Origin of the sequence: Orbus hercynius (assembly GCF_003634275.1) — a bacterium.
GTDB lineage: Bacteria > Pseudomonadota > Gammaproteobacteria > Enterobacterales > Orbaceae > Orbus > Orbus hercynius.
Window position 1 is genome coordinate 57,672 of sequence record NZ_RBWY01000004.1, and the last position, 115,343, is coordinate 173,014.

106 protein-coding genes, 3 tRNA genes and 1 pseudogene (2 of these 110 cut by a window edge) are annotated in these 115,343 nt (G+C 37.2%); 33 read left to right on the forward strand and 77 right to left on the reverse strand.

The window, feature by feature from the left end:
• Both pflB and pflA read left to right on the forward strand, forming a co-directional pair.
• Positions 1-1,353 carry the 3' portion of a formate C-acetyltransferase gene (pflB, locus tag DES39_RS09220; protein ID WP_121145498.1) on the forward strand. 930 nt of this gene lie to the left of the window's left edge, so only the last 1,353 of its 2,283 coding nucleotides appear in the window; its start codon lies beyond the left edge, outside the window; its stop codon occupies positions 1,351-1,353.
• A 106-nt stretch (positions 1,354-1,459) separates the two neighbouring features.
• Entirely contained in the window at positions 1,460-2,239 is a 780-nt protein-coding gene (pflA, locus tag DES39_RS09225; RefSeq protein WP_121145499.1) for a pyruvate formate lyase 1-activating protein, read from the forward strand.
• Positions 2,240-2,303: 64 nt separating this feature from the next.
• Here the strand turns inward: pflA and purL are convergent, their stop codons facing one another.
• Both purL and mutM read right to left on the reverse strand, forming a co-directional pair.
• The gene (purL, locus tag DES39_RS09230; RefSeq protein ID WP_121145500.1) at positions 2,304-6,188 is read right to left on the reverse strand and encodes a phosphoribosylformylglycinamidine synthase; all 3,885 of its coding nucleotides are present in this window, start codon (positions 6,186-6,188) and stop codon (positions 2,304-2,306) included.
• Between the two features lie 128 nt (positions 6,189-6,316).
• The gene (mutM, locus tag DES39_RS09235) at positions 6,317-7,126 is read right to left on the reverse strand and encodes a bifunctional DNA-formamidopyrimidine glycosylase/DNA-(apurinic or apyrimidinic site) lyase (RefSeq protein ID WP_121145501.1); all 810 of its coding nucleotides are present in this window, start codon (positions 7,124-7,126) and stop codon (positions 6,317-6,319) included.
• Positions 7,127-7,363: 237 nt separating this feature from the next.
• On the opposite strand from mutM, the gene pheA reads away from it, so the two are divergent.
• The 12 genes from pheA to DES39_RS10955 all read left to right on the forward strand — a co-directional run bounded on the left by pheA (position 7,364) and on the right by DES39_RS10955 (position 18,833).
• Complete coding sequence (pheA, locus tag DES39_RS09240) at positions 7,364-8,506, forward strand: bifunctional chorismate mutase/prephenate dehydratase (RefSeq protein ID WP_121145502.1); 1,143 nt, start codon at positions 7,364-7,366, stop codon at positions 8,504-8,506.
• A gap of 20 nt (positions 8,507-8,526) precedes the next feature.
• The gene (gene mutY, locus DES39_RS09245) at positions 8,527-9,582 is read left to right on the forward strand and encodes an A/G-specific adenine glycosylase (protein WP_121145503.1); all 1,056 of its coding nucleotides are present in this window, start codon (positions 8,527-8,529) and stop codon (positions 9,580-9,582) included.
• 47 nt (positions 9,583-9,629) lie between these two features.
• Positions 9,630-9,899 carry an oxidative damage protection protein gene (locus tag DES39_RS09250; RefSeq protein WP_121145504.1) on the forward strand — a complete coding sequence of 90 codons (270 nt, stop codon included), beginning with the start codon at positions 9,630-9,632 and terminating at the stop codon, positions 9,897-9,899.
• A 24-nt stretch (positions 9,900-9,923) separates the two neighbouring features.
• Positions 9,924-10,997 (forward strand): membrane-bound lytic murein transglycosylase MltC, encoded by a 1,074-nt coding sequence (gene mltC, locus DES39_RS09255; protein WP_121145505.1) that lies wholly within the window; start codon positions 9,924-9,926, stop codon positions 10,995-10,997.
• Between the two features lie 84 nt (positions 10,998-11,081).
• Positions 11,082-12,182, forward strand: coding sequence for a tRNA (uridine(54)-C5)-methyltransferase TrmA (gene trmA / locus DES39_RS09260; RefSeq protein ID WP_121145506.1), 1,101 nt, complete (start codon positions 11,082-11,084; stop codon positions 12,180-12,182).
• A 302-nt stretch (positions 12,183-12,484) separates the two neighbouring features.
• Positions 12,485-13,174 carry a heavy metal response regulator transcription factor gene (locus DES39_RS09265; RefSeq protein ID WP_121145507.1) on the forward strand — a complete coding sequence of 230 codons (690 nt, stop codon included), beginning with the start codon at positions 12,485-12,487 and terminating at the stop codon, positions 13,172-13,174.
• Complete coding sequence (locus tag DES39_RS09270; protein WP_121145508.1) at positions 13,149-14,588, forward strand: heavy metal sensor histidine kinase; 1,440 nt, start codon at positions 13,149-13,151, stop codon at positions 14,586-14,588. The genes DES39_RS09265 and DES39_RS09270 overlap by 26 nt, the downstream gene beginning before the upstream one ends.
• Positions 14,589-14,798: 210 nt before the next feature.
• Positions 14,799-17,366 carry a transglycosylase domain-containing protein gene (locus tag DES39_RS09275; RefSeq protein WP_121145752.1) on the forward strand — a complete coding sequence of 856 codons (2,568 nt, stop codon included), beginning with the start codon at positions 14,799-14,801 and terminating at the stop codon, positions 17,364-17,366.
• 22 nt (positions 17,367-17,388) lie between these two features.
• Positions 17,389-17,952, forward strand: coding sequence for a 16S rRNA (guanine(966)-N(2))-methyltransferase RsmD (gene rsmD, locus DES39_RS09280; protein WP_121145509.1), 564 nt, complete (start codon positions 17,389-17,391; stop codon positions 17,950-17,952).
• Complete coding sequence (locus DES39_RS09285; protein ID WP_121145510.1) at positions 17,952-18,218, forward strand: DUF1145 domain-containing protein; 267 nt, start codon at positions 17,952-17,954, stop codon at positions 18,216-18,218. The genes rsmD and DES39_RS09285 overlap by 1 nt, the downstream gene beginning before the upstream one ends.
• A gap of 64 nt (positions 18,219-18,282) precedes the next feature.
• Positions 18,283-18,358: transfer RNA gene (locus DES39_RS09290), tRNA-Gly, on the forward strand.
• Between the two features lie 331 nt (positions 18,359-18,689).
• Positions 18,690-18,833 carry a hypothetical protein gene (locus DES39_RS10955; protein ID WP_170143382.1) on the forward strand — a complete coding sequence of 48 codons (144 nt, stop codon included), beginning with the start codon at positions 18,690-18,692 and terminating at the stop codon, positions 18,831-18,833.
• 13 nt (positions 18,834-18,846) lie between these two features.
• On the opposite strand, the gene DES39_RS09295 is transcribed toward DES39_RS10955, so the two are convergent.
• Positions 18,847-22,653, reverse strand: a complete 3,807-nt coding sequence (locus DES39_RS09295) for an autotransporter outer membrane beta-barrel domain-containing protein (RefSeq protein WP_121145511.1) — start codon at positions 22,651-22,653, stop codon at positions 18,847-18,849.
• Positions 22,654-23,159: 506 nt separating this feature from the next.
• On the opposite strand from DES39_RS09295, the gene DES39_RS09300 reads away from it, so the two are divergent.
• Entirely contained in the window at positions 23,160-24,464 is a 1,305-nt protein-coding gene (locus tag DES39_RS09300) for an MFS transporter (RefSeq protein WP_121145512.1), read from the forward strand.
• 8 nt (positions 24,465-24,472) lie between these two features.
• On the opposite strand, the gene DES39_RS09305 is transcribed toward DES39_RS09300, so the two are convergent.
• Complete coding sequence (locus DES39_RS09305; protein ID WP_121145513.1) at positions 24,473-24,922, reverse strand: PNPOx family protein; 450 nt, start codon at positions 24,920-24,922, stop codon at positions 24,473-24,475.
• Positions 24,923-25,291: 369 nt separating this feature from the next.
• Between DES39_RS09305 and DES39_RS09310 the strand changes: the two genes are divergently transcribed.
• On the forward strand, positions 25,292-25,561 hold the full coding sequence (locus DES39_RS09310; protein WP_211324682.1) for a lipocalin-like domain-containing protein: 270 nt from the start codon (positions 25,292-25,294) through the stop codon (positions 25,559-25,561).
• Positions 25,562-25,961: 400 nt separating this feature from the next.
• Here the strand turns inward: DES39_RS09310 and gltS are convergent, their stop codons facing one another.
• The 13 genes from gltS to DES39_RS09370 form a co-directional block, all read right to left on the reverse strand.
• Complete coding sequence (gene gltS, locus DES39_RS09315) at positions 25,962-27,179, reverse strand: sodium/glutamate symporter (protein WP_121145514.1); 1,218 nt, start codon at positions 27,177-27,179, stop codon at positions 25,962-25,964.
• Positions 27,180-27,619: 440 nt separating this feature from the next.
• A complete protein-coding gene (locus tag DES39_RS09320; protein WP_121145515.1) occupies positions 27,620-28,663 on the reverse strand; it encodes a type II asparaginase in 1,044 nt (347 codons plus the stop codon).
• 202 nt (positions 28,664-28,865) lie between these two features.
• Positions 28,866-29,345, reverse strand: a complete 480-nt coding sequence (locus DES39_RS09325; protein WP_121145516.1) for a hypothetical protein — start codon at positions 29,343-29,345, stop codon at positions 28,866-28,868.
• A gap of 683 nt (positions 29,346-30,028) precedes the next feature.
• Positions 30,029-30,166 (reverse strand): hypothetical protein, encoded by a 138-nt coding sequence (locus tag DES39_RS10960; RefSeq protein ID WP_170143383.1) that lies wholly within the window; start codon positions 30,164-30,166, stop codon positions 30,029-30,031.
• A 76-nt stretch (positions 30,167-30,242) separates the two neighbouring features.
• Positions 30,243-31,097 carry a baseplate hub protein gene (locus DES39_RS09330; RefSeq protein WP_121145517.1) on the reverse strand — a complete coding sequence of 285 codons (855 nt, stop codon included), beginning with the start codon at positions 31,095-31,097 and terminating at the stop codon, positions 30,243-30,245.
• Between the two features lie 11 nt (positions 31,098-31,108).
• Positions 31,109-32,674, reverse strand: coding sequence for a hypothetical protein (locus DES39_RS09335; protein WP_121145518.1), 1,566 nt, complete (start codon positions 32,672-32,674; stop codon positions 31,109-31,111).
• Positions 32,675-32,699: 25 nt separating this feature from the next.
• A complete protein-coding gene (locus tag DES39_RS09340; RefSeq protein ID WP_121145519.1) occupies positions 32,700-32,888 on the reverse strand; it encodes a hypothetical protein in 189 nt (62 codons plus the stop codon).
• A gap of 50 nt (positions 32,889-32,938) precedes the next feature.
• Positions 32,939-33,292, reverse strand: coding sequence for a hypothetical protein (locus DES39_RS09345; RefSeq protein ID WP_121145520.1), 354 nt, complete (start codon positions 33,290-33,292; stop codon positions 32,939-32,941).
• Positions 33,293-33,312: 20 nt separating this feature from the next.
• A complete protein-coding gene (locus DES39_RS09350; protein WP_121145521.1) occupies positions 33,313-35,775 on the reverse strand; it encodes a primase-helicase zinc-binding domain-containing protein in 2,463 nt (820 codons plus the stop codon).
• On the reverse strand, positions 35,765-36,133 hold the full coding sequence (locus DES39_RS09355) for a hypothetical protein (protein ID WP_121145522.1): 369 nt from the start codon (positions 36,131-36,133) through the stop codon (positions 35,765-35,767). The genes DES39_RS09350 and DES39_RS09355 overlap by 11 nt, the downstream gene beginning before the upstream one ends.
• Positions 36,133-36,339: a hypothetical protein gene (locus DES39_RS09360; protein ID WP_121145523.1), complete on the reverse strand. Its 207-nt coding sequence runs from the start codon at positions 36,337-36,339 to the stop codon at positions 36,133-36,135. Before DES39_RS09360 ends, DES39_RS09355 begins: the two co-directional genes overlap by 1 nt.
• A complete protein-coding gene (locus DES39_RS09365; RefSeq protein ID WP_121145524.1) occupies positions 36,339-36,566 on the reverse strand; it encodes a hypothetical protein in 228 nt (75 codons plus the stop codon). Before DES39_RS09365 ends, DES39_RS09360 begins: the two co-directional genes overlap by 1 nt.
• Entirely contained in the window at positions 36,559-36,777 is a 219-nt protein-coding gene (locus DES39_RS09370) for a host cell division inhibitor Icd-like protein (RefSeq protein ID WP_121145525.1), read from the reverse strand. Before DES39_RS09370 ends, DES39_RS09365 begins: the two co-directional genes overlap by 8 nt.
• A 196-nt stretch (positions 36,778-36,973) precedes the next feature.
• On the opposite strand from DES39_RS09370, the gene DES39_RS09375 reads away from it, so the two are divergent.
• On the forward strand, positions 36,974-37,129 hold the full coding sequence (locus tag DES39_RS09375) for a YlcI/YnfO family protein (protein ID WP_121145526.1): 156 nt from the start codon (positions 36,974-36,976) through the stop codon (positions 37,127-37,129).
• Positions 37,130-37,658: 529 nt separating this feature from the next.
• Here DES39_RS09375 and DES39_RS09380 read toward each other — a convergent pair.
• The 10 genes and pseudogenes from DES39_RS09380 to secG all read right to left on the reverse strand — a co-directional run bounded on the left by DES39_RS09380 (position 37,659) and on the right by secG (position 45,062).
• Positions 37,659-38,411: an antA/AntB antirepressor family protein gene (locus DES39_RS09380; protein ID WP_121145527.1), complete on the reverse strand. Its 753-nt coding sequence runs from the start codon at positions 38,409-38,411 to the stop codon at positions 37,659-37,661.
• Positions 38,412-38,509: 98 nt separating this feature from the next.
• Positions 38,510-38,917: a hypothetical protein gene (locus DES39_RS09385; protein ID WP_121145528.1), complete on the reverse strand. Its 408-nt coding sequence runs from the start codon at positions 38,915-38,917 to the stop codon at positions 38,510-38,512.
• Between the two features lie 2 nt (positions 38,918-38,919).
• Positions 38,920-39,129, reverse strand: coding sequence for a helix-turn-helix transcriptional regulator (locus DES39_RS09390; RefSeq protein ID WP_147405434.1), 210 nt, complete (start codon positions 39,127-39,129; stop codon positions 38,920-38,922).
• 819 nt (positions 39,130-39,948) lie between these two features.
• A complete protein-coding gene (locus tag DES39_RS09395) occupies positions 39,949-40,518 on the reverse strand; it encodes a hypothetical protein (RefSeq protein ID WP_121145530.1) in 570 nt (189 codons plus the stop codon).
• 160 nt (positions 40,519-40,678) lie between these two features.
• Positions 40,679-41,257: a hypothetical protein gene (locus tag DES39_RS09400; protein WP_147405435.1), complete on the reverse strand. Its 579-nt coding sequence runs from the start codon at positions 41,255-41,257 to the stop codon at positions 40,679-40,681.
• A 31-nt stretch (positions 41,258-41,288) separates the two neighbouring features.
• On the reverse strand, positions 41,289-41,735 hold the full coding sequence (locus DES39_RS09405) for a hypothetical protein (RefSeq protein WP_121145532.1): 447 nt from the start codon (positions 41,733-41,735) through the stop codon (positions 41,289-41,291).
• 134 nt (positions 41,736-41,869) lie between these two features.
• Positions 41,870-42,139 (reverse strand): annotated as a pseudogene (locus tag DES39_RS09410) (terminase small subunit); the annotation flags it as partial.
• A 1,019-nt stretch (positions 42,140-43,158) separates the two neighbouring features.
• Positions 43,159-44,424, reverse strand: coding sequence for an integrase domain-containing protein (locus DES39_RS09415; protein WP_121145534.1), 1,266 nt, complete (start codon positions 44,422-44,424; stop codon positions 43,159-43,161).
• A 174-nt stretch (positions 44,425-44,598) separates the two neighbouring features.
• Positions 44,599-44,683: transfer RNA gene (locus DES39_RS09420), tRNA-Leu, on the reverse strand.
• Positions 44,684-44,693: 10 nt separating this feature from the next.
• Positions 44,694-45,062: a preprotein translocase subunit SecG gene (secG, locus tag DES39_RS11235; RefSeq protein WP_121145535.1), complete on the reverse strand. Its 369-nt coding sequence runs from the start codon at positions 45,060-45,062 to the stop codon at positions 44,694-44,696.
• A 212-nt stretch (positions 45,063-45,274) separates the two neighbouring features.
• On the opposite strand from secG, the gene thiI reads away from it, so the two are divergent.
• Complete coding sequence (gene thiI, locus DES39_RS09430; RefSeq protein ID WP_121145536.1) at positions 45,275-46,726, forward strand: tRNA uracil 4-sulfurtransferase ThiI; 1,452 nt, start codon at positions 45,275-45,277, stop codon at positions 46,724-46,726.
• A 55-nt stretch (positions 46,727-46,781) separates the two neighbouring features.
• Here the strand turns inward: thiI and DES39_RS09435 are convergent, their stop codons facing one another.
• The 12 genes from DES39_RS09435 to murA form a co-directional block, all read right to left on the reverse strand.
• Positions 46,782-47,360 (reverse strand): DJ-1 family glyoxalase III, encoded by a 579-nt coding sequence (locus DES39_RS09435; protein ID WP_121145754.1) that lies wholly within the window; start codon positions 47,358-47,360, stop codon positions 46,782-46,784.
• A gap of 29 nt (positions 47,361-47,389) precedes the next feature.
• Positions 47,390-48,769 carry an undecaprenyl-phosphate glucose phosphotransferase gene (locus DES39_RS09440; RefSeq protein ID WP_121145537.1) on the reverse strand — a complete coding sequence of 460 codons (1,380 nt, stop codon included), beginning with the start codon at positions 48,767-48,769 and terminating at the stop codon, positions 47,390-47,392.
• A gap of 99 nt (positions 48,770-48,868) precedes the next feature.
• On the reverse strand, positions 48,869-50,251 hold the full coding sequence (locus DES39_RS09445) for a phosphohexomutase domain-containing protein (RefSeq protein ID WP_121145538.1): 1,383 nt from the start codon (positions 50,249-50,251) through the stop codon (positions 48,869-48,871).
• A gap of 3 nt (positions 50,252-50,254) precedes the next feature.
• Positions 50,255-51,679 (reverse strand): mannose-1-phosphate guanylyltransferase/mannose-6-phosphate isomerase, encoded by a 1,425-nt coding sequence (locus tag DES39_RS09450; RefSeq protein ID WP_121145539.1) that lies wholly within the window; start codon positions 51,677-51,679, stop codon positions 50,255-50,257.
• Positions 51,676-52,767, reverse strand: coding sequence for a glycosyltransferase (locus DES39_RS09455; protein WP_121145540.1), 1,092 nt, complete (start codon positions 52,765-52,767; stop codon positions 51,676-51,678). The genes DES39_RS09450 and DES39_RS09455 overlap by 4 nt, the downstream gene beginning before the upstream one ends.
• Positions 52,768-52,775: 8 nt before the next feature.
• The gene (locus tag DES39_RS09460) at positions 52,776-53,813 is read right to left on the reverse strand and encodes a glycosyltransferase family 4 protein (RefSeq protein ID WP_121145541.1); all 1,038 of its coding nucleotides are present in this window, start codon (positions 53,811-53,813) and stop codon (positions 52,776-52,778) included.
• A gap of 9 nt (positions 53,814-53,822) precedes the next feature.
• Positions 53,823-55,001, reverse strand: a complete 1,179-nt coding sequence (locus tag DES39_RS09465) for a hypothetical protein (protein ID WP_121145542.1) — start codon at positions 54,999-55,001, stop codon at positions 53,823-53,825.
• Between the two features lie 81 nt (positions 55,002-55,082).
• Entirely contained in the window at positions 55,083-56,270 is a 1,188-nt protein-coding gene (locus tag DES39_RS09470) for a glycosyltransferase family 4 protein (protein ID WP_121145543.1), read from the reverse strand.
• Between the two features lie 9 nt (positions 56,271-56,279).
• A complete protein-coding gene (locus DES39_RS09475; protein ID WP_121145544.1) occupies positions 56,280-57,350 on the reverse strand; it encodes a polysaccharide pyruvyl transferase family protein in 1,071 nt (356 codons plus the stop codon).
• A gap of 37 nt (positions 57,351-57,387) precedes the next feature.
• Positions 57,388-58,398: a nitroreductase family protein gene (locus DES39_RS09480; RefSeq protein ID WP_121145545.1), complete on the reverse strand. Its 1,011-nt coding sequence runs from the start codon at positions 58,396-58,398 to the stop codon at positions 57,388-57,390.
• The gene (locus DES39_RS09485; protein WP_121145546.1) at positions 58,395-59,915 is read right to left on the reverse strand and encodes a lipopolysaccharide biosynthesis protein; all 1,521 of its coding nucleotides are present in this window, start codon (positions 59,913-59,915) and stop codon (positions 58,395-58,397) included. The genes DES39_RS09480 and DES39_RS09485 overlap by 4 nt, the downstream gene beginning before the upstream one ends.
• A gap of 42 nt (positions 59,916-59,957) precedes the next feature.
• Positions 59,958-61,208, reverse strand: coding sequence for a UDP-N-acetylglucosamine 1-carboxyvinyltransferase (murA, locus tag DES39_RS09490; protein WP_121145547.1), 1,251 nt, complete (start codon positions 61,206-61,208; stop codon positions 59,958-59,960).
• 199 nt (positions 61,209-61,407) lie between these two features.
• Here murA and DES39_RS09495 point away from each other — a divergent pair, with 199 nt between their 5' ends.
• Both DES39_RS09495 and DES39_RS09500 read left to right on the forward strand, forming a co-directional pair.
• On the forward strand, positions 61,408-61,605 hold the full coding sequence (locus DES39_RS09495) for a YbdD/YjiX family protein (RefSeq protein ID WP_121145548.1): 198 nt from the start codon (positions 61,408-61,410) through the stop codon (positions 61,603-61,605).
• A gap of 26 nt (positions 61,606-61,631) precedes the next feature.
• Positions 61,632-62,663 (forward strand): CobW family GTP-binding protein, encoded by a 1,032-nt coding sequence (locus tag DES39_RS09500; RefSeq protein ID WP_121145549.1) that lies wholly within the window; start codon positions 61,632-61,634, stop codon positions 62,661-62,663.
• A gap of 70 nt (positions 62,664-62,733) precedes the next feature.
• Here the strand turns inward: DES39_RS09500 and DES39_RS09505 are convergent, their stop codons facing one another.
• The 8 genes from DES39_RS09505 to pepN all read right to left on the reverse strand — a co-directional run bounded on the left by DES39_RS09505 (position 62,734) and on the right by pepN (position 69,423).
• Positions 62,734-62,991 carry a BolA family protein gene (locus DES39_RS09505; RefSeq protein ID WP_121145550.1) on the reverse strand — a complete coding sequence of 86 codons (258 nt, stop codon included), beginning with the start codon at positions 62,989-62,991 and terminating at the stop codon, positions 62,734-62,736.
• 19 nt (positions 62,992-63,010) lie between these two features.
• Complete coding sequence (locus DES39_RS09510) at positions 63,011-63,286, reverse strand: anti-sigma B factor antagonist (RefSeq protein ID WP_121145551.1); 276 nt, start codon at positions 63,284-63,286, stop codon at positions 63,011-63,013.
• Between the two features lie 31 nt (positions 63,287-63,317).
• A complete protein-coding gene (mlaC, locus tag DES39_RS09515) occupies positions 63,318-63,977 on the reverse strand; it encodes a phospholipid-binding protein MlaC (RefSeq protein ID WP_121145552.1) in 660 nt (219 codons plus the stop codon).
• 19 nt (positions 63,978-63,996) lie between these two features.
• Positions 63,997-64,560 (reverse strand): outer membrane lipid asymmetry maintenance protein MlaD, encoded by a 564-nt coding sequence (gene mlaD / locus DES39_RS09520; RefSeq protein WP_121145553.1) that lies wholly within the window; start codon positions 64,558-64,560, stop codon positions 63,997-63,999.
• 12 nt (positions 64,561-64,572) lie between these two features.
• A complete protein-coding gene (gene mlaE, locus DES39_RS09525; protein WP_121145554.1) occupies positions 64,573-65,352 on the reverse strand; it encodes a lipid asymmetry maintenance ABC transporter permease subunit MlaE in 780 nt (259 codons plus the stop codon).
• Positions 65,352-66,164, reverse strand: a complete 813-nt coding sequence (mlaF, locus tag DES39_RS09530; protein WP_121145555.1) for a phospholipid ABC transporter ATP-binding protein MlaF — start codon at positions 66,162-66,164, stop codon at positions 65,352-65,354. The genes mlaE and mlaF overlap by 1 nt, the downstream gene beginning before the upstream one ends.
• 110 nt (positions 66,165-66,274) lie before the next feature.
• Positions 66,275-66,616: a rhodanese-like domain-containing protein gene (locus DES39_RS09535; RefSeq protein ID WP_211324684.1), complete on the reverse strand. Its 342-nt coding sequence runs from the start codon at positions 66,614-66,616 to the stop codon at positions 66,275-66,277.
• 185 nt (positions 66,617-66,801) lie between these two features.
• Positions 66,802-69,423, reverse strand: a complete 2,622-nt coding sequence (pepN, locus tag DES39_RS09545) for an aminopeptidase N (protein WP_121145557.1) — start codon at positions 69,421-69,423, stop codon at positions 66,802-66,804.
• 136 nt (positions 69,424-69,559) lie between these two features.
• Between pepN and pncB the strand changes: the two genes are divergently transcribed.
• From pncB to DES39_RS09565, 4 genes are all read left to right on the forward strand, one after another.
• On the forward strand, positions 69,560-70,759 hold the full coding sequence (gene pncB / locus DES39_RS09550; RefSeq protein WP_121145558.1) for a nicotinate phosphoribosyltransferase: 1,200 nt from the start codon (positions 69,560-69,562) through the stop codon (positions 70,757-70,759).
• A gap of 26 nt (positions 70,760-70,785) precedes the next feature.
• Complete coding sequence (gene asnS / locus DES39_RS09555; RefSeq protein ID WP_121145559.1) at positions 70,786-72,189, forward strand: asparagine--tRNA ligase; 1,404 nt, start codon at positions 70,786-70,788, stop codon at positions 72,187-72,189.
• A gap of 263 nt (positions 72,190-72,452) precedes the next feature.
• A complete protein-coding gene (locus tag DES39_RS09560; protein WP_121145560.1) occupies positions 72,453-73,559 on the forward strand; it encodes a porin in 1,107 nt (368 codons plus the stop codon).
• A 152-nt stretch (positions 73,560-73,711) separates the two neighbouring features.
• Complete coding sequence (locus DES39_RS09565) at positions 73,712-74,170, forward strand: methylglyoxal synthase (RefSeq protein ID WP_121145757.1); 459 nt, start codon at positions 73,712-73,714, stop codon at positions 74,168-74,170.
• A 116-nt stretch (positions 74,171-74,286) separates the two neighbouring features.
• Here the strand turns inward: DES39_RS09565 and DES39_RS09570 are convergent, their stop codons facing one another.
• Entirely contained in the window at positions 74,287-75,054 is a 768-nt protein-coding gene (locus DES39_RS09570) for a class II glutamine amidotransferase (RefSeq protein WP_121145561.1), read from the reverse strand.
• Between the two features lie 30 nt (positions 75,055-75,084).
• Positions 75,085-75,669, reverse strand: coding sequence for a D-sedoheptulose 7-phosphate isomerase (gene lpcA / locus DES39_RS09575; protein ID WP_121145562.1), 585 nt, complete (start codon positions 75,667-75,669; stop codon positions 75,085-75,087).
• 208 nt (positions 75,670-75,877) lie between these two features.
• Here lpcA and chaA point away from each other — a divergent pair, with 208 nt between their 5' ends.
• Positions 75,878-76,969: a sodium-potassium/proton antiporter ChaA gene (chaA, locus tag DES39_RS09580; RefSeq protein ID WP_121145563.1), complete on the forward strand. Its 1,092-nt coding sequence runs from the start codon at positions 75,878-75,880 to the stop codon at positions 76,967-76,969.
• 169 nt (positions 76,970-77,138) lie between these two features.
• Here chaA and DES39_RS09585 read toward each other — a convergent pair.
• The 5 genes from DES39_RS09585 to DES39_RS09605 form a co-directional block, all read right to left on the reverse strand.
• A tRNA-Ser gene (locus DES39_RS09585) sits at positions 77,139-77,226 on the reverse strand.
• Between the two features lie 82 nt (positions 77,227-77,308).
• On the reverse strand, positions 77,309-77,398 hold the full coding sequence (gene cydH, locus DES39_RS09590; RefSeq protein ID WP_170143384.1) for a cytochrome bd-I oxidase subunit CydH: 90 nt from the start codon (positions 77,396-77,398) through the stop codon (positions 77,309-77,311).
• A gap of 11 nt (positions 77,399-77,409) precedes the next feature.
• Entirely contained in the window at positions 77,410-79,515 is a 2,106-nt protein-coding gene (prc, locus tag DES39_RS09595; RefSeq protein WP_211324685.1) for a carboxy terminal-processing peptidase, read from the reverse strand.
• Positions 79,516-79,539: 24 nt separating this feature from the next.
• Positions 79,540-80,163, reverse strand: a complete 624-nt coding sequence (proQ, locus tag DES39_RS09600) for an RNA chaperone ProQ (RefSeq protein ID WP_170143385.1) — start codon at positions 80,161-80,163, stop codon at positions 79,540-79,542.
• Positions 80,164-80,283: 120 nt separating this feature from the next.
• Positions 80,284-80,652: a DNA-binding protein gene (locus DES39_RS09605; RefSeq protein ID WP_121145566.1), complete on the reverse strand. Its 369-nt coding sequence runs from the start codon at positions 80,650-80,652 to the stop codon at positions 80,284-80,286.
• A gap of 168 nt (positions 80,653-80,820) precedes the next feature.
• Between DES39_RS09605 and DES39_RS09610 the strand changes: the two genes are divergently transcribed.
• Positions 80,821-81,078, forward strand: a complete 258-nt coding sequence (locus DES39_RS09610; protein ID WP_121145567.1) for a helix-turn-helix domain-containing protein — start codon at positions 80,821-80,823, stop codon at positions 81,076-81,078.
• Positions 81,079-81,233: 155 nt separating this feature from the next.
• Entirely contained in the window at positions 81,234-81,797 is a 564-nt protein-coding gene (locus DES39_RS09615; protein WP_170143386.1) for an HdeD family acid-resistance protein, read from the forward strand.
• Between the two features lie 57 nt (positions 81,798-81,854).
• Here DES39_RS09615 and rsgA read toward each other — a convergent pair whose 3' ends face one another.
• Positions 81,855-82,886, reverse strand: a complete 1,032-nt coding sequence (rsgA, locus tag DES39_RS09620) for a small ribosomal subunit biogenesis GTPase RsgA (RefSeq protein WP_121145569.1) — start codon at positions 82,884-82,886, stop codon at positions 81,855-81,857.
• 219 nt (positions 82,887-83,105) lie between these two features.
• Between rsgA and DES39_RS09625 the strand changes: the two genes are divergently transcribed.
• From DES39_RS09625 to rpmE, 5 genes are all read left to right on the forward strand, one after another.
• The gene (locus DES39_RS09625) at positions 83,106-83,582 is read left to right on the forward strand and encodes a DUF721 domain-containing protein (protein WP_121145570.1); all 477 of its coding nucleotides are present in this window, start codon (positions 83,106-83,108) and stop codon (positions 83,580-83,582) included.
• Between the two features lie 50 nt (positions 83,583-83,632).
• Complete coding sequence (locus tag DES39_RS09630; protein ID WP_121145571.1) at positions 83,633-84,043, forward strand: Z-ring associated ZapG family protein; 411 nt, start codon at positions 83,633-83,635, stop codon at positions 84,041-84,043.
• A gap of 134 nt (positions 84,044-84,177) precedes the next feature.
• Entirely contained in the window at positions 84,178-85,551 is a 1,374-nt protein-coding gene (locus DES39_RS09635) for a Do family serine endopeptidase (protein WP_121145572.1), read from the forward strand.
• Between the two features lie 176 nt (positions 85,552-85,727).
• The gene (gene degS, locus DES39_RS09640) at positions 85,728-86,774 is read left to right on the forward strand and encodes an outer membrane-stress sensor serine endopeptidase DegS (protein ID WP_121145573.1); all 1,047 of its coding nucleotides are present in this window, start codon (positions 85,728-85,730) and stop codon (positions 86,772-86,774) included.
• Positions 86,775-86,909: 135 nt separating this feature from the next.
• Entirely contained in the window at positions 86,910-87,125 is a 216-nt protein-coding gene (gene rpmE, locus DES39_RS09645; RefSeq protein ID WP_121145574.1) for a 50S ribosomal protein L31, read from the forward strand.
• A gap of 56 nt (positions 87,126-87,181) precedes the next feature.
• Here rpmE and metJ read toward each other — a convergent pair whose 3' ends face one another.
• Positions 87,182-87,499: a met regulon transcriptional regulator MetJ gene (gene metJ, locus DES39_RS09650; RefSeq protein ID WP_121145575.1), complete on the reverse strand. Its 318-nt coding sequence runs from the start codon at positions 87,497-87,499 to the stop codon at positions 87,182-87,184.
• Positions 87,500-87,669: 170 nt separating this feature from the next.
• Between metJ and metB the strand changes: the two genes are divergently transcribed.
• Positions 87,670-88,842 (forward strand): cystathionine gamma-synthase, encoded by a 1,173-nt coding sequence (metB, locus tag DES39_RS09655; protein WP_121145576.1) that lies wholly within the window; start codon positions 87,670-87,672, stop codon positions 88,840-88,842.
• Between the two features lie 219 nt (positions 88,843-89,061).
• Here the strand turns inward: metB and rlmB are convergent, their stop codons facing one another.
• The 21 genes from rlmB to bamA form a co-directional block, all read right to left on the reverse strand.
• Positions 89,062-89,805: a 23S rRNA (guanosine(2251)-2'-O)-methyltransferase RlmB gene (rlmB, locus tag DES39_RS09660; RefSeq protein ID WP_121145577.1), complete on the reverse strand. Its 744-nt coding sequence runs from the start codon at positions 89,803-89,805 to the stop codon at positions 89,062-89,064.
• A complete protein-coding gene (gene rnr / locus DES39_RS09665; RefSeq protein ID WP_121145578.1) occupies positions 89,802-92,162 on the reverse strand; it encodes a ribonuclease R in 2,361 nt (786 codons plus the stop codon). Before rnr ends, rlmB begins: the two co-directional genes overlap by 4 nt.
• Before the next feature lie 145 nt (positions 92,163-92,307).
• Positions 92,308-93,411, reverse strand: coding sequence for a hypothetical protein (locus DES39_RS10965; RefSeq protein ID WP_170143387.1), 1,104 nt, complete (start codon positions 93,409-93,411; stop codon positions 92,308-92,310).
• A 123-nt stretch (positions 93,412-93,534) separates the two neighbouring features.
• Complete coding sequence (locus DES39_RS09675) at positions 93,535-96,351, reverse strand: inverse autotransporter beta domain-containing protein (RefSeq protein ID WP_170143388.1); 2,817 nt, start codon at positions 96,349-96,351, stop codon at positions 93,535-93,537.
• Between the two features lie 369 nt (positions 96,352-96,720).
• The gene (locus tag DES39_RS09680; RefSeq protein WP_121145580.1) at positions 96,721-97,329 is read right to left on the reverse strand and encodes a UbiX family flavin prenyltransferase; all 609 of its coding nucleotides are present in this window, start codon (positions 97,327-97,329) and stop codon (positions 96,721-96,723) included.
• Positions 97,316-98,836 (reverse strand): amidophosphoribosyltransferase, encoded by a 1,521-nt coding sequence (gene purF / locus DES39_RS09685; RefSeq protein WP_121145581.1) that lies wholly within the window; start codon positions 98,834-98,836, stop codon positions 97,316-97,318. The genes DES39_RS09680 and purF overlap by 14 nt, the downstream gene beginning before the upstream one ends.
• 35 nt (positions 98,837-98,871) lie before the next feature.
• Positions 98,872-99,357 carry a CvpA family protein gene (locus tag DES39_RS09690; protein WP_121145761.1) on the reverse strand — a complete coding sequence of 162 codons (486 nt, stop codon included), beginning with the start codon at positions 99,355-99,357 and terminating at the stop codon, positions 98,872-98,874.
• 67 nt (positions 99,358-99,424) lie between these two features.
• Positions 99,425-99,943, reverse strand: coding sequence for an SPOR domain-containing protein (locus DES39_RS09695; RefSeq protein WP_121145583.1), 519 nt, complete (start codon positions 99,941-99,943; stop codon positions 99,425-99,427).
• On the reverse strand, positions 99,936-101,225 hold the full coding sequence (folC, locus tag DES39_RS09700) for a bifunctional tetrahydrofolate synthase/dihydrofolate synthase (RefSeq protein ID WP_425463991.1): 1,290 nt from the start codon (positions 101,223-101,225) through the stop codon (positions 99,936-99,938). Before folC ends, DES39_RS09695 begins: the two co-directional genes overlap by 8 nt.
• A gap of 40 nt (positions 101,226-101,265) precedes the next feature.
• Positions 101,266-102,153 (reverse strand): acetyl-CoA carboxylase, carboxyltransferase subunit beta, encoded by an 888-nt coding sequence (accD, locus tag DES39_RS09705; RefSeq protein WP_121145587.1) that lies wholly within the window; start codon positions 102,151-102,153, stop codon positions 101,266-101,268.
• A gap of 203 nt (positions 102,154-102,356) precedes the next feature.
• Positions 102,357-103,139, reverse strand: a complete 783-nt coding sequence (gene truA, locus DES39_RS09710) for a tRNA pseudouridine(38-40) synthase TruA (RefSeq protein WP_121145589.1) — start codon at positions 103,137-103,139, stop codon at positions 102,357-102,359.
• A 13-nt stretch (positions 103,140-103,152) separates the two neighbouring features.
• Complete coding sequence (locus tag DES39_RS09715; RefSeq protein WP_170143389.1) at positions 103,153-104,148, reverse strand: aspartate-semialdehyde dehydrogenase; 996 nt, start codon at positions 104,146-104,148, stop codon at positions 103,153-103,155.
• Between the two features lie 153 nt (positions 104,149-104,301).
• Complete coding sequence (locus tag DES39_RS09720; RefSeq protein WP_121145592.1) at positions 104,302-104,622, reverse strand: ComEA family DNA-binding protein; 321 nt, start codon at positions 104,620-104,622, stop codon at positions 104,302-104,304.
• Positions 104,623-104,765: 143 nt separating this feature from the next.
• Positions 104,766-106,589, reverse strand: a complete 1,824-nt coding sequence (locus DES39_RS09725; protein WP_121145594.1) for a SurA N-terminal domain-containing protein — start codon at positions 106,587-106,589, stop codon at positions 104,766-104,768.
• A gap of 182 nt (positions 106,590-106,771) precedes the next feature.
• Positions 106,772-109,192, reverse strand: coding sequence for an endopeptidase La (gene lon / locus DES39_RS09730; RefSeq protein WP_121145596.1), 2,421 nt, complete (start codon positions 109,190-109,192; stop codon positions 106,772-106,774).
• 168 nt (positions 109,193-109,360) lie between these two features.
• Positions 109,361-110,608, reverse strand: coding sequence for an ATP-dependent protease ATP-binding subunit ClpX (clpX, locus tag DES39_RS09735; protein ID WP_211324686.1), 1,248 nt, complete (start codon positions 110,606-110,608; stop codon positions 109,361-109,363).
• A 73-nt stretch (positions 110,609-110,681) separates the two neighbouring features.
• Positions 110,682-111,287 carry an ATP-dependent Clp endopeptidase proteolytic subunit ClpP gene (gene clpP, locus DES39_RS09740; protein ID WP_121145600.1) on the reverse strand — a complete coding sequence of 202 codons (606 nt, stop codon included), beginning with the start codon at positions 111,285-111,287 and terminating at the stop codon, positions 110,682-110,684.
• An 82-nt stretch (positions 111,288-111,369) separates the two neighbouring features.
• Positions 111,370-112,671, reverse strand: coding sequence for a trigger factor (tig, locus tag DES39_RS09745; RefSeq protein ID WP_121145602.1), 1,302 nt, complete (start codon positions 112,669-112,671; stop codon positions 111,370-111,372).
• Positions 112,672-112,790: 119 nt separating this feature from the next.
• Positions 112,791-113,819 (reverse strand): UDP-3-O-(3-hydroxymyristoyl)glucosamine N-acyltransferase, encoded by a 1,029-nt coding sequence (gene lpxD / locus DES39_RS09750; RefSeq protein WP_121145604.1) that lies wholly within the window; start codon positions 113,817-113,819, stop codon positions 112,791-112,793.
• Positions 113,819-114,307: an OmpH family outer membrane protein gene (locus tag DES39_RS09755; RefSeq protein ID WP_170143390.1), complete on the reverse strand. Its 489-nt coding sequence runs from the start codon at positions 114,305-114,307 to the stop codon at positions 113,819-113,821. The genes lpxD and DES39_RS09755 overlap by 1 nt, the downstream gene beginning before the upstream one ends.
• 26 nt (positions 114,308-114,333) lie before the next feature.
• Positions 114,334-115,343, reverse strand: the 3' portion of a protein-coding gene (gene bamA, locus DES39_RS09760) for an outer membrane protein assembly factor BamA (protein WP_121145608.1). Its footprint extends 1,405 nt past the window's final position; the window shows 1,010 of its 2,415 coding nt (coding positions 1,406-2,415); the start codon falls outside the window, past its right edge; it ends in the stop codon at positions 114,334-114,336.

A 115,343-nucleotide genomic window follows, 5' to 3' on the forward strand; every position in this document is an offset into this window, starting at 1 on the left:
ATGAAATTACGTATGGTTCGTTTCTTACGTACGCCTGAATATGATGAATTATTCTCTGGCGACCCAATTTGGGCAACAGAATCTTTAGCAGGTATGGGTGTAGACGGACGTACTTTGGTTACTAAAACCTCTTTCCGTTTCTTAAATACGCTTTACACCATGGGACCATCACCAGAGCCGAATATGACTATCCTTTGGTCAGAACAATTACCACAAGGATTCAAAAACTACTCGGCGAAAGTATCAATTGATACCTCATCATTACAGTACGAAAATGATGACTTAATGCGTCCTGATTTTAACAACGATGACTATGCAATCGCATGTTGCGTAAGCCCGATGATCGTCGGTAAAATGATGCAATTCTTCGGTGCACGTGCCAACCTTGCTAAAACACTACTTTATGCAATTAACGGTGGTGTTGATGAAAAATCTAAAGCACAAGTCGGTCCAAAAATGGAACGTATTACTGATGAGTACTTAGATTTTGATAAAGTGTTCAATTCACTTGATCACTTCATGGATTGGTTAGCAAAACAATACGTCACGGCATTGAATGCAATCCATTACATGCATGACCGATACAGCTATGAAGCATCACTAATGGCATTACACGACCGAGATATCGTGCGTACAATGGCATGTGGTATCGCAGGTCTTTCTGTTGCAGCTGACTCACTTTCAGCAATTAAATATGCGAAAGTAAAAGCAATTCGTGATGAAGATGGTATTGCAACTGACTTTGCAATCGAAGGTGAATACCCACAATTTGGTAATAATGATCCACGTGTTGATGATATCGCTGTTGATTTAGTTGAACGTTTTATGAAGAAAATTCAAAAACTAAAAACTTATCGTAATGCAGTTCCAACACAATCAGTATTAACCATAACTTCAAACGTTGTATACGGTAAGAAAACAGGTAACACGCCTGACGGTCGTCGTGCTGGCGCGCCATTTGGACCCGGTGCGAACCCAATGCATGGCCGCGATCAAAAAGGTGCGGTTGCATCATTAACATCAGTTGCAAAACTACCATTTGCTTACGCTAAAGACGGTATTTCTTATACTTTCTCTATCGTACCAAACGCATTAGGTAAAGATGATGATGCACGTAAGCGTAACCTTGCTGGTTTAATGGATGGTTATTTCCACCATGAAGCAACCGTTGAAGGTGGTCAACATCTAAATGTTAACGTGTTAAACCGTGAAACATTACTTGATGCAATGGAACACCCAGAAAAATACCCGCAATTAACGATTCGTGTTTCTGGTTATGCGGTACGTTTTAACTCTTTAACTAAAGAGCAACAAAAAGACGTTATTACTCGTACATTTACACAATCAATGTAATATCAGTAATTAAACTCGATAAAGGCTCCGGTAGGGGCCTTTATTTTTAATCAGATTAAATCGATAATAATCATAAATATTGTGTCGCAATCGATAGAGAATGTTCATGAATCAAGAAATTATTATGACTACCCAAGAAGAAACAGTAAAAGGACGAATTCATTCGTTTGAATCTTTCGGGACTGTTGATGGACCTGGTATCCGCTTTATTGTGTTTTTTCAAGGCTGCTTAATGCGTTGTTTGTATTGTCACAATCGTGATACCTGGGATCTTAAAGCAGGCCGAGAAGTGACAGTTGAAGAACTCATGAAAGAAATTGTTACTTATAAACATTTTATCATCCCCAATGGTGGTGGCGTAACAGCATCGGGCGGTGAAGCAATTTTACAAGCTGAATTTGTCACTGAGTGGTTTAGGGCTTGCCGCGCCGAAGGTATCGGTACTTGCTTAGATACTAATGGTTATGCGCGTTCCATTGATCATACTATTGAAGCATTAATGGAACACACTGATTTAGTCATGCTTGACCTAAAACAGATTAATGATGATATTCATCAAAAACTAGTCGGTGTTTCCAATAAACGCGTTTTAGAATTTGCACAATACCTGCAAAAAATCAATAAACGCACCTGGATTCGTTATGTTGTTGTACCGGGCTGGTCTGACGATGATGCTTCAGCACATCAATTAGGTCAATTTATTCAAGGTATGAACAATATTGAAAAAGTTGAAATGCTACCTTATCATAAAATGGGCGCATATAAGTGGGCAACGTTAGGTGATAAATATATGCTAGAAGGCGTTGAACCACCGTCTCGTGAAACGATGGATCGTATCCAAGGCATTATCCAAAGCTACGGCCACGAAGTGACTTTTAGTAAATAGTTTCCCTCTATCGCACTCGCTATTACAAAATTGGGACAAATTTCGTCCCAATTTTCCCATGATGTTACCCTAACTGTTTACGAGCATTACGGAAAATCCGCATCCATGGACTATCTTCTCCCCAATTATGAGGATGCCATGAATGACTGACCGTTCTAAATACTCGCTCGGGATGAGGCATCATAATCGTTGCTCTGCCATCTTGTGTTGTCACCGCGGTAATACCATTAGGGGAACCATTAGGATTATTTGGATAGGTTTGGGTAACTCGGCCATAATTATCAACATAGCGCATGGCAATGAGTGTTGATGTTTCTAAGTTCGCTAAATGGCCTTCATCTTTTAACTCAACTCGCCCTTCACCATGAGAGACGGCAATTGGCATATGTGATCCCACCATACCATCAAATAATAATGACGGACTTTGCTCAATCTGAACTAAACTAAAGCGCGCCTCAAAGCGTTCGGACAAATTGCGTACAAAGCGTGGCCATAAATCTGCACCTGGAATCAAATCTTTCAGATTTGACATCATCTGGCAGCCGTTGCACACCCCAAGTGATAACGTATTATCGCGGTGGAAAAATGCCTCAAACTCATCGCGTACACGTTGGTTGAATAAAATAGACTTCGCCCAGCCCTCACCCGCACCCAGTACGTCACCATAAGAAAACCCGCCGCATGCCACTAACGCATTAAAGCTGCTCAGCTGAGTTTGCCCAGCTAACAAGTCAGTCATATGCACATCAAATGCATCGAAACCAGCCCGATAGAAAGCAGCCGCCATTTCAACATGTGAATTAACACCTTGTTCACGTAAAATCGCGATTTTTGGTTTACGTCCGCTCGCAATATAAGGTGCTGCAATATCTTGGCTGGGCTCAAAAGTTAAATGCACATTTAAACCCGGATCCTCGTCGATTTGTTTACCATGATGCTCTTGATCGGCACATAGCGGGTTATCACGTATCCTTTGCATTTGCCATGTGGTTTCAGCCCACCAAGTTCGTAATATACTGCGTGTTTGCTGATAAAGAATTTTATCATCATGTCGAATCACAATCTCATTACCCGCTACCGCACAGCCTAACTCATGCACATGCTCAATGAGATTAAACTGAGTCAAACAATCCAGTACCGCTTTCAGCTCCGTTTCTTTCACCTCAATCACCGCACCAAGCTCTTCGGTAAATAAACTGGCAATGAGATCATGTTCAAATAACGCGGAATTTAGCTCAAGGCCACAATGCCCAGCAAAAGCCATTTCGAGCAAGGTTACAATTAGCCCACCATCGGAGCGATCGTGATAAGCTAAGATTTGTTGTTTTTCAATTAGTTGCTGCATCGCATGATAAAAATTTGCTAGCACGTTTACATCACGTACATCAGCACAATCATTACCCAAATGACGATATACCTGAGCTAGTGCCGTTGCACCAAGTGACGTTTTGCCACAACCTAAATCAATCAATAATAAACGGTTTGGTTCTATCTGTAATTCTGGTGTGACCGTTTTACGTACATCTTCAACCCGGGCAAAAGCGGATATCACCACCGATAAAGGAGCGGTCATTGCTTGTGTTTTACCATCTTGTTGCCAAGTTGTTTTCATCGACATGGAATCTTTACCAACCGGGATAGCAAGCCCAAGCGCAGGACAGAGCTCTTCGCCAATCGCTTTCACTGCCGCATAAAGCCCAGCATCTTCACCTGGATGGCCCGCAGCAGCCATCCAATTAGCCGATAATTTAATCCGTTTAATATCACCGATAGCCGTCGCGCTGATATTGGTCAGAGCCTCGCCGACAGCAAGTCTTGCTGAGGCGGCGAAGTCAAGCAAAGCAACCGGCGCTCTTTCACCAATCGACATTGCCTCACCATAGTAACTATCTAAACTAGCGGTTGTAACAGCGCAATCAGCGACGGGGATTTGCCATGGCCCAACCATTTGATCTCGGCTCACCATGGCCGACACCGAGCGATCTCCGATCGTAATTAAAAACGTTTTTTCAGCAACCGCTGGCAAATGCAGGACAAGATTAATGGCTTCATTTAAATCAATCTTAGCCGCATTAAATGGTTCACCATTGGCTTGTTGCGATTTAACGTCGCGCAGCATTTTAGGGGTTTTACCTAATAACACATCAAGCGGTAACTCAATGGGATTATTGTCAAAGTGAGTGTCATGTAAAACTAACTCTTTTTTCTTGGTTGCCTCACCAATAACCGCGTACGGAGCACGTTCACGTCGGCATAACGCATCAAAAACTGGTAAACTTTCTGGCGCGACAGCAAGAACATAGCGTTCTTGTGATTCATTGCACCAAATTTCGAGCGGTGACATGCCCGGCTCATCATTTAAGATTTTGCGCAGCTCAAATTGCCCACCACAGCCGCCATCACTTACCAGTTCAGGCATGGCATTTGATAATCCGCCCGCACCTACATCGTGAATGAATAAAATAGGATTATCATCACCCAGTTGCCAGCAGCGGTCGATCACCTCTTGGCAACGCCTTTCCATTTCAGGGTTATCGCGTTGTACCGATGCAAAGTCTAAATCCGCATCAGATTGACCTGAGGTCATTGACGAAGCCGCCCCACCACCTAAGCCTATATTCATCGATGGCCCGCCAAGCACAATTAATTTTGAACCGGCAGGAAATTCACCTTTTTTAATATGTTGTCGGTTAATATTTCCAATACCACCGGCCAGCATGATCGGTTTATGATAACCGCGCAACTCTAAACCATTATGGCTATTCACTTGTTCTTCATAGGTACGGAAATACCCTAATAGCGCAGGTCGGCCAAATTCATTATTAAAAGCAGCGCCACCGAGTGGACCATCAAGCATAATATCGAGTGCAGACACAATGCGATCGGGTTTACCAAAATCGTGTTCCCATGGCTGTTCAAAGCCAGGAATGCGTAAATTCGAGACAGAAAACCCGACTAAACCCGCTTTCGGTTTTGCGCCGCGGCCTGTTGCGCCTTCATCACGAATCTCGCCGCCACTCCCGGTTGCAGCGCCTGGCCAAGGTGAAATCGCGGTGGGATGGTTATGTGTTTCGACCTTCATTAAAATATCGGCGTACGTTTGATGAAAGCCGTATTGCTTGCCATCATGACTCGGATAAAACCGGCCAACAATTGAACCATCCATGACAGCCGCGTTATCTTTATAAGCAGAGGAAACATAGTCAGGGGTTGTTGCGAAGGTATTTTTGATCATGTTAAACAGCGATTTAGGCTGTACTTGACCATCAACAATCCAATCTGCATTGAAAATTTTGTGCCGGCAATGCTCGGAGTTCGCTTGAGCAAACATGTACAATTCAACATCACTTGGATTACGCTTTAAACGATTAAAATTATCAAGTAAATAATCAATCTCATCAGCAGCTAGTGCTAGCCCAAGTTCAATATTAGCTTGCTCTAACGCCGCCCGCCCTTTCACTAAAACATCAATCATCTTTAATGGTTGGGGGGATTGATGCGTGAAAAGCGCTTGCGCTTGTGTGAAATCATGACAGACACTTTCCATCATTCGATCGTGTATTAAGTCCATAAAGCTATGTTGCTGTGCTGTGGATAATGCTTGGCAATCAACGTAATACGCAATGCCGCGTTCGATGCGCGAAATCTGCGTTAAGCCACAATTATGAGCAATATCCGTTGCTTTCGATGACCAAGGCGAAATTGTGCCCGCTCTGGGAATCACTAAAAATAATTGGCCACATACTTTTTGCTGATCAGCCTTAGGGCCATATTGCAATAGCGAATTCAATGTTGAATGTGCCTTGGTAGTAAGCGGGTTAGCTAAATCAACAAAATGAACGTACTCAGAATAAATGGATTTGATAGGAAGGTTTTTTTCATGACAAAGGGCAAGTAACTTATTAATACGAAATGCAGATAATGCAGGCGACCCACGCAAAATTTCCATAACAGTTCTCTTTTTAGGCAAGATTAAATTCAGGAACACTAAAATTAGGCGAATACTATAACATCAATTCACCCAATCTTTTAATCTATCTTGCCTTTCATTTTTTTCGCTTTAATCGATGAAATACGCTATTTCTGGCAATTCTGGCAATAAAATGTGTTTCGTTGCGCGATTTTTTGTGAGCAGATCGGCGTATGACAAGTGAAACATAAGTGCTGTGCTCGCCCATATACCTGTAATTGCTGCACAAAATAACCCGGCTTACCATCTGTCTGTAAGAAGTCTTTTAACGTTGTGCCGCCTTGTTTTATCGATTGTTCAAGCACACGTTTAATTGCTGCAACTAATAATGTTACTTCATCTTGTGTGAGCGTGCTGGCAATGCGCATCGGTAGAATTTTCGCCATAAATAACGATTCACTGGCATAAATATTACCGACACCAACGACAATATGGTTATCCATAATCAAGGTTTTTATCGGCACTTTTTTATTGGCTATTTGCTGATGCAAATACTCGGCATTAAACTCGTCTGTAAGCGGCTCGGGTCCAAGTTTTTTCAGCTGTGGTAACCACTCTAAAAACGGCGTCCATAACCATGCCCCAAAGCGCCGAGGATCGGTATAACGTAATATCACGCCATTGTCTAACACCAAATCAACGTGTTCATGCTTCTGTGCTGGCGTATCCTCAAGTAAAATACGTAGACTTCCTGACATACCCAAGTGAATCACAATCCAGCCGTGTTCCAATTGTAGCAACAAATATTTAGCCCGACGTTTAACATCAATAATACGTTGTCCCTTAGCTAACTCAATATCAGGATCAATCGGCCAACGGAGTTTTGGCTGGCGAATGACTAAAGCCGCAATAGTTTGATCTTTAAGGTATGGAAGAATACCTAATCGGCTGGTTTCAACCTCTGGAAGTTCTGGCATAGCAACAACTCAATTATCAATAATAATGAAGTTATCGTAACATAACTCAATACAGAGCAATAGCGAGAATCGTTGATTTGTTGTGCCATTATGGTGCGCAATAATCATGCTGATCACACAATTGAATCGGTAAAAATGGCATCAAATTTTTGATCATGCTGTTTTAGATAAACTTTTATAACGGCTTGTCAATTATTGGTATATAATGCAGCATGATTTTATTTTAGCAAAATTACTATGACAACAAATCCATTACTCCCTTTACGAGATAAAATTACTGCATTAGATAAGCAACTGCTTGAATTACTTGTTCAGCGCCGTGAACTCTCCACCGAAGTTGTTAATACTAAAATCAAAGCCAATATTCCTGTTCGCGATCTTGAACGCGAACGCATCTTAATTAAAACGTTAATTGAGAAAGGTAAAGACTATCATCTTGATGAAATCTTCATTAAGCGTCTGTATCAAATCATTATTGAAGATTCCGTGCGACTACAGCAACGTATTTTACAAGAAAACCTTAATCACAATACCATCAAGTCAGCTAACATTGCCTTTCTTGGGCCGATTGGTTCATATTCTCACTCAGCAACTCGTCGTTATGCTGCGCATCATTTTGATCAGATTATCGAATCAAGCTGCTCAAATTTCAAAGATATCTTTGACCAAGTCGAGAATGGTAGCGTGGATTATGGGGTTTTGCCAATTGAAAATACCAGTTCGGGTTCAATTAATGAAGTGTATGACTTATTACAAAAAACCAATTTACATATTATTGGTGAATTATCATTACCAATTGATCACTGTATTTTAGCTAATGAAGAAGCAACATTAGCAACCATTGATACTGTCTATAGCCATCCACAGCCATTCCAACAATGCACTAACTTTTTAGCCAATTACCCAAATTGGAAAATTGTCTACTGCGATAGTACATCTTCAGCGATGGATACCGTTGCAAAGCGCAATCAGCCGAATGTTGCCGCGATTGGTAATAAAGACGGCGGTGAACTTTATGGCTTACAGGTCTTAGAACATAATTTTGCCAACCAAAAAGAGAACATTACGCGTTTCATTATTTTGGCGCGTAAAGCCGTTGAAGTATCTGACCAAATACCAGCAAAAACCACGATTCTAATGAAAACAGGTCAACAAGCCGGTGCCTTAGTCGATGCACTGCTAATTTTACGTAATCATGATATCGTCATGACTAAGCTTGAGTCGCGGCCGATTCATGGTAATCCTTGGGAAGAAATGTTCTATATCGACATGCAAGGCAACCTTGAGACCGTCAAGATGCAACAAGCCTTAAAGGAGCTTTCCTCTATTACGCTATTTTTAAAAGTGCTAGGCTGTTATCCAAGTGATAGTGTCTTTTAACGCAATAATTAAGAGCGGCGATGACAACTTTTTCTGATCGTGTAATTGCGTGGTATGACCAATTTGGTCGTAAAACACTGCCTTGGCAGCTTGAAAAAACACCTTACCATGTTTGGCTATCTGAAGTGATGCTTCAGCAAACTCAAGTGGTCACAGTCATACCCTACTTCACGCGCTTTATTGAGCGATTCCCAACCGTCGTTGATTTAGCTAAAGCACCGGTTGATGATGTATTACATTTGTGGACAGGCCTAGGTTATTATGCCCGAGCGCGTAACTTGCACAAAACCGCGCAAACCGTTGCTGAAAAATTTGCTGGCGTATTTCCCACCAAATTCGATGATGTATTAAGTTTACCCGGTATTGGCCGCTCAACCGCTGGAGCGATTTTATCATTATCGCAAAAACAGCATTTTGCCATACTCGACGGCAATGTAAAACGCGTACTAACGCGTTATTTTGCTGTTGAAGGTTGGCCGGGCAATAAAACCATTGAAAATCAATTATGGCAACTATCAGAGCAAGTAACACCGGCAAATGGAGTGGAGAAATTTAATCAAGCCATGATGGATATTGGCGCAACCATCTGCACACGAAGTAAGCCAAAGTGTTCACTCTGTCCATTGAAACAAGACTGTATTGCTTATGCAACAGACAGTTGGCAAGCTTACCCAACTAAAAAACCTAAACAGACCATTCCAACCAAGACGGCGTATTTTTTGATCTTGGAACAACAACGCAAAATTTGGCTCGAAAAACGCCCACCAGCGGGAATCTGGGGCGGATTATATTGTTTTCCACAGTTTTCGTCTTATGACGATCTTGAAAAATGGCTAGCAACACACAACATCACCAGTAGCAAGTTGACCCAGCTTATTGCCTTTAAGCATACCTTTAGCCATTTTCATCTCGACATTGTGCCAATTTATGCGCAGGTAATAAAAAATAACGCTTGCTTAGATGAATCCGCTGGTTGTTGGTATCACTTAGCCGATCCACCTAAAATAGGGCTGGCAACACCAGTAAGTAATTTATTACAACAATTAACGCTAGCGCAATCATCGCTTTTGACCTAATTATTTTTACGCTATAATTTTATAAGTTATAGCAAAAGGAAAATCCTATGAGCAGAATAATCTATTGCCATTTTTTAAAGCAAGAAGCACCCGGTCTTGATTTTCAACTTTATCCAGGCGAACTGGGTAAACGTATTTTTACCGAAATATCGAAAGAAGCTTGGTCACAATGGATGAAAAAACAGACTATGCTCATTAATGAACATAAACTCAATATGATGAATCCCGAACATCGTAAACAGATTGAAACAGAAATGGTCAACTTTTTATTTCATGGTCAAGACGTCACGATTGCCGGTTATAAGCCACAAAATTAATTTTATTATTAGGTGTACGATTACATGAGTAAAAAGATAACGTGTTGCAAAATATTGTCAGTTATTACGCTAGCCGCTTTACTGAACGCTTGTGGTTCCAAAGACAGTTCGCAAGAAGCACCTATCTATGTTAAAGATACCAATGCCTTTAATATTCTCATCAGCCAGTACGCAAATAATATTGAACAAATTTGGGGACTTCATGAAGTCTTAATTGCCGGGCCAAAAGATTACGTACAATATAGTGATGATTTACAAACGCGTACGCATATTAATTTTGTTTCCGGTAAACTAACTATCGAGACCTTATCATCCGATCCGGCAACCGCATTAAAATCAGCGATTGTCACAACATTATTAATGTCCGAACCTGAAGATATCATCAAGCAATCACAATCAAGTATTGATGTCACCAAAGAGCCATTCTTATATAAACAAATTGTCGATGAAACCGGGCAGCCTATTCGTTGGGAATGGCGCGCGGTTCATTACGCTCAGTATCTCATCGATACCCAAGTAAAAGTTCGCACATCAGACAACCAAAAAATTAGTTATATTGTCATTAATTTAGTGCCGAATCATGTAAACGAACGTGCCCATAAATTCATGCCACTCGTACAAGAAGCAGCTGCGCAATACTATGTAGATGAAAAATTGATTCTCGCCATAATGGAGGTCGAATCAAACTTTAACCCATTTGCCGTCAGCAGCAGTGATGCGCTTGGTTTGATGCAAGTACAGCAACATACCGCAGGTCGAGATCTCTATAAGCGCTGGGGCAAAAAAGGAGAACCTACTCGGGCTTATCTATTAGAACCGCGTAATAATATATATATGGGCACCGCTTATTTAGCGTTAATTCGTGATTCGTATCTTGCTGGCATAAAAAACCCAATATCCATGCGTTATGCCATTATCACCTCTTATAATGGTGGAGCTGGCAGCGTATTAAGAACATTTTCGAGCGATCGAAATAAAGCGGTGGACGTGATTAACTCGTTATCGCCTGAGCAGGTCTACAATAAGCTAGTGACTTCACATGTATCACAAGAGTCGCGTAATTATTTAATCAAAGTTAATCGGCTACTAACTAAGTAACTCAGACTTTGGTATCGCATAATTAACCAAGTAACTGAAACAAACATTATCCGTTTAATGCATAACTAATTGAATAGAAATAATATGATAACAAAATTACCTGAACATAATTATCAGTTTTTACTGAATCAAAAAGTTGCGCAGACTCAAGAATTATTTAGCGAGTTTAACTTACCATCACTTGCGGTTTATCCTTCACCAACTCGCCACTATCGCATGCGAGTTGAGTTTCGTATCTGGCATAATAAAGACGAGTTATATCATATTATGTCAGAACCTAAAACGCATAAACGTATCGAGATAACAACATTTCCTATTGCTTCAAAACGAATTAATCAAGCGATGTCAGCTATCGTTCCGCTCTTAAAATGGAATGATATTTTGCGGCATAAACTGTTTCAAATTGACTATCTATCAACATTAAGTGAGCAATTAATTATTTCACTGCTTTATCATCGTAAACTTGATGACGAGTGGATAATGCAAGCCAAACAATTAAAATCATCGCTAGCCGAGCAGGGTATACATGCCCATATTATTGGCCGAGCCTCAAATCAAAAGATCTGCTTAGACCAAGACTACATTGACGAACAACTTTGCGTGGCGGGTAAGCAATATATTTATCGGCAGGTTGAAAATAGTTTTACCCAGCCCAATGCTGCGATTAATATCGACATGCTAAACTGGGCAGTCAATGTCACCAAAGGGTTATCCGGCGATTTATTAGAACTTTATTGCGGCAATGGTAATTTCTCTGTCGCCCTTGCGCAAAACTTTAAACACGTCGTGGCAACAGAAGTAGCTAAAGCATCGGTCAAAGCTGCACAATACAATATTATAGCGAATAATATTGATAATTTAAAAATCGCACGCCTCTCCGCAGAAGAGTTCACTCAAGCAATGAATGGTATTAAAGCTTTTAAGCGCTTAGAGGGAATTAATCTATCAACCTATCAATTTAAGACTATTTTAGTCGATCCACCCCGTAGTGGCCTTGATGAGCAAACACTGATGATGGCTGCAAACTATGACACCGTGATTTATATTTCATGTAATCCACTCACATTAAAAGAAAATTTATCCGTATTGGCTAAAACCCATATTATCAGCCACGTTGCTGTTTTTGACCAATTCCCTTATACCAATCATTTGGAAATCGGTATGGTATTATCTAAAAAACATTAAACCCAATTCGTACTAAGGCACGATTAAATCGAGACAATTCAACTTAAATTCAGATAAAAAAATACCCTAACCTAAGTTAGGGCTGCATTAAATTGCAAGGAATGGATGAAAGGAAATAAAACAATGAAACAACTACACTTTAGTTTCATTAGTTAACAATTTAACAGCTTGCCTATAACTAAAAGATGACATCCAAATGACAAGATTGTCATTATTATTTTATTAACAGTTTTTATTAATTTATTACTATAATAGGTCTAGTTCTTCATTGTTTTATATGAATCGCAAGGAAAGAGTATCAAATGAAATTATTAGTAGTTGAAGATGAACTCAAAACGGGAGAGTACCTCCGTCAAGGACTCATTGAGTCTGGTTTCATCGTAGACTTAGCCAATAATGGCTTAGATGGTTATCATCGTGCAATGACTGAAGAATATGATTTAATTATTTTAGATGTAATGCTTCCCGATATCAGTGGTTGGAAAATCATTCAATCTTTACGCGATATCGATAAGGAAACGCAAATCATTTTATTAACCGCGATGGGAAGCGTTGAAGACAAAGTAAAAGGATTTAACCTTGGTGCGGATGATTATTTAGTTAAACCTTTTTCATTTGCAGAATTACTGGCGCGAATTAAATCACTATTACGTCGTAATGTTCCGCAAGTCAATCTTAATAAGCTTACTGCCGCCGATCTTGTCATGGATTTACCTAAGCGAACGGTAACAAGAAGCGGCAAACGAATCGATTTAACCAACAAAGAGTTTTTATTATTAGAATATTTTTTGCGTTATCAAGGCGAAGTATTACCGCGTTCCCTTATTGCATCGCAAGTTTGGGATATGAATTTTGATAGCGATACTAATGTGATTGATGTTGCAGTGCGCCGGTTACGTAATAAGATTGATGCTAATTTTGAACCTAAATTGATTCACACAATCCGTGGTATGGGCTATAAACTTGATGTTAATATTGAAGAAAAACTCTAATCCTAAAGCTCGCTTTTTCAGCAGCCTTAGGATTCCGCTCATCATATGTCTATTGGCATGCTCACTGCTTTATACATTAAGTCATCTCATTGAACGCTCTTTTGAACAATATGCAATGTCACAAAATGTCGCAGAATTAAATTCAATTATCGATTCACTTGAACGAGAATTATCATACTATGATCCTGATAAAGAACGTAATGACCTTATTCAAAATATTTTGTTAATTCTAGCAAGTCACCATCAACTTTTTGTAAATATTTCAGGTGCGAATAACAAGGTTCTTTATAAAACTCGTGGCCCAAATTTGCGGCAAGCAAATAATAATATTGATATGAACAGTATCATCAAACATGGTCAAAATGCACTGTGGAATTATAATAACAATACCTATTTAATTGCAGCATCTCAAGTTATAGCGCCTAATCAAGAACAATTCACCATTATTGTAGCGGCTAACCAAAATATCCAATTAGATTTTATCGAGCGTTTACATAATGGTTTACTGATATTATTAACATTATCGTGTGTTCTGATTTTAAGTGGTACGGCATTAACCCTCTATTTAACGCAAAAACCGATCAATAAACTGATCAAAAAAATAGGTCAAGTCGACTCAAAAAGCTTAAATGCTCGCATTCCAAAAGATGCAGTCCCGGCTAAATATGCCAGTTTGGTTGATGCCTTTAATGAAATGATTTCAAGAATGGATACCGTCTTTCAAAGGCAAAGTAATTTTACAGCTGATATTGCCCATGAAATGCGAACACCTATCACCAACCTAACAACCCACACACAAATTGCCTTAAATAATGCCAGAACAGCTGATGAATACAAAGAAGTACTGTATTCAAATCTTGAGGAGTTTGAAAAGTTATCTCAAATTATTACTGATATGCTCTTTTTAGCTCAAGCTGATAACAAGCAATTAGTTCCAAAGCTTACTGAAGTTAATTTAATCGATATGTTTACTATTATGTTTGACTATTATGAATATCTTAGTGAAGATAAAAATGTGATGTTAAAACTGCAAGGGAGCTGCCCTTCCATTCTTGGTGATAAATTGATGATCGGCAGAGCCGTCGGTAACTTACTCTCGAATGCGATTCGTTATACCCCAAAGGGCGAAACAATCACTGTCACACTTAGCCAAGCAAGTAACAAATTGGTTAAAGTTATTGTTGCCAATCCGGGGAAACCGATTGAAGCTAAACATTTACCACTTTTATTTGACCGTTTTTACCGTACTGATGAATCTCGTCAACGCAATGGTGAAGGAGCCGGAATTGGACTGGCTATAGTCAAATCCATTGTCGAAACACATCAAGGACATATTTTAGTCGAATCTGATCAACAATCCACTCGTTTTATTATGACTTTTCCGATTCCCTCAAAAGGTAAAAAATCGCTCTAAATGGATAAAAATTACGTTATCCAATAGCCATCTTGCTGTATAATGTGACGCAATTTATGTTGTAAATTGCCTATGTCACAGGTCTAAAAAGGTTAACAACCCTATTTATTGTGTACTGGCGCTAAACAATTCTATTAGGAATACTGTGTGAAGTTTTTCAAATTCATTAAATTTTTACTAAAATTTGTTATTGGTTGTGTATTATCTGGTATGGTAATTGCGCTTGTTGGTTATTTCTACTACTCCCGTGACCTTCCTGATGTGATGCAATTGAAAGATATCAGATTACAAACGCCAATGCAGGTGTTAAGCAGTGATGGTGAGCTGATCGCGACCTTTGGTGAACGTCGGCGAATTCCACTAAAATATGACGATATGCCTCCGGTTCTTTTAAACGCAGTTATAGCAACCGAAGACTCGCGTTTTTACGACCATTACGGCGTTGATCCCATTGGCATTTTACGAGCCGTATATATTGCTTTAAAAAATCATAGCTTCTCTCAAGGTGGGAGTACCATTACTCAGCAAGTTGCAAAAAACTTCTTTCTTACGCCAGAAAAAAGCTTAGGCCGAAAAATTCGCGAAATGATTTTGGCTATTCGCATGGAAAAAGAGCTGTCTAAACAAGAAATTATCGCGCTATATCTGAATATGATTAACTTTGGTTCAAGAGCATACGGCGTTGGCTCAGCAGCTTATACTTTTTTTGGCAAACAAGCCGATGAACTGACATTAAGTGAAGCTGCACTATTAGCCGGATTACCTAATGCCCCCTCTGCTTATAACCCAATTTCACATCCTGAACGAGCCTTAATCCGTCGTAATTGGGTGTTACATAGAATGCTTGATCAAAACTTTATTACTCAAGCAGATTATGACTCAGCGATTGCAGAACCATTAGGCGTTGAATACCATGTGCCAAAAATCGCATTTGCAGCGCCTTATGTGGCAGAAATGGCAAGGCAGTTTATGTACGACAAATTTGGTGAAAAAGCCTACACTGATGGTTATAAAGTTTATACCACTATTACCAAAGCCGACCAAGTGGCAGCAACAAAAGCCATTGAAAACAATGTGACCAATTATGACATTCGCCATGGTTACCGTGGACCAGAAAGAACTTTATGGAAAGCCGATGAAGCCCCATGGGACAAAGATAAAATTCTATCAATGCTAAACAACTACATGTGCTATAACGGTATTTGTCCTGCTGTCGTCATTAATTCAGATAACAATCAAGCACAGGCAATCATGGCGAGTGGGGCAACAATTACTATTAGCTTTGATGGTGTGAAGTGGGCAAGACCTTATATCAATGATAATCAACAAGGCGCTTTACCGACATCGGTTGCGGCTGTCATTAAAGAAGGACAGCAAATTTGGGTCAAACAACGCGATGAAACATGGCAACTGACTCAAATTCCAAGTATTAATGCTTCGTTAGTCTCGATTAATGCCGATAATGGTGAAATCAAAGCGCTAATTGGCGGATTTAATTATAATATCAGTAAGTTTAACCGAGCAACGCAGGCAATTAGGCAAATTGGTTCGACAATTAAGCCGTTCATTTATACCGCAGCGTTAGATAAAGGGTTAACGATGTCCACCATGTTAAATGATGCCCCGATTTTACGCAGTAATGCAGGCAGTGATGCTTGGCGCCCTAAAAACTCACCACCTGTATACCAAGGACCATTACGTTTACGTGTTGGTTTAAGCATGTCAAAAAATGTCATGATGGTGAGAGCATTACGCGCAATCGGTGTTGAATATGCGGCAGACTATTTAGAGCGCTTTGGCTTTCCACGGGAAAATATCTCACGCCATGAGTCGCTTGCTTTAGGTTCGGCATCTTTTACCCCATTACAAGTCACTCGTGCGTATGCAACATTAGTCAATGGCGGTTATTTAATTACCCCTTATTTAATCGACCGAATTGAATACAGTGAAGGTGGCGTGATCTATCAACATACACCAGAAATAGCGTGTAAAGACTGTTTAACTGAACTCTCTTATGATAAAAAAGATGACAAAAAAGCGGATCTTAATAATGTTGAAAACGCCGATCTGTCATCAGGTTCTGATGAACCTGAGCAATCTAAGTTAAAAGCTGAAGACGCAATGTTATTACCGAGTCCAAATATTCCGTTTGACCGCCTGATTAATCCTGATGGCACGGTTTCGAATCTAGTTAAAGAAAACGAAAATGTCGGCCCGGTCTATGCACCGCACGTCATTAGTAGTGAAATCGCCTTCATTATGAAAGATGCTTTAAAATCAACGGTATGGGGTGATCCAAATGGTTTATGGACGGGTACCGCATGGCGTGTAAAAGCCTTAGGCCGCAAAGATGTTGGTGGTAAAACCGGTACAACTAATGCGTCAAAAGATGTTTGGTTTGCAGGTTTCGGTGCCAATATTGTGACAACGGTTTGGCTTGGATTTGATGATCATCGACGAGAATTAGGTAAAGCAAGGCGCGATCCACTCAGTGATAACTCTTATATTGCCGCTGAAGGGGGCGCAGTAACCGCTAACCCAGTTTGGAATGAGTATATGAAAGTGGCTTTAAACGGTGTACCTGAGCAACAAGATATTAAACCATCATCCGTTATTTCCGTGTTAATTGATAAAAAAACCGGTTTACTGGCAACGAGCCCTGACAACAATGCTATTATGGAATACTTCATAGAAGGCACTGAGCCAACAAAATATGCCACTCAAGAAGTCGGTACAAAAGTGATGGATGAGCAAGGTAATACATCAGAGCTATTTTAAGTAACCTAAAGATATTATATTTATGAATGGATTTATCAGAGTTATTGGTGGTAAATGGCGAGGACGCAAACTGCCAGTACTAGATAGTGAAGGGCTACGGCCAACCACGGATAGAGTCAAAGAGACGCTATTTAACTGGCTTATGCCAGCAATTCATGACTCAACATGTTTAGATTGCTTTGCCGGTAGTGGTTCTCTGGGCTTTGAAGCGCTATCGCGAGGAGCCCAGCACGTCACCATGCTCGAAAAGCAGCGAGCAACTGCGCTACAACTTGAAAAAAATAAGCATCTGCTACAAAGCACCAATTGCAGCGTCGTTAATACCGACGCGCTAAATTGGTTATCACAATCCGCCAAGCTGCAATTTGATATTGTTTTTATTGATCCACCATTTCATCAAATGCTTACAACACAAGCAATAGCGCATCTAGAAAACGGTAACTGGTTAAGTGATAATGCTTATATTTATGTTGAAACCGAAAAAAGTGGTTTGCTTATTCAGCACATTCCATCAAATTGGACATTGCATCGCGAAAAAACCGCCGGACAAGTGCATTCCTATTTATTTATAAGAGAGAAACGCTAATGTTTACCTTAATTGGCAAAATCGTTTACCTGATTATTTGGATATTTTTATTATTCAACCTTATTATGCCCTACCCTAAGCCAGCCAACTTAGTGGCTTATCTCGCCTTAGCCATGTTTGTTATTATCCATGGTTTACAAGCATGGCTACTGAGCTCGACATTAACTCGCCAAGAAAAGCAGCAAGATCGCTTTAAAATTATGCGTATGTTTATCTTTGGGGTTTTTGAAGTCTTAAGCTGGAAAAAAAATGACTCAAACAAATAAAAAACACTTGCATAAACAGCCTGTTTTAGTATAATACACCTCGCTTTTTAGCAATCACTTCAAAGCGGGAATAGCTCAGTTGGTAGAGCGCAACCTTGCCAAGGTTGAGGTCGCGAGTTCGAACCTCGTTTCCCGCTCCAATTATTAATTTCGGTATAAGTTTGTTGTACCTAAAAATCAAATTTACTCAACGCTTCATTATTCATCTTTCCAAGTAAAGCTTTTAAAACATACATAAAATTTATGTCACATAACTAGACATTTAAATACCTTAATAGCCATTTAACCGTTTATTAGAAGAGTTTTGTTCATTCATTTCATTGAGTGATGAGTATTGGTTTGAGTATTTTTACTTGTCCTCACGCCGTGACATGCTATGATTTAATCGAGAGTAAATATAAATATTAATTAAATAAGAAAGCAAACGGAATAGCGGAACATGCATGTCTATCAGTTACGGTCAGCCAAAGCATGGCAACAGCAAATAGCGGCCTATCAATTAGCCCCGAGACCGGTCAGGGATATTTGCCTAAGCCTAAACGCATTAAGCACTTTTATGACACCGGTTATCATGACATTGTTACACAGTTAGTTGCTGAGCATTCTATTTCCTAATCGAAGTCTGGCTTTAAAAATCGTAATTAACTCTCACTCCCACACTGCCTCTTTCACGCTTACCGATATAACCTTGAATATCAGCCTTAACTGATAGATTAGGCAAGTAAGCAGAGCGCCACATGGTGCCTAACGAGATAATACCCGTGCTTCCCTGCACAGAAGGTGCATCAATATTATAGGTCGAGAGGGCTTGTGCTTTCGCTTTGCCATCAAATTCATATTCATACCCCACCCCAACGTTGAATTGCAAGTTTTTACTATAAGTACGCTGCAATACCAGATTAAGTCGTAGGCGATCTGAATCGATACGATCAAAATGGATAGCATCGCCGGCAATAATCGCATTTTTACCCGCTAAACGTGACCAAAGATACTTGGCAGATAGATCTAACTGATCCATATCATTCACTGGCAGCACATACCCGACACCAACGTGATAACTGAAATAATCACTTTTGAGTACATAGCTGGCCTTTTCCCCTGTCGCTAGGTTAACAAGATCATTGGTATCAAATCGATTACTGATCCGCCCGATACGGACACTGGCTTCACTATACAGACCACTATCAAATTGATAACGCCCAAGCAACCCAAAGCCATAATAGTGATTATTACCATTGCCATGCACTGATGCGGCATTATCAAATTGATTATAACTATCGTAAGAACCCCAGCCCTCTTCACTAATCAAAGCGGCAGCAAGATGATCGGAGCGATAGCTGATACCTGCTGTCAGTAAGTATTCATCAGCAGTAATATGCGAGCCACTGTTATAACGTGAATTACCAGCATAAACGTCAATAAACGGCGAGAAACCATTTTTCCCATTCTGTGCTTTAATCGTATCAATCAAGCCATAGGCCACTCGATCTGCACCTCTCGTCACCAACATTGCCGCAGAAAGTCGACCTTCCAATAAGGCTTTAAGCTGAGGGTTAACACGAGCGACAGGCCTTTCCGGACAATCTTCACCAGAATCTTGCTTACAACCATTAATCGTCGCGATAACTTGATTATTGCTATAATCAACAGTGGTTGTTACATCATAAAGCAGTGATATACCTTGTTGCAGCTGAGAAACCGCATTATCAACCCCACCATTGGCTAATCCGGTCATGCTTTGCTGTGCATTGATGAGCACAAAGCGATCATTCGCCTGTAAAACCTGACCAGAATGAATACCAACCACATCAATCGTTGATCCAATAGGATTGTTGACGTCATTGGTACTTAAATTTTGCTCATTACTACCAAAAGTGACATTTTGCGCATCAATCAAAGCAACGCCAGTATTGACTAAGTCAGGCGATAAGCTGAAGTGATAATGTTCGATGTTACCTAGGTTATTAATTTTCATTGACTTAGAGGCATTCACATTAAGCGTATTGCCCGTAAATACATCGAACGTCTCTGGCATATTAACGCCATCATAAACCAGATAACCACCATAAATATCACCGCCATGAGCAATACTTGCATTGTCAGCCAACGTGATCGTATTGCCCGTTGCGGTAGCTGATGTGGCAGTTCCGCTAATATTTATCGTTCCCTGGCTATTATCACCATTTAAAACCGAGCCAGGCTTAACCGTAAACTCAGTGTACCCACCGTAAATCGAGCCCCCTTGCGCTAATGCGCCATTTAGCATGACTTGATTATCATTCGCTTGCACCGTGGTATTCGCGTAATTAAGCGATAACTGGCCGTTGCCATAAACGGTATCCCCATTAATCGTTGCGATACCGCCTTGAATATTGCCTGTTTCAACTAAAAATGAGGCAGATCCGCCGTAAATATTTTGCGCCGAACCGTTTACTGCAACAATATTGTGATTCGATGTTACAGTACTTGATCCCGCATCCAGAGAAACATCGCTATCAACGGGTCCGGCAAATAGGGCTCCAGGATTAGTCACCGTGAGGGTTGCGCCTTGTACCTCTCCCGTTTGAGATAAAGAGTAAGCGGCTTTCCCACCATAGATATCTTTGACTGAACCGTTGATCAATACCTGATTAAAACTCGCATCGATTGAATTTCCCCCAGCAGAAACCATCAAACGAGTCCATGTAAAAGTGTCAATATCTGTCGCCACATTTTCAGCTATCGTCACCCCGCTTTTTATATCACCAAATTGAGTGGAAAATAATGCAAAGCCACCGTACACATTATCGGCAGTACTGCTATTTAGTGTGACGCGATTATCATTTGACTCAATGGTATTGAGAGGGACATAAAGCTCCAGTCCTACCTCGCTTCTTGCAAAAAAATCGCTATAAGTTGCAGTACCACCTTGAATATTGCCACCATTAATGAGGATAGTAGCCGATCCACCATAAACATCTTGCACCGTGCTATTATTTACGCTGACGTCATTCGAATTTGCCGTAGCTTGATGAGACATCGTCTGAACACCACCTGACGCAGCACTTCCCCCCCATACCACACTGTTAGCTGATTGACCGCCAGACCAATCACCCCACTTAACAAAAACATCAGCGCTTCCACCATAAATATTACTTGCATTTCCTGCTATAGTGACATTATTTGAACTGGCATCGACGTGAGAACTCTGATAAAAAATAAAACCGCTGGCGCCTGCATCACCACCGTATGCAGTCCCAGCTTTAGAATCACCGACTTGCAAAGAGCTCAGCGCAGCGCCGCCATAAATATCAGCCGCTGCACCGGTGATGCTCACGTTATTGGCATTCGCGGTTGCATTTTGAGCTTGCATATCGATAAAAACAAGAGCGGTTGCCGTTGAATATGGATTATTCTCACCCGTTGCTGTCGTTATTCCAGCTTGTTGATGACCTATTTTCGTATCAATGGCAGCGAAACCACCATAAACATTGCCACTGTGACTTTGATTACCTGAGACTGTATTTGAATTAGCGATGGCATTAGCGCCAAAGACAGAAGCCTGCATACTTGAATTAGACGTACCCACCCCAACCGCCGATGAGTCACCCGCTTCTAAATTGCCGATTTGGGTGGACATTAACGCATAACCGCCATAAATATCGTGTACCTGACCACTCACCGTCACACTGTTTTCACTCGCCTCAATCTGATTAAATTCAGTCCAATTGATGCCCCCACTAACAGAAGAATCAGCAGTTATTTTGCTGTTTGATGACGCACTACTGCCGCCTTTTAAATCATCAACGCGAGCAGCAAGGCTTGCCTGAGCGCCATAAACATTCCCCGTGACCTGCACATTATCGCCAACAACCACACTGTTACCACTAACCGATATCGTTGCCGGAGAATCATTTTTTTGGTCAAAACCACCATGCACGCTATTGTTTTCACTGATCGCATTTGACGATAAATCAACACTCGGCCGCCATTGTGAAATATGCGACAATCCCCCCCAAACCGAGCCAGCTATCTGACCTTGTTCAAGGCTAACTTGATTACCCACACCGGTACCTGAAGCACGAATACCTGACCACGGGTCTGTTACGCTCCCCGTCCCAACCGCCTCTCCGGTACAACTATAGCCACCAATCACAAATTGTGGCGCAGTGCCCGTCAAATAATTGATAGTGACATCAGCCCCATCAACAACAGTCGCACCACCATTGGTATAGATATAACCTTTGTTATCATCTTGCACGAGCCCAGTTGGAAAATTGAAACGACTATCGGTTGATGAAACCAGATCATCGCGATTCCCCGTATAGCTTCGGGTATTAGCAAAAGCTGACTGGCCGAATAAACCAAGTATAATAGCCACGGTAATAACATTTGGCCGTCTAGCAGCCAATAGCTTAAGCACACCAACTTGGGGTGCCGTTTTGATTGTATTCATAAGAGGTATCATCTATTCCAGTTTTAAGGCGTAATAACCACAATCATTCGCCTTAATATTATTGTTATTTTTAAGTTTTATTAAAACATCGCATATTACAAACACAACTAAAAATATATCACTCGGTTGTGCTTTAATAGCTACTTTTTTGCAATACACCATGTGTAATGGCAGCATTCTGTTCTAATTTTATTTAAAAAATATCCCAAATAATGCCTTATATCAATAACAATATGCCTTAATATTCAACGTAAGCGCAGTAAATAATCTAAGTAGCCAAAATATTAATTTACTCCAAAGCACAATGCCTCAAATTTTATACCTACGCCGATAATTTTCGCTGTTAATAATATCGCCTTTTGGGTATCAACACTCACCATCAACTTTATCAATGCGCCATCACACACCTTGTAAAATCAAGACATTAACTAGACAAATTCCGCTTAACTTTCTATACTGTGCCACTTTTTCAGTCGCAAGTATACTCACCAAACGGATCAAACATCATGTCACAACGCTTTTTTCTGACTAAAAAAGACTATCAAACCTTAATGTTAGCCAGTCTTGGGGCAATGCTAGATATTTATGATTTCGTTATATTTATCTTTCTATTAAATGAACTCAGCCAACTGTTTTTTCCGACCGACTTACCAAATTGGCTTGTCCAGTTACAAAGCATTGGTATTTTTGCTGCTGGCTTTTTAGTCCGACCGATTAGTGGCATTATTATTGGTCATTTTAGTGACCGATTAGGCCGTAAAAAAATGTTTATGTTCACCATTTTCGTGATGGCGCTTCCCACCTTATGTATTGGACTACTTCCCACTTATCAAATGATTGGCATTGCCGCACCGCTGTTATTACTGACCATGCGCATCTTACAAGGTATTGCAATTGGCGGGGAAATACCAAGTGGCTGGGTCTTTGTTGCCGAACATACACCAAGGCAGCACAGAGGTTTAGCACTAGGCATATTAACCTGCGGGATCTCGGGGGGATCGCTATTAGGCGCACTCACATTACTGTATTTAAAATCCACATTAGATGAACAACAGATGCAAGATTTTGGTTGGCGTATTCCGTTTATTATTGGGGGAATATTTGGTTTAATCACGGTTTATCTGCGCCGTTACCTTGCCGAAACACCGGTATTTCAACAAATGGTTACAAAGCGTGAACTAAAAGATGAGTGGCCAATCAAAACCGTAATCAGGTACTACTGGCCCGCAAGTATCGCTTGTGCTATTATGACCTGGAGCACAGCCTCAGTCGTTATAGCCATTATTCTATTACTGCCAATGCAGCTCAATGTCTATATGGGTTTACCTGGCACTTTAATTTTTCAAGCCAATGCTTTAGCAACCGCCATGATGGTGCTTGGTAATGTGTCTTTCGGTTATTTAAATGATCGGTTTGGTTTGATGAGGACCTATCTGTTTAGTTGGCTTGGTATCATTATTACAAGTTATTATTTTTTTAGTGAACTCAATCCCAATATTAGCCATCAGCAATTAATCCTAAGCTATATGGTGATTGGCTATTTCGCTGGCGTCACCGTAACAATGCCAATTTTAGGTATTGCACTATTTCCCTCATCAATTCGAGTCAGCGGTATTTCGTTAGCTTACAATCTTAGTTTTGCCTTAACAAGCTTAATCACGCCAATGATTATCACTATCTGGAGTCGCTACAATATAATGGCTCCAGCCTATTATCTCATCATAGCCGCTATCGTATCGATCCTAACCGGCATCACTAGCAGAAAAATCAATCCACGAAAACCGCACAATATATATAACACACATATTTGACTAAGCGGCTACGTTTCACAATCCGCTCTATGCCATAAAAACTTCTTCCCAAATCCTAGTTTATTGTCAGTCATTTTGAGCATCGAAAGTGTGATTGCCCACATCGGGGCTTCTTTCAATTTTGCAATTGGATAAGCCTGGCAAAATAAGTTTCTTGCCTGTTGCTCATCCTCATTATTTAATAACGTAATTTGACCGGTATATTGCACACCTTGTATATATGCAACTGAACGAGCTTGATCATTAATCGTACCGGCAACTTGTTGGCTCTTTAACATGATATTGGCATGATGAGTATTAAATGATGAAGTGATATATAACATCATTTTCGCTTTATTGAGCACATAAAAACAGTTACAACAATATGGTACTTCTTTATCAACACAGCACAGCGTTAAAGTTGTTTTTTTTGTTAAATAAGTGATAATTTTATTCAAATCATCATGATCCTTACCCATTCATTACCTCAATCTAATTTAGTCATGTAAATAGACTTTAAAAACGTCTACGCTTACTATTTAATTAATATACCATCTCAGATAAAAAAGCGTCATGTAAGGTAGAAAATTCAGGTTACTTATCTAAAATTTATTTTGCCAATCCACTATTCTTCTATATTATTTTATATACCTTGTTAGCTCAAATATCGACCATTATATTTCGAGGAGCCGATGCGATAACGCTAAAAAAATCTGTTGACTTTATTAATCACCATGTTTACTTTTGCCGACCTGCGCTTGCTAATGAGAGTGAAAAACAGATTCAAGGGATTTGGCAGCTATCCTCTTATGTTATAGAAGTCAAAGACAGGGAAAAAAATCCTACCGATGGGTAATCACCCAACTAGATATACCATTTTCGCGGCTGAAGGACAAACGTGGTTTATGTTAACTGGCGCTTATCGCATTGAAGGCGATACATGGATTAGGTCAGTTGACGTTGCTTGGAATCCTGCTTGGATAGGCACTGAACAAACACGTCAATTCAAAATTAATGATGATACGTTACAAATATTAACACCTTGGCGAATTATGCCAAACTGGATAGATAAAGGGGAAACGCGTAGCATTATTACTTTTGTTCGTTTTACAAAGTGATTGCGCAAATCCATTAGAAGATTAAATAGACAATGCTATCACTTTAATCGTCTCAGTAATTCGCAAATTGCCTTAGAATTATTGAGATTAACGATCAATGTCAATTAATTGATCTATTTAAACGATTATCAAAAAGATCATTAATTTGATATAAATAATAACCCATTATAATAATAAAATAGATCCATAAAACACTCAGCCCATTTATGGGCTTTTTTATTGCCTAACCTGTTTATCGAACAAAATTATTTTAAGTCGTTTATCTCTGAAAGTTTTATTAATAACTACCGATAACCATTTTACCAGAGCAAAATAGCTAAATGGCTGCCAAGCTGCTTATTGGTGATAACTAAAGATATTCGTTATCGCCAATAAGCATACATGTGACACTACAATGCGATTAAGCAAAGAAAGGAAGTAATAGAAATAATTTAATGACAAATGAATTAACTAAATCAACAAAGAATGCCCCAACCATTGGTACAACAATAAAAGCAATATGAGATGGACCAAAACGCTCAGTGACAATTTGCATATTAACAATAGCGGTTGGTGTTGCACCTAGACCAAAACCACAATGACCCGCAGCTAAAACAGCCGCATCATAATTTTTCCCCATAATTCTAAATGTCACATTAATAGCATATAACGCCATCACAATAGTTTGCACCAGTAAAATAATGACCATTGGGATGGCCAAAGAAACTAACTCCCATAACTGTAAACTCATTAATGCCATAGCAAGAAATAAGGAAAGACTGACATTACCACAAATAGAGACTGATCGTTCTACAATTTGGTAATTACTCACCCGCGGCACAATATTACTAATAATCACACCAACAAATAACACACATACAAAACTGGGTAACGCAAAAATAGAGCCTTGCAGTGCCTGCTCAATATAACGACCGACAGTTAAACAGACCGCTAACATGGCGATCGTTTCGATCATTGCAGAGGAATTGATTGAACGTTTTACTTGCGGTTTTTCAAAGGCAGTTGCATCAATCGGATTATCATTTTCTAGTTCATTATCGATACCCTGCTCAAGTTTATGCTTTTTAATCAGATAACCCGCAACAGGCCCACCGATTATTCCGCCAAAAACCAAACCAAAAGTAGCACAAGCCATTGCAGCTTCAACCGCGCCAGTAAAACCGTATTGATTAGTAAAAATCTCCCCCCAAGCAGCGCCAGTACCATGTCCGCCGGAAAGCGTGATAGAGCCAGCAATTAATCCCATCAAAGGATCTAATCCCAACATACTAGAGAGCGCAATCCCAATAATATTTTGAATAAATAGTAAACCGACAACCGCTAACAAAAAGACAACAATCATTTTGCCACCCAATTTTAGCTGATTAATATTAGCATTTAAGCCAATACTGGCAAAAAACATTAACATTAATGGCTCTCGTAATGACATATCAAAGCTGACTTGCCAATTAAAGATGATTTTTACAAGCAGTAAAATAATTGCAGCAAATAGCCCTCCCGCTACCGGGCTTGGTATTGTATAACGATTTAAAAAACCAATTTTAGTGACTAAAAGTCGGCCAATGAGTAACACAAGACTAGCAATAACTAATGTGTTGTAAATATCGAGTTTTAACATTTGGTTGAACTCCGTAAAAAAGATTGAGTAAGATTGAAAAACCACAATGAAAATACGCGTTGAATTTAACTATAATTGATTATTAAATAATAATTTTCATAAATATACATTAATGATGACATCTAAAAGAAGCCAATCGCGGTGATTTTACCCAACAAGAATCATAAATAGTGCGCCATAATAGCATAAAATGATGGTATATGTGGCATTAATGCTAATAACCTAGTCTATTTTCGGCAAAAATCGGTAAATGCTTTAGTATAAAAATAGAATTTATATCGTTGATATTCAATCAATAATTATTAAGTGTCTTGGGATTTAAGCATTAATTTTCAGGCTAATAACGCATTATTAATAATACTAACAGCGACTAAAAGGTTACTCTATTTCAATTATAATATCATCGAGAAGGAATCAAATCCTTCACGAATAATAATTGATTAATAAGTATGGAAATATTGCTGAAGCAATGCCGGATCACGCGTCTGAATTAAAGCCGTCATGAGTAAAATTCTTGCTTTGACAGGATTAAGGGAATCAGATGCAATACCGGGATCAATTAAGCTATCAGAAACGATGCCATTACCTGTTCGTGAGGACCGTACAACAACAATCCCTGCATCAATGGCTTGATTAATTCCATATAAACTTCTATCAGATACCGAGCCATCACCGCTACCAGCGTAAACAATTCCATCTGCTTTATTGGCTATAACCGCTTGGTACAAATACACGGGATCATCTTGGTATCCATAAAGTATCACCACCTCTGGTAATCGGGTGATATCACGCACATCAAAAATTGCGTTCTTGGTATGGATTTTATCTATTTTGCTTGCAAATTTTGGGGTTCCCCCCACCACTACACCTAAATATCCTTGTTCTGTTGCTCTAAAAGCATCTAATGTGGTTGTATTCGTTTTACTAATAAAACGAGCAGACGCAATGCGATCATTGATGACAACCATGACACCGCGACCTTGAGACTGCGGATCCGCAGCAACCGTCACCGCCTCAAGCAAGTTCATTGGTCCATCGGCACTAATGGCAGTCGCTGGGCGCATAGCTGCTGTAAAAACAACCGGTTTATCACTTTTCACTGTTAAATTTAGGAAATAGGCCGTTTCCTCAAGTGTGTCAGTACCATGCGTAATCACCACACCATCAATATCATCTTGCGCAAGTAATTGATTCACTCGCTGTGATAACGCCAAAATAATATCGCTTGTCATATTTTTACTATCAATATTGGCAATTTGTTCCCCTTCTATTTGAGCAATAGAATTAAGTTCAGGAACAGCATTAATAAGTGCTTGTACGCTCAGTTCACCAGCTTTATAGTCTGTCGTTTGTGTATTGCTCGGCGCGGCTCCTGCAATAGTTCCCCCTGTTGCTAGAATAACAATATGAGGTAGCTTCGTTTCGCCAAAACATACCGTACTGACGATAAATAAAGTCGCCATGAATATTACTTTATATTTCATTCCCTATCTCCACTATTCAGCCAAAAATGGCACTGTTTCAGATATCTTATAGTGATATTAATATAATGCCTATATTCTGGAAATGAAAAAAATCACAAATATGATTAAATGATCGTCATCCTATTAAGTGTAGCGGCTTATAACACGTCTTGTTTCAAATATTTTAAAAAATGCAGCAACCGTGAAAGCGATATGTATAAGATTATTTATCTCTTAAGCACCTTTGCTTATATTTATAACCAAATGAAAGAGGTGTTAACTTTTTATTAGAATCATAACGACGCTCTTCATAATTATCCGTCGTTACCATTTCATCATGATTAATATATTCATACTGACTTAATGAGTGAATTTCGCCATCATCGATGACTTTATTCCAGACTAATTTTTGCTTAAACAATAACGGTATATCGCCAGAGTCGTAATCATCATCATTTTGTATTCTAATGTGAGTCTCATCTATTTTAGAATACATCATATGATTCTCACCAATTGAGTCAGCGCTATCAACATCAGCATAGATTAAAGCGGACTTATCATGATTAATTTCACCAAATTGCTCAACAAATGGTTCACAACGCCACGTTCCAACTAACATATCGATAGTCACCTCAGTTGCATTGCCATTAAACCCAATAAGCGTGGTGCCAAGCAGTAAACTGGATAATACTTTTATAATCATTATGATCACCTATTTAATGTCAGGTTCGGTTATTGTATCTCAAATATTAAAGTATATACCGATAACACTCAATAGTACGCTGTTGGATGGAGTTTCAAAGAAAAGATAATAATTTTATTCAAGTGGCTTATGGATAAATAAGAATGATACGTTCAATAATTGCTAAAAAGTTGGAATAATCATCAAGACAAAGAAAAGTCAATTAATATTCAATTGGTGCGTGGGCGGGATCTGATTTATATAACAAAAAGCATTGAAAAATATAAATCCATATTTTTATATTTATAAATTGTATAACTAAACGTATAACTATAGCAAAAAGTGACTCCTTTAATTGTTCATAATTTATACTGTTCTAATTTTCACTGTTTAGTGGTATTTAATAATCGACGATTGCCTAAAATTTTACTTAACGCGAAATTGGAAATTATTATCACCTCACCAAAGAGGAATTATTTTATTTTGGTAAGCAGTAATTATTTTTACTGATCATTAAAAATTGGTATGAATCTTGCTTGGGAGAATTTTTTATACCCCCCCTAAAAAGTTTTTGAAAAAGTATCCCCTTACTCCCCTTAATTTGCGCAACACTTTTATTATCAACACATACGAGAGTTTTAAGTGTCCCCTTGTGTCCCCCTTGTATCCCCTTAATTTCTGAAAGTATCCCCTTGATTTGATTATTAATTAAACAATTTAATGATTTTAGCTAGTGATTGATTATCTTGATGATGCGCTTTATCGGTTTTACCGTTGCCAAACCCTGATGCTTTGGCGGCGATATCACGCGTATTACCTTTAACCTCTGGAAAATTTTCCACAATTGAATCCGTTTTAAATGTATTGATTGCTGATTTTAGGTTTATTGATGACCTTAAAGATAATAAAAAAGCCCCGTTAAGGGCTTTTGTTAAATACTTTATACAGGAGTAAATTACTTTCATATAACCCACCGATTAGATTACATGATAAATTATGCTCAATACCTCCTATTATATAATCACCGGTTGCTAGTGGTAAATCAGTAATTAATTTTACAGGCTTACCGACTTTATAAGACGAGTTAAAGTAAGTCTTAGCCGTTAAATGGGTGCGTAAATACATAGGATAACCAATTAACCCCGTTTCTGGTGCGATCGTTATCACTGGCTCACTGGGAATATAATCGCTACTGTGTAGGGTTATCGTGTCATAGTCAAAAATAACAAGACAACCTACATTATTAACAATTTCCATTATTTGATTGTATGGGCTACCAACTATATAAGGGTTACTTAATGAGGATGTCACGCCATTATTGACGAGTGTCATACCAAAGGGCTTTATAATAGCCTCTATTGCTTCACTTGCTTTTACCTCGCCATTGAATGAAAAGGGCTTAGCGACCTCTATCATTAAAAACGCACTAGCATAGCAATCAATACTTACAGATATATCGGGGGCTTGGTTGAAGTCTGCCACGCAATTAGCAATAACGCCCTGATAAACTGTTATGCCGTTAGCTTTAACCTCTAATAAGTTTAACTTGTCACCAGTTCGCCATATCCCCATATTAGTTATTATTGCGATTGTATCGCGACTTAGCCCCCATATTCTAAATGACCCTTTACCGCTATTCGTGCCATTGACAGAGGTTATTTGTGCGGTACTTCTAGGTGATAAATAGGTCACTTTTCTGCTGCCGTCACTAAATGATTGGCTATCATTCGCTAAGGTGATCGTAAAGTCTAATTGTTGGTTCTGATAATCCATTATTAATACCTCTATGAAATATTGCTAAGGTGAGGAAATACGCCCGATGCGTTTATTTTGTTAAATGATGATCTTTGCATATCGACGCTTGATTTTAAGCTCTCAATATCAGCCATTAACGCGCTAAAGGTTGATGCGTCACTATTGACTACAATCTCGTAATTATTTACTACCGCATTACTATTATTGGCCACGCTATTGATCGAACTCTGTAAAGGGTTAGGCGCTGATAATTCGTTATAATTTGAAAATTTATTGTTATCTACGCCTATCAATCCACTTGTTTTATTCTTTAATCCTGTATCGCTATCAGTTTTTAATAGTGAATTTAGATGATCAAAGATGTAAGGGGAATATTTTAACCAATCAATAATCCCACCATTAAAACTACCCTCATTATTTTTGAACTTGATAACGCCGTTTTCTCGGTCGATAGATTCGATATTATCGTCTAGTCGTTTTAATATTTCGCCTTTCTGTCCCTCCGCTTTGCCTTGTTTTTTCTCTATATTATTTAAATACTCTAACGCCTCTTTCTTTTGGGTAGTATAAAGCCCATCCTTACCAAAGAGAGTATCAACGCCTTTACTAACACCCGTCACTAATACGTTAACGAGGTCTAACGCATCTTCAACCATCGGGGCAAGGGTTGCGCTATTGGTTGCCAAATTAGTATAGATTTTATTAAGTTTAACGCTGGCGCCTGTCCATTTCTCCCCTACGATATTGATTGCGTTATCTAACTCCTTTTCGCTCTTTTCAAGTTCAACCTTACTTTTTCGGCTACGCTCGACTTGCGCCAGTGTGCTAATAGCCTGTTTTTCGCCTGTGTTTAAATTAGAATTAAAGTTTTTATCTGATAGGGCGGAGTATTGAGCACCATCTAACCCCATTCTATCAGCGACCTGTAACCGTCTATTATCATCTTTAATACTAGTTAAAACCGCTGATATCTCCCTAAGCGTTTTTATTGGGCTTGTATCTAAATAATCGACTTGTTTATTACTGCCTGAAAAAGCATTTAGATTGGTGATCATGCTTAAAATATCGGGGTCAATGTTGCCGTTAGCTTTATAGCCTGATTGATTAAGGCTTAATTTATTGATTAATCCGTCAAGTGTTCCCGCGTTTTGGTTGCCTAATTTCAACGCTTGATGAACTGCTTCGATATCTTTCGCGCTTGCCGTGCCAGTTCTCGCCTGGTTAGCCAGTGATGTAATATCATTAGCTGATTTGTTGGCGCCATCTTTAATCCCCTTCATGCCAAAGGATAAGCCACTAATTGCCCCCATGATTTTAAATATCTTAGTGAGTTCATTAAAATTAGCTTTATTTTCCTTTAATGCGTCTTTTTTTTGCTTAATATCTTTGTCGTTTATCTTCTTGGTTTTATCGGCGCGTATCTTTTCCGTTTTACCTATTTTTTTATCTAATACACCAGCGTCTTTTAATACTTTGTTAATATTTTCAGATACGCCTTTTAATGCTAATTGCGATTCCTCAAGCGACTGTATAAACTTGTCCACTCCCTGCGCTTTTAGCTCTAGCTTCATTTCTTCGATTGTTCCACTGCTCATACTTTATCCTTGTAAAAAGAGACGATTAAATCGTCCCTATGTTTATCGAGTGTTTACCGTCTTTTTTTCTGTTAATAACGCCTTGATTGTAGTTATCAACTTGTAACACTTCCGCCATAATGAATAAATCCGTTAATGAGTAATACTCTTGTAACTCTTTTAATGTTGCCTTACCTGTTGAGATTAGCGCGCCACAGTATGCGCCAATATTCACATATCCCTTTAGCCTGTACTCGCTAGGGCGATAAGGCAAGTTTAACGGCTTTATTCTTCGGTAAAATTTACTATCATGCTTAACGCCTCGCCACGTAAACGGATGACGGTACTAATATCCTCTATATCATCGCCCCTCTGGTCTATTTCTCTAGCGGTGCTTATGTCGTTAGGGTTTGGCACGTATTTAACTAAGTATAATAATGATTCCCATAGTTCGCGCCCCTCTGCGGTTGCCGTTTTCATCATTAATGATTGCGGTGTTACGTCCTCGCCACAAAGTGAAAATGCTTGATTAAACATTCTTTCACCAATAAACGCGTTTGGCTCTGTAACCAAAAACACCTTACCTTTATCGCGTCCTGTTTCTGTATTAATTGTAATTAGCTTTGTTGCTCTGGCCATTTTATAACTCCTTTGTTTTGTTAGTGGTTTTGCTTGCTGATCTCTACGTTAACGCGGTATAGCTCTTTTTCGTTTAGCCATTCCGTCGTCTCTGCCTCGCTGCTGTAGATAATATTCGTTTTTGCCGATCCGTTTAGCGTTCTTTCGCTGTACTCTTGACCCATTGATTTAATTATCTCTTTGAGTTGGTTTTTAAAATTAGGCACACTAATACGAGGCTGTCCCCCTATCATGGCGCGATAATAAGCATCATAGCCATGAAATAAAAACTTTTTAGGATCAAAGCGCATTATGTTATCGGTCTTTTGCCCTATCCCTAAACCGTCGGGCGTGTCTATAATCTCAAGGTAACAATAAAAGTCATAAATAGGGCTATTACTTCGCTTGATTCCCTCTGCCTCGTCTGATTTTTTTAATAACTCTAATTGCTTGACGGTCTCCTCGTCATCGCTGAATGTTTCAAGGAGATAGTTAATAATAAAAGGCAGTTCTTTTTTTATCTTATCGAGTAGATGAGGATCGCGCTCACTTGCCGGTATAACAGTATCAAAGACTAACCGAATATGTCGCCTATCTATTCCGCTATCGCTACCCCTGAAAATCATCGGGGAATTATTAACGGCTAATATAACCGCCATCGGTTTAAATGAATGAGCTTGCTTATATTTCGGGTCAACGTCTATTTTGTCGCCTGATGATAGCTTTTTGAGTAAATCACCTTCGCCCTGATATTGGGATTGATCGGATAAGATTAATAACGTCTTATCAATTAACGCGGTTCTTGTTGATGCTTTTCGCTCCAGTTCTTTAATATCGCAATCAGCCGTATTGACCTCACCAACAAGCAATCGCGCGATTTCTGAAAACGTACTTTTCCCTGTTCCCCCTGCGCCTGTCACCTCAATAAAATAATGCCATTCATGCCGATTAGCTAAAATAATATAGAGTATTGCCAGTGCGCCCATTAATTTATTGTTATCTTGGTTAGTCGCTTTTGATAGATAGTTATAAAATAGGGGCGCGCCACTTACTAAATTTTTAGTAACCGCACTTTTATGATAAGTAATGCCGTTGGTACTGGTGTTATAGTTTGCCTTACTGTGAGGCGTGAACGTCATATCATTAACGCAGTACGCGCCATTATCAAAGTAGATATAGCCCTGTTTCTGCTCTTTGATTAAGGGCGATTTTAATAATGCTAACCGCGTTACGCGTTCGACGTTATCAATACTATAATCAATGTTGTTATCTTCATAGATTGATATTAGTTTATCGAGTAATTCAAATTCGGCTAAACGTCGCCAATACTTGCCCGTAAGATAATAGGCTTCTTTAATACTACGATTATAGGCAAGGTTCCCATTATATGAGCTGACCAGGATATCAGCGCGCTTATTTGCAGGAGTATTACTTTGTAATCGCTCATTACCTTTATTTACCCTTTTATTGCTCTCTGGCTCTGATTTTAAGCCGATTTCTCGCATAGCTTGAGTAAATGCCTTGCTAGTTTCATCAATGCCATATTTAGCGCTATAGTCGTTCCAATCGCAATTATAGTGAGTATCGGGAATGGCTAAGTAACCGCCCACACATTCAAGGGCTTCAATGGCTTTATTTAACCCCGTGTTTACGTTGTTACCCGCGTCGTTATCCGCGCCTATGACGATTTTAACGGTTGAGTTAGTCTCGCGTATAGCCTTAGCTACATGAATAAGATTGCCAGCATCTAACGCGATAATAATCAATTTATCTTGGTTAAATTCTCGCAAGGTTAAACCTGTCGCCAATCCCTCGCAAATAATTACCTCTCTTGCGCTTTTCAGTTGTAAACCTATGTCCTCACGCGCGCGCGTTGTGATAGTAGAAAAATCTTCGTTAATGGGTTGGCCAAGCTTTGGACGGACCCCGTTAAGTGTGAGCAATTTTCCACACACCGCAATAAATGAGCCTTTTTTATTGGTACCTTTCATTAATTGCTTATTACCGTTAGGCTCGATGAACTGCGCGCCTGTGTATTCATTATGAATATTCAGAAGCGGGGCGATAATTTTCCCACCGTCTAGCAAGGGTAAGTTAAAAGTAATTCCTTTTCTGGTTAGGTATTCTGATTGCCCCATAACCGCTATTGATAGCAAATACTCAACCTTTTTACATACGGGATTATCTTGTATGTTATTAACTGCCGTCTTCTCGGTAGTTTTATTGTGATTTGAGCTCACATTTAAACACTCAGCGACCTTATTAATAGCCTCTTTAGCGTTACAGTGATAAATGCGTTCAATGAGGTTAATACCGTCACCGCTTCCGCATTGATTGCAAATAAAATCACCTTTGCTATTTCGGTCGTCATATCTGAAACGGTCGCGCCCACCACAAACAGGGCAAGGCTTATGCTTATTTTTGGGGAATACGTCAATATTCAGCGATTGATAAATACTATCCCATTTACCTACCGCCTGATTAATTACGCTATCAATAATCATACGGAACGCCCTCACTAATTAAATTATCAATAACCTTATTGAAATACTCCTCAATATATTTAATACCTAATTCTGATAAAGTTACCGCGTAAAGATTAACGTTCTCGCCCGTGAAGTTGTCGCCTAGCAAAGCGCAATAGCAATCAATAATTAATATCTCGGCTTGTTCTGGTTCTTCGTTGCTTCTTGCTTCTGGTTCTAGTTCATTAATTAAAAAACTGTATAATTCGGCATAGTTTAAAAATAATGATTTGTCTTTATTAATATAGGCTGTTGAGCCGTTTTTATGCACACAATAATTTAATATCGCGCGTGCGGTTCTTTCTCGTAATATTTCAATAATTTCTTGCTTAGTCATTAGTTCCCTCCTGTCTTATTTATCGCTATCTGATTCGCGCCATGTATAAGGTCGTCTAATTCCCAAACAATATTCTGTACTGTTTTATCGGTAATTTTGACAATGGCGCTAGGGTCTAAGGCAATAGATAGACATTCTAAAATTGCTTCCGCTTTTGATAGCTTTTCTATAATTTCGTCTTGTTGCTCTATAGTTATTCTGGACATTATTTTTTACCCCCACCCAAATCCATATTTCCTAATTCATCCAACGCTAGACTGATTAAATCAGATGACGCCCATAACAAATTTCCAGCTTGGTGGTGCTCGATAAAAGGTTCATCATAACCGGCGCATTTATAATTATGATTATTAAGAGCCACTTCTATCATAGATTGCGCTTGCATAAGTCTTGCTTCAATTTGATTTAGCAATTCATTGTTTTTACTACGCATGATGATACCCTCCCCAGTTGATAGAGTGCTCAAAGGTTGGAGTAAGTGGCTTTCTGGCGATAAATATCAGTGATTGCTTGCCTAGATTCTGTCTGGCTTGTCGTTCTGTCGTCGCGATAGTTTGGACTACTTGGGCGGTTAAAGAGTTGTAGAATTTGTATAGTTTAGATTGTCTAGCGCGTAGGTGTGCGCTATCATAGCGATTAGCCATAATCATTACCTCTATTAATGGTTGGGTTAGATAGCCCCTTGTATGCCAGTACATAGGGTTATCGTTTAAATAAGGCTTTTTAATTAACCTGTCCGCACAATATATAATATAACGTCCGCACAAGTCAACGCTTTTTTTATTCTCTCTTATCGTGTACACTGTCCGCACTATTAACGGTAATGAGAATAATATAAAAATGGCTAACGAAACGAAAACAACAAGACGTAAAGATATACGCTTCCCCCATGAACTCATTGAACAAATAGACGAACAAGCAAAGAAAGAAAATACTAATTTCTCAGCTTGGGTTATTGCTACCTGTCGCGAAAAACTGAACAAACCACTTAAATAATTCGCCTTTTCTAACGTGTCGGAAAATTCATCCCTAACGTGTCGAAAAATTAAATTGGTTCGCATTAAAAAGTTAATTTTAGGTGCGTACTTACTGCGTACTTCACGATTAAGCATTAATAATCTATTAATAGGTTTCCATTTATAAAGTGCTTTTTCGGTGGATACCTGATTGGATACCAACAATAAAAAACTCTTTTTTATGGACGTGCAAAACCCAATATTAGACTTTACTACTTTGGTAAATGCTTTACTAATTTGGTAAAGGTTAAAGGCATCTTCATTATGAATACGGCTTAAAAGGCCTATTGCTTGCCAAAGATAAGATTTTCCTTTCTGGTAATCGTGGGTTACTTGTTCCCTGTCCCTAATCTTACCGTTATTAAGTGCGGTAACTGGTGCGGAGATAGCCAATGATAATACATTGGCGTTATTGGTCATCACTACGGTAAACAGTGTGGTAGCAGTATCATTACAAAAAGCGATCCTCATATTTGAGGAGCAGCACAACGAACTATTATCAATCATCATTACGCCGCCTGTGCCAGTTGTTGGGTCAAGTAACGATTTGATAACTCAATTAACTTAGCCTTTCTCTGCTCATAATTAAAACCAATCTCAATTAATGTAATATTGGTTTTTTCTAAGTAGGCAAGATGATTTAATGTTGCTTCGTTGAACTGATCGCGAATATTACCGCTTATGTTATTGGCTTTCTTGTAGTTACCTGATGACACACCCAATACAATACCGTTGATCATGTTAAACTCATTAGTATAGTGGTGTGGCTTGGTTTCTTTGCCTTGTGATAAGCGTTGTAATGTCAGTGCGTCACACATAGGACGACTATAATTAGCAACTTCAATACGAGCTTTTAATCGTTTAAGTTCTTTCTTCTGGATAGATGGAGCAATTTGTTTTAACTGTGCCTCACATCTAATAAAGTATTTTCTTATAGCTCTTCCTTGTTCGTTATTCTCAATCATAGCTAATTCTTTAGCTGTGTTAATTGTGAGCACGTAATCAATACTCCTACGATCACCTCCTCGCTTAGTTTTACATTGTTCAATATTTGTACTTTGATTCACCAAAACGGGGGAATCAAAAATTAAGTAATCTTCATTCTGATTCAAGGCGTATTCATCAATACGAGATTTAATCCATGTGGAAAAATCGCGTCCTACACTTAAAAATGAGTGTAATTGTTTCGCGCTAACTGTTTGTTGTAACTTGCCGTTAATTGCTGTCTCTGTCACTGGTACTACATTATTAAAATTGTTCATATTTCACCTATAATCTGTATGTTTTCCCCTCATTTTATTAAATTTAGGCAAGGGGATACTGTGAGCGCAATTTTGCACTTTGCTTTTAAATCAATGAATTAAGCTGCCTTTTTGGGGTAAAGCTCTAAGATATTGGCGATCTGATAATCTAGTAATAGCTTAGGATTATTTTTATTAATGAGATTTAATACCTTTTCGGCATCTTCTTTACTGGTAAGTGCGTATCTAAAATGCGCTCCTATGCCATCACAGTTACTGTCCTTGTACCTGTGAAGTGTGATTTTTAGCTCGCGCTCTAATTGACTTGCGTAATTTCTCCCACTGGAAAGGGAGCAGTTAAATAGGACATGATTTTCAGTTGTACCATAAGCGCCGCTACACGCAATTAATAAATAAGCGCGGTACTTTTTCGCTACACTTTTTTGAGGGATTGGGCTATCATATGAAACGTAGTTATTCCAGTTATAGCCCTCGACTATTTGGCGATATAGAGGGTTGCTTTTCATGCTTACCCCCTTGACGCTTTTTTTGATTCTAACCAGCTTTCAACTTCCGATCGGATAAAAAACACTTTACGGCCTGACGGTTTAAAGGGTCTAGGTGCTGTTTCGTCGCGCTTTAATAGGGTTCTTAATGATTCGGGGCTTTTATAGCCTAGTAAGTCTAATAGTTCTTTTTGTGGGATAATATCTAAATTTGAGTTCATTCCTGTATTCATTAATTTAAGTCCTTTAAAATTAAATAATTAAAGAAATTAAATAACAATGATAAAAACAGCAATGGTTAAAAATTAAGCTAATAAAAATTAATTTGTATAGTAATTCTTGACTTAATACATTACAGACCGTAATAATATAACCAAAGTTATTATTTATCTCTTAAAGCCGAACGGCTTTTTTTGCTATCTAATATCTTTTGCCTAGGTGGTTGATTTTCTTTCGTTGGGGAACGTACGAAATCAACCGCCATAACCTACCAATTAAAAACCTCATTGATAGTAATCACCCTACCTGTGTAAATAGACATTGCTGTATAAAAACACTGTATAAGCAAGGTAATAAGCATTCTATCAAATTATTATATGAAGATACAATACGAAATAATCACTATTTATCAAATTTAAGGCGTAAAACAAGCGATTTAAGCCATTTTGTATTATTCCTGTATACCAAAGGGTAAGCACGAGGTTTAAATTGATTCTCGCGCTTCGGATCGATAATTTAAAAAGTTAAATTTTATCTTATTGATTATTAATATTTTATTTTTAAGATTTTTGAATTTATGATCGGTTTATCGTGGATGCGGTAAAAATTTGCTGTTTTTAGGAATGTAAAAATTAAAAATCAAGAATTAAAAATTATTTTTACTTAAATAATCCGATTGCTTATTTTTTAGACTGTTTAGGTTTTAGTTACTACTGTATGTAGTATTAATATGAGTAAAATCAAACAACATGTTGTATTGTTTATCTTAATTTAGGCATAAAAAAGCCACATAGTGGCGATTAATATTTTTAATAACTCTATATAGCTAAAATTTAATTATCACAATCTTTCATTAATTTATAACCCTCTTTGAAGCCGTCAAAATTAAAGGTTATCTTTTTATTCTTAACCGTCATTGATACATTGCCACCGTTAGCAATTAATTTTCTTATTTTATCTGTGTCTTTAAAGCTAAACCCTAGATTTTTATTACCCTCTAGGTATGTGCCAATAAAAGATGCTTTATTAATATTATTATCAATAGTAACGCTATATTGCTCGCCTGATATTAGTTTCAACTCTTTATTATTGATAATTTTTAATGATATGTTACGCCTATTTAAATCTTGCTTACCGTTTGTAGTTTTAACGTCTATACACATATATGTAAATTGATAACTATTATCATCAGTATATGGTGATTCTAGATTAGTATTAATTACACGAGAATAAACATCATTCCCCGATATATCAGATAGTACAATATTTTTATTAACTTCCGCTGTCCAGTTAGTTGTGCTATTTATCGTATAAAAAAGCTCTGTCTTTTCCATGTTTTTTACAATGGAAGAATAAGCACCACATGACCATAATATGGTTAATATTAATAATAGTTTTTTCATAACGCACCCGTTTAATTTATTTGTGTTTGTCTAGTATTATAATAGAAATAAATAATAATAATTAAAAGGATAAATTCAGTTGTGGTCATATCACCACGACTGCCAACAATAAGAGGACTTTTTGATAAATTTATTAAAAACCCTCTAATGAGCATCATAATCACCGTTCTACCTTACCGCATATTTTATCAACATAAACGCGCGCATGATCCCAGTATATACTTTCCATATTAATGAGCTTATTTTGCTCCATAGCAAAGCGCTTACGGCTCATCCCTTTAGGTTTAGGGAAATAGTAGGCATGATTAAAAAGGTTGTGATATTCCCTGTTTTTGCCTTTAAACAATGTATATCTTGCTTTAACTATTTTACGCCTTAGCCTATCAAGTTGATTTTCACTTTGGCTAGCATAATGTAGATTGAAACAATCACGGCAAGCAATATTCTTATTAGTGAAAAATAGGGTTGAACGTCTACTATGACAATGAGGGCATATAAACCAGTATCGCCACCCATAAGATAAGGCTGTTTTATCTATGCGTCCTATTACTATTTTATCATTAGGTAGTTGATACGCGATATTGTCGCCTTTAACACCTACGGTTATCTTTTTGTTACCACTTGTAATATCATATTGTACATGGTTGATAATCAGTGTTTTAAGCTGTTTTACATTGATCCTAGGTAATTCACTCGTATAGTTTCGCGTGTTGGCTCTAACCATAATTATTTTTTCCAATACGAAATCATTTGATTATTTAATAAAGTAATTATTTATTATTTAAACATTCTGTTGGATATCTATCACAAAAAAGTTTATTAAGTTTATATTCTTGTTTTTTAACTTGATTATAATCATCTATTGTTACTTTAGTAATGGGATTTATTGATACAGTAATAATAGTGCTCATCAAAATAATAGAGCTAAAACTTAATAATTTATTTTTAACGTCCACCATATCGACTATTTTAATAAAAATACGCATACCACTACCAATAATAAAAACGTAAATAATAAAATTAAAAACAAAACCTTCAGCATCCTGACCATAAAATAAAAATATTTTTATTAGATAAGGAACTATGACAGTTGAGGCACCAAAAACTAAAATCCAATATAAGAAAAAATGAGCAACCAAAATCACCCAATTTTGATATTTTTTGTCCTTTTTTAATGCTCTCTTTTTTATTCTTAGTCTTAGGCTTTTTTTATCCATTATTATTACCATTTAATAATTTTATTATTTAACTATTTATAACCAGGATAATATCCTTTATGGTTTCCGTTCGTCAACGGTGACAGGGGGGTAAATATCCCAACGTAAAATAACCATTATTTTTTTGTATGCGTCTATTGCTTGCTCAGCTGTGATGTCTCTTCAAATAGCGCGGATAGAGGTTTATTAAAATCTAACTTGACATTATTAGTCTGCTCTACTTGCTGTTTATCACTATAACAGTGATTAGATAACATCAATTTAGCTATGGTTGAGTTAAATTCACCTGTTAAGCCTTTATTTAGTAGCTCATTTTCTTGGATAGTTTTAATCGCTTCTAACGTGTCCGAAAATTCTACGGATTCATCAGCGTATTTATACAAAGTAGATCGTGCGCATTCAACATATAGGGATAATCAGCTAATCGAGGGTATTACTCCACCGTCATTTTTATAACCGCCTTTAAAGTATTCCTGCGCCTTTTTAAGTGTAGTACCTAACTTACTTTTACGTCCTTTCATAGCTCTAGCTCTTTATTATCAACCGATGCACGTTTTAGTGCTTCGCTTATATTTTGTTCAATTATAATTTATGCTATCAATTTACCTCGTTCATTTTACTACAATACTTTTGTAGTATAAATATTAAGCGTTGGCGGTTTTCCGCCTTCGGTGTAATAGTTTTCAACTGTGCTTATTTGCATAGTTTGGATATCAAGCTCATATTTAACTATAGTCGAACAGGCTTAAAAATAGATTATTAATTTTGACGGTGTGAAAATTGGGTTAGGCGAACGGTGTCCAAGTGATTTAATCTAGACTTTTAACCCCCCCCTCTATAGCTAAAACAACATATTTGTGGTTATAGGGCCGGATTTGAAATCCGCACCTTTGATTTTATTTAATTGCGACTGATAGTCGTGTTTAGTTAAACGCTGGATAAATATTTAACCGGTCTATTTTAATATTAACCATATGATTTTATTTAAATCTGTTACCAAACAAGGATTGATTTCAACCCTGTTAATTTAGGCTTACCAGTGAAAAGGTATTCATCTAATAAAACTTTACTGATTAATTATTTCTTAGCTAATATCAATTAAGTGGGTACAAGTGGATACAAGGGGATAGTAATTATAAGTATCCCCTTAGGTCTAATCCTTATATATCAATACTTTTAAAGATTTAAGGGGATACAAGGGGATACTTTTATAAAACTTTTAGGGGGTAGGCATAATACTAGCGTCCTCATTATTGAGTTGGCAAATAGATGCTTTCTTACTGGTAAGCCTGTTTGAGTTGAGGGGATATGTCCGCGACTGATATAACGAGCGCAAAATTGCGCCCATTGAGTTTATTGACTTGGTTAACCGTATGGCTATCAATATAGTTGGTATGGTGATATGTTTACACCATTGTTTTAATTAGCTATTAACCACCTTGAATGATTTATTGCCCGATATTGATACATTGCCGTTACCTGCTTGTTCTACAAAGTCACCCCACCAATCTAGCATGATTCTTTTTTGTTGTTCGTACTCTGCGCGGTTGTAGGCTCGCCTTACTGCGTTCTTATCAACATGTGATAATGCGCTCTCTATTACGTCATAATTAAAGCCCTGTTCATTTAAAGCGGTGCTTGCTAACGATCTCAATCCATGTGCAACTAATTTATCTTTGTAGCCCATTCGTTTTATTGCCATATTAGCGGTTTGACTGCTCATCGATTTGTTATATGGAGGTCTAGCTGTAGGAAAAATAAAACCGCTTTTATCTTTCGTAAAGCTCATTATTGATAATATGTTCATTGCTTGAGGTGATAACGGTATATTGTGAGGTCTATCCATTTTCATACGTTCGGCTGGTATCGTCCAAAGTTTATTATTAAGGTCTATTTCTTCCCATTTCGCGACTGCTGCTTCATTGGGTCGGGTTAATGTTAATAATTGCCACTCTATAACGCATCTTGTTTGTAGTTCTATTCTTGCCAATGATAAGGCTTTCATGAATTCGGGAAGCTCATTAGGTGAGATTGTAGGCTGATTCTTAACTTTAGGACTATTAAAAGCATCTGCGATCTTAGCTAATGGATTATTATCAATGATGCCAAGATTAATAGCATAAAACATAATTTCATTTACTCGCCTACATACTCGCTTTACTGTCTCATGATTATTATTATCAGCTAACGGCTGTAATGCTTTTATTGCTTTGACTGCGGTAACTTCGGTTATAGGAATATCTTTTATATATGGGAAAAAATGATTTTCTAATGATCTCCATGCCTTTTTTAATGTAATAGGCTCCAGCCCTTTATTTGTTTTGAAAACATGCCACTGCTCGGCGATAGCATAGAAAGAGTTATTTAGCTCAATTTGCTTTTTGATTTCTTGCTCTGCTTTGTATTCTTGGGGATCTATACCTTGCTTTATTAATTCCCTTGCTTCATCTCGCAATTTTCGCGCTTGCTGTAATGTTATTTCGGGATAACTTCCAAAACTAATTAATGATCGTACCTTAGTTACTGGACGATAATAATTAAACCGCCATATCTTCGAGCCGTTAGCCTTAACTAATAAATAAAGCCCGTTACCGTCGGACAGGGTAGCATCTATCGGCTTTCCGTCTTTAGTGCTTGGCTTTGCCGTTTTGATTTGGGTATCAGTTAAAGGGGTGGTTATACGCGCCATAGTTATACGACTCTTAGTTATATGGTAAATGTATAACTAAATATATAACTAAAAATATTGGCTGTAAATGGGCATTAATGTAACTTAATGGGTGTTAATTGATTAACAAAGCGCTGTAGTTACTGGGTTTTATGGGTATAAATGGGGGTTAATGAGTGTTAATAAATATTGAATTGGTGCCGTGGGCGGGACTTGAACCCGCATGCCCTAGAGCACTACCCCCTCAAGATAGCGTGTCTACCAATTTCACCACCACGGCAAAAACTATATTATTCAGGTATATCCGATGTCGGACTTACAGGACTTGAATCGATTGTATTAGTTTGGTTGTTATGCTGATCAGCACCAGACTCAACTGAAGTTACCGGAGCATCTTCTTCTAAATTCCAAAAACCAGTATCAACCGTTTTTTTACTACCAATATTTGCCAGTACAATACTAATAACAAAAAAGAGAATACCTAGAATTGTTGTTGCTCGAGTTAAAAAATTGCCGGTTCCAGCAGAACCAAATAACGTTGCCGATGCACCAGCACCAAACGAAGCACCCATATCCGCACCTTTGCCTTTTTGGATCAAAACTAGACCAATAATAGCAATCGCGACAATTAAAAAAACAATAATTAGGATCTCGTACATTTCAACCTGCAGTTAATTTGATTGTTCTTTCACTTTTTCAACATATTCTTGTTATGAAAGAAAAATAAAAATATTGATGGCGAATATTATCGAAACCTGAGCAAACAAGCAAGTAGATTTTTGTTTTTTTATTGATATTAGAGAAAACAATAGTACGCATTAATATCATAAATCAGTATAATAGCCCATTTTTGTTAAGTGATAGCCATGTTATGAAATTTATTATTAAGTTATTTCCTGAAATTACCATCAAAAGCGAGTCTGTCCGTTTACGTTTTATTAAGATTCTTGCTAGCAATATCCGCAATATTTTAACTCATCATACAAATGTAGCCGTTATACGCCACTGGGACTTTATCGAGGTCAGGCCTAAAATCGCCAATACTGAAACACAAATTCTTGAGCTGCTAACACGTATTCCCGGTATTCACCATGTTCTAACGGTAGATGAATTACCTTTTGTCGATATACATGATGTCTACGAAAAATCTCGCGAATACTTTGCGCCTCTGATTGAAAATAAAACCTTTTGTGTGCGAGTCAAACGACGGGGAACGCACCATTTTACATCGATTGAAATTGAACGATACGTTGGAGGCGGATTAAATCAGTATGTTGAAAGTGCTAAAGTAAAACTAACTAAGCCTGATATCACCGTTCATTTAGAAATAGATCAAGACAAACTCTTACTAATTAAAGGCCGCCATGAGGGCATCGGGGGCTTTCCATTAGGCACTCAAGAAGAAGTATTATCACTTATTTCAGGTGGATTTGATTCAGGTGTTTCAAGCTATATGCTAATGCGCCGCGGTTCACGAGTACATTATTGTTTCTTTAACTTAGGTGGTGCTGCCCACGAAATTGGCGTTAAACAAATGGCCCATTATTTATGGAACCGTTTTGGTAGTTCCCATAAAGTTCGATTTATCGCTATCGACTTTGCTAACGTGGTTGGCGAAATCCTTGATAAAGTGGATAATGGTCAAATGGGCGTAATTTTGAAAAGAATGATGGTGCGTGCAGCCTCACAAATTGCAGAAAAATATGGCGTACAAGCGCTGGTAACCGGTGAGGCATTAGGGCAAGTTTCTAGCCAAACATTAACCAATTTACGTCTAATTGATAATGCCAGTGACACATTAATTTTACGACCTTTAATTACGCATGATAAAGAGCAGATTATTAAGCTCGCTAGAGAGATTGGCACCGAAGATATTGCTAAAACCATGCCTGAATTTTGTGGGGTTATATCCAAAAATCCAACAGTAAAAGCAATCAAAGAAAAAATTCTTGAAGAAGAAAGCCATTTTGATTTCACTATCCTTGATCAAGCAATTCGTGAAGCACAAAATATTGATATTCGAGAAATTGCTAAACAAACGGATAACAAGATTCATGAAGTACAAACCGTATCAACATTTACAAGCAATGATATTATCATTGATATTCGTTCGACCGACGAGCAAGAAGAAGCACCACTAAAACTTCATGATGTCACAATAAAACATATTCCATTTTACAAACTTGCAACTCAATTTGGCGATTTGGAGCCAAATAAACAGTATATACTTTATTGTGAACGGGGCGTAATGAGTAAACTACAAGCGCTCTATTTAATTGAGCAAGGTTTTCATAATGTCAGTGTTTTTACCACGGTAAAATAGTGCGGTTCACCATGACATTTAAGGCCGCGATAGGCGGCCTTAAATTATCACTTTTTTAATCGGTATAATTCAAAATACCATTTGGTAACACTAAACCACTTGCAACCTCTGCCGCTGTTGATTTACCAAGCAATACTTCAATAATTTTTAATGCAAAATCAATCGATGTTGCAGGCCCTTGACTGGTAATAATCTGATTGGGTTTATCATAATACACGCGCTCATCTCGCCACAATCTAAAAGCCGATTTTGTAGTAGGATAACCAGTCATATAAGCATCTGGGAATAAATTATGATGCTGTAAAACCATCGCAGGGGTTGCACAAATCGCCGCAACAAGCTTATTTGCCTGCTGAGTCTGTTTTAATTTTTCAATCACTGACGGTGAATCACGAAAGTTTTCAGCCCCCTTCACACCGCCTGGTAAAATAACCACATCAAATAGCTGCTCCTTCACTTGCGACATCGTTTTTTGTGCTAGAATCACAACGCCTCGAGAACAAAGTACGGCAGGATTCTCAGTAATACTGGCATAAGTTACTGCAATTCCAGCACGAGTAAGCAAATCAATTGTGGTAACCGCTTCGGTCTCTTCACATCCTTCAGATAAAAAAATTAATGCTGTAGACATAATACCTCTCAAATAAACTTGTCAATGATATATTAATAAGCCGTCTTACTGATAAAACCTTTTAAAATCGTTAGGAAAATAATTCGGATATCAAAAGAGACGCTCCAATTACGAATATACTCGAGATCATATTCGACGCGTTTCTCCATTTTATCTAGAGTATCCGTTTCGCCTCGATAACCATTAATCTGAGCCCATCCCGTTATGCCTGGTTTCACTTTATGCCTTAGCATATAGCCTAATATAATCGCGCGATATTGCTCATTATGTACAATTGCATGTGGTCTTGGTCCAACAATCGACATATCGCCAAGGAGCACATTAAAAAATTGAGGCAATTCATCTAGTGATGTACGACGTAAAAATTTACCAATCGGTGTAAAACGTGGATCATTTTTAGTTGCTTGCTGCACTTGAGCATCATTCTCCATCACTTTCATCGAACGAAATTTCCATATTTTGATGATTTTGCCATGAATACCATATCGATCTTGTTTAAAAATAATCGGCCCTTTAGACGTCAATTTAATGGCAAGTGCAATACCTAACAACACCGGCGAAATCAAAATAAGGATAATGGATGCAACAACAATATCTTCTAAGCGCTTTACTAAAGCATTTATCCCCTTAAAAGGCGTATCGTAAATCGATACAACCGGTAAGTTATTAATTGTGTAAATCCGAGAACGAAGTAAATTAAACGTGAATATATCAGGCAATAACATCACTGAACATGTAGTGTCAGCAAGATCTTTCACCAAAGACACAATATCGTGATGCCGCTCAGCGGAGTCGGCGATATAAATTTGATCCAATAGCCCTGCTTTAGCATCTTTAATGAGCTGCTGAAAATCACCTTTTAACTCAATACCACTATTTGATTGATAATTTTCATCATAAAATCCGACAATATTATACTTTATCCACGGCATTTTTTTTAAATTTCGTGCCAATAACCGCCCTTCAGACTGACGAGCAATAAAAGCTACATTGAGTACATTTTTATGAAAAAAACGTTTACCTAAATATTGGAAACACTGTAAGTATAGATAAAAAACAGCACAGACACTGATAAACCAATAGCATAAAAATAATAATGGCTCAGAAAATAGTGAAATAATTTCATACAATACAACCGCACTCCAAAACCCAAGACACCAGACTTTTAATAACGATATGAATTGCTTATTTGCATTAGTCGGAAACTGAGAATAATAAAAATTCCGAATAATTGCAGATAATAAAAAACAGATAATAACAAAGAACGTGATTGGTGAATATAACATCAATTCGCCATCATTCAATACATAATGGATAATATACGATGAGGTAAAAATAATTACCAAATCGAATATCATTTGAAATAGTGCACTTGAGGGCATTGAAGCCCGCGAAACGCTGTTTCTAATCATATAGAGTATTCTCCAATATAACGTGACTTAATTAACAAACTCTATAATTTATATATTTTCAAAACAAATTAATGAACATAATGCGATTAACTGTAAAATTTACTGATTATTGAGTAATAAATCCAATATTAGATGAGTCTTCTCTTCCATCAATTGATTATCACCTTTGCTTTCAACATTTAAACGAACAACCGGTTCGGTATTCGATGTTCTTAAATTAAAACGCCAATTATTGAAATTCATTCCTAGCCCATCGGTTAAATCAATATCTTGCATATGGGGCATAAAATACTGATGAATCTTTTCTATCGCAGCTTGTGGATCTTCAAGCACTCGATTAATCTCACCAGAAACAGGAAAAGCCTTAATACGCTCCTTGACCAACTGGCTTAATAACTGGTTTTTAACACTGAGTAACTCAGTCACTAATAGCCATGGAATCATGCCACTATCACAATAAGCAAAATCGCGGAAATAGTGATGAGCACTCATTTCACCCCCATAAATAGCATCTTCAAAACGCATTCTTTCTTTAATAAATGCATGCCCAGTCTTAGATTGGATAGGAATTCCGCCATTTTTTTTGACAATCTCTATTGTATTCCAGGTTAAACGCGGATCATGGATAATTTTAGCACCTGGCTCTTTTAATAAAAAACATTCTGCTAACAGACCAACAATATAATAACCTTCAATAAAGCGGCCTTGTTCATCAAATAAAAAACAGCGGTCAAAGTCACCATCGAACGCAATACCCATATCAGCTTGATGCTTAATCACAGCATCAACGGTGTCTTGCCGAGATTCGGGCAGTAGCGGATTAGGAATACCATTAGGAAAAAGACCATTAGGCTGATTATGTATTTTGATGATAGAAATTGGAATATTTTCGGCTTTCAGTCGAGACTCAATTTCATCAATAACATGACCTGCAGCACCATTACCTGAATTTATCACCAATTTCAGCGGACGAGTTAAATTAGCTAAATTAATGTAACTAAGCACATGGCTAACATAGGGCTCAATAATATTTCGTGATTGGTAACTCCCTTTGACTGCCACATCTTTAAACTGCTGGTGTTCAGCCATAGCTTGAATATCAGCAAGCCCTGTATCCCCACTGATCGGTTTAGAGCCTTCACGTACCAATTTCATCCCATTATAATCAATAGGATTATGGCTCGCCGTAACTTCTATACCACCATCAACATCAAGATAAAATGTTGCAAAATAAACTTCTTCGGTTCCAGCAAGTCCAATATCAATAACATCTACACCGGCATCTTGTAATCCCTGGGCTAAAGCAAGTTTAAGTGACTCGCTACTTAACCGAACATCGCAACCAACAATAACGGTTTTAGCTTGTAAATATTCACCGTAAGCTCTGCCAATTCGATAAGCAATGTTTTCATTTAATTCGGTACCTAACTTGCCTCGGACATCATAGGCTTTAAAGCAGGTAAGTTTATTAACTATCTGCATTTTCTATCCTTTTATTCCTTGAGTATAATAGTCTTCTATACGAATAATATCATCCTCTTCTAAATAACTACCGGATTGAATTTCGATTAATTCCAATTCGATCTTACCGCTATTTTCAATTGAATGAGGTTCACCTAATGGGACATAAACTGATTGATTTTCTGTTAACAACTGTATCTTATCGCCAATAATCACTTTTGCGGTTCCCGATACAATCACCCAGTGCTCAGAACGATGATGATGCATCTGTAAAGCAATTTTTCCGCCAGGTTTGATTCTGGTACTTTTGACTTTATAACGACTTCCATCATCAATTAAATCACTACTGCCCCATGGCCTAAATAACTCTCGATGATCTTTAGATTCACGTCGGTCGGATTGTTTTAATTGCTCAATGATTTTTTTTACATGTTGACAATCATTCTTATTCATTACCAATACAGCATCTTTAGTCTCAATAATCACTAAATCAGATACACCAACGGTGGCCACCAATTTATGCTCAGCACGTATATAGCTATTATGTGTATCAGTAGTTAGCACATCCCCGTAAAGTACATTATTATCTTGGTTCTTAGTACTGATATCCCATAATGATGACCAACTGCCAACATCGCTCCATTGTGCATCCATAGGAACAACCACCGCATCTTGAGTACGTTCCATTACCGCATAATCAATAGAATCTGATGGACACTGACTAAACGCCATTTTATCTAAACGAATAAAATCAAGATCAGTTGTTGTCTGGCTTAAAGCCGATTGGCAACATGCCAAAATTCTAGGGCTATATTTATGTAATTCATTAAGATAGCATTTTGCCTTAAACATAAATAAGCCACTATTCCATAAAAACTCACCCGATGAGACATAGCGTGTCGCTGTTTCAAGATTTGGTTTTTCAACAAACTTTTCGACTAAAAAAGCGTCATTACCTTGAGGCTTACCTTTTTGAATATAACCGTATCCCGTTTCAGCATATGACGGCACAATGCCAAAAGTGACTAATTTATCAGAATTTGTGTGTACAATTGCGCGATTAATCGCTGTGTAAAATGCATATTCATCATTAATAACATGATCAGCAGCTAGGACTAACAAAATACCATCAGGATCTTTTTTAGCAACTTCAATCGCCGCCAATGCTACAGCTGGGGCTGTATTACGTCCAAAAGGTTCTAAAATAATATTGTGAGCTAACTGATCAATCTCTCGTAATTGCTCTGCCGCAATAAATCGATGCTCTTCATTACAAATTATTAATGGATCAATAATATTATCAAGGCCATTTAATCGTTTGATAGTTGCTTGTAACATGGAATCTTCGCCATACAAGCGGATAAATTGTTTTGGAAAGGCTTCTCGTGATAGTGGCCACAAACGACTGCCTGTGCCACCAGCCATAATGATTGGGTAGATTTTATTCATGATTTCATTTTTTTATATAGCAGTTCTACATTATTTAGCATGTTAGCATCTGTAAAGTTTTTTTTATATTTATAAAAACCATTTTCTCCAAGCGCTTTTAAATTCTCCTTGTCTAGCTGCAACAATAATTTCACTAAACTATCACGTTGATTTATTGAAAATAAATAACCCGTTATGCCATTTTCCACCACTTCAGGTAACGATGTAGTATTTGCCGCAATGATAGCTTTAGAATAACTCATCGCTTCTAAAGGTACAATTGCAAAACCTTCCCAACGACTAGGAACGATTACCGCATCGCAATAAAATAAATACGGAATAATTTGTTGATGAGTCATCCATCCTTTAAAACTGATGTTATCGTATTTATGCATATTAGTATCGTTAATGATAGCTTCATCATTTACAAAGTCACCTATTGCAGTTAAATGGCAATTAGCAAGGTTGGGCATTGAATCTAATAAAATATCAAAGCCTTTTTGATAATCAAATCTACCAATAAATAATAGATTTATCTTAGAATTAATTGGATAAGGATTTTTAACAGTGTCAAGGTCTTTATTCCACTGAGGTACGCCATTATATATCATGACTAATTTATTTTTAGATAACCCATAATTAACGGATTGATCATACTCATATTGACTGACGCAAATTATTTTGTTTGTTACAATTTGCATTAAACGTTCGATAAAAACATATAATCTTCGCTTATTTATCGAAGTTGTCATTAAAAATGAAAAAGCATGCGGACAATACACAACTTTTGTGCGCTGAAATGGATATAAAAAAATTAACATAATTCGACAGATAACACCTGCAAAGCTACTATGAAGATGAACGATATCTGGTTTTTCTTTACAGAAAACTCGAATAAAGCTAACAAGAAGCGAAAAAAAAGAAGCAATATTTCTACCAGTCCGTTTAAACAAAAAACAGTCATATTTATCAATATTTTTGATATGCTCACACTGACTATCTGGAATCAATAAAACGACAGTATCTTGTTTAGTTTGATATGCAATTAGTTGATTTAAAACTGTTGCGATACCACCTTTAATCGTTTCAGCTACATGAAGGATTTTCATTTATGTACCTATCTTATTGAATTATAAATATCAACTAATTTTTTAGCAGATGAGTTCCAAGAAAACCGTTTCACATTATTAAATCCTTTTTGAATTAATTCGTTACGCAATTGATCATTTGTCTCGATATGCGCTATTTTTTGAGTAATATCATTAATATCTAACGGATTGAAATAATAAACAGATTCAGCTAGAACCTCTGGCATTGCCGTCACATCAGAAGATAATACTGGACATCCACACGCTTGAGCTTCCAGAGGGGGAATCCCAAATCCCTCATAAATAGATGGAAATATGAATGCAATCGCATTTTGATACAGTTTAATTAATTCATCATCACAGACGCGCCCTACAAACTCAATATTAGCATTGTTACTATACTTATTCGTCATAACACCAGCACGACCAACGACTTTAAGTTTTACACGAGACGAGTTAGTCAATTGATTAAAAGCTAATATTAACCTTTCAAAATTTTTATTATAAACATCGGATGATACTGCCAAAAAATACCCTCCGTGCTCTTTATTCGCGGGGAAAAACTGATCTGATACCGCATTATAGATAATGTCGATATTTTCATAATTAACTTTATAGTAATCAGCAATTTCACGTCTAGAGAAGTCACTAACAGTAAGCACTTTTTTAGCTTTCTTGATTAATTTTGGCACCAAAAATTTATATAAAACTAAAAATGCTCGAGAAAAACTTTCAGGATAACGAATAAAGGTAATATCGTGCAGTACTAATATATTGTTTTGATAAAATAATGGCGCTCTATTACATAAACTGATTAATAATGGTGCCCCATGCTTATTTAAAAAACGAGGTAACTCAACTTGTTCCCAGTATAATCCATCTTTTTTACCAACTATTTCTATATTAAAGCCTTGAGGGGCAAAACGCTCATTAAATGATGATGGAACAAGAAAAACAACATCATCTCGCAATTTAATAAGTTCTTTACAAATTTCCAATGCAAAACGTTGGACACCTGTAATATTTTGCGTTAAAAAACGACCATTAATATAGACTTTTGAATTCATCTTAATTCCTTATTTTATTTGTCTTAAGTCTGAACTGATTAAATAGTAATATAGTAATATAGTAAAATTATCCATTGTCAAAATATAGACAGTAGATGTGAATAACACCAAAAGCAATAGTTTAAAACTATCGAATTTAAGTATTATCATAGATGATAATATCAAAACAATACCCAAAATACCAAATTCAATTATTAATCCAGGCAGACCAATTGACGGGAGGAGATGCCGTCCATTAACTAAATAATCGACTAAAGCCATCCCATCAGATGTAAAACATTGATAATCAGAAGGACATCCAGTCAAAATATAGTTATCTCTCATATTAAAAATTAAGTATGCAGAAGATAAACGATGTGCAATAGATTCATTATCATAGAAAAAACTTGTCGAACCAATATTTAAATAAATAGCCACAACACAATAAACTGAAAATACGATTAATAACGTTAATAAAGTTGGTATTTTTTTTATGAGCGACCTAAATAAAAATAAAATTGGTAAAATAACGCCTAAAATAGATACTTTGGATAAACTGAACAAAAAACCTAATAAAAAAATAACTTTCTCTATAAATGTTAATTTTCCATATCTGATTCTGATAAGAAATACGATGCATAATAGTGAAACAAAAAACCCTGCCTCTCGGGATAAACCAGACATCCTCGGAAACAAAAAAACTACATATTGGTTAGTATAAGTCAACGTTGCAAACTTACCCCACAATAATACAGCAATATTTCCAGGGCCTAGTTGATAGGCTAATTCTGGAGAATAAAGAAAAGAGAAAAATTGAATAATGCAAAAAATGGCGGAAAATAAAAAGCAGACATATATTTTTTTTATAATAAAATTATTTAAGAAAAAAAGATATGTAACCCCAATAAAAATTGCGATGAATTTAATCGCTAAGCCTATTTTTAACGAAAATAAACAGTACCCTATCCATAAAATAAACAGTATTAAGTAATTTAAATTGATTCTTTTAATCAACTGTCCGATAAAATATCGGTCACAAAACATTAAAGGAAACCAAATATACAATGTCAAATCATTAATTGATGGATTAAATGGTGATGCAATAAAGAAAAACGCTATACACCATCTTAGGCATGATAGTGCTAAATTCTCTTTATTACACTCATTATCAATAAGGTCACTACTATATTTGAAAACTTTATCTTTCATCTTCATTCCTGTTATTTTTAAATAACATGCCAAATAAACTATTTAAGAAATAAATATATACGATACAAAAAAAGAAGATAATCAAAGTTTTTCAACGATATCTGAATACGCCTGAATCATCACATTTTGATCGAGAAAATTAAGAACAGATTCCCGACTTTTTTTCTTTTGAAGATTTAATTTATCATCATTATTGGCATAAAATGATATAGCTGAAAGCAAACTATTTTCAGAAATATCAATGATTGTACCATTTACATTGTTTCTGATTATCTCGGTTAATCCACCACAATTTGAGGCAATAACAGGAATGCCATGAGCGCAGCTTTCTACCGCCACCAGACCAAACGGTTCTTGCCATAGAGAAGGAACAATAAGCAGATCAATATCAGAATAAAACGCTCTCGATTCAACATAACCCAAAAAATAAATGCGGCTATCATCTTTCGCTATTTTTTTCAGGTAAGATTCATAATGTGATGAACCTTTTCCTGCAATTAGCAATCTCGCATTAATAGGTAATTTTTTAAAAGTTTGAATGAGTAATTCAACGCCTTTAATTTCACTTAATGTACCGATAAAACCGATGGTTAATCGAACATTACCTTTTTTACGACATTCAATATTTTCATCGGCACAAATATTTAAACAGTTGTAAACAACACTATTTGGTACATCTTTAAAATATCCATGGTTAGTGAACGTATCGAGTATAAATTGACTAACTCCGATCACATAATCAATCTGAGTTGATTTTTTACTAAAACCATATCTGAATATTTTTTCGCTCAATTTACGACTATCTTTTGACTTGTTGCTATTATACATGACCACAGTCGGCGTTAATAAATAATAATCATGTAATACTTGTACTATTGGTATATTAAATTTTTTGATCGCTTTCCAAGCTGATATCGACCACCCGGATAAATTATGGACCATCACCACATCAGGTTTTTCTTTAACTATGACGTGCGCTATAAACTTTGCCATACTTTTATTATGACGATCTTTTAAATGCCAAAGCATTTTCTTTAAAATACTTGCTGAATTTCGACGATAGGGCCAAAATAAATTTCTTAATCTTGCCCGATATACTTTAATCCCATTAACATAATCCAACGAGAGCTCGCCATGTTCGGTAGATGCCAATACCACAACGTCATGCCCGAGTCTATGTAAGCCTTCAACTTGCTTTTGTAAAATGATTTCAGCACCACCTGCGATATCAGGTGTATATAATGAATTAACAAATAATATTTTTTTCATAACCGCAGTCTAGTTTGTATTAGATAATAAATATTTTCGTGAATGCTCCTTTAAAGTTTGTAGCTTTTCATTAGGTAAAACATAATCAATATCATCAATAAGAATCTGCTCTGTTTTCATAACAGCTCTATTTTCTAACCCTAGGGATGCCAATAAATTCATTGAACGACTATCTACTGAGTTACCTAATTTTATTGTATAAAAATTTTTCTGATTAATAATAGCAAAAGCGGTTCCATGAAAGGACGTGGTCACAATATATTGTGCATTTTTAAATAAAGAGATAAATTCATTTATTCCAGCTGTATCAAACAAATTAATATTTCGAGAAAGTAAGACTCTTGATGTTAATTGGATAATTCTACAATTTTTTTCTTCAGCTATTTTGCTAGCAACATGGAGAACCTTTTGATCAAAATGAACTTGATAAACTAAGACATACTTATCATCTATTGGCTTTGATAATATATCCCAATCTTGTTGATCAAGCAAAAAAACGGGATCAATGACATGAGTTATCGATTTATTAAAATTAGCAATAAAGAGTTCAACGGACTCTTTTTCTCTCATTGATACCTCATCAAATGATGATAAATATAGCTGCCAATTACTGATATTAGTTTTTGATATTTCTGCATTACCAAGACTTGCTGCATAACTTATTTTACGTTTTGCTATAATTTTATCAGTCAGTAAACCATAAAATTCATCTGGTCCATGAGTTAAATTTAGATTCCATACTTGATCGCTACCTACAATACATAAATCTAATTGACCTAAATCCTCTATAGAAGACAAATTCAATTCATGTTGAATAAAAGATTCAAACGCATTATATCGACTACGTTTTTTTCTATAAATAAATGGCGAACCAATAATATGTTTAATTTTCCCCATTAATGTACGCGATGAAAAATTTCTAAAATCATATAAGGTATTAGTACCTAATAAGAATTCTGGTCGATAGTTTATAATCTTGACATCCAAACCTTGCTTCAGTAGATAAGTTTGTAGAGCATAAGCCTGCAATACCGCGCCATAATTATGAGCGCAATGGAATGTTAAAATACCTATTTTCATCTAACCCTCAAATTTAAAACTTATCATTAATAAACAATTACTTAAAAGTAACAATATCTTCTAATCGGTATCTTTTAGAGATGGCAATAGCAAACACTTCGGGAGGAATACCGCATGAAATCATAGCAATAAAGTTTTCAGAATCTTTAATTTTACACAAATCTCTGAGAATCAAGTCTTTACCGGGAGTATGGCTACAATTTAATATGCAGCCAGCTATTTTCAAACTATGCAGAGCATACAATAGATTCATCGCGTAGATTCCGCCATCAATATACGCCTGGTATCGCTCTTGAGCTTCACTAAAAACACCTAATTCAGCAGTAATAACAATCAACTTATTTGATAAATAACCAAAACCTCCCGCTCCCATTTGAGCATCAAGTATTTTTTTGATTGTTGATTTATCAGAGTAAACATACGTTCTTACTGTTTGACGATTACAAGCGGAGGGAGTATTAAGTGCGATTGAAAATGCATCTTGTAATCGCTCTAATGGAATTTCCTCACTAGAATAGTTTCGAATACTTTTTCTTGAGCTTGAAAAAGTGGCAAACGGAGAATCTACATGGGTAAAATAGGCTTCTTTTGTTATTTTTTCCTGTTGAGAGGCTTCAATATTTGAAACAACTCTCGAAGATAATAGTGAGCTAATCCGTGTATTTAGCTCAGCACATAATTCGAAATTATTTTTTGATTGGAATATTTGATACTCTTTAATCACTGAAATTGCATGTGCTACTTGAGGGGTAACTGGAGTATATTTAGTAATATAATCATAACAATTATTGCATAACGATAACATTTTTTGTTCGCCAAAACCAATTCTAATCTCTGGCATAGTTAATCCCTTTTCTATAATATGGGATTCTCTTATTATCATCGCTTCCAATTTTAGCTGACTATTTAAATCGGTTGTTGATGAATATTCACAATAACGTTTGTAATCATAATAATATGCTTTTCTTATTTTATATTTATTATAATTAACACGAAGAAAATCAAATACAATTTTGGGTAATATTTTTTTTATAATTTGCTTATTCATTTATTCATCACTCTTTTAAATTTTCTTTTTATAAATAACTGTTCGTTTTGATCTAAACCATATAGGTATGAAGTCAATGCAAAAAAAGACATTGATATTAAAATAGTAAAAATAAAACGATATGAAAAATCCAAGAAAGATACACTGATATAACAAACTATAATTGAAAATAATATAGGCATTGTACATCTAAACAAAACATCATTTAAATATCTCAACATAGATAATTTAGCAATATTCTTCAAAAAAGTAAGCCTAAATATTAATGCAATAATTTCCATAATAATCATTGAAGCAAAAATATAATAGATGGGTAAATCAAAATATAATATACATACTGATATTGGAATATTTAATAATAAAATACCACCAACAATAGATTGATATAATTTTATTTTGCCAATTGCTTGGATAGCTGATTGTAATCCAATACTAACCTGACTAATCATAATGGTAATAACCAGTAAAGATGAAAACATTACTGTATTTTTAGGTATACTTCCTAACCAAAAGAGCAATAATGCTTTCATTTCAAATAAACATGGAATTGATAATGATGAAAACAACAAAAAACCAAATTTACAAGCAGAAAGAGAAAGCTTTAACATTTGCTCTCGATTTCCTGCACCCTCATGTTTCATTATTTGTGGATTAATTGCTCTTAACATTGATAGCGATAAAAATGTCATTTGTGATGAAATTTGATTAGCTATACCGTATGCCGCATTTATAACTGTACCGTAAAAGATATTTAATATTACAGCGATACCTTGAACCTTAGCAACACCACAAAGAGCACCAACTAGATTCCATCCAGCAAAAGAGGCTAAATTATGAAACATTTTTTTATCAAAATATTTTAAAACTAACAAATTACACTCAGAGTATTTTTCTAAACAATACGCAACATATAATAATAAACTCGCAAAACTAATAGAAGCCATTGCCAAGCCATACAGAATTAACCTATCACTCGAAATGAATAATAATAATATCGCAATAATTAACTTCAATAAAACTTCTAATAAATAAATAATAGAGATAGATAACATATTCTCTCTAGCATTTAATACAGCGATAAAGGGGACTGAAAGCACAGAAAAAAATACAGATACAGACATAAATAAGTAGATGTACTTCGCAGCGTTTATTCTAGATGTTGGTATATTAAGAACCTCATCAAAAAGAAATAAGCCCACAATATTTAAGCCAATAATAAAAAATACAGCTATTAATAAATGTAAAATTAAACTATTACCAAATACTTGTTTTTGTGCTTTTTCATTATCTTTACCTAAATGATAAGATAAATAGCGTTGCGTCGAAACAGTCATAGCGGTATTGAGGAAGGATAGCATCGTAATCAACCCTGCAATCAACTCAAAAATACCATAATCAGTAGCACCTAATGCATTAAGAACAATTCTTGTTGTATATAATATTATACCAACGGAGCAAACCATTCGCCCATATAAAATGAAAGTATTATTAACAATACGTGAACTATCAATACTCATTACCAATAGTCTCTTATTCTTAGAAATTAAAATATTTTTCTATCATAATCTGCTAATCTCGACCCCTAAACCACGCAACTTCTCTTCGATTTTTTCATAGCCACGGTCAATATGATAAATACGATCGACAATGGTTGTGCCTTTAGCTATTGCGCCGGCAAGTACTAAACTTGCTGATGCTCGGAGATCGGTTGCCATCACTTCAGCGCCCATTAATTGCACGACACCATGAGTGATAAGTGTATTGCCTTCAACTTCAGCTTTCGCACCCATTCGAATTAATTCAGGTACATGCATAAAGCGATTTTCAAAAATAGTTTCCTTAATAATGCCAGTTCCTTCTGCCACCATATTAAGCAGTGAAAATTGCGCTTGCATATCAGTTGGAAAACCAGGGTGTGGCGCTGTGTGAATATTAACGGCTTTTGGCCTTTTACCTTGCATATCAAGGCAAATCCAGTCATCACCCGTTTCAATCACAGCACCGGCCTCATGTAATTTCGCTAACACGGCATCAAGAAAGTGTGGGCAAGTATGACGACAAATGATTTTTCCTTTTGAAATAGCAGCGGCAATCAAATATGTACCAGTTTCGATACGATCAGGCAGAATTTTATGCACGCCACCACCGAGTTTTTCAACCCCTTCAATCGTAATACGATCAGTACCAGCGCCAGTAATTTTAGCGCCAAGTGTATTTAAAAATTTAGCAGTATCAACAATTTCAGGTTCACATGCGGCATTTTCAATAACGGTTTTGCCCTCTGCCAACGTCGCTGCGCTCATGATGGTAACGGTTGCCCCAACACTGACTTTATCCATAACAATATGCGCGCCAGTTAAGCGGCCATTGACCGAAGCCTTCACATAGCCATCTTCAAGAACAATTGATGCACCAAGCTTTTCAAGACCAGAAATATGTAAATCAACCGGCCTTGCCCCAATTGCGCAGCCACCGGGTAACGACACTTGACCTTGACCAAAACGTGCAACTAAAGGCCCTAATGCCCAAATGGATGCCCGCATGGTTTTGACTAACTCATAAGGTGCACAAAAATTATCCACCCCACTGGCATCAATATCAATAAAACCATTACGTTTGATTTTTACCCCAAGACGTTCTAATAATTCTAGCGTCGTATCAATGTCTTTTAATTTAGGGACATTTTGAATTTCGACTGGCTTTTGCGCTAATAGCGCAGCAAATAAAATCGGTAAAGCGGCATTTTTTGCGCCCGATATTGATACTTCACCATTTAGCTGCGTTGGTCCTACAATTTTAAACTTTTCCATAAACACGACGATCTCATATCTTAAATATTGCCCAGTATTATAGAGGGTATCAAAAAATAAGTAAGCAATTATTCATTAAAAGTTGTTAATTATTGCACTCATAGCTAATCACGCTATCATTAATGACGACAAGAGATACCGTGATTATTATTCAAAATAATGATACGATAAGAGGAATTTAATTCACCAAGGATATGTAATGTTCGATAATTTGGCCAAAGCAGGAAAATATCTTGGGCAGGCTGCTAAATTAATGATTGGTATTCCCGATTATGATACTTATGTACAACATATGAAGCTAACTCATCCAGAGCAGGCTCCAATGACGTATGAGGAATTTTTTAAAGAACGTCAGGAAGCCAAATATGGTGGTAAAGGCGGCTTTAAGTGCTGTTAGTAAAAATAATTCAGTAAGGGCTCACGATGACATCCCTCTCTCTTTTACCCGTAACAATCTTGACTGGTTTTTTAGGATCAGGCAAAACCACGCTAATTAACTATTTACTCAATCATAATCAAAATGAAAAAATTTTAATTATTGAAAATGAGTTTGGGGCGGTTAATCTCGATAGTGGTTTATTAAAAAAAGATGCCAATATTGAAATTGTTGAAATGACCAATGGCTGCATCTGCTGTAGCGTGCAGGGCGAACTCGCCGAAGCATTGTATCAATTACATCAAAAACGCTTAGATGGCTTAGTCCAATTCGATCGGTTGATTATTGAAACGACTGGCCTTGCCGATCCCGCGCCAATTTTGCAGACTTTTTTTATTGATGAGCTAATTAGAGCAACCATTCAACTTGATGCCGTCATCACCCTGGTTGATAGTGAACATATTTTACAGCAGCTTGATGAACACCGCGTAGCCTCTTCACAAATTGGCTTTGCCGATCGAATTATTCTGACCAAAACTGATCGTATCACTGCCGAGCAAAAACCAGATATTTTGGCTAGAATTAATCAAATTAACAATAAAGCGCTCATTTTTGAAGCGTTCAATGGTCAAATACCTAAAGCAGAATGGCTTGATATTCATGCCTTTGATTTAAATGATGAACTTGAGCTAAACAAGGGCTTTTTTGTGATTGATACCTCTAAGCAGCTTAAAGCTGATTTTAAACCATTTAGTACAGCAATCATCAAGCAGTCTTGGAATGATGATATCTGCTCATATGTGTTTGAAGCCGGAGAGTTAGATTTGAAGAAAATCGGTACTTTTACCGAACAGCTGATTGAACAACACGGTAACGATATGCTGCGTTATAAAGGAGTCCTGGCGATCAAAGATCAACCACAACGGCTGATTGTGCAAGGTGTGCATAAAGTTGTTGGGTTTGATTACGGTGCCCCATGGGAAAATCCTAACGAACGCATCTCAAGGTTCGTCATTATTAGTCGAAAATTACCATTTGATGAATTAAAGCAAGCATTTATGCAAACAGTGTCAACTTAGTCGCCAATTGAGTCAACATAAAAAAGGATGCGTAATAACGCATCCTCATCTATCGAAGCCGCAGATGTCATTATAAACCAAGTAGTTTTCTCTCACGCTGCCACTCTGTCGGTGTATAGGTCTTAATTGATAAAGCATGTATACTATTGTCAGCAATAAATTGCGCTAACGGTGCATACACCGCTTGTTGTTTTTTGACGCGGCTTAAATCCGCAAAAATATCACCAACGGCAATCACTTGAAAGTGGCTGTTATCTTCGGTCATAACATGGACTTCATGTAATGACAATGCTGCGTTTAACGTTTGCTCAATAACTTTTTTATCCATAGTATTACTCATATTCCTATTAATTAGATAGTACAACCGGCTCAAGATCGTACAATTCAGTCAGAGTCTTAAGTTGTAGCGTGACATCAACCAATGTCGCTTGATAGCCAATACACAAATACGTTAATAATGCTAAACCAGCAGAGTCAACGCGAGTCAGCTTGGCAACATTAATACTATCAATATTGGCAAACTGAGCGTATCGCGACCAAACAGAACCAAGGCTATGACAATCGAGTATCCCGGCAAAATGCAAGGTGCTACCTTGTTTTTCGATAGTAATCATAGTTGACATCATTCTTCCTTATATGAAGAGTTTTAACACATTATTTTGCTGGTGTTGATTGTGGTATATCGGCATCGAGATCAATTTTTTGCTTAGCTAAAGAATTTAGCTGTTTTGTTAGAGCATCAATACCATCTGTGCGTAGAATTGTCGCCCATTCGGTCTGCTTAGTCGTAATCATACTGACGCCTTCTGCAATAAGATCATACGCTTTCCACTCGCCTGATACGGTGTTTTTACGCCATTGGAAATCAAGACGAATAGGCGCTTGGTTCGCATCAGCATTAATTAATAATACACGAATTGAAACCATATTTTTACCCGTTAAGTCTTTTGCTTGTTCAATCTGATACTGTTGTCCTTTATACATTGATAAGGCTTGTGAGAAAGCTTGGATTAAATAATTTTCAAAAGCTGCAAAATAAGCATCGCGTTGCGCTGGCGTTGCTGATTTATAATAACTACCTAGCACAAGCGCACCCGCATATTTAGTTTGAATATGCGGTAATAAATCCTGTTTAACAATCTCTCTTAAAATTTCAGGATTACGCTTGATTTTTTCAGCCTGATTATTGATTGAGCTAAAAATTTGATCTGCCGCAACTTCCATCTGCTTATAAGGATTTTCATTATTATTTGGCGCAGCTATTACAACTGGAACAAAAAATAACAAAGTAACCATCATGATTTTCTTTAACATTATTAAACTCCTTTATTTTTTAATCTTTCGTATGATTAGCTTGATCTTTATTACTACTGCTGTAGAGGAACTGTCCAATTAAATCTTCAATCACAAGCGCTGGCTTAGTATTATGAATCACTAGCCCATCTTGGAAATAAAGCGGCGCTTGCTTAGCACTATCTTTAGCCGTTAAACCACTCTCTAAAGCATCAAGTTCATCTATTTCACTTATTGTACCATTATCAATCCCTAACCCGACATCGACAAACTGCTCACCGAGTAAGCCAGAGGTTTTAATCGATAATGCGCTACTACTTGGAATTGTATTATACTTTGCATCAATATCGATTGTCACATAAGGCTTATAGCTATGGTCTGAGGAATCTAATGAAATATTTGTAACTCGACCAATTACAACACCGCCAATTTTAACTGGCGAACGTGTTTTTAATCCACCAATATTATCAAAAACTGCATAAATTCGATATGTGGAATTATTGCTAAAAGTGCTTGCATCTGTCACTCTAAAACATAAAAAGAGTACCGAACAGATAACAATGACCATAAATAATCCGACCGTGATTTCAACTTTACGATTCATCTCTACATGACCTCAATTACTAAACATTAATGCAGTTAGAATAAAATCTAACGCTAAAATAGATAATGATGAATAAACTACTGTGCTAGTAGTTGCTTTACTGATACCTTCCGATGTGGGAATGCAATCATAGCCATTAAACAACGCGATCCAACTTGCCGCAATAGCAAAAATAAAGCTTTTAATAAAACAATTCATAATATCATGCCAAAAATCAACATTACTTTGAATAGAAGACCAAAAAAATCCAGAATCGATCCCTTTCCATTCAACGCCAACTAACGCACCGCCTAAAATACCAACTGCAACAAATATCGCAGCTAAAAATGGCATACAAAAAAATCCTGCCCAAAAACGAGGCGCAATAATACGTCTTAACGGATCAATCGCCATCATTTCCATGCTAGATAATTGCTCTGTTGCTTTCATCAAACCAATTTCAGCGGTTAAAGCAGAGCCTGCTCTACCTGCAAATAATAGCCCGGCAACGACGGGGCCAAGTTCACGAAGGAGTGCCAACGCAACAAGCATACCAAGGCTAGACTCAGCACCAAAAGTAGTCAGGATAAAATAACCTTGCAAGCCCAACACCATTCCAATAAATAAACCTGATACGATGATAATCGTCAGTGACTGTACACCGATAAAATAAAACTGTTTAACTAAAAGTGGAAACTGCTTTTTAAACTCCGGCCTACCAATTAATGCACCAAACAACATCATACCTGCTCGACCAAACATTGCGATAAAATGAATACCTAACTGCCCAATTTTGGCAAATAAAGTCAACATTAACGGCTACCTCCGATCAGATCTGCTTTATAGTCATTAGCTGGATAATGAAACGGTACAGGTCCATCGGCCAGTCCATCTAAAAACTGTTTAACGCGCGGGTCGGTATTTTGACGAAGTTCTTGCGATGTCCCGCCTGCGATAATATGTTGTTCAGCCACAATATAAGCATAATCAGCAATACTGAGCACCTCATCAACATCATGTGTAACAACAATGCATGTCAATCCTAATGATTGATTTATCTCAGAAATAAGTTTAACAATCACGCCCATTGAGATAGGATCTTGCCCGGCAAACGGCTCATCAAACATAATTAATTCTGGATCAAGCGCAATCGCTCTGGCAAGAGCTGCACGCCTTGCCATACCGCCTGAAAGCTCCGAAGGCATCATATTTGCAGCACCACGCAATCCAACCGATTGCAGCTTCATTAATACCAGATTATGCAAAATAGGCTCAGGCAAATTAAGGTGCTCTCGTAATGGGTAAGCGACATTATCAAATACCGATAAATCAGTGAAAAGCGCACCAGATTGGAATAACATACTCATTCTTTTGCGTACTTGATATAAACGCGAACGCGATAAGGTTGGAATATTCTCATTATCAAATAAGATCGTACCTGATTGAGGTTTGAGTTGACCACCAATTAATCTTAACAATGTGGTCTTTCCTATACCAGATGGCCCCATGATGGCCGTCACTTTACCTTTAGGTACAGACAAATTCATATTTTTATAAATTGGTCTTGCTCCTCGATAAAACGACATGTCGCGAATTTCAACTAAATTTGTTGTTGAGATTGTCATCAATTTTACTCAGTGATAAATCAGTTATGAATTAATTAAAGCCATATTTTACCTGATCTTTACTATTTAAGAAAACCAGAATTGGCTTTAAATATTTTAATCGTGCGTAATTAATATCGATTCATCGATTTGTCTATCGATAAGGCCCAATCATCAATACCGCCTTTTAAGCTATAAATATGGTCAGATTCAAAGCCATTATGGACTAAATAATGTGCAACATTTAAACTACGAACGCCATGATGACAATAAATAACAATTGATTTATCATCAGGAATGCGATCTAAATAAATTGGTATAAGATTCATCGGTATATGAACAGAACCAGCCAATTGACAGATCTCAACTTCGTGTTGTTCACGCACATCGAGTAAAAAAACATCCTTAGAGCGCATGTTCAACATCTCAAGCAATTGCTGACTTGTTATTTCATCTATCGTTATGTTTGTCATTTACGTTTATCTCATTAAATAATATTTCGCGTTGATATGCTAATAACGCTTTAAGCTGCCTAACATAACGTAACTCAATGCCCCTGTAAAACAATTTTATCAAAAGAAACAATTTCACAAGAGCATACTTTATTTCATCACCATCATGACATGATGATATTCGAAAGTAAGGCATCACTTTCATATTATGCATTTAATGCTTTAGTAATTTTCTCAAACAGATCACGAGATAAGTTATCCAATTTTAATAATTTTTCCAAAGCTTGATGCATTAAGTTTGCCCGCTTTTCATCATAACGTTGTAAGCGAATCAAGGGATCAATCAGCCGAGATGCAACTTGTGGATTCTTGTGGTTCAGCTCAGTGAGCACCTCAACAAGAAAATCATAACCACTGCCATCTAGTGCATGGAAAGCAACCGGGTTGTTGTTCACAAATGCCCCAATGAGTGAACGAATACGATTAGGGTTGTTAAGCGTAAATGAGCGATGATTGAGTAATGTTCTGACATTAGATAGTGCATCATGCTGTGGGCTAGTTGCCTGTAACATAAACCATTTATCCATGACTAAACCATCTTGATGCCAGCGCTGGTCAAAATCACTGAGTAGTTCATCTTTACAAACTAAGAGTGCTTTAACCGCGGCATTTAACGCCGCTAAGCTATCGGTCATATTATTTGCTTGTTGATATTGCTGTTTGACCAAAGCACTGACTGTAGTTTTATCATCAGCAAAGGCGAGCAAATATAAGCAACTATTTTTCAATGCACGCTTGGCCATATCGCCATACTCAACACGATAATCTGCGGTTTTATTGTTCATATACACCGCATATAATTCATCAAACATTTCATTGGCAAAAGTAGTCAGTAAGAACTGACGTATCGCATGGATAGCATCTGGATTAACGACTTTAAACTGATTGGCGATTTCGTTTTCAGAAGGTAATGTCAAGATTTGCGCAATCAAGGCTGCATCCAAAGAACTGGATAATAGTACTGCTCTAAAGGCATCAATAACTGACTCAGGTAAACTCAAGGTGATTTTGTGCTGGTAATTGCTAACATTTTTAACAATGTATTTTGTTAACAGCATCTGCGCAGCGTCATAGCGGTTAAACGCATTGGTGGCATGCTGCATCAAGAAAATAAGTTCACTATCTTGATAATCATAATGCAACTTAACTGGCGCCGAAAAATCACGTAGTAATGCAATCACGGGTTTTTCACTGACACAATCAAAAACAAACATCTCTTGTGCTTGATGTAGATTCAGTACATTATCAATCTTATGACCATTATATTGTAATGGGATGATTTGACCATTGGCGGCATAAAGTTCAATATCAAGTGGAATATGTAATGGTTTTTTCTCTTGCTGATCCGTTGTCGCTGACGTTTGTTGCTTAACGGTTAACGTATATTGTTGACGATTAGCGTCATACTGATCAGTAATGGTCAATTCTGGCGTACCAGATTGGCTATACCATAATTTAAAATGGGTTAAGTCAATTGCCGATGCATCTTGCATCGCTTGTACAAAATCATCACATGTTGCCGCACTGCCATCATGACGCTCAAAATAGAGCCTCATACCTGCCTGAAACTTATCTTCACCTAATAATGTGTGCATCATGCGAATGACTTCCGCACCTTTTTCATAAACGGTGACAGTATAGAAATTATTCATCTCGATAACTTGTTCTGGGCGGATAGGATGCGCCATCGGACTGGCATCTTCAGCAAATTGAACTGAACGAAGAATTTTGACATCATCAATACGTTTTACTGCACGTGATCCCCTATCAGCACTAAACTCTTGATCGCGAAAAACCGTCAATCCTTCTTTTAAGCTGAGTTGAAACCAGTCGCGACAGGTCACGCGATTACCGGTCCAGTTATGAAAATATTCGTGCCCGATGACCCCTTCTATTCCTAAATAATCATCATCTGTTGCGGTCTGGGGTTTCGCTAATACGTATTTTGAATTAAATACATTTAATCCTTTATTTTCCATCGCGCCCATATTGAAGAAATCAACGGCCACAATCATAAAAATATCCAGATCATATTCAAGACCAAAACGCGTTTCGTCCCAACGCATCGCATTTTTTAAACTGGTCATTGCCCATTCACTGCGCGCCAAATTACCTTTATCAACGTAGATTTCTAAAGCGACCTTACGCTGAGAGGCAGTAATAAATTGATCTCGCAGCACATCAAAATCGCCCGCGACTAGGGCAAAAAGATAACACGGTTTTGGAAACGGATCTTGCCATTGCACCCAATGCCGACCATCATCAAATTCACCTTGCGCAATACGATTACCGTTAGAAAGTAAATACGGAAACTGGATTTTATTGGCGGTAATACGCGTACTAAAGCGAGCAAGTACATCCGGTCGATCTAAGTAATAAGTAATGTGCCGAAATCCTTCTGCCTCACACTGCGTACATAACGCATCACCAGAAAGATATAACCCTTCTAACGCTGTATTGTTGATCGGTGCGATTTCATTAACGATAGTTAATGTAAATTCGCTAGGCACATGATAGATTTCAATTCCGCGACCAGTCAGCTGGTAATCTTGCCAAGGAATATCATTGATATTAATTGCAAGCAGTTTAAGATCTTCACCATCAAGTACTAGCGTCGTCGCAGTGGCATTATGTTGAATGACCTGGCTTCTTGCGGTCACCGTGGTGATTTCGGGCGACAATTCAAAGTCAAGATCAATATCGGTAATCATAAAATCGGGTTTTGTGTAATCTAAACGATATTTAGTAACGGGTTGATTTGAATTCATAACAGGCCTTTTATCTTGAAAAAATTAACACAATACTATACGAAATAACAATAATCATCATTAAATAATATACTCCTTAATTTTTATTCTGCTATAATCACCAGACTTTTCATGCAAATATAATTAATCAATTTACATGCAATCACCAATATTAACATCGCTGTTAGATACGGATGCGTATAAATTACATATGCAACAAGCCGTTTTCCATCATTATGCTGATGTCACTGTTGCAGCGGAATTCCGTTGTCGCAATCAAGAACAATTAGGCCAATATGTTGATGAAATTAAGCATCAAATCCATTTAATGGAAAAATTGCGTCTCACTGATGACGAATTTCATTATTTACAATCACTACCTTATTTCCATCTTGATTATCTAAACTGGTTGAAAAATTGGCATTATGACAGTCGATTAGTCAGCATCGAAAATAAGCAAGGTCAGCTATCGATTCGTATTGAAGGAAAATGGCTTGATGTTATTTTATGGGAAGTGCCACTGTTAGCTGTTATTAGTGAAGTTGTCCATCGCGATCGTACACCTGAGATTGGGGTAAAAGAAGCAATTGCACATTTACAGCACAAGCTAAGCAAATTTCATCAATACAGTGATGAATTCGATATGTCAGGGTTTCACCTGTTAGACTTTGGTACAAGGCGTCGTTACTCTTTTGCGGTACAAAAAGCCATTGTGGGTTATTTAAAAGATCACTGTTCGTATTTTAATAGCACCAGTAACTATTTATTAGCTTATCAAAATGCGCTTACACCAGTTGGTACGCAAGCCCATGAATGGTTTCAAGCACACCAACGCTTAGTGAAAAATTTAGCTGATTGCCAGTCCAAAGCGCTGCAAGTCTGGTTAGATGAGTACCCACATGATTTAGGTATTGCACTCACCGATTGTATTACGATGGATGCCTTTTTAAATGATTTTACTTACCACTTTGCAACGCGTTACCAAGGCCTCCGTCATGATTCTGGTGATCCAATCGAGTGGGGTGAAAAAGCAATTGCCCACTATAAAAATTTAAATATCGATCCTAAAACAAAATTACTGGTGTTTTCCGATAGTTTAAATTTTGATAAAGCAATTAAGATTTATCGCCATTTCTACAATCGTGTTAAACTGTCTTTTGGTTTAGGTGGGCACCTTGCTTGTGATATCCCTAAAACAGAAACGTCCAATACACAATCACTCAATATTGTCATTAAACTCGTTGAATGTAATGGTCAATCTGTTGCAAAATTATCAGATAGTCCGGGGAAAACAATCTCACAAGATATCGAATTTATTAAAGAGTTAAAAAAAACATTTAATGTCACACCGAGTTAAATAACGAATTTATGGAAACGAAAAAAATGAGCGTAATTGCACCCATTACAGATGTATTACAAGGCAAAATTGCCGTCGGCAGTATCGTAACTGTTCAAGGTTGGATTCGAACGCGTCGTGATTCAAAGGCGGGAATCTCATTTCTGGCTATTTATGACGGATCATGTTTTAATCCAATTCAAGCGGTAGTTGAAAATACTTTAGCAAATTATCAAGAAGAAGTATTAAAACTAACAACGGGGTGTTCTGTTGCCGTTACTGGTAAAGTAGTCGAAAGCCCAGGTCAAGGTCAGCAATTTGAGCTACAAGCAACGGCACTGAAAGTGTTTGGTTTTGTTGAAGACCCAGAGACGTACCCGATGGCGGCTAAACGTCATTCAATCGAATATTTGCGCGAAGTTGCTCATTTACGCGCACGTACCAATATTGTTGGCGCCATTACGCGTATTCGTCATACGTTAGCCCAGGCAATTCATCAGTTTTTCGATGAACGCGGATTCTTCTGGATTTCAACACCAATTATTACCGCTTCAGATACTGAAGGCGCCGGTGAAATGTTCCGCGTCTCAACACTTGATTTAGTCAACCTTCCTAAAACGGAAGCGGGTAATATTGATTTTGATAAAGATTTCTTTGGTAAAGAAGCCTTTTTGACCGTATCTGGTCAGCTCAATGCCGAAACCTATGCCTGCGCACTCTCTAAAGTGTACACGTTCGGTCCAACATTTAGAGCTGAAAATTCAAATACCACTCGCCATTTGGCCGAGTTTTGGATGATGGAACCTGAAGTGGCTTTTGCTGATCTTAATGATGTCGCTAAACTTTCTGAAGATTTACTAAAATATGTTTTTAAAACCGTGCTTGAAAAACGCTTTGATGATATGCAGTTTTTCGCTGAACATGTTGATAAGGAAGCCATCACTCGTCTTGAGAATTTTGTCAGCTCAGATTTTGCCCAGATCGATTATACCGATGCCATTACTATCTTACAAAATTGCGATGCCTCCTTCGAAAACCCAGTGAGCTGGGGCATTGATTTGGCATCTGAGCATGAACGCTACTTAGCTGAAAAACATTTCAAAGCGCCAGTTGTCGTTAAAAACTATCCTAAAGATATTAAAGCATTTTACATGCGTATGAATGAAGATGGAAAAACGGTTGCTGCGATGGACGTACTTGCACCAGGTATTGGTGAAATTATTGGTGGTTCGCAGCGTGAAGAACGTTTAGATATGCTTGATATACGTATGCAAGAGATGGGACTTAATAAAGAAGACTACTGGTGGTATCGCGATTTACGTCGTTATGGCACAGTGCCTCACGCTGGATTTGGCTTAGGTTTTGAACGTTTGATTGTGTATATTACTGGTGTACAAAATGTGCGGGATGTTATTCCATTCCCAAGAACACCACGAAATGCAAATTTCTAATATTAGAATAATATATAGACTATTAAACAGGTGCAAATACGCTCATTTTTTAAGCAAACAAGCGTTATTTTAGAGTTAGACAGCTTGTTTTGCTAAAAGTTCACTTGATTTAAAAAAAAAATCAAGTTAGTTTATATGAGTGAATTAAATCTATGATTACTTATGGTGAGTGGTCATTAATAACAAACGACACCAAATGCTTAATGGCAGCGGCCTAAAAGCAGTGGCAGGTGTCTTGATAACAACTCCAATGAGGGTATAAAATGAAACGTAATCTATTAGCTATCGCTATTCCAGCTCTTTTAGTTGCTGGCGCGGCAAACGCATCTATCGAAGTTTGGAACAAAGATGGTAACAAACTAAATGTAAATGGCCGTGTATATGCATTAAACTATGTTGGTAAACACGACAACACTGTTGACGGTAACGGCGACAAAACTACTGCACGTATCGGTTTCACTGGTGAAACTCAAGTGACTGACTGGTTATCTGGTTATGGTCGTTTTGAGTGGGAAACTGCAACAGGTTCTGATGCAAGCAACGAAACTCGTTATGCATTTGCAGGTTTAAACTTTGGTCAATACGGTTCTTTCGACTACGGTCGTAACGACGGTGTGTTAAAAGCATTAACTGCTTACACTGACGTATTACCTGAATTTGGTGGTGATGCATCTAACAACTCTTTATACCTATTATCTGCACGTACTAGTGCTGTAGCAACTTACCGTAACAACGGTTTCTACGGTTTAGTTGATGGCTTAGACTTCGCTGTTCAGTACGGTGATAACAAAGATATTAACTCAGTTGAAACGACTGGTAGCGATGAAAAAGGCTTAAATGGCGGTAAAGAAGCTTACGGTTTCAACGCACAATACGCTATCCTAGATACTGGTCTATCTGTTGGTGCTGGTTATACACAAACTTCAGGTAGCGATGATAATAAAGCTTGGTCAACAGGTCTTAAATATGATGCATATAACTTATACTTAGCAGGTCTTTATATTGAAGGACAACAAAAAACTGCTATGGGTTCTCAAGTTATTAGTCAAGCGTTAGCGACTAAAGATAAAGTTAAAGTTAAAGGTTTTGAACTAGTTGCACAGTACGGTATCGACTTTGAAGTAGGTCGTTTAACTCCATCTTTAGCTTATGTTCAACACCAAAGTAAAGATGCTGCTGATGCGATTAGCGGTTCAAGCAAATACCTTGCTAAATATGTTGAAGTTGGTATGCAATATGACTTTAACAAAAACTTAACTGCAATCGTTGACTACAAAATCAACTTACTTGACAGCGATGATATCGGTGCTCAAGGTAAAAACGGTAATACTAAAGACACCGTTGCTTTAGGTTTAATCTACCAATTCTAATTAAATCGTTACTGGTTTAATCAAAATTGTAAAAGGCACTTCGGTGCCTTTTTCTTTATCAAAAAAATGATGAATTGAGTTTTACAACATCGATAAATTTAAGATTAAACTGACTTAAAATAGTCGATATCGATAAAACGGAGATTATGGATATGAAATTGACAACACGCCTACTCAAAGCACGAAAAAATATTGCACTAGTTGCTCATGATCATTTAAAAGATTCGTTATTAAACTGGTGTAAAACCAATAAAACACACCTTGCAAATCATGATCTTTGTGGTACGGGAACAACTGGGACACTAATTAAAAATGAAACAGGCCTCAACGTTCAAGCCATGCTAAGCGGTCCAATGGGCGGCGATCAGCAAATTGGCGCATTAATTGCTGAAGGCAAAATTGATATATTGATCTTTTTTTGGGATCCTCTTAATGCCGTTCCTCATGACCCAGATGTCAAAGCCTTACTACGCCTTGCAACCGTGTGGAATATTCCTGTTGCAACCAATCCAGCCACAGCAAATGCCTTAGTTCAATCCTCTTTATTCACTAACGAAGTACTGATTGATATTCCCGATTACCAACAGTACCTAGCTGATAGAGTAAAATAGATGATCCTATTAAGATCATCAATAAAGATCAAAATAATCTTTATTAAAGAACGATGATTAATTTGGGATTTTATGTAATATCTCAGTAGAATATCGGTTCAATATGATTCTTATCTTTAAAATATTTGCTCACCAGATTTAAATAAAGATGCAGTACCTGATTGCATTTTTTGCCAATTTTCATTCGATGTTAAGGGATTAGTTGCAACGACAGTCACTATATCATTCGGCGTGGTGTGCTGCGCAAAATCAATCTCCATATCTTCATCAATTAATTTTGCTTTACCAAATGGTGATTGACGTGTTATCCAATGAAGATGTGTCGAACAATAAACAAACAGATAACGCCCATCAGAAAATAATAAGTTAACAATGCCGCGCATTCTTAATTCATCTGCGCAGGACTTAACGAAACGGAAAATAGTTGGCCAATTCTTAGGTTTATTAGGATATCGCTGTTGCAGTTTATTTAAAATATAGCAAAATGCATATTCACTATCCGTTTGCCCTATTGGCTCAAAATTACCCAGATCCAATTTTTTATAGTCACTGAGCTGACCATTATGTGCAAATGTCCAGTTTCTACCCCATAATTGTCGCGTAAACGGGTGAGTATTTTCTAATGCAATTTTACCACGATTCGCTTGCCGAATATGGGCAATGACCAGTTGTGACTTAATTGGATAGTCTTCCAACATGCTAGCGATCGGTGAAAAACTGCAAGGCTTAGGATCTTTAAACGTACGGCAACCTTTTCCTTCATAAAAAGCCATACCCCAACCATCCACATGTGGCCCAGTAGCACCGCCACGTTTCGCCAGTCCCCTAAAACTAAAGCAAATATCGGTTGGAATATTTGCACTCATGCCTAATAGTTCACACATATCGCCTACGCTCTGATTGCGAGAGTAAAATTAAATTGTTTTAGCCATTTCTTGTTCAATTAACAGGATCAAAATATGGATCACTTTAATATGAATTTCTTGTACACGATCAGCATAACCAAAGTGTGGCACGCGAATTTCAACATCAGGTGAACCGCCAATTTTACCACCATCTTTTCCTGTTAGCGCAATCACTTTCATCCCTTTCGCTTTCGCGGTATTTATAGCTTTAATCACATTAGCAGAATTACCCGATGTAGAGATACCTAGCAACACATCACCCTTTTGCCCCACTCCCTCGACATAGCGAGAAAAAATGGCATCATAACCAAAATCATTTCCGACACATGATATATGGCTAACATCAGAAATGGCAATCGCTGGATAAGATGGACGATTATCACGATAACGTCCGGTTAATTCCTCTGCAAAATGCATTGCATCACAATGAGACCCGCCATTACCACATGATAATACTTTACCACCGTGTTTAAATGAATTTGCAATTAATAATGCTGCAGCTTCAATTGCCTGTATATTTTTATCATCATTGATAAAATTGGCTAATACATCTGCTGATTGTTGCAACTCTTGACGAATACTATCTAAATACATAATAAAGCCTCATTAACTGATAAAGAAATAAAAAAACCATTGTGAATTATATATTAGTTCAAACGTAAAAAATTACAATATAATTACAGGTATTTAGTAGCTGTAAAGTATTTATGCTATTAGTATATACGGCGTCAATATTATATTGCCAAAAAATTGAGTGGTATAATAAAATTCAATATTTAACTTACAAAATGAGCACCTATATATGACACATAAATTTAAGTCAAGACATAAAGAGTATGCGCTGATATTAGCCCTCATCACTTTACCTATTTTATATCTTTTACAAAATAATGGTAACTTATCAGTCATCATTATTATTAATCTTTTATCATTAGCAGCTATTTTGTATAGTGCCTTTAGCGTTGTGCGTCACGCAGATGTGTTAGCTCATCGACTTGGTGAACCTTTTGGATCGCTTATCTTAAGCTTATCGGTGGTGATTTTAGAAGTCAGCCTTATTTCAGCATTAATGACAACTGGGGATGCAGAACCTACTTTAGTGCGCGATACATTATTCTCGGTTATTATGATTGTTATTGGCGGATTAGTCGGTATTGCTTTACTCATTGGTGGCAGGAAGTTTGAAACTCAACATGTTAATCTAGCCGGTATAAAGCAATATTTGATTTCCATTATTCCACTAGCTTTTATTGTTCTCGTACTACCAATAACACTACCAAATAATACATTCTCACCACTACAAATGGGGATTGTTGCAATATTATCAGCAGCAACCTACGCTGTATTTTTGATAATTCAAACTAAAACCCATCAATCGCTCTTCATCTATGAATATGAAGATGAAGAGAGCGATGATACAGGGCATCACGGCAAACCTTCATCTCATAGTAATTGGTGGCATGCTGTTTGGTTAATTATTCATCTTGTCTCAGTAATTGCAGTAACAAAAATGAATGCAGAGCCACTTGATAAGCTGCTCAATTCACTCAATGCCCCACCCGCATTTACAGGATTTTTAGTTGCTCTACTGATTTTATCACCCGAAGGATTAGGGGCATTAAAAGCCGTAATCAATAATCATGTACAACGCGCAATGAACATCTTTTTTGGATCTGTGATTGCAACTATCTCATTAACCGTGCCAACCGTTTGTTTAATTGCTTACCTAACAGATCAACATCTTGAATTTGGCCTTTCAATGCCAAACGTGGTTATTTTGGCAACAACTATGTTATTATCAGTGGTATCATTTTTAACGGGTAAAACTAATCAATTAAATGGCACCGCTCATCTTGTTGTTTTTATCGCTTATGTGATGGTTTTACTATCGTAAAATAATTGGAGATAAAAAAGCGCTTAATGCGCTTTTTTTTTATTTCAAACCCAATCAAGACGCTAAGACAAAATAAGGTTATTTGATGTGCGGGAATGATTAAGAAATTACTTCATTGTGATCATGAATTAAAGCTGTAGGCTTAACCCATCAAAAACAATTTGATCAATGGCGGTGAGGAAGGGATTCGAACCCTTGATACGTTGCCGTATACACACTTTCCAGGCGTGCTCCTTCAGCCACTCGGACACCTCACCTAATCTTTAAGGCGCATACTATAATGGTGATAAACAAATAGGTCAAGCCATTATTTAGGATGCTTAAAATATTACAATTAGCTTAGTGGCTAACAACAACACTACCAAAAATAGTTAGCATAACAAGCACAGCAACGACAACTGTTAAAGATAATTTTAAATTAGTAGACATGATCATAACTCCTATTTTATTTCAACATCTTGTAAAATGTATAACATATCAGTATCTGACGGAGATAGAGATGATTTAGCTGGTATATAATATTGAGAGAAATCTAATAATATTTCTACCGCTTCATCCAAATAAGCATCAGGCATTTTGAAATCTTTTGGCATCTCATCTAACGTTTTAATTTCAGCTAAATTAGCCCGTTTTAAACGTTCATTCATTCTTAGCAGTGTTTTACTATCATTTTGTTTTTGTTCGGCTTCTCGTACCGCTTTATTTAACGAAACGACATATAAATGATCTTTTTTCGCATTATAATCAACAATATTTTCTTCGATATAATTAAATTCAGGGGAAAGTTTAGCTCTAGCTAAATGTGATTTAATCAACTGAGGTAAGACTGAATTAACATCGAAAAATATTGGATATTTAGCCGCAACAACGCTATCCCAAGGTAAAGCATTATCTAAAAAGCGCTCACCGGTTTCATCAACATATTGTAGTGTGCTCATTTCCAAATCAGGTTTAACACCTTTAAGCTGAGTACTCCCACCATTAATACGGTAAAATTTTTGAATAGTATATTGCACGCCACCTAATTCTGGCCAATCAGGATGAATCATGGCATCAATTGGATAAGCAATATTTCTCGACGTTTGCACCGTACCTTTACCATATGAGTTTTCACCAACAATAATAGCGCGGCCATAGTCTTGTAATGCAGCTGAAAAAATCTCTGAAGCTGATGCACTGTGACGATTGATCATTACCAAAATTGGCCCCTGATATTCAATATTAGAATCTTTATCGTCATAAACTGCCAATTTTTGCATGTTATCTTTTACCTGAACAACGGGACCCTTTTCAATAAATAGCCCGGTCAATGAGATAACTTCAGCTAATGATCCGCCACCGTTATTACGTAAGTCGATAACAATACCTTTCAAGTTTTTTTGATTGGCCTCAGCAAGTAACTGAGCAACTTTTGCTGTTAATCCAATGTAAAAACTTGGAATATCAATCACACCAACATCACCACGTGATGTACTGATAATTGACAATTTTGCTTCTCGGTCTTCAAAATGAATTTTATCCCGAGCAAGTTCAATCACTTTTGGCTGACTATTATTACCTGCAGGTAATATTTCTAACTGAACTATGCTACCTTTAGGACCTCGAATTTTCTCAACAATATCATCCAATCGCCAACCGATCACATCTTCGACTGGTTTACCTTTCTGACCAACACCAATAATACGATCACCAACCGCTAATTGCTTACTTCGTTCAGCTGGGCCACCGGTTACAAAAGACACAATCCGAGTATAATCATCATCTTGAGTTAAAGTGGCACCAATACCTTCAAAAGATAAGCTCATCTCTGAATCAAAATCACGTTTAATGCGAGGGGCTAAATAGCTGGTATGGGGGTCAATTTCTCTGGCAAACGCATTCATAAATACTTGAAATGCATCCTCAGGTTTAGTTTGGATTAACGTTCGTAATATACGATTATATCGTTTTGATAAGATTGTTCGAATTTCATCCTCATTCTTACCACTTAAAGCTAAACTGAGTTCATCATATTTGACTTTCTTACGCCAGAACTCATTGAGTTCCTCTTCTGAAGTTGGCCAAGCCATGTCTTCTCGCTTAAAATCAATTGACTCATCAACGGTAAAATCCATCGGTTGAGCTAAAAGCGAAAGCGCATATTGATAACGTGCAAAGCGTTTCTTTAATGACAAATTATAGATATCAAAAGCAGTACTTAGATCGCCATTACGAAGATTTTGGCCAATTTGCGTCTGTTTTACACGAAATGAATCAATATCACTCTGAATAAAAGTCGCTTTACTGCTATCTAACAATTTGAAATAACGATCAAAAATTTTAGATGAAAAAACACCATCTAAATTAAAATCACGAAAATGAGATTGCGTAAAATAATTAGTCACACGACGTGCAACAACACTATGGGTTGACTCTGGCTCTAATGTCGGTAGCTCATTAATGTTGTAATCTTTAGCTTGCGCAAAGTTATTTATTAATAATATGGCGACAAAAATTATCCCGAATAATCGGGATTTATCAGATAAACAGCGCATGATATTCTTCATTCAAAATCTCATTTTATCGAATCACTAAAGTACAATGTGGTCTGATGTTACTGACAATTCCATACCAGATGACACTTTGACTTTAATGCGTTCTTTATCAATACTCGAAATAACCGCTAAGACCGCTTTGCTACCAAGCATAACTTTAACCGCACAACCGGTTTGCAAAGCCGTGATATCTACAGGCTGTGAAATTTTACTGGAATTCTTTTTTATTACAGCTTTGGGTGAAGTATTCACTCGCTCACGTTCATGTTTTAATTTAGGCATATTCACACGAGAGGGCTTATCTTTCTCAACAGTTTTACGATTCGCTTTTGCTTTTTCTTTACTTTCTTTTAACTGGGCTTGGGCATGCTCGGCTTGCTCTGGCGTAATGACTTCGCAAGGCTGACCATCTAAATCAACTCGATTTGCACCAGTTTTAAGGCAATACAGATACCGCCAACTAGCCGTATACGAACGTAATACTGAACGCAACTTTGTTTTACTTAATTGCTCATCATCCGCTAAGCGCTCAGCTAAATCTTGAAAAATGCCAACTTTGAGTGGCTTAGCCTCACCCTCAATACTAAAACACTGAGGAAAACGATTAGAAAGATATACGATAACTTCTTTACTACTTTTTAATTCTGGCTGCTTATCCATTGATAATTCCATTACAAATAACAACTAGTATTTAATATAACTCGAAACCATGGCTTAAAGTATATCCTAGCTTAAGCCTTTAGCAAATAAATATTAATCAAGAAAATGTTTTTCAATAAATTATTCATTCTCAGTGTCAGCTTGTTCTTTAACAAAACTGACTAATTCTTTGACGCCATTTCTCATTAACCAAACCATCACAGCCTCTTGTTCATCACTTTTTAATCTTAAAAATGCTGATGTCCAAAGTTGCAGTGGTTCAACTGGCGTGATGGTATAAGCCGCAGGAAACTCCTGAGCATGGATCAAGTGTGATTTAACAAAATCAGGTAAACTATCAAAATGATATTCAATTGCTTTACCTTGTACACCACTACGTTTTCGACTTTTCCAACCTTCTACCCGTGCTTTGCGATTAATGCCTTGAATTGTTGATGGCAATCCGTCTATCTCTGTTAATTCTTTTGATGAATACCATATTTTTGCCATTTTTCACCCACATTAAGAAAATAAAGAAAATATATTAAAAATTAAGAAAATATGTTACAATAAAAAGATAACGTATTTATTTTACTCACTTTACTTAATCTATGTACTTACTAAGTTTAGTAACTACACAAAGAGCATATCATAAGTTAGAAAATAAGGAAAAAAATAATGGGGAATTCATCTATAGACTGGCATGCAGCAGATATTATCGCCGCATTAAAGAAACAAGGTTTAACACTATCAGGATTATCTCGTCAATCAGGCCTTAGTTCTTCGACATTAAGTAATGCCTTAGTAAGGCCCTGGACAAAAGGGGAGCGGATCATTGCTCATGCACTCGGCCTAAAACCTGAGCAAATATGGCCTAGCCGTTACATCAACCGTATCAATAATAAACCCATAATAAGAAACTTACGAAAAAAATAAAGCGTTATTCACAAACAAGACTAACTGTGCGTTAAGCCACTTAAGATACATTTTACCAAGTGAAATAACGCACATACAAACCAAAAAGCCATACCATTATCGCTTCTTTTGGCGTAGTATATTGTTATATTCAATAACTTGAGCGAGGTATGACAATGAATACTTTAACACCTGACTTAAATAATCTTCCCCAACAACTAAAAAAGCATTGGGGGTGGTTTGTAACCATTGGCGCTATATTCATTATATTAGGCCTACTAGCCTTATCGTATGAATTTTTTGCTACAGTTTTTTCAATCTACTTTATTGGCGCTTTATTACTACTTGCCGGTATTGCTCAAGCTGTTCACTCCTTTAGAACCAAAGAATTTGGTCAAAGCGCATTATGGGCGGTGATGGGAGTGCTCTATATGATAGCGGGAATTGTGTCTTTTACCCAGCCGATTGCAGCATCGACAGCATTAACACTAATATTATCTTTCTTGCTAATTGTCAGTGGCGTTACTCAAATAATTAATACCTTAAATAATAAAGGATTCCCTAAATGGGGCTGGTGGTTATTTTCGGGTATTATTACGTTAATGTTAGGCGTTATGATTCTTGCTGGTTGGCCATCAAATAGTTTATGGGTATTGGGGATGTTTTTGGGCATTGATTTAATTTTTCAAGGCTGGGCTTATCTTGCCATTGGCTTAGCATTAAAAACAGTCAAAAACTAATCACCAATCTAGCTAATAAAAAAAAACCGTTATATCAACGGTTTTTTTTTATCTTTATTATTTAAAGGTTTTATTGGTTTTTGCTTTCACTTCTCGCATAGTTTGCAAAATGCGGTGATAACTATCAAGACGCCATTTTGCAATTTTATTTTGTTCTGCTGCTTTTTGTAAACCACAATTACGATCTGTTAAGTGATTACAATCGCGGAATTGGCAATCAGAGAGGAAATCATAAAATTCAGGAAATCCCTGCATAACTTGTCCAGGTTCTAAATGCCAAAGACCAAATTCACGAATACCCGGTGAATCAATAATGTCACCGCCGCTAGGTAGGTGATATAAACAGGTTGATGTTGTTGTGTGTTGACCGAGTCCGGAAACCTCAGAGATATCACCAACAATCACCTGATCCGATAGTTGCGGTAATAGTTGATGGATAATACTCGATTTACCAACCCCTGATTGGCCAACGAGTATCGACGTTTTGGCCTGTAGAGTATGTTTAAATTCATCTAATCCCTGTTCATTTTTACATGACAACAACAAAATCCGATACCCTAACTGCTCATAATAATCTAATATACCGACTGTTTCTTGATATTGAACAGTATCTAGCAAGTCGATTTTATTCAAGACGATAATAGGTTCAATCTCAGTCACTTCGCAAGCGACTAAATAACGATCAATAATATTAAGAGACAACTCAGGCAATACCGCTGAAATAATCATAATTTGATCAATATTAGCGGCGACAGCTTTAATACCATCATAAAAATCAGGCCTAACAAGCTCTGATGTCCGCGGATAAACAGCTTCTATCACACCATTGATCTGTGGGTCACTATTTGGACGCCAAATAACCCTATCACCGGTCACTATTGAAACCAGAGTCCGTCGAATATTACAGCGAAACACGTCACCTTGTTGGCTTTCAACTTTAGCAATTTTACCAAAGCGGCTTATGACAACACCATCTTGAGGCGAGAGAAAGTTGTCCAAATCGGACGATTCTTCAGCTTGGTTAAGCCGCTTACTATGTTTTTCTTCAACGCGTCGCTGTTGAACCTTCGATAATCGATTTTTAACCACATATCCTCGATAAACAATTTATGCTATATGTATGCTAATATTATACCTTAAATCAGCAACGGATTCTCTCGCTTTTTACTACTCACACGTTAAGTGTGATCCTTTCTTCTTTAAGATAAAGCCACAATAATATACAAATAAGATATTGAAAGTAAGACTTCGCCTGAAATTTATAGTACATTAATAATAGCAATTATTAATCAGATAGCCCTAATAACAATGCGTAAAAGTGTACCTCAAGCAGTCAATAACCTATTTAATGGCTCCACTTTTTTGACCATTCAAGAGAGAAGTGTTGCATTGTCACGCCTAAATCATCTACTTGCCCAGCATATACCCCATGCTCTTTATAAACAGTGTCGAATAGCAAATTATCGACAAGGTGTTTTAATTATTGAGGTTTCATCAGCAAGTTGGCTAACACGTTTACGCTATGAGCAAGAAAAACTACGCTCACTGTTACGCCAAAATGGTCTAAGCGGGCTCTCATCGATTCAATTTAAAATAAACCCCGAGCTTAATGCCAATAAATTACTATTAAATAGCGGTAGCAACTCTATACCAAGTAGAGTTATCTCACCTGAGAGTGCGAAACATTTACTCATTTTAGCTGACAGTTGCCCACCTAAATTAAAAAATAACCTGATTAAGCTTGCCAATCACGTCACAAAAATGGACAATAAAAAGTCAAAGTAAGGCGTATAAGGCAAAATAATCATTAAAATTGTTTATGCAAAGGAGGTTATATGGATTCAGAAATGGTAACGTATCTTATTATTGGCTTGATTTTAGGTACCATCGTTGGGATTATTCTATCCACAGTTCTTAGCCCTAAATCACGAAAATATAATCAAGCAAAACGCGAACTTGATGAAACAAAGCAAGAGCTTGCAGCACAAAAACAGATGATCGTAAAACACTTTTCGCATAGCGCTGAAATTTTAGACAATATGGCCAAGGAATTTCGCCGTCTTTATCAACATATGGCAGAAAACTCAAATAGTCTTATTTCGCCAAACGATCTTAACGCGTTAAATATTCCACTAGACATCAACACGGCAACTGAAGAAAACAGTTCAACAGAAAACCACACCCCACCAAAAGACTACTCTGGTAATCCATCTGGTTTACTAAAAACAGATGAAACCAAGCTCTAAATTCAATTATTATTTTAGCTAGTATTCGCACTAGCTAAAATAATTTGAAAAATACCAAACAGCCCCAATGTTACATAATAGCATTGCAATATATGTGTATTTTTTGAAGGAAATAAAAAGTGAGAACGCGCAAAATGAAGTCAAAATTTAACTCTCCTAAACAATGTTTAACGCTCTTAGCATTAACAATCGGACTAAGCATTGGTACAGTTGCACAAGCCGACCTAAAACTCCCATTTTTTAATCCCACACCGGAGGAGAAGGTACAACAGTTACCTAGTCTTGCTCCCATGTTAGAACAGGTCTTACCTTCGGTTGTGAGTATCAGTGTTGAAGGAACGGCTGAAGTCAAAAATAATATACCAGAAGAGTTTAGACGCTTTTTTGGCTATCCTGAAAATCAATCGCGAACATTTACAGGACAAGGATCTGGCGTTATTATCGATTCCAATAAAGGCTATGTTGTGACGAATAATCACGTTATTGATAATGCCAATAAAATTACAATACAGCTCAATGATGGGCGAGAATTAAACGCAAAGTTGATTGGTAAAGATCCACAAACTGATATTGCATTATTACAAATTGAAAATGCCAAAAACCTCACGGCCATTCCTCTTGCAGATTCAGATAAATTACGAGTGGGAGATTATGCGATCGCAATTGGCAATCCATTTGGTATTGGGCAAACAGTCACATCGGGAATCATTTCCGCTTTGGGGCGCAGTGGCTTAACTATGAATGGGTTTGAGAATTTTATTCAGACTGACGCTTCCATTAATCGCGGGAACTCTGGTGGTGCTTTAGTCAACTTGAATGGCGAATTAGTCGGTATCAATACCGCCATTATTGCCCCAGGTGGTGGAAACATCGGTATTGGCTTTGCCATTCCAAGTAATATGGTAAAAAGTTTAACCGATCAGCTCACCGAATTTGGTCAAGTCAAACGCGGCGTACTCGGTATTAAAGGTAACGAACTCACCTCAGATATTGCGAAAGCCTTTGATCTCAATATCCAAAAAGGGGCATTTGTTAGCGAAGTACTCGATGATTCAGCCGCAAAAGATGCCGGCATTAAAGCCGGTGATGTGATTATTTCGATGAATAATAAACCAATAGAAAGTTTTGCAGAGTTAAGAGCTAAAATTGCAACAGCCGGCGCAGGACGTGAAGTCAAACTGGGTTTAATTCGTGATGGAAAACAAACTACAGCCAATGTCAAATTGAAAGCTAGCGAAGAGTCTGTGACAGAAGCGAAAATATTACACCCAAGCCTAAATGGCGCAAATTTAGTCAACGCGGAATCTAAAGGTGTATTAGTTGACAAGATTGTCGCTAACTCAGCCGCAGCGCGCTTAGGTTTACAAGAAGGTGACTTAATCACGGGGATCAACAAACAAAATATCAATAATGTTGCTGAATTACGCAAAGTTATTGATAGCAAACCTTCCGTTATTGCATTAAATATCATCCGTGGTAATAGCCATATTTACTTAATACTACAATAATTACTGTTTTATAAATACAAGGAGCATTGTTTGCTCCTTTGTTGTTTTATATCGTAAATTAGTGATTAGCTGACAAGTAATTGTAAAAAATAAACGCCTAAGCATTGGACTAGATTTTTTATTTCTGTGCTATTATCGAACCATTCTCAACTCAACGTCATATCACGGGATTGCTTATGCTAAAAAAAATATTCTGGCCACTATTGATTGGCGCCGTTTTAGCCATCGTATTGCTCATTATTTTTCCATCACTTCGCAATAATAATCAATTTTTATTACCCCAAAACTTATTTGATAAAGAGCCGCTTAGCTATAATCAGGCGGTAAAAGCAGCCGCGCCTGCAGTGGTAAATATTTATAGCCGTCCAAGTAATCCCGATCGACAAAAAAATAACGGCATTACACCACTAGGTTCAGGCGTAATTATGAGTAAAGATGGTTATATTATTACTAACTTTCATGTGATTGAAAACGCGGATAAAATCCTTGTTGCTCTACAAGATGGTCGTATCTTTACCCCCATCACCGTTGGTTACGATAAACTAGTTGACATCGCTGTATTAAAAATCGATGCCTCGAATATCCCGACAATTCCAATGAATCCCTCTCATGCCCCGAAAATTGGCGATATCGTATTAGCCATTGGTAACCCCTATAATATTGGTCAAACCATTACTCAAGGTATTATCAGTGCAACTGGTCGAGACGGCTTAAGCCCATTTAGACGGCAAAATTTTCTGCAGACTGATGCATCGATTAATCATGGTAATTCAGGAGGTGCACTCGTTAATTCGCTAGGTGAACTTGTTGGTATCAATACGCTTTCATTTGCTAAAAGCAGCGCCGATGATATTCCTGAAGGTATTAGTTTCGCAATTCCATCAACATTAGCAACAAAAATTATGAATAAACTAATTAAAGATGGCAAAATTATTCGTGGTTATATTGGTATTGATGGATTAGAGTTTGCGCCAACGCAAAATCCAAGTGATCATCCACTTGTACTTGGTATTTTAGTTACTCATGCAGAAGGTCCGGCAAGTGAAGCGGGCATCGAAGAGAATGATATTTTAGTTGCAGTGAACAATCAGCCAGTGAAATCTATCATTGAAACGATGGATCAAATCGCTGAAATAAAACCGGGAGAAATCATCCCCATTGTGGTGCTAAGACAAGGTAAAAAACTCACATTGAAAGTCACCATCGAACAACTGGCAGTTTAAAATCTGCGCCTTGACGGCGTAAAAAGATAAGTATATAATCCGCCACCTTATTCGTGTTATTTAACATTTGTATGGTGTATAGATTTTGTTGCAATGCAACCATTTATATAGCGATACGAAACAAGAGAGGCTAAAATGAAAAAAGGTATTCATCCTGAATATAAAGAAATTACAGCAACATGTTCTTGCGGTAATGTAATTAAAACTCACTCAACCGTTGGTCACGATATCCATCTTGACGTCTGTGGTGAATGTCACCCATTCTATACTGGTAAACAACGTGATGTTGCAACTGGTGGACGAGTTGACAAATTTAACCAACGTTTTTCTATGGTTGGCGGTAAAAAATAATTACCGAATAAAAAACAAAAAAGCGCTATTAAGCGCTTTTTTTATATTCTAAATGATTAGTATTCTAATTCATCAGGATCGATTCCAAATTCTCTCATCAACGCTTTAGCTTGTTGTGGAATACCATCATTATAATCTTTACTCAAATCGTCATCACTCGGTAACGGCTGACCTGTAAACGCATGTAAAAATGCTTCACATAGCAGCTCGCTATTCGTTGCATGCCGAAGATTATTAACTTGCCTGCGAGTACGTTCATCGGTCAAAATTTTCAAAACTTTCAATGGAATTGAAACTGTAATTTTTTTAACTTGCTCACTTTTTTTGCCATGCTCGGCATAGGGACTAATATAGTCGCCATTCCATTCCATCATAGGACTGCACCGTTTTTCTACTCATAAAAATCATTATTATTACGCTAATTTTAGCTTTTTTTTTAATGACTCGCAATCTATACATCAAGATATTTAGACATCCAGACATATTGACGTCTTAATTGTTTATGCTATGCTTAATTAATTCCCTCAATCAAAGGTGAAATATTATGTCTAATAATCCGAAAATAATCCAACTCTCGCAGCGTACACTTGCCGTGAGAAGTGGATTAAATAGTGATGAACAACACGGTGCGGTAATTCCAAAAATCTCTCTCTCGACCTGCTATCGTTTCGCTGAATTTGCAAAACCAAGAGAATTTGACTATGGCCGAAAATCAACGCCAAATCGTCATTCAGTCGAAAAAACCATTGCAGATCTTGAAGGCGGAGCCGACGCTATCTTAACAAACAGCGGCATGTCAGCTATTCATTTACTCTCAGTTGCATTATTATCGCCTGGTGATCTCGTTGTTGCTCCGCATGATTGCTATGGTGGTAGCTATCGGTTATTTAATAGCTTAAGTGAAAAAGGCTATTTTAATGTACAATTTATTGATCAATCCAATGAACAAGCACTTACTCAGGTATTAGCGTTAAAACCTAAGTTAGTCCTGATTGAAACACCAAGTAACCCTTTACTACGCATTGTTGATATTGAGCATATTGCATCATTAGCCCATAATGCTGGTGCGCTCGTATTAGTAGATAATACATTCATGACACCGATTCTACAAAGCCCGTTTACCTTAGGTGCTGATGTGATCATTCACTCATGCACTAAATTCCTTAACGGTCACTCAGACTTACTCGCTGGTGTGTTAGTATTTAAAGAACAAACGCTAGCTGACGACGTACTTTGGTGGTCGAATAATATTGGAACGGCTAATTCTTCTTTTGATACTTATTTATTGCAACGCGGGCTACGCACGCTCGCTGTTAGAGTATTAGCACAGCAGCAAAGCGCACTTAAAATTGTGGATTTTCTTGCTAATCATCCAAAAATTGCTGCAGTTCATCACCCTTCTTTAGCCTCGACACCAGGACACGATATTGCCAAAAAGCAGCAAAAAGGATTTGGTTCGTTACTCAGTTTCGAACTAAAAGCAGCCGCAGATAAAACACCAGCCTTTATTGAACGTCTCAATATTTTCACCTTAGCACAATCGCTCGGCGGAACTGAAAGCCTGATTTCTCATCCGACCACCATGACGCATTCCGGCATTAGTGCGCAAGCACGTAAAGCAGCAGGCATATCGGATCAGTTATTAAGAATTTCCGTTGGACTTGAAGATGTTCAAGATCTAATCAACGATCTACAGCAAGCTTTAGACGTGATTTAATGGATATGGCAATGATATTATGCGATATCGTGAATAGGTAAAATGAAGTATTCACGATATCGCACTCAGAATAATAGTCGAATTAAGTTATCAGCATGATTAAATCGTTAAAAAAATTTTTTTACTAACGATATATCTGACCTCTTTCGTATTGTTGAGATTAGTTAAAGCCTTGTAAAAGACACATAACACTTTTTATTATAGACAAGCATATCGCTATTAAATCGTTTTAGATTTTTGTCTAACTACCTCAAATAAGCAGATTCCTGTTGCAACTGATACGTTTAATGAAGAGACAAAACCTGACATTGGAATACTCACTAATTCATCACAGTGCTCTTTAGTCAATCGTCTCATGCCCTCGCCTTCAGCGCCCATAATGATCGCTAATTTGCCGCTTAAACGACTTTGATATATTGAATGATCCGCTTCACCTGCCGTACCAACCAGCCAGATTTGATATTCCTCTTTTAGCATGCGTAGCGTTCGCGCCAAATTGGTGACGCGAATAACCGGTACGCTTTCAGCCGCGCCACATGCCACTTTTTTAGCAGTCGCATTAAGTGGTGCTGATTTATCTTTAGGCACTATGATAAAATTAACGCCAGCCGCATCAGCGGTGCGAATACAAGCACCTAGATTATGTGGATCTGTCACCCCATCTAAAATTAAAATTAATGGCTCTAGATGCTGGGATAGCAGATCAGGCAAATCATTTTCATGATAATTACGTCCTTCTTTTATCCGGGCGACAATACCTTGATGAACCCCATTTGATGTTTGCTCATCAAGCCATTTTTTATCAACCAATTTAACCGGTAATCCCAACGATTCAATATCGCTGACTAATGAATTAAGGCGTTTATCATCACGGTTTTTTAATAAATAGACATCTAAAATCCGCTCGGGCGAACGGGCTAACATACCTTGCATGGCATGCATACCATATATTATTTCACTCATTTAGCTGGCTTCTTCTTTTTCTTTATTGATGTGCGGGTTGTCGTGCGTTTGGCGTCCGTGCTTGGTACTTCAGAGCGCTTACGACTTTTTTTACGCTTGGTGCTTTTATCGTCAGCTAACACTGTCTCGGTTTTTTTCGCTCTCTCTTTACTAGTTTTACCCTGACGACGTGGCTTATTATTACTACCTTCGAGGCTAAAATCAATCTTTCGTTCCTCTGGGTTTACCGCTTGAACTTTAATTTTCACTTTATCACCTAGGCGATAAGAATAACCCGAATTTTCACCAATTAAACGACTTTTTCCTGCATCAAAAATATAATAATCATTCTCAAGCGTTGAAACGTGCACTAAACCATCTATAAACAGATCATCAAGGCGAACAAAAAAACCAAAATTAGTCACGCCAGAGATCACACCATCGAACAATTCGCCGACATGATCTTGCATAAAGTCACATTTTAGCCAATCAACTACATCGCGAACCGCTTCATCTGCTCGTCGTTCGGTTAATGAACAGTGTTCACCAAAATAGAGCATTTCATTGATATTATAGCAATAACCACCGGTTTTACTCTCAGTATGATTTTGATTGGCTAAAATCCATTTAATCGTACGGTGTAATAACAAGTCGGGATATCGACGAATTGGTGAGGTGAAATGCGCGTATGATTTTAGAGCGAGACCAAAGTGGCCACGATTTTCAGGATCATAAACCGCTTGTTTCATCGATCGCAAAATTAGCGTTTGAATCATATCATGATCGGGGCGATCAACAATACGCTCCATTAAACTGGCAACATCTTTCGGTTGTGGTTTATCTTTTCCTTCAAGTATTAAACCAAGTTCGGCAAGCACACTGCGTAAATTAGTCAGTCTATCATCATCGGGTTTATCATGAATACGATACAAAGAAGGAATATTAAGGCCTTCAACTAATTGTGCCGCAGCAACATTAGCTAGAATCATGCACTCTTCAATAATTTTATGCGCATCATTACGCTGTGCCATTTCAATGCGCTCGATGCGCTTATCAGCATTAAACACAAATTTCGGTTCAGCCGATTCAAAACTGATTGCACCGCGATCCAAGCGCGCTTTATCTAGTACCTTGTACAAACTGTATAAATTTTCCAAATCTTTTACCAAAGGCTGATAATGATCGCGAAGCTCTTCATCACCGGTAAGTATTTTTTGTACTTTGGTATAAGTCAATCTTGCATGAGAATTCATAACCGCTTCATAAAACTGATACGATGTCAGGCGACCTTTGGCTGAAATAGTCATTTCACAAACTAAACATAATCTATCAACTTGTGGATTAAGTGAACATAAACCATTCGATAAGACTTCTGGTAACATAGGAATCACTCGGGATGGAAAATACACCGAAGTGCCGCGGTGACTGGCCTCATTGTCAAGTGCAGTTTTTGGACGGACGTAATAACTGACATCCGCAATCGCGACCCATAACCGATATCCCCCTCCTCTGTTTTTTTGACAATATACCGCATCATCAAAATCACGGGCATCTTCACCGTCAATTGTCACTAAAGGTAATGCAGTTAAGTCTTTGCGGCCTTTTTTAGCTTGTGCCGATACAGTTTCGGATAATTTACTCACTGCATTTTCCACTTCTACAGGGAATTCATGCGGGATTTCATGATTACGTACTGCAATTTCAATAGCTAAATTGGTACCCATGTTATCACCTAAAATTTCGGTGATTTTACCTACTGCTTTTTGCCGGCGCTCAGGTCTTTTTAACAATTCAACAACGACAACGGCTCCCATGCGCACTGTTTGGTGATGATCTTTATCACTAATTAATATATCAAAATTAAGCCGACTATCATCAGGCACAACAAAACCAATACCTTCTTCAATAAAATAGCGACCAACAATCTGATTATTACGAGGCTCAAGTACGCGTACAATACGCGCTTCATTTTTACCTTTATATTGGCTAGCCATTGGTTGGGCGAGTACAATATCACCTTGTAAGGCTTTTTTCATCTGCTCTGGAGATAAAAAATAATCGTCTTTTTGTCCCTCAACCCGTAAAAAACCAAAACCATCTCGATGTGCTATCACATTACCTTTTACCATGAGCAATTTTTCAGGTAAAGCATAGCATTTACGACGAGTAAATATCAGCTGCCCATCGCGCTCCATTGCGCGTAAACGACGATGCAGGGCTTCTTTTTGTTCTTCACTTGTCAGCAACATCGCTTGAGCAATATTATCTAAATTTGCTGGTTTAGCAATCGTCTCTAAATAGCTGATAATTAGTTCACGACTTGCAATTGGAGAAGCGTATTTTTCAGCTTCACGTTGGTAAAATGGATCTTTAACCATAATCAGTTATCCTGTTTGATAAGATTCTGATAAGCATAACATAATTTCGCTTTAGCTATAGCAATTAACCCTGCTATTTTATAAAAATTTTTTTTATAAAAAAAAACCACTCCGAAGAGTGGTTTGTGTAAATAGCGTAGAGTAATTAGTGAACCCATACACCAAGTTTGAAGCCTTGGATACCCGCTTCTGGTTGAGTTGCGCTAAGCGCTGTTGCTGCACCAGCAGTTGTATTGCCCTGGATACCTTGGTTTTGAGCTGCAGAAGCCGCCGCCAATGTTGCTTTCGCTGCATCGTTTGTAGCTGGTAATGTGTATTGAACATTAGCACCAGTTTGTACAAAGTATACATTGTCAGTAGTAGCTGCAACTGTACCATTAGCAGCACTGTTTCCACCAGTTACATACCAGTCATAGTTTTTAAATCCAGCATCAGATGTTACATCAGCTGAATCATCCCAAACTTGTGCTTCGAATGCATTAGTTAATTTAATCTCAGTACCTTCACCAGCAGTTACAGGACCATTAGCATTTTGGAACTCGTTAGCTGCACCAGATGCACCTACGCGAACAATTTTAACACCTAAAGAGTCACCTGGTTGAACTGGTTGTTCTGGATCAGTTGGAGTCTCACCACCACCTGTACCACCATTGTCTGGCGGAGTTACTGGATTTGATGGATCAGTTGGGTTAGTTGGGTCAGTACCACCTTCACCACCATCACCTGGAACACCTCCAGAGGTAATATCAGCAACAGTTAACCAGTTGTTACGATCTGGCGCACCATAGATAGTAAATGGACGTGCAGTGAAACCAATTTTGGTTGCACCAACAGCAGCAGTAGGAATAACCCATTTAATTGTTTGAGTACCATTGTTTTCAGCAGCTGCAGTCACGCTTACATTAGTATTGGTATAAGTTGCCCATGCACCATCTTTGTAATAAGTGAAGTAGAATGTTTTACCTGTTAATTCTTTATCGTAATCGCCATCAGCATCATTAACTTTATAAGTTACTTGAACGGTATCACCAACAGACCATGCACCCGTTACAGCTGTAGTTGTACCTTTAGAAAGTACCGAGATATCCATTGAGTTAGTACTTGTTGATACACCTTTAGCAGAGTTAATTACAGGTGCATTACCAGTAATAGTCACTGACGTTGATGCGTTTAATGCAAAAGCACTGCTTGCTGCATAACCGGCTAATAATAGACCGAATGCAACCTGTTTAATAGCTAAATTTTTCATATTTATAATTTCCTGTTTCATATTTCAACATATTATGTTGTATTTATATAAATACACCATTTTGTGGTGTTTTTTTGTAACAATAAATCAGATATTTATCGTTACAAAACCGTCTAAGAACGATTAATTAACATCTATTCTTAGTTTAAATCCTTGATCGCCAGCACATGCACTTGATGTTTTTAATCCACCTAATGCAATTGCTGCAACTGTATTATTGTTTATGCTTGTCGCTGTGCCGCCAGTAGTTGCACCTGCAACAAGACCTGCATAACTAGCATTTGATACCGTTAATCCTTTGATTTGATACACTGACGTATTTGAGATATTAAATAATTTACTCACTGCCAATGCACCACTTTGATCATCGCCATTTGGGTTCGTATTGCCAGGTAAAATCACATTAGCGCCCGCACATGCACTAATATTATCACCCACTAAGGACCAAACAATATTTGATGAAGAAGTCACATCATTATCCAATGAATCTTCAACTTTAACCGTATAAGTATCGCCGACAACTAATTTACCCGTCATAGTGATTGTTCTGTCATCATTGACCACCCCAACAACCGTATTACCATTAGAAATGGTGATCTTAGATGGAACGCCGCCATTAAAATAGATCGTTGTTGGTGCCGAGCCACTTCCATAAACAGGTGAAGATGCCGAATAGGTCGAGAATTTCAAACTCACATCTACACTTGACAATGTCGCATTAGTTGATAACTCTAATAAATAGTCATCAGATATTGATGCACTACCTACCACTTTCTTAATACTTTTTACTAATAAACATTTTGGCGTTTCAGTTGGGCATTGATTTGCCGCATTAGTCGCAACAAATGTAACTTTGTTACCGCCGCTCGTTGCCGTGTACAAACTATTAATTTTTGCAATTTCTTCTGCTGTCGGTGGTTCTGCTTCATACACGCTGCCAACAGTTAGCGGTGCAGCCGGAACTGGCACTGGATATTCTGCAAAAGTGAAATAATCACTAAAGCCAGCAACTTGACCAGTCGGAATTGGTAGGCCTGTTGCAGGACTTACCGTAACTGGGCTTGAGACTAAATTAGCTTGTAAAAATACTGATGTTCGCCCATTGGCAGCTGCAGGAGCAGAGGCTGAACCTAACGCATCGCCTCCCGCTGGATTTGGCGTCACATTCGTTAGTAACACTTGACGAGTAGACGATGGTTTGATGGCTAACCAAGATTGGTTAGAAACAGCAGTTCGACCTTTACCATCAGTTAACGTTACATCCAATGTATAACGACCTGGAACAGCAACACCGCTACTTGCAGTTGGGTTACGTTCACCTGTTATTGAATTAATATAACTTGGAACTAAGATTGACCAATTATTGGTATCTGATGTTTGAGCAACATTCCAAACATTGTTAGCAGAACATGTTAAGCCAACTCGGTTATAACATAAATTACCGTCCGCACCCGCTGCCGATAAAGCCATCAAATCCGCAGTACCTGTCACATTATTCCATGACGAAGGAGAAATTGTGATGCCGTCTTTCGCATTATGAACGGCAATCCCTAAATCAATTACGGAGTGCTCTTCAACAAAACCTAATGATGCGAGATCAACACTGAATTTTTTCTCTTTATACTCAAGTACAATATAGTTATTACGATCCACTAAATCATATCGACTACCTTTCAACGAACGTGCAACATCAACCATATTAGGGTCTAACTGATCTTTCAGTGGAACACCTAAGCGGTAATTCATTGTTAGCTCGACTTTAGCCATTTTATTGGAGCTTTCGCCTTGCTTATGCTCACCTTTAATTGTGAATAATGGCACTGGCGTATAATCGATACCTAACGTCAACGCATAAGGATCTTTTTGTAGATTATCTTTACCAAATAATGCAACTTTATCACCAAAATACTGTTCGAACATTAAAGAAGCACCAAGATGAGGATATGAAGGCAAATAACCTTGGAAACGAAGATCGTAGCCTCTTGCGGCTCTTTCTAAATAGTCATCAAAATCTTTTGAATCTTTCCAATCAGATAATGGCGTATAGTAGTTAGCCGCAAATTTCATATAATCAGTCCAAGCTTCAAGGCCCAAACCTAAACGATTATGATTACGGCTAAAATCATGGTCAAAAAAGACGTTATAGCCCACTAACCAATTTTTATCAGCAAGATCCCAGCGTTGGCCAATACCAAAGTTACCAATTCTGCGATCTTTTTCATATTCTTGATAAGTTAATTGTGAGAAAATCAACGTGCTATCTGAGTCATACCACGGGCTGAAAAGTTTAACGTTTACATTATTTAATTTCGCCTGATCACTAACATCAAATTGTAACTGAGCAGTACCAAAACGGCCTAAAAAATCCTGCGCAGCACTACGAATCGGATCGATAACTTGATTGTTAACTTGATTACGAACATAGCTTTCAGCATAATTTTGAGTTTTAGTATTCAAGTCATCTTTTAATTGTTGAGACGACATGTGATCCCAATCTTGCTGACCTAATGTTTGCAAAACTGAGGCAACTTGAGTATCCAATGCATTATCATTTTTTTCTGCACTAGCTTTATCTGACGAACCTAAACTTGGAAGATAGCTATATTTACTATTTTCTTTTGTTTTTTTTGATTCTGCTGGTAACAACGGGGAATCGGCAGGCAGATTAATACTGTCCCCAACTTTGACAATGTCAGTATCATCATAACTTCCTTTATTTAGATCGCGAAGTTCTGATACCGAAATATTACTTAATAAAGCAATTTGATAAAGTGAGCGTTGCTGGTTATTGATAAAAACCTTAAGATTATCAGCTTGGCTAAGCTTAGCATTTTCATTCTTTACAGGTAAGGATCGACTCACTTGTGCTTTGGCCACATGACAACTTAATGCGACTAAAACAAGTGTTGCAACCATCGATAAATTAAGACTCTTTTTCACCTTAATCATTCCTTTCTTCATTAATGTATTTTTTAATATTTATTATTAAATTTAAGTTTCTTTACAAAACGCAGTGCAAATTTACTGAAGTTTCATTCAATGGTCAATCATTTTTTTGTCAAGATTAGTTCATTTTATGAGCATTTTATTGTGTTCGTTATCGCTATGATATAAACAATTCTTTACAAAGAACGCGACAAATTTACTCAAATTTTCACCTATGGTCAATGATCTTTTTGTCAAGATTGCATGTTTTTTTAACTTTTGCTATTTTTTTTGAAATAAATCAATAATTAGTGTAAAAAATAAAAATGACATTTTTGTTAGAATTTATCGATCAAACCACGTTTTCTTTACAAAATTAGCTAATTAATCGTGTCGCCAGCCATAGTTAAAATGGTTGGCGATATTAAACTGATCCAATACTCTAGTCAATGATTGATCAACAAGCTGTTCAACACTATTTGGTTTATGATAAAAAGCAGGTACTAATGGCATAATAGTTGCACCAATTTGGCAAGCTGTTTGCATTAATTGAATATGACCTAAATGTAAAGGTGTTTCACGTACACATAAAACAAGTCGACGCTGCTCTTTTAGTACCACATCAGCTGCTCGGATTAATAAATTATCACTATAGCTATTTGCAATCCCAGATAAAGTTTTAATTGAGCAAGGAACAATAATCATGCCATCGGTTCTAAATGACCCTGATGAAATATTCGCAGCAATATCACCGATATCATAATAATGATCAGCCATTGCAATAACGTTGTCATACTCATAATCCGTTTCTAAATCAATCGTTCGTTTCGCTGAATGAGATATCACAAGATGTGTTTCAATATTTGGCTGCTGGGCTAATAGCTCTAACAATCGAATACCATACAATGCACCACTCGCTCCCGATATACCGACAATTAGCCTCCGCTTGGCTATTGATTGACGATTATCGGCAGAAATATTACTGTCCAACATTATAAATTTCCAAATTTTCTGCTTCTTTATTGTTTTGCAAATGCTTATTGGTGTCTCCACGAGCATGTTTTAAATGAGTTAAATAAGAATCACTCACATCATGAGTGATATATTTACCATCGAAGACTGAACATTCAAATTGCACCAACTGAGGATTCCCCTCTTTAACGGCATCGATTAAATCATTTAAATCTTGAAATATTAATCTATCTGCGCCAATCGCTTGAGCGATTTCTGTAACACTACGATTATAAGCAATAAGCTCATGGGCGACGGGCATATCAATACCATAAACGTTAGGATAACGAATCTCAGGCGCAGCTGATGCTAAATAAATTTTTTTTGCTCCCACCAAACGCACCATCTCTAATATCTGCTGAGAGGTCGTACCTCTTACAATAGAATCATCGACTAATAAAACATTTTTACCTTCAAATTCTATTCGATTCGCATTGAGCTTACGTCTGACTGACAGTTGGCGGTCACGTTGTCCCGGCATGATAAACGTACGACCAACGTAACGGTTCTTAACAAATCCTTGTCTGTATGGCTTATTTAATATACGTGCAATTTCCAATGCGGCATCACAAGACGTTTCAGGAATCGGAATAACAACATCAATATCGAGATCCTGCCACTCTCTGGCGATTTTTTGACCGAGCTTTTGCCCCATCAAAATTCGCGATTGATAAACTGAAATACCATTCATTAAAGAATCCGGTCGAGCAAAATAGACATATTCAAAAATACAAGGACAAAAAGATAACTTGCGCTTACTCTGCTTTGAATGGAACTGGCCATTTTGCGAAATATAGATTGTTTCGCCAGGCTCAACGTCACGCACAAATTCAAAATCAAGCGTGTCTAGTGCCACACTTTCAGATGCCACCATATATTCGGTCTGTTGATCGTTAATTACGCGCTTACCAATCACTAAAGGGCGAATACCATGTGGATCTCTAAAGGCAATCAAACCATGTCCTATCACCATTGCAACACAAGCATATGCCCCACTAATAGTCTTATGGACTTGATCAATTGCCGCAAAAATATTATCTGGCGTCAAAGGATAATAAGTAAATTTATCCAATTCACTCGCTAAAATATTTAATAATACTTCCGAGTCTGAACGAGTGTTAACGTGCCGCCGTGCTTGTTTTAAGATATTGTTACGTAGTTCATCAGTATTAATCAAATTACCATTATGAGCCAGTGTAATACCATAAGGCGAATTGACATAAAAAGGCTGAGCTTCAGAAACACTGGAACTCCCCGCGGTTGGATAACGAACATGACCAATACCAATATTACCGACTAATCGCTGCATATGTTGTGCTTGGAATACATCTTTCACTAAACCATTAGCCTTGCGCAAACGAAAATAATCATTTTCATCAATCGTCACAATCCCGGCTGCATCTTGTCCCCGATGTTGTAATACTGTCAGAGCATCATAAATTGATTGATTTACCGGACTAAAACCAACGACACCTACTACTCCACACATAATATCACCTCTAATAATCGCTGAACTATTATTTGCTAATTTGCTAAAAACGAAGAGGAACTTTGTAATGCGTCAAAAAACCATCGAACAATAAAATGAAAATGAGGAATCAAAGTGGATTCTTGCCATGCGCTGCTTTTGGCAAGCGGAGTAAACGTATCAATAAAAAATAACACCGCTGCGGTCAGCAAAATTCCGCGCAATATACCGAAAAAAATACCCAATACCCGATCAGTGCCAGATAAGCCTGTTTTCTGCACTAATTCACTGATAATATAATTAATCACAGCACAAACAAGTAGCGTGGCAATAAATAATATTGCAATTGCAACAGCATTTCTGACAAACTCATCTTGAAAGTAAGTAAAATAATCACTGATATAAAAATAAAATTGGCTAGCAATAAAAAATGCGATGATCCAACTTAATAAGGATAATGCCTCTTTAACAAATCCCCTAACTAGACTGACGACAGCGGAAAATATAATGATCCCAATAATCGTAAAATCAACCCAATTCATCATAATCTTTTTCTCTTTTGATATTGTGATTACTCAATAAGCAAATATTGCAATCATTATTTGCAAGTTATTTTGTTGTAACAAAGCCCTTCAGTTTACTTAAATGCTCCAAATCGATAATCACCATCTCTGCCTGAGCTTTTGTAAGATATTGTCCAACAAATAATCGTGTCAATTGACCTTCTTGTGGCACAGCGGGTAGAGTATAAACGTCATAATTATTTAATCTTAATAAAGCAATCAGTTCTTCTATTTTTTGCTTATTTTTTAATGCGACCAATTGCACAACATAATTTTTTTCTGTCTGTGCACTACTGCTATCTTGTATGCTGTTATTAGCGGGTATTTGTTGTTGAACCACACTATTGACTTCATTGGCAAGTTCATTTAACGAGGAAGATGTTTCAATATCTAAATCATCATTATCCTCGACTAGTGCACTCTCAATTTGATGATTAGAGGGTAATATTGGAATTGTAGCCTCTATTTGCTTAGATTTATCAACCAGTACATAAGGGCTAACAAGCAATGCAAGTAATATCAAAGTGATAAAGCCGATTAATCGATTACGCTTTTGATTATCCATTTACCACCAAACTTAACACATCAGAAACAGTGTGAAATGATCCACAAACAACAATGATATCATCTATGTCGGCATCTTGTTTCGATTGTGCAAATGCAGCAGAAACTGATTCAAAACAAGTCACTATCGTATGACTATTTTTAGTCACATGTTTAGCAATATCTGCAGCTTTACTTCCTCGCTCACCATATAAAGAAGCGCAGTACCAAATATCTGCTTGTAAAATATTCACCGTTGAAGCGATATCTTTATCTTTTAGCATTCCAATAACAACACGTAATTTACCGACCCGAGATCGCTGTTTAAGTAATACTTGCAATTGCGAGTTCAAATACGTTGCCGCATGTGGATTATGAGCCACATCAATAATCACTAGCGGCTCTTGGCTTATAATTTGAAAACGAGCCGTCAGTTCCGTCTTTAAAAGACCTTGGCAAATCATTTCGTCGCTAATTGTCAGTGACGAATACGTCAGTGCAGCGAGAGCCGTTGCTGCATTAGCCAATGGAATTTTAGCTATTGGCAAGTTACCATAACAACGTATACGCGATGAAAATTGCCACGTTTTCCCATCTAATTGTCGATATTGCCAATCATAATCAGGATTAGGCTTGCAGCCGTGTAATTTAATCTGCATACTATTAGCAACGTCATAAATCGAACAAGGAATATCTGGCTCGCCAACTACCACAACTTGATTTGACTTAAATATCCCCGCTTTCTCACGGCCAATACTTTCTCGGGTATTACCGAGATAATCCATATGATCAAGTGCAATTGAGGTAATCACAGCTACATCAGCATCAACAAGATTGGTTGCATCAAGTCGCCCGCCTAAACCAACCTCAAGAATCACCACATCTAAATTAGCTTGTTTAAATAAACATAGTGCCGATAAAGTAGAATATTCAAAATAGGTTAACGACGTCTCTGCTCTAGCAGACTCAATCTGAGCAAAAGCTCGTATATGATCACTATCTGCTAGCTCTTGATTATTAATACGCACACGCTCCGTGTAACGCAATAAATGGGGAGAACTATAAACACCGACACGAAATCCCGCTTCGAGCAAAATCATTTCAAGCGCACGGCAAGTGGTACCTTTACCATTAGTTCCAGCAACAGTAAAAATATACGGTGCGGGTTTAATAACATTTAAACTCCGAGCAACTTTTGTTACTCGATCTAATCCTAGCTCAATCGTCTTTGGATGTATCAGCTCTAGATAATGCAGCCAATCATCCAAAGAAGCACTTTCAGCAGGTTTTTCCAATGTTGTTATGTGCATATTTAGTATATAGAAAAGTAAGTAGACAATTACATCATTGCACGTCAGGTGAAACGTCAGTAAATGGATCTGGCATTTTCATCATTTTAGCAACCAGACTTGCGATTTTAGTACGCATGTCTTTTCGATGAACAATCATATCTAATGCCCCTTTTTCTAATAAAAACTCACTACGCTGAAAACCTTCAGGTAATGTCTCTCGAACCGTTTGCTCGATAACCCTTGGGCCGGCAAAGCCAATTAACGCTTTTGGTTCTGCAATATTAACATCACCAAGCATAGCTAGACTTGCAGACACTCCTCCCATTGTCGGATCGGTCATGACCGAAATATAAGGTAATCCTTCATCTTGCATTTTGGCCAATATTGCACTAGTTTTTGCCATTTGCATTAATGAAAAAAGTGCCTCTTGCATCCGAGCACCACCACTCGTTGAAAAACACACTAATGGGCATTTATTTTCAATTGCTTGTTCAGCAGCACGCACAAACATCGCTCCGACAACCGATGACATTGAACCGCCGATAAATGAAAACTCAAATGCAGCAGCAACAACAGGAATACCAAACAGCGTTCCTTTCATTGCAATCATAGCATCTTTTTCATTGGTCTCTTTTTGTGCTGCAGCTAAACGATCTTTATATTTTTTTGAATCTTTAAATTTCAAAATATCTTTTGGCTCTAGCTCCGTACCAATTTCAATATTAGAACCCTCATCCAAAAATCGAGTTAGCCGTGTTCTCGCTGTAATACGCATGTGATGATCACATTTTGGACAAACTTCCAAATTACGCTCAAGTTCAGCTTGATATATCACTTGTTCACAGCTCGTGCATTTCGTCCAAACACCACCAGGAATGTTTGCCTTTTTATGATCTGATGAGATATTGCTTTTATTAAGAATTTTTTCAATCCAACTCATTATTAACCTTCCGTTTGTCTTGCTGAGTATCAAACTTAGAAACTAGCATTATTGTATATTATTTTATGCTGTTACTTAATAGCTATTTTTATGTTTTATCTAAATCTATAATTAATTGAGAGTACAAAATACCATTTCTGCTATTTATATTATATGGCAATACCCACTTTTCATATTACAATTAATCTTTTACTGAATAAAAATTAGTTTAAAAATATAGGGCCTAATGGTGTTCTAGGCAGCTCAAATTGCGCTGGATAAATGACATCAACTAGATACAGTCCATCTGGTTTAGCCGTAGCAGCAGCTTGTGTTCTATCTTGAGATAGCAATAAATCCCTTATCCATGCTTCCGTTTGATGGCCATTTCCAACTTCAATTAAGCTACCCACAATATTGCGCACCATATGATGTACAAAAGCATTAGCTTGGATATCAATAACAAGATAACGGTCAAATCGAGTCACACTAATATGATGAATATTGCGCCATGGTGATAGGGATTGACATTGTGCAGCTCTAAAGGCACTAAAATCATTCTCACCCAGTAAATACTGAGCAGCTTGGTGCATTTTTACTTCATTTAGTGGTATATAATAATGGGTGATTCCTTGATTTAATATTGCATGTCGATAATGGTGATTATAAATGATATATCGATATCGCCTTGCTTGAGCACTGAATCTAGCATGAAATGACTCATCAACAGTTTGAGCCCATTTAATAGCAATATTACTAGGTAAATGGGTATTTGTTCCCATTGCCCAAGCATTAATCGGCCGATTAGCCTCAGTTTCAAAATGAATTACCTGACCTGTAGCATGAACACCTGCATCTGTTCTGCCCGCGCAAAATACGGTTATTGTTTCATCAGCAATCCGACTTAACGCTTCTTCTATTTTTTGTTGAACAGATGAAACATGTTGTTGCCGTTGCCAGCCACTATACTTGCTACCATCATACTCAATACCTAACGCAATTTTCATTCAATAAGCTCAGTTATTCAATATAGTTAGTCAATAAGCTTTCAGCTGTCTCTAATAACATTTTTGCCCCCAAATAGCGGATATTATCGCTGACGCTCATCAATTGTATTTGCTCTTGATTACCATAACTATGATGAACATTAGCAATCATAATCGCTAATGAATCAGCTTGTTCACTATTAATTACTGTCACCGGTGTTGGATAATCATGAGATATTACGCGGATACCATATTTATCGAATAACGCCTCATTTTGTTCGATACCTTGCGTAGTGGCTGACATAAATGAGATCGATTGAGTTAAACCATAAAAAACAGGAACTAAAACTGAATCAATTGTGATCGATAACTGATAGTTGCCCGTAATACGCTTAATTTGTTCGACGATAAAACTGTCATCAACCAACATACTTGGTAATACATTGAAAGCTAACTGTTTAGCAAAAAAATCATGCTCGGCCGGTAGTCCATTAAGCAATCTTGCGCTTTGACCTGCTAACTCATTGACACCTTGCTTTCCATAAAATGAGGCCGGAATCATGTTAGTTATATGGAGCTGCGTTAGTAGCTCGACATCTGTCAATGCAGCTAAGCAACGCAATGCTTGACTAACAATAGGATTGGCAATCGATACAATGTTTTCATTACGATAATCACCGAGTATTGAATCATTTAACTGTGGCACTATCAAGGGAATGGCTTCATCTAATGAAAAAGTGCCAGTTGCATCGAGTACAATGCAACCCGCTTGTGCTGCCGATCGAGCATATTGTTCTGATACAGATTGATTCGCTACAAAAAAAGCCAAATGGCAATTAGACCAATCCATATTTTTTATATGCTTAATAACAAGATTTTTACCATCAAATCGAACCGCTTCACCTTCACTATTATCACTGCCAAGCAAATCAAGCTGCGCAATTGTCAGCGCACTATTAGCTAATAACTCAATAATACTACGCCCAACTTGCCCATTTGCACCAACCACGGCAATATTCCATGATGCCATATTCATAACCTATTAAATGAATTAAATTGGTCACGATTATACTGACAATTTAGAACAAGATACAGCAATAATAAAATGGATATGCATTGATTATATCAAGTACGATAAGCTTGATTAGAGACAAGCAATATCTCTAATCAGAAGTATTATCATTTATAACACCAGTTTGCCCGCATTTTGATTCATGATCGATGCTCCAATACCTGATACCTCTTTTAATTGCTCGATAGAAATAAAGGGGCCGAATTTTTCTCTGTATTCGACAATCTTTTTTGCTTTGTTTAAGCCAATTCCTTGTAAATGTTTAGCCATCTCCTCTGCAGAAGCTTGATTAATATTAACCTGTTGTATTACATGGTCTTGCTTATTAACTAATGGCTCAGGCATACGAGACTCAGCATAAATTGACACTGAGCTCAATAACGAGAAAAAGAATAGCAGGGTAATCATTAAATATTGTTGACGGTTGTTCATAGTTTTCTCCTTAAATATTAAAAAATTTCAATATAACTATGACAGAAAAACCCAATAAACTTTTTTTAATGACACAAATATGTTAAAAGCCACGTATGTGGCTTTTAGATTTTAATTGATAACACAATTTACTGCGATTTTCATCACATATTGACATCAGGCATAATTTCGATTTTAGCATTTGAACGCAGATCCTGAGCTAAATAGTTGCTGAATAATTGCAATAGCTCTGGTTGTAACTTTTCAGATAAATCTTCAACCTGTTTTGGATACTGCACATCAGTGATAATGAAAAATTGTGCTTGTTCATCACTAATAATACTTGCACCAAAGGTAGTATCATTAACAGATGGCACGACTGCAAAGACCTCTTGAACCGTTTTAGGATCAATACGCTCATCGGTTATATCTTGAGTTAATGCTATACGCTGAGAAAAAGAGATACCTTTTACAGATCCGGTTTCTTTTAACTGAGCTAATTTTGCTTCCACATCCTTAGCAAATACAGCTTTTTTCTTTTCTGCTAATAGTTTAGCTTTAATGGTATCTTTTACATCTTCAAATGATGAGATTCCCTCATCTTGATAATCAGTAACCTGAATAATGTATGAAGCTTGATATTTTTGTATCGGTATAATAGCTGATATTTTCCCAGTCGGTTTTCCATCTACAATCATTTCATCACTGAACGCCTCATCATGGATTTCGGGGAAACGACCGATTGAGAAACTCTCTTTTTCATATGTCCAATTAGACGTATATAGCTCTAAACCTGATGCCTCAGCAATGGCTTCCATTGTCGGTAGATCGGCAGATTGCTCAAGTTTTTCTTGCTGTGTTTGAAACTGTTTATCTACTTTATCTTTATAAATAATAGATTTAATATCTGCAGCAGCATAATCAAATGGTAACTTTTTAGCGTTTATAACTTGATCTAAACGGACAATATAGTAAATACCATCTTGTTCAACAGGCTTGGATATCTCGCCGGCTTTTGCTAACTTGGTATTGTGTAGCAATTCAGGTAACTTATCATCCATATTCAACCAACCGATTTTATCCATTGGTATAGCTAAACGGTCTTTAGTGCTCTGTTGTTTAAGTGTGTTATATTCTTGCTGAGCTGATGGCAAAGAGTCAAATGATAAAAAGCTATAGAAACGTTTTTCAGGAGAAAAACTACCTGGTTTATTTTGATCGTAATGTTGCTGAATTTCTTCTCGTGTCACTTGAGTATCAGTTTCTATTGCCGGCAAGAAATTAGTAATATATTTCATTTTAAGCCGTTTTTTATGAAAAAACTCTTGCTGATTCTTGTCATAATAATTTTTCATTTCATCATCACTGACAGTGAACTCATCATTATCAATATTGGCTATCGAATAATTAGTCAAATAAACATTTCTGACTTGATTCTCCAAAATAGAGATATCTGAATCGGTTGGTAAAACGAAATTAGACAATAATAGTGCATCCATTACTTGTTTTTGCAAAATTGAAGAACGCAAACTATTTGCATAAGCATCAGGGGTGTAATGGTTGGCAGCTAATAGCTCTAAATATAGTTGGTTATTAAAACGACCATTTTTAAAGAAAACAGGTTGCTGGCGAATAATATTTTTTACTTGTTGATCACTAATTTTAGTGCCTAAAGACTCAGCCAATTGATAAGACAAAAAATTATCGATTTGACCCGCTAACACCGAGCTTCGCAGCATTTTAATAAATGCATCATCGCCCATGACCGTTCCTGCATTTCTTTCTGCAGCTTGGGCCTCGGCTTCAAAAGCACTACGACTTAGCCCTTCACCATTTACTTTAGCAATATAGATTCTAGCATCATCCGCATGACTTGAACCTAATCCTAAAAAACCACTAAATCCTGTGAAAATAAATGCTAAAATAATGATACTAAAAATTATTTTTACAATAACACTATTAGCTGCGGTCCGAATTTTTTCCATCATATTGTATTTTTCTCCATTGAATAACCTATCTTGGTAAAGTTTATTCACTGAAATAAGTATTAATTTTCATCCAATTTTAATTGGCGCAAGTATACCATATTTGTCAATATTCGCTATGGTATAAATGTTAATAAAAAAGCTGGCATAATGCCAGCTGTATAATCCCATATGTTAAATATCGCTTAGTTCATTGAGCCAGGTACAGCCTCGATATTTTTACTTTTCTTTATTGCTCGTTTTATTGGATTTTTCGCCAATTTTATCGGTTCCATCCCAAACGGATTATTGGCTAATGCCAGAGTTAACACATCATCGATCCATTTTACTGGGTGAATATCAAGCTCAGCTTTGACATTGTCAGGAATTTCTTCAAGATCTTTCGCGTTTTCAATCGGAATGATCACTGTCTTAATCCCACCGCGATGAGCTGCTAACAATTTTTCTTTTAATCCACCAATTGGTAATACTTCTCCACGCAGTGTAATCTCACCCGTCATTGCGACATCAGCTTTAACAGGATTACCCGTCAATGTTGAAATCAAGGATGTGCACATAGCAATACCCGCACTAGGGCCATCTTTAGGTGTCGCTCCATCTGGCACATGAACATGGATATCTCGTTTTTCATAAAAATCAGTATTTATACCCAATTTTTCGGCTCTTGAACGAACAACAGTTAGCGCAGTTTGAATAGATTCTTGCATAACTTCACCTAATGAGCCGGTATCGGTTAGTTTGCCTTTACCAGGCACACTAACCGACTCAATAGTTAATAAATCACCACCGACTTCAGTCCACGCAAGGCCATTAACTTGACCAATTCTATTTTCATCCTCAATTTTACCGTAATCAAAGCGCTGTACACCTAAGAATTCATGCAAGTTCTGTTGAGTGACCGTCATATGTTTCATTTTTTTATTTAGCGCAAGTTGCTTAACAACTTTACGACAAATTTTGGCAATCTCTCTCTCTAAGCTACGAACACCAGCTTCACGGGTATAGTAACGAATGATCCCCATGATGGCTGAATCATCGATCTCAATCTCATTAGCTTTAAGTCCACTATTATTGATTTGCTTTTGTAATAAATGTTGTTTAGCAATATTGAGTTTTTCATCTTCGGTATAACCCGATAAACGAATAACCTCCATCCTATCTAATAATGGTGCTGGAATATTCATTGAGTTTGCTGTTGCAACAAACATGACATCAGATAAATCATAGTCAACTTCTAAATAATGATCATTAAATGCGCCATTTTGCTCTGGATCAAGCACCTCTAACAGCGCAGATGCAGGATCACCACGCATATCTGCGGACATTTTATCAATTTCATCGAGTAGAAAGAGCGGATTTTTTACACCCACTTTAGCCATACGCTGAATTAATTTACCTGGCATTGATCCAATATAAGTACGGCGATGTCCCCGGATCTCAGCTTCATCACGTACCCCCCCTAAGGCCATTCGAACATATTCTCGACCAGTCGCTTTTGCAATCGATTGACCTAATGAGGTTTTACCAACACCTGGTGGACCGACTAAACAAAGGATAGGCCCTTTAATCTTATTGACTCTGCCTTGCACAGCTAAATATTCCAAAATACGATCTTTAACTCTTTCAAGTCCATAATGATCATGATCTAATACTTTTTGTGCTTCTTTAATGCCTTTTTTGACTTTACTTTTTTTCGCCCATGGCACTTGAAGCATCCAATCAATATAACCCCTCACCACGGTTGCTTCTGCTGACATTGCGGGCATCATTTTGAGTTTATTAAGCTCTGACATCACTTTATCTGCCACGTCTTTTGGCATTTTCGATTTTTCAATCTTATCTTTTAACTCTTCATACTCATCCGGCTTATTCTCAATATCACCTAATTCCTTATGAATCGCTTTAATCTGTTCATTGAGGTAATATTCTTTTTGCGCTTTTTCCATCTGTTGTTTTACACGTTGACGAATGTTCTTTTCAACTTGTAATAAATCAATTTCTGACTCCATCATGGCAATCAAAGCTTCAAAACGTTTTTCCAAATCTAAGCAGGCAAGAATGTCCTGTTTTTGTTCGACTTTAATAAATAAGGTTGCAACAATTGAATCGGCTAATTGCGCAGGTTCTTTAATTAGTCTGATCGAATCGACGACTTCTTGTGTAATTTTTTTATTTAATTTGGCATATTCTTCAAAATTAGACAAAGTAACTCGAAGAAGTGCTTCATTTGCTAAATCGGTATTAGATTCATTAGCTAACTGAATATTACCGGTAAAAAAGTTTTCAGTCTCTTGTTCAAGCAAATTCACCAATTTTGCCCGAGCAACACCTTCAACTAAAACTTTAATTGTTCCATCGGGTAATTTTAGCAACTGTAGGATATTCGCAATTGTCCCAACGGCAAAGAGATCTTTCTCTTGCGGATCATCTAAGCTCGCATCTTTTTGCGTCACTAAAAAAACCTGTTTATTCATTTCCATTGCTTTTTCTAAACAACGAATAGACTTATCTCGTCCAACAAATAACGGAATAACCATGTGAGGAAAAACCACCACATCACGTAGAGGTAAAACTGGCATCACCTGTTTTAATTGTTTTGTTCTCATATAACTCTCTCTAACAGTATCAATTCCATATTAGGACTATATAAGGGCAAATAATCAATATTCAAGCCTAGTAATTGCGATACTATATTAATATATTTGAAATTGAGACAAAATTATTTTGCCGATTGATAACCTGCATTTTGTAACAACCAAAATGCAGGTATAGAACTATTTCTGATAGATAATTTGAGGCGGGATTTGTTGGTCAATAGTTTCGCCACTGACAATAACTTTATTAACGTTGGACAATGATGGTAAATCATACATCACATCTAATAAAATACCTTCAACAATTGAACGTAAGCCTCTTGCTCCCGTTTTACGTTTCATCGCTTTAGCCGCAATTGCCTCTAATGCATCAACAGTAAATTCCAACTCAACGTTTTCTAACTCAAACAGTGCTTTATACTGCTTAGTTAATGCATTTTTAGGCTCAGTTAAAATTTGGATCAAAGCCGTTTTATCCAGCTCAGTCAGTGATGCAATAACCGGTAGTCGGCCGATAAACTCAGGAATTAAACCAAACTTAATGAGATCTTCAGGCTCAATTTGAGCTAATAACTGTGATTCTGTCGCTTTGTGCTTATCCGCTTTAACTTCAGCACCAAAACCAATGCCTGTATTGACGGATAGACGATTAGCGACCACTTTATCAAGTCCAGCAAATGCACCACCACAAATAAATAAAATTTTAGACGTATCAACTTGCAAGAATTCTTGCTGTGGATGCTTACGTCCCCCTTTAGGTGGCACAGAAGCAACCGTCCCTTCGATAATTTTAAGCAAAGCTTGTTGCACACCTTCACCCGATACATCTCGTGTGATTGAAGGATTATCAGACTTGCGTGAAATTTTATCGATCTCATCAACATAAATAATACCGCGTTGAGCTTTTTCAACATTATATTCGCAGCTTTGTAATAATTTTTGAATAATATTTTCAACATCTTCGCCGACGTAACCGGCTTCGGTTAAGGTCGTCGCATCAGCCATCGCAAACGGCACATCAAGAAAACGAGCCAATGTTTCAGCGAGCAATGTTTTACCACTACCCGTTGGGCCTATCAGTAAAATATTACTTTTACCCAACTCAACACCGTCTTTATCTTTTGGCACACGCAGCCGTTTATAATGATTATAAACCGCAACCGATAGGACTTTTTTTGCTTGCTCTTGACCAATCACATACTCATCTAAATGTGCTCTAATTTCATGCGGAGTCGGTAGCGGTTTTAATGAATCTTCATCTTGGTGAGCAAAATCCGAACTATCACTTTTTAACATTTCATTTAAAGAATGAATACACTCATCACAAATATAAATTGATGATGAACATTCAATTAGTCTTTTGGTCTCATGCTGACTTCTACCGCAAAATGTGCAGTACAGTAACTTACCTGATGTCTCTTTATTCACTAAAATCACCTGCTATTACAATATACTTTGACAGGGCAGCTATCAAATACACTACCCAATACGTAATGATAATTTATGCTCTTTTATCAAAGATCGCATCCACCAAACCATAATCAACAGCTTGCTGGGCTGACATAAAGTTATCACGATCAGTATCTTTTTCAATCACATCTAAGGTTTGACCTGTATGCAACGCCATTAATTCATTCATTCTATTTTTAACTTTTAACACTTCTTTGGCATGAATTTGAATATCTGATGCTTGACCTTGAAAACCACCTAATGGTTGGTGGATCATAACTCTAGCATTAGGTAAACAGTAACGTTTACCTTTTGCGCCAGCGGTCAATAAAAATGCGCCCATTGAACATGCTTGCCCTAAACAAATCGTACTCACATCAGGTTTAATAAACTGCATAGTATCGTAAATAGACATCCCTGATGTAATAACTCCACCAGGAGAATTAATATAAAGATAAATATCTTTTTCTGGATTTTCAGCTTCTAAAAATAACAGTTGGGCAACAATCAAATTAGCCATATGATCTTCAACTTGCCCAGTCATAAAAATAATACGTTCTTTTAATAATCTTGAGTAAATGTCATATGCCCGTTCGCCACGAGAGCTTTGCTCAACAACCATTGGGACAACATTCATACTTTCACTTTTATAAGACATTGTCTCTCCTAACTAAATAAAACAGCCCAAAAAAGAGTACTCTTATTTTGGGCTATAACTTGATTGAAAAATCAACTCACACTTATGCTGGTTGTTGATTCATTAATTCCGAGAATGAGTATGATTTATCAGTCACTTTCGCTTTTTCAAGTAAAAGATCGACGATTTGATCTTCTAGTGCAACAGATTTTAAATTGTCTAATGCTTTTTTATCTTGACTATAATAAGCGATGACTTCTTTTGGATCTTCATATGCTGTTGCAATTTCATCAATTAATGATTTTACGCGGGCTTCATCGGCAGTCAATTTATTGCTTTCAATCATTTCACCAAATAAAAGGCCAATTGTAACACGTCTTTTCGCTTCTTCTTCAAATAACTCTTTTGGCAATTCGATTGGCTGTTTGCTATTATTACCGAAACGAGACATAGCTTGTTGACGTAACACATCAATTTCACGTTCTATAAGGGAAGATGGCACATCAATTTCATTATATTTCACTAATCCATCAATAATTTGTGCTTTAGTTTTATTACGAACGGTTGCTTTTAGCTCTCTTTGCATATTTTTGCGCACTTCAGCTTTTAAACCGTCAAGCGTACCATCTGCAATACCGAAACGTTTAATAACATCACTTGTTAATTCTGGAAGCTCAAGCTCTTCTACTTTTTTCAAAGTTGAAACAAATTTAGCCGCTTTGCCTTTTAAATTTTCAGCATGATAATCTTCTGGGAATGTCACATCGATATCAAAATTATCACCTGCTTTATGACCTAAGATAGCCGTTTCAAAACCAGGAATCATTCTACCTTGACCAAGTACTAAGGCAAAATCCGTCGCTTTTCCACCTTCAAACTCTTCACCGTCAACAGTGCCGACAAAATCAAGAACAACGCGCATTTGATCTTGTGCATCTTTAGTTACTTCTTTCCAAACGCCTTGTTGCTTACGTAATGTTTCAATCATCACGTCAATATCCTCGTCGTTAACATCTGCAACCGGCTTTTCAACTTCGATTTTATCAAGATCTTTAATTTCGATTTGAGGATACACTTCGAATTCAACAGTGAATGGATAATCTTCACCTTGCTTATATTCAGACGGAATATAAGTTGGTGCACCAGCTGGATTAATTTTTTCTTGAATAATCGCTTCAATAAAATTACGTTGCATTAATTCGCTTAATGCATCTTGTAAAATTGTTGCACCATAACGTTGTTCAACCACTTTTAATGGTACTTTTCCTTTACGAAATCCATCAATACGGACTTTTTTTGCTGTACTAAACAGTTCTTTATCAAACGCTTTTTTTATATCTTCTGATGGAATAGTGATCGTTAAACGGCGCCCTAGTCCTTGTGTTGTTTCTAGCGAAACTTGCATCTTTAAATACCTCAGAATCATGAATTAACTTGTACTTGTGTGAAATTTTAAGTTATTTTCCGATCATCAAGCACAATAAAGTTTATAAAATAGCCGTGTATTATACAGGCCGATATATCTTACGTCGAGAATTTTAATAGTTTCTTCTCTAATGATTTTAATCGTTTACTCATATCATCAATATGCAATACTAGCGAGGCGGTTTTACGCCATACTTTATTCTCTTGCAATGGAATTCCTGATGAATAAACACCCGGTTCAGAAATTGGCCGCATGACCATACCCATCCCCGTTACCGTCACTTTATCACAAATTTCCATATGACCATTGATGACACTTGCACCGCCAATCAAACAGTACTTACCAATTTTTAGACTGCCGGCCATAATAACACCGCCCGCAACAGCCGTATGCTCACCAATATAATCATTATGTGCAATTTGGCACTGATTATCAATAACAACACCATCACGAATTATCGTATCATCGAGTGCACCACGATCAATCGTCGTTGACGCGCCAATCTCAACATTATTACCAATAATCACCCGACCTAATTGCGGAATTTTAACCCAATTACCGCGATCATTAGCATAACCAAACCCATCTGAACCAATCACTGCACCAGACTGAATTAAACAATTATCACCAATTTGAATATTATGATACACCGACACATTAGCCCACAATTTGCTATTGTGACCAATTTGACTATTTTTACCAATAAAGCAACCCGCACCGATGATCGTGTTATCTCCCAGTACTACGCCACTTTCAATAACCGCATTGGCACCAATTGATACATGCTGCCCCAAAATAACATCAGCACCAATAACAGCAGATGGCGCAATACCCTCTGCCGGTTTTGGTGTGGTATCAAGTAACTGCGCAAGTTTTGCATAAGTTAAATAAGGGTTAGCAACAATTAACGCAGCACCATTCCAATGAGATAAGCTTTCTTCAGTCAATACCACTACACTTGCCTTGCAAGTTTGCAGTTGGTCTTGATATTTTTTATCAGCTAAAAATGTAATCTGACCTTGTTTAGCACTTGCCATTGAAGCAATACTATTAATAACCAGATTCTCATCGCCAACTAAAATAGCATTTAATTTTTCAGCCAGTTCTTTAAGCTTATATGAATACATTATTTTTTAACCTGTTCCAAAACCTTGCTTGTAATATCAACAGTATCAGTAGCATAGAAAGCGGCTTCGGCTTTTAACACTAAATCATATTTTTCGTTAGCTGCAACGACTTTTACCGCTTCTTGAATTTTCACGAGTAATTTATTAGCTTCTTCATTTTCTCGTTTACGATAATCCATCGAAAATTCTTTTGCCTTATCTTCAAACGCTTTTACAATTTTCGTTAGTTTTGTTTTATCTGAAGTAGATAATGTCATCCCATCTTTTTGTAATTTCTGAGCGGCATCGTTAGCTTTCTTCTCTTCTTCTTGTAATACTTTTGCTCGTGGTTCAAATTCAGAATCAAGTGCTTTACTCACAGCTTCTCTTTGTGGCATTTGCTGTAAAATAGAGACAACATCAATAACTCCAACTTTTGTGTCAGCATAAACAAACCCACTCAACAACAATGCTAAACTCAATCCCATAACTGAAATAATTTTTTTCACACTAATCACCTTTTTATTAAATTTTACTACCATGTAGACCCTATATTAAACTGAAATTGCTGTGATGAATCGCCACTATATTTCTTGATCGGCTGAGCGTACGAAAACACTAGCGGACCAAGTGGTGACATCCATTGCACAGCAAGACCTGCTGAAACACGTATATCAGACGCTGTGCCATAATCAGGAATATTATTACCTTTGAAATCCCAGTCCGTATCCCATACGGTACCCGCATCGACAAATAAAGAGGTTCGAATACTACTTGCGTATTTTTCACTAGCAAACGGCGTTGGAACAATTAACTCACCACTGACAAACGCTAAAGCATTACCACCGACAGAATCTGATGATGAGGTACAACTTTGTGTTTCAGATAAATTACATTTATCACTATTGAAATAGATTGCTTTAGGACCAACAGTATTGGCTTTAAAGCCTCGTAGTACCGATGAACCACCCGCATAGAAGTTCTCATAAAATGGTAACTCTTTACCACCAAATCCCGTTCCATAGCCTAAACGCCCACGCGCAAGTGCCACCCAATTGTGTTCATAATCTAATGGATAATAATAAGATCCATCTAAAATGAATTTGGCAAAACGATTATCAAATACCGGCACAGTAACTTTACCGTTAGCAGAAATTTTAGTCCCAGCAGTTGGGAAAAAACCACGATCAAGCGAGTTATAGCTCCAGTTAGCATTTAACAGTAAATCATTAGTACTAAAAGAGATGCTATTTTTCCCTTTTACATCTTCACCCATCGACTGAAAGTATCGCCACATGCCATACTGCGCATTCATATCACTCAAACGGTGGTTAGCAAATTCAGTACCAAAGCGAACAAAATTTTTCTCACTAATTGGGAAACCTAGGCTAGCATTCGCACCCCAAGTCTTACTAGAGTATTCAGACTGATCACCATCTTTGTCTGCTTGGTAAGTATTATAATAAATATTCCCCCCTAAGCTAACGCCATCAATCGTAAAATAAGGGTTAGTGGCTGATATCGATGCAGTTTTATCTGAATCAG

Excerpts from the sequence above, each read along its gene's own strand:
- DES39_RS09715 (WP_170143389.1), bottom strand. The coding sequence starts at position 104,148 with ATGGCATCATGGAATATTGCCGTGGTTGGTGCAAATGGGCAAGTTGGG.
- thiI (WP_121145536.1), top strand. The coding sequence starts at position 45,275 with ATGAAATTTATTATTAAGTTATTTCCTGAAATTACCATCAAAAGCGAG.
- DES39_RS09305 (WP_121145513.1), bottom strand. The coding sequence starts at position 24,922 with ATGGGTAAGGATCATGATGATTTGAATAAAATTATCACTTATTTAACA.
- proQ (WP_170143385.1), bottom strand. The coding sequence starts at position 80,163 with ATGGATAAGCAGCCAGAATTAAAAAGTAGTAAAGAAGTTATCGTATAT.
- mlaE (WP_121145554.1), bottom strand. The coding sequence starts at position 65,352 with ATGTTGACTTTATTTGCCAAAATTGGGCAGTTAGGTATTCATTTTATC.
- DES39_RS09345 (WP_121145520.1), bottom strand. The coding sequence starts at position 33,292 with ATGGCCAGAGCAACAAAGCTAATTACAATTAATACAGAAACAGGACGC.
- DES39_RS09275 (WP_121145752.1), top strand. The coding sequence starts at position 14,799 with ATGGTAATTGCGCTTGTTGGTTATTTCTACTACTCCCGTGACCTTCCT.
- DES39_RS09380 (WP_121145527.1), bottom strand. The coding sequence starts at position 38,411 with ATGAACAATTTTAATAATGTAGTACCAGTGACAGAGACAGCAATTAAC.
- DES39_RS09390 (WP_147405434.1), bottom strand. The coding sequence starts at position 39,129 with ATGAATACAGGAATGAACTCAAATTTAGATATTATCCCACAAAAAGAA.
- DES39_RS09250 (WP_121145504.1), top strand. The coding sequence starts at position 9,630 with ATGAGCAGAATAATCTATTGCCATTTTTTAAAGCAAGAAGCACCCGGT.
- DES39_RS09385 (WP_121145528.1), bottom strand. The coding sequence starts at position 38,917 with ATGAAAAGCAACCCTCTATATCGCCAAATAGTCGAGGGCTATAACTGG.
- metJ (WP_121145575.1), bottom strand. The coding sequence starts at position 87,499 with ATGATGGAATGGAATGGCGACTATATTAGTCCCTATGCCGAGCATGGC.
- DES39_RS09695 (WP_121145583.1), bottom strand. The coding sequence starts at position 99,943 with ATGGATAATCAAAAGCGTAATCGATTAATCGGCTTTATCACTTTGATA.
- DES39_RS09720 (WP_121145592.1), bottom strand. The coding sequence starts at position 104,622 with ATGAACAACCGTCAACAATATTTAATGATTACCCTGCTATTCTTTTTC.
- lpcA (WP_121145562.1), bottom strand. The coding sequence starts at position 75,669 with ATGTATTTAGATAGTATTCGTCAAGAGTTGCAACAATCAGCAGATGTA.
- degS (WP_121145573.1), top strand. The coding sequence starts at position 85,728 with ATGCTAAAAAAAATATTCTGGCCACTATTGATTGGCGCCGTTTTAGCC.
- DES39_RS09465 (WP_121145542.1), bottom strand. The coding sequence starts at position 55,001 with ATGAAAGATAAAGTTTTCAAATATAGTAGTGACCTTATTGATAATGAG.
- purF (WP_121145581.1), bottom strand. The coding sequence starts at position 98,836 with ATGTGTGGAGTAGTAGGTGTCGTTGGTTTTAGTCCGGTAAATCAATCA.
- DES39_RS09295 (WP_121145511.1), bottom strand. The coding sequence starts at position 22,653 with ATGAATACAATCAAAACGGCACCCCAAGTTGGTGTGCTTAAGCTATTG.
- DES39_RS09350 (WP_121145521.1), bottom strand. The coding sequence starts at position 35,775 with ATGATTATTGATAGCGTAATTAATCAGGCGGTAGGTAAATGGGATAGT.
- prc (WP_211324685.1), bottom strand. The coding sequence starts at position 79,515 with ATGAAGAATATCATGCGCTGTTTATCTGATAAATCCCGATTATTCGGG.
- DES39_RS09625 (WP_121145570.1), top strand. The coding sequence starts at position 83,106 with ATGCGTAAAAGTGTACCTCAAGCAGTCAATAACCTATTTAATGGCTCC.
- DES39_RS09605 (WP_121145566.1), bottom strand. The coding sequence starts at position 80,652 with ATGGCAAAAATATGGTATTCATCAAAAGAATTAACAGAGATAGACGGA.
- DES39_RS09475 (WP_121145544.1), bottom strand. The coding sequence starts at position 57,350 with ATGAAAATAGGTATTTTAACATTCCATTGCGCTCATAATTATGGCGCG.
- DES39_RS09405 (WP_121145532.1), bottom strand. The coding sequence starts at position 41,735 with ATGGATAAAAAAAGCCTAAGACTAAGAATAAAAAAGAGAGCATTAAAA.
- DES39_RS09505 (WP_121145550.1), bottom strand. The coding sequence starts at position 62,991 with ATGGATAAAAAAGTTATTGAGCAAACGTTAAACGCAGCATTGTCATTA.
- asnS (WP_121145559.1), top strand. The coding sequence starts at position 70,786 with ATGAGCGTAATTGCACCCATTACAGATGTATTACAAGGCAAAATTGCC.
- rsmD (WP_121145509.1), top strand. The coding sequence starts at position 17,389 with ATGAATGGATTTATCAGAGTTATTGGTGGTAAATGGCGAGGACGCAAA.
- DES39_RS10955 (WP_170143382.1), top strand. The coding sequence starts at position 18,690 with ATGGCAACAGCAAATAGCGGCCTATCAATTAGCCCCGAGACCGGTCAG.
- DES39_RS09570 (WP_121145561.1), bottom strand. The coding sequence starts at position 75,054 with ATGTGTGAACTATTAGGCATGAGTGCAAATATTCCAACCGATATTTGC.
- DES39_RS09325 (WP_121145516.1), bottom strand. The coding sequence starts at position 29,345 with ATGATTATAAAAGTATTATCCAGTTTACTGCTTGGCACCACGCTTATT.
- truA (WP_121145589.1), bottom strand. The coding sequence starts at position 103,139 with ATGAAAATTGCGTTAGGTATTGAGTATGATGGTAGCAAGTATAGTGGC.
- DES39_RS09460 (WP_121145541.1), bottom strand. The coding sequence starts at position 53,813 with ATGAATTCAAAAGTCTATATTAATGGTCGTTTTTTAACGCAAAATATT.
- mlaF (WP_121145555.1), bottom strand. The coding sequence starts at position 66,164 with ATGACAATCTCAACAACAAATTTAGTTGAAATTCGCGACATGTCGTTT.
- lon (WP_121145596.1), bottom strand. The coding sequence starts at position 109,192 with ATGAGAACAAAACAATTAAAACAGGTGATGCCAGTTTTACCTCTACGT.
- DES39_RS09445 (WP_121145538.1), bottom strand. The coding sequence starts at position 50,251 with ATGCAGATAGTTAATAAACTTACCTGCTTTAAAGCCTATGATGTCCGA.
- DES39_RS09500 (WP_121145549.1), top strand. The coding sequence starts at position 61,632 with ATGACATCCCTCTCTCTTTTACCCGTAACAATCTTGACTGGTTTTTTA.
- pflA (WP_121145499.1), top strand. The coding sequence starts at position 1,460 with ATGAATCAAGAAATTATTATGACTACCCAAGAAGAAACAGTAAAAGGA.
- cydH (WP_170143384.1), bottom strand. The coding sequence starts at position 77,398 with ATGTCTACTAATTTAAAATTATCTTTAACAGTTGTCGTTGCTGTGCTT.
- rlmB (WP_121145577.1), bottom strand. The coding sequence starts at position 89,805 with ATGAGTGAAATAATATATGGTATGCATGCCATGCAAGGTATGTTAGCC.
- DES39_RS09395 (WP_121145530.1), bottom strand. The coding sequence starts at position 40,518 with ATGAAAAAACTATTATTAATATTAACCATATTATGGTCATGTGGTGCT.
- DES39_RS09270 (WP_121145508.1), top strand. The coding sequence starts at position 13,149 with ATGTTAATATTGAAGAAAAACTCTAATCCTAAAGCTCGCTTTTTCAGC.
- DES39_RS09565 (WP_121145757.1), top strand. The coding sequence starts at position 73,712 with ATGAAATTGACAACACGCCTACTCAAAGCACGAAAAAATATTGCACTA.
- DES39_RS09360 (WP_121145523.1), bottom strand. The coding sequence starts at position 36,339 with ATGTCCAGAATAACTATAGAGCAACAAGACGAAATTATAGAAAAGCTA.
- DES39_RS09265 (WP_121145507.1), top strand. The coding sequence starts at position 12,485 with ATGAAATTATTAGTAGTTGAAGATGAACTCAAAACGGGAGAGTACCTC.
- DES39_RS09560 (WP_121145560.1), top strand. The coding sequence starts at position 72,453 with ATGAAACGTAATCTATTAGCTATCGCTATTCCAGCTCTTTTAGTTGCT.
- DES39_RS09450 (WP_121145539.1), bottom strand. The coding sequence starts at position 51,679 with ATGAATAAAATCTACCCAATCATTATGGCTGGTGGCACAGGCAGTCGT.
- DES39_RS09690 (WP_121145761.1), bottom strand. The coding sequence starts at position 99,357 with ATGAATTGGGTTGATTTTACGATTATTGGGATCATTATATTTTCCGCT.
- rpmE (WP_121145574.1), top strand. The coding sequence starts at position 86,910 with ATGAAAAAAGGTATTCATCCTGAATATAAAGAAATTACAGCAACATGT.
- DES39_RS09285 (WP_121145510.1), top strand. The coding sequence starts at position 17,952 with ATGTTTACCTTAATTGGCAAAATCGTTTACCTGATTATTTGGATATTT.
- DES39_RS09335 (WP_121145518.1), bottom strand. The coding sequence starts at position 32,674 with ATGAGCAGTGGAACAATCGAAGAAATGAAGCTAGAGCTAAAAGCGCAG.
- DES39_RS09320 (WP_121145515.1), bottom strand. The coding sequence starts at position 28,663 with ATGAAATATAAAGTAATATTCATGGCGACTTTATTTATCGTCAGTACG.
- pncB (WP_121145558.1), top strand. The coding sequence starts at position 69,560 with ATGCAATCACCAATATTAACATCGCTGTTAGATACGGATGCGTATAAA.
- secG (WP_121145535.1), bottom strand. The coding sequence starts at position 45,062 with ATGTACGAGATCCTAATTATTGTTTTTTTAATTGTCGCGATTGCTATT.
- DES39_RS09370 (WP_121145525.1), bottom strand. The coding sequence starts at position 36,777 with ATGGCTAATCGCTATGATAGCGCACACCTACGCGCTAGACAATCTAAA.
- DES39_RS09365 (WP_121145524.1), bottom strand. The coding sequence starts at position 36,566 with ATGCGTAGTAAAAACAATGAATTGCTAAATCAAATTGAAGCAAGACTT.
- gltS (WP_121145514.1), bottom strand. The coding sequence starts at position 27,179 with ATGTTAAAACTCGATATTTACAACACATTAGTTATTGCTAGTCTTGTG.
- DES39_RS09470 (WP_121145543.1), bottom strand. The coding sequence starts at position 56,270 with ATGAAAAAAATATTATTTGTTAATTCATTATATACACCTGATATCGCA.
- DES39_RS09440 (WP_121145537.1), bottom strand. The coding sequence starts at position 48,769 with ATGATTAGAAACAGCGTTTCGCGGGCTTCAATGCCCTCAAGTGCACTA.
- lpxD (WP_121145604.1), bottom strand. The coding sequence starts at position 113,819 with ATGTATTCATATAAGCTTAAAGAACTGGCTGAAAAATTAAATGCTATT.
- DES39_RS09680 (WP_121145580.1), bottom strand. The coding sequence starts at position 97,329 with ATGTTGGACAGTAATATTTCTGCCGATAATCGTCAATCAATAGCCAAG.
- DES39_RS09610 (WP_121145567.1), top strand. The coding sequence starts at position 80,821 with ATGGGGAATTCATCTATAGACTGGCATGCAGCAGATATTATCGCCGCA.
- DES39_RS10965 (WP_170143387.1), bottom strand. The coding sequence starts at position 93,411 with ATGAAAAATTTAGCTATTAAACAGGTTGCATTCGGTCTATTATTAGCC.
- DES39_RS09375 (WP_121145526.1), top strand. The coding sequence starts at position 36,974 with ATGGCTAACGAAACGAAAACAACAAGACGTAAAGATATACGCTTCCCC.
- DES39_RS09485 (WP_121145546.1), bottom strand. The coding sequence starts at position 59,915 with ATGAGTATTGATAGTTCACGTATTGTTAATAATACTTTCATTTTATAT.
- DES39_RS09535 (WP_211324684.1), bottom strand. The coding sequence starts at position 66,616 with ATGACAAACATAACGATAGATGAAATAACAAGTCAGCAATTGCTTGAG.
- DES39_RS09300 (WP_121145512.1), top strand. The coding sequence starts at position 23,160 with ATGTCACAACGCTTTTTTCTGACTAAAAAAGACTATCAAACCTTAATG.
- murA (WP_121145547.1), bottom strand. The coding sequence starts at position 61,208 with ATGGAAAAGTTTAAAATTGTAGGACCAACGCAGCTAAATGGTGAAGTA.
- DES39_RS09415 (WP_121145534.1), bottom strand. The coding sequence starts at position 44,424 with ATGGCGCGTATAACCACCCCTTTAACTGATACCCAAATCAAAACGGCA.
- mutM (WP_121145501.1), bottom strand. The coding sequence starts at position 7,126 with ATGCCAGAACTTCCAGAGGTTGAAACCAGCCGATTAGGTATTCTTCCA.
- mlaC (WP_121145552.1), bottom strand. The coding sequence starts at position 63,977 with ATGTTAAAGAAAATCATGATGGTTACTTTGTTATTTTTTGTTCCAGTT.
- DES39_RS09510 (WP_121145551.1), bottom strand. The coding sequence starts at position 63,286 with ATGTCAACTATGATTACTATCGAAAAACAAGGTAGCACCTTGCATTTT.
- mltC (WP_121145505.1), top strand. The coding sequence starts at position 9,924 with ATGAGTAAAAAGATAACGTGTTGCAAAATATTGTCAGTTATTACGCTA.
- accD (WP_121145587.1), bottom strand. The coding sequence starts at position 102,153 with ATGAGTTGGATTGAAAAAATTCTTAATAAAAGCAATATCTCATCAGAT.
- DES39_RS09495 (WP_121145548.1), top strand. The coding sequence starts at position 61,408 with ATGTTCGATAATTTGGCCAAAGCAGGAAAATATCTTGGGCAGGCTGCT.
- pepN (WP_121145557.1), bottom strand. The coding sequence starts at position 69,423 with ATGAATTCAAATCAACCCGTTACTAAATATCGTTTAGATTACACAAAA.
- pheA (WP_121145502.1), top strand. The coding sequence starts at position 7,364 with ATGACAACAAATCCATTACTCCCTTTACGAGATAAAATTACTGCATTA.
- DES39_RS09355 (WP_121145522.1), bottom strand. The coding sequence starts at position 36,133 with ATGACTAAGCAAGAAATTATTGAAATATTACGAGAAAGAACCGCACGC.
- rnr (WP_121145578.1), bottom strand. The coding sequence starts at position 92,162 with ATGGTTAAAGATCCATTTTACCAACGTGAAGCTGAAAAATACGCTTCT.
- tig (WP_121145602.1), bottom strand. The coding sequence starts at position 112,671 with ATGCAAGTTTCGCTAGAAACAACACAAGGACTAGGGCGCCGTTTAACG.
- DES39_RS09310 (WP_211324682.1), top strand. The coding sequence starts at position 25,292 with ATGGGTAATCACCCAACTAGATATACCATTTTCGCGGCTGAAGGACAA.
- mutY (WP_121145503.1), top strand. The coding sequence starts at position 8,527 with ATGACAACTTTTTCTGATCGTGTAATTGCGTGGTATGACCAATTTGGT.
- chaA (WP_121145563.1), top strand. The coding sequence starts at position 75,878 with ATGACACATAAATTTAAGTCAAGACATAAAGAGTATGCGCTGATATTA.
- DES39_RS09615 (WP_170143386.1), top strand. The coding sequence starts at position 81,234 with ATGAATACTTTAACACCTGACTTAAATAATCTTCCCCAACAACTAAAA.
- trmA (WP_121145506.1), top strand. The coding sequence starts at position 11,082 with ATGATAACAAAATTACCTGAACATAATTATCAGTTTTTACTGAATCAA.
- metB (WP_121145576.1), top strand. The coding sequence starts at position 87,670 with ATGTCTAATAATCCGAAAATAATCCAACTCTCGCAGCGTACACTTGCC.
- DES39_RS09455 (WP_121145540.1), bottom strand. The coding sequence starts at position 52,767 with ATGAAAATCCTTCATGTAGCTGAAACGATTAAAGGTGGTATCGCAACA.
- mlaD (WP_121145553.1), bottom strand. The coding sequence starts at position 64,560 with ATGAATCGTAAAGTTGAAATCACGGTCGGATTATTTATGGTCATTGTT.
- purL (WP_121145500.1), bottom strand. The coding sequence starts at position 6,188 with ATGGAAATTTTGCGTGGGTCGCCTGCATTATCTGCATTTCGTATTAAT.
- DES39_RS09330 (WP_121145517.1), bottom strand. The coding sequence starts at position 31,097 with ATGGATTATCAGAACCAACAATTAGACTTTACGATCACCTTAGCGAAT.
- DES39_RS09480 (WP_121145545.1), bottom strand. The coding sequence starts at position 58,398 with ATGAATAAGCAAATTATAAAAAAAATATTACCCAAAATTGTATTTGAT.
- DES39_RS09635 (WP_121145572.1), top strand. The coding sequence starts at position 84,178 with ATGAAGTCAAAATTTAACTCTCCTAAACAATGTTTAACGCTCTTAGCA.
- DES39_RS09725 (WP_121145594.1), bottom strand. The coding sequence starts at position 106,589 with ATGATGGAAAAAATTCGGACCGCAGCTAATAGTGTTATTGTAAAAATA.
- DES39_RS09630 (WP_121145571.1), top strand. The coding sequence starts at position 83,633 with ATGGATTCAGAAATGGTAACGTATCTTATTATTGGCTTGATTTTAGGT.
- clpP (WP_121145600.1), bottom strand. The coding sequence starts at position 111,287 with ATGTCTTATAAAAGTGAAAGTATGAATGTTGTCCCAATGGTTGTTGAG.